Raw genomic sequence first — 113,085 nt, 5'->3', positions numbered from 1 at the left:
GTCGAAGATGAAGTTCCAGACCAGAGCGATACCCACACCGGAGAGCACATAGGGACTGAAGACTGCCGTGCGGGCGATCGTGCGTCCAGGCAGCTTCTTGTTCAGCACCAGGGCGATCAGCAGACCCAGCACCATGGAGCCAATGACGGCCCCGGCGGTGAAGATGCCGGTGACCCGCCAGACTTCGACCCCGGAGGGTGAGGTGAAGAAGCGGATGTAGTTGTCCAGGCCCACCGAGGTGGCGCGCGGAGAGCCCAGCCGCCAGTCGAGGGTGGAGTAGTACATGTTGCTGATCAGCGGGTAGTAGATGAAGGCGAGGATCAGCAGGATGTTGGGTCCGGCGAAGAGCAGGAACAGGCTCCAGTTCTTGGAGCTCTGGCGCCGTCGTGCGCGTTTGCGCTCAACTGCCAGCACCGCCTCGTCTGGGGCGGTGGGCGGATCGGCCGGGGTCTGCGGTTCTTCCGCAGCGCGCCGCTCCTGGGTCTGAATTGCCATGGGTGTGGTGAACCTCTCTGTGCTTCCGCGTCAGTGTGAGTGAGGAAACCGACGCGAAAGTGACTAAAAAGTAAACCCAGGATGACTTTATGGTGGTCGATCTCGCCTGTGAGCTAGAAACGTGCTGTCCCCTGCGGAGAGCTTGTGCTCCAGCGCAACCGCTGGGGAGCTTGCGGCCTACCAGCGACCAGTGCGCGGGCGGGGCTGGCAGCGCGGGCACCAGTACGAGGAGCGGCCCATGAATTTATCGCGCCGGATGATCTCTCCGCAGCGGCTGCAGGGTTTTCCCGCCTGCGCGTAGCACTGAAGCGAGCGGTCAAAGTAGCCGGATGCACCATTGACGTTGACATAGAGGGAGTCGAAACTTGTGCCGCCTGCCTCGAGCGCGGCCGCCATGACGTCCTGGATGCTGCTCAGCAGCAGCTGAGCCTGGGCGCGGGTGATGGTTTCGGTGCGCCGGGCATAGTGCAGTGTGGCGCGCCAGAGCGCCTCGTCGGCATAGATATTTCCCACCCCGGAGATCAACGTCTGATCCAGCAGGGCGCGTTTCAGGCCAGAGCGGCGGTTTCGCAGCGCCCGGAAGAAGGTCTCGGCCGTGACCACCGGCTCCAGCGGGTCTGCAGCAATATGTGCAGCTGCCTCAGGCACCGTGCCGGAATCATGCTGCAACGCCCCCACGATAGGTATCAGCGGGGACAGTTGCATACCGCCGAAGATTCGTTGGTCTACAAAACGCAGCTGATCCGGTACCTGCTGCTGGGTGCCGACGGTGTCGACGTCGTCGGCTGGGTAAGTCTCCCCCGTGTCACCTTCCAGTTGCAGCGTGATCTTCAGGTGCTTCTCCGCCGGCGCGCTGGAGTCCTCCATCAGGACCTGTCCGCTCATGCCCAGGTGAATCATCAGCGCGTAGTCCTCCCCGGCCAAGGGGATCCAGAGGTACTTTCCGCGGCGCTGCGGGGAATCCAGGGTGCGGCCAGAGAGTAACTGTGTAAACGCCTCCGCGCCGTCGGGGAATCGGCGCAGGCTGCGTGGATCGTGGACGGTCACAGAGCTTATGGTGCGGCCGGCGGCCCAGCGCTGGATGCCGCGACGCACCACTTCAACTTCGGGCAGCTCAGGCATGGGCGTCCTTCTTCCCCTCGCGCATCATGCGGATGACTTTGATGCCACGGGCGGCGTCGTCATTTCGCCATTGCCCCACATCCCATTCACCGTCGATCACCCGGAAGCCGTGCCGGAGATAGTAGCGCTGAGCGCGGGTGTTGTCCTTGAACATCTCCAGGAATGCCGGGCCACTGCCCAAGGTCTGCTCCAGCAGCTGATCGGCCAGTCCGGTCCCGTGGTGGGAGGCCAGCACATAGATGCTGTGCAGCTCCATAGGGCACGGATCTTCTTCAGAATGTGCGGGACCGTAGTGAGAGAAGCCGACGACGGCGCCAGCGGGGTCCTCAGCGATGCGCAGCTTCTCCCCCGCGGCAAGCCCCTGGGAGAGCAGCTCGGTCCATTTCTGGATGCGCTGGGCTTCGCGTTCGGGGCCGTAGTACCAGGCGGGGAGAAAGTGCTGATAGGCCTGCTTCCAGCCCTGATTCTGCATGCGTCCCAGGGCTGCGGCGTCCTCCACGGTGGGGGTACGGATAGTCCAGGGGCGTGGCATGTTCTTCACTGTACTGGAGCCCGTCCTGGCTCAGAGCGGACCATACGGATCTCCTTGATACCGCGGATTTCCTCGTCTTGTTCTGCTTCTCCGAGGTCGCAGCTTTGGCCGTCTGCGGTGAAGCCGTGCTTCTCGTAGAAGCGGCGCGCCCGCGGGTTGCCTTCGAAAACCCATAAGGAGGCAGATTCCGCCCCTAGCAGGTCAGTGATGAGCTGACTTGCTGCACCGGTTCCGTGGTGTTCGGCCAGCACATAACAGGTGTAGAGCTGGGTGGAGACGGCGACGTCGTCGTCCTGGACGGGACCCTTGGCCGCGAAGCCGATGAGTTGCCTCTGGCCGGCTGCGTCCTGGTGCTCAGCCACACGAACCTGAGCGCGACCGGTGTCTGTGGAGAACCCGCGGGTCCACATCGCCTCACGCTGAGACAGTACCTCGGCGTTCCAGAAGCGGGCGGGCAATAACCCGCTATAGGCCTGCTCCCAGGCGCGGTTCTGCAGCTGACCGACCGCGCTGCCCTCATCTTTCCGTGGCTGGCGGATGACATATGGGTGCATAGGTTCAGCTTATGGAACGTCACCCCCGGCGCGTTCCTGATTCCCACCTATTCCGGCACCGCTCAGGCAGATTCACCGCTAGTCGGCGTCTTCGCGGTCGAGTGGTCAATATGTCCGCGAAAAGGCCCTGGGAACCCGGGTTTTGCCGGACAAAGTCGCCACTGAACTTCGTAGGTGGCGCGGCGGCAGCCTCAGATGGTCAATTTGCTGCACTCCACCGGCCCTGAGACGCAGCAAATTGACCACTTCAGGCAGGGGACCGTCCTCACACAAAGAAGGACCTCCGCGCCGCGGAGAGGTATCCGGCGCGGAGGTCCTTCTTTTACTTGGGTGCGGCAGGAGCCGCGGGGGACAGCTTAGCGGTGACGTTCGCGGATCACTGCCAGCTGTGGTTTATGGGGCTCAGCCCTGGTGCACGAAGGCCAGCTCCAGGTCGATGCTGACCTTATCGCCCACCAGCACGCCGCCGGCTTCCAGGGCAGTGTTCCAGGTCAGGCCGAACTCTTTGCGGGAGATCGCGGTGGAGGCGGAGAAGCCTGCGCGGGTGGCGCCGAAGGGGTCAACGGCCTGGCCGCCGAACTCCACCTCAAAAGTCACTTCCTTGGTCACGCCGCGGACGCTCAGGTCACCGGTCAGCTCGAACTCTTCGCCAGCGGGCTTGAAGCCGGTGGCCACGAAGGTCAGCTCCGGGTGTGTCTCGGCGTCCAGGAAGTCAGCGCCGCGCACGTGGGCGTCGCGGTCAGCGTTCTTGGAGTTGAAGGACTCAGCCTTCACTGCGGCATTAACGTCGCTGGTGCCGTCCTCGGCAACCTGCAGGGTGGCGGAGGCTTCGTCGAACACGGCGCGGACCTTGGAGATACCGGCGTGACGCACGGTCATACCGATCTCCGAGTGAGCGTTATCGAGGGTCCAGGTTCCCGGAGTCAGAGTTGCTGCCATGATGTTGATCTCCTTCAAGTCGATCTAAGTAGGTGCTTCAAGCTTCCGCACGGTGTGACGGCGCGGTCACCGTACAGAACCAAGCTTACCCCACTTTTATTTCAAAATTGAAGCAACTTCACAAAAGGTCACGTACGACGCCGCGGCACGACTACCCGAGCACCGCTATCTGCCCTCATTCACCTGATGTGATCAACACTCCGACCGGGCACTACGCTGAGCCGCGCCTGATCAGCTCTGTGGGCAGCACCACCGGGTCTACCGGATCCCCCCGCAGCAGCGCGGTGAGCATCTCCACGGCAGTCTCGGCCAGACCGGTGGCGGTGGAGAGAATAGTGGTCAGCGGCGGACGGGTCAGCTTTGCCATCTGAGAATCATCAAACCCGACTACCGCCATATCCTCCGGAATCCGCACACCGCGGGCCTGCAGCTCATGCAGGGCAGAAATGGCCATGAGGTCACTGGCCACAAACAGCGCATCCATCCCCGGCTCTCGCGCCAACAGCCGCTTCACACCCTCAGCACCACTGGCCGCGGTGTAATCACCATGCTCCACCAAATCAGCGGCAAGCCCCGCCTCTTCCAAGGCCTGGCGCCAGCCCATCAGACGATCCGCTCCTGAGGCCATATCCAGCGGCCCGGTGATCGTGCCGATACGACGCCGACCCAAGCTCAGCAGATGCTCTGCGGCAATGCGCCCACCGGCCTCATTGTCCACATCCACAAAGGGAAGCCCCACATCCCCGGCATAGGGACGGCCGATATACACCGCAGGCAGACGGGTCTCCAGCAGCACATCAGAGATCCCGTCATCACGGTGGTGCGAGACCACAATGGCGCCGTCGGTATATCCCCCGCGCAGATATCTTTCGATCTTCTCGCGCTCCCCCGGTGGTGCCACCGCCAATAGAACCTGCACCGGAGAGTCGGAAAGTTTGGTGTAGATAGCACCCAAAGTGGCGGAGAAGAACGGATCCGTGAAGACCCGCTCCTCCGCCTCCGGAATCACGACAGCGATCGACGCCGCGTCGGGGCGCACCAGAGACCGTGCGGCACGGTTGGGCCGGTAGCCCAGCTCACGGATGGCTGCCTCCACGGCACGCCGGGATTCCCCGCGCACCCGGGGATCAGCGTTGACCACCCGAGACGCTGTCGCCCGCGAAACACCTGCCTTGGCGGCCACATCTTCCAAGGTGGGTAGCCGCCTGGCAGACATGCCGCTCTCCTTTGTCTCGATCGCCCTCCCCGATGAGGACCTGCTATAGGTCACCCTACGACGCCGGTGCGCGCCACCTCCGCATACCACTGCGCACTGGCCTTAGGGGTGCGTTGCTGGGTTTCATAGTCCACTCGCACAATCCCGAAGCGCTTGTCATAACCGAAGGCCCACTCGAAGTTATCCAGCAGCGACCAGACAAAGTAGCCGCGGATATCCGCGCCTCCCTCCATAGCCTCATGCACTGCGCGCAGATGACGGCGGATATAGTCCAGGCGCTCATCATCCTGCACAAAACCGGAGGCATCAGCGTCGTCGTCGTACGCGGCACCGTTTTCGGTGACATAGAGAGCTACCCCGGCCGCCTCGGTGTAGTCCCGGTGAAGCCTGATGAGCAGGTCCTTCAGCGCCTGCGGATAGACCTCCCAGCCCATGGCGGTCTGGGGCAGCCCGCGGCGCACTGAGCTCACATGCTCGCTGCCCACGTTCGGATTGGGCGCACCGGTGGCTCGGGCGGCGGCCGCGGCCTCCGCAGCCTGCTGCGGATCCACACCGGTGAGAAGTTCCCCGGTGTAGAAGTTCACACCCAGCACATCGATGGGCGCAGAAATGATCTCAAGATCACCGGGCTGCACCAGATGTGCTCGCCACAGTCCAGCCTGGTCCTTCAGCACATCTTGCGGATACGCCCCGCGGAAGATCGCGTCCGCGAAGAACCGGTTGAAGGAGCCGTCCAGGCGACGAGCGGCATCAAGGTCCCCTGCGGACTCTGGATCCGCCGGTTGGTAGTCGGTGAAATTCAGGGTCAGTCCCAGCTCCAAGCTCGCATCCCGTTCACGCAGAGCGCGCACTGCCAGACCGTGCCCCAACAGCAGGTGGTGTGCTGCCGCCAGCGCATCCTCAGGTGAGGTCCGGCCCGGGGCATGGTGCCCATTGGCGTAGCCCAGGAACGCCGAGCACCAGGGCTCATTCAGCGTGGTCCAGTGCCGCACCCGGTCGCCGAGGGCCTCATGGAGCACTACCGCGTAGCGCTCAAAGGCGAAGGCGGTCTCCCGGTTGGCCCATCCCCCGCGGTCCTCCAGCGCCTGCGGCAGGTCCCAGTGGTACTGGGTCAGCCACGGGATGATGCCTGCCTCCAGCAGCTCATCGACCAGATCCGAGTAAAAATGCAGACCGGCCTCGTTGACGTTGATCCCATCGGGCATGACCCGCGACCAGGACACCGAGAAGCGGTAGACCTTCAGCCCCAGCCGCTTCATCAGCGCCACATCCTCACGATATCGGTGGTAGTGGTTACAGGCCACATCCCCGGTGTGACCGGAGAAGACCTTGCCGGGGGTCTTGGAGAAGGTGTCCCAGATGGAGGGGCCGCGCCCGTCGTCGTTCCAGGCACCCTCCACCTGGTAGGCGGCAGTGGCCGAGCCCCAGAGGAACGACGGCGGGAAGCTCACCGGCGCTTCTGCGTTCGGCTGGACTGCGGCCTGGGTGGAGGTGGGAGTGGTGGTGGTCATGCTTTGACAGCTCCTTGCATAATTCCGGACACGAGCTGACGGCCCGTGAAGATAAAGAGGATCAGCAGCGGCACAGTGGCCAGCGTGGCGCCGGTCAGCACCAGCGAGTAATCCACGAAATGAGCGGCCTGCAGCTGCTGCAGCGCTACTGGCAGGGTGGGGTTCTGCGGCCCGAGCACAATGAAGGGCCAGAAGAAGTTGGTCCAGCTGGCCACAAAGGTGAACAGGAACAGCATCGACGCCGCTGGCCGGGCTGCCGGCAGGCAGACGTGGATGAAGGTGCGGATCATATTGCAGCCATCCACAGTGGCGGCCTCGATGAGTTCATCCGGGATGGCTGAGCGTAAGTACTGAGTCATCCAGAACACCCCGAAGGCGGTCACCAGGCCGGGCACAATCACTGCGGTCAGCTCCCCGGTCCAGCCCAGTGTGGCCATCACCTGGTACAGCGGCACCACGCCAAGCTGGGTCGGCACCGCCATAGTGGCAATCACAAAGATCAGCAGCGGCCCCGAGCCCTTGAACCGCAGTTTCGCGAAGGCGTAGCCGGCGAGGGTGGAGAAGAACACCACTGAGGTTGCAGTCGCGGTGGAGACGATGATCGAGTTCGCTGTGGCCCGCCAGAACGGCACGGTGTCCATCACCGCCGCAGCATTGGCGAAGAAGTTCCCGCCGGGAATCAGCGGGAAGCTGGTCTCGGCCAGGATGGTCCCGTGGTGGGAGCCGATCAGGATGCTCCACCACAGCGGGAAGAGACCACCGAGCACGACGGCGGCCAGGCATCCGTAGACCACAAAGCCAGGCCGGCGTTGGGAGCCCCCGGTGCGACGTCGTCGTCGGCTGTTCTCAGTTCCGTTGCCGGTGCCGGCGGGGTCGTCTTTGAGCCGACGACCCGGTGAGCGGCGGCCCAGAGTCCGTCGTGATTCCGCTGCTGCGTCCACGGGAGCTAGCGGGGCTGAGCCCATGGTGTGGCCTGCGGTGCTCATCGCTTAGCCTCCGAACTGGCGATCCGCCGGGTAATGGTGAAGTTGATGATGCCGATGGCCACAATCAGCCCGAACAGCAGCACCGCCACTGCCGAGGCCAGGCCGAAGTCCGAGCGGGTCCAGCCGAGTTCGTAGAGGTAGATGGTCAGGGTCTGCCATTGCCCATCGGTGCCGCCGCGACCGTACTGGTCATACATCCGCGGCTCGTCGAAGATCTGCAGCCCGCCGATGGTGGAGGTGATGACCACGAAGATGATGGTGGGCCGCAGCATGGGCACAGTGACCGAGAGGAACTGCCGGACCCGGCCTGCGCCGTCGATCTCTGACTGTTCATAGAGGTCACGTGGAATGGCCTGCATGGCGGCGAGGAAGATCAGGGCGTTGTAGCCGGTCCAGCGGAAGTTGACCATGGTGGCAATCGCGATATGGCTGGGCAGCACCTCGGACTGCCAACCCACCGGGTCGAATCCGATGTTCTCCAACACCGTGTTGACCAGGCCGAAGCGCTGGCTGAAGAGGTTCGAAAAGATCAGCGCCACGGCCACCGGGGTGACCACATAGGGCAGCAGCACCCCCATGCGCCAGAAGGTTCTGGCGCGCAGGTGGGTGTCGAGCATATAGGCGATGATGATCGCTGCCAGCACCTGTGGACCCGTGGAGAGCACGAATATGCTCAGGGTGTTGCGCAGTGCCACCCAGAAAGCACGCTGTCCCAGGACATGGGCGAAGTTCTCGCCACCGATGAATTCGCCCTGGCCCATGATCAGGTCCCAGTCGTGGGCCGCCACCCAGATGGTGTAGAGGAGCGGGAAGAGCCCGACGATGGCGAAGAGGATGAAGAACGGGCTGATGTAGAGGTACGGCGAGTACCTGCGGTCCCAGGCGGAAAGCCGGTGCCGCAGCGGCCCGCGGCCATTTCGGCTGCGAACGTTTGCGGCACCGGATCCGGGGCCCGCCGACCTCGCCGTCTGAGACTTCTCAGAACGGACGGCGGTCATGGGCTATTTCATCGCCTGAACATCGTTGAGGAACTTCTCCCAGGAGCTGTCGGCGTCGTCGACTCCGTCAACATCTACGCGGTTGAGCGCGTCCTGGATGGCCACGTTGATCAGCAGATAGTTGGGTCCCTTATAGGGCTGGGTTTCGATGGCTTCGGCACGGTTGGCCAGGATCTCACCGACGGGCGCGTCGTTGAAGAACTCATTGGCGGCTGCCTGGATCTCATCCGATGCCAGAGCCTCGTTCGTGGAGGGGAAGGCACCGATGGCTTCGAAGGCCTTGACCTGCTGCTCAGGTGCGGTCAGCCAGGCTGCCAGCTCCTGGGCCGCTTCGATATTGTCTCCCTGGGCGGGGACGGTCAGGTAGGACCCACCCCAGTTACCGCCGCCACCGGGGAAGACATCAGCCACATCCCAGCCTTCAACACCGGCAGCGTTGCCTTCGATCACACCGAGCATCCAGCCGGGGCAGAGCATCGTGGCGAAGGAATCGCGTTGGAAGGAGTCCGTCCAGTCTCCGCCCCACTGACCCAGTCCAGCGGAGAGCTCATCGTCCACGCTGGCTTCCAGGAGCTGGTCATAGAGGGCTTTCACCTCGGAGTTCTCATCAGCGATGACCTCTCCGTCCTCGGATTCATAGGGGACCTCAACCTGGTTGATCATGCCCTGCCAGATATTGTCCGAGCCGGAGTACCAGGCAGCTTCGGAGTTGGCCACGAACTCGCGACCCACTTCGAAGTAGTTGTCCCAGTCACCCTCGAGCAGTGCGGCAACCTCTTCACGGTCACTGGGCAGTCCGGCTTCTTCGAAGAGGTCCGCCCGGTAGCACAGAGCCTGCGGGCCGATGTCTGTGCCGTAGCCGATCAGCCGTCCGTCGTCGTCTACTGCGTCCTGGTATTTCCAGTCCAACCAGCGGTCTTCGAGCTCCGCATCACTGAGGTCGGCGAAGCGATCGGAGTACTGCATGAACTCCACCAGCCAGTCGACCTCGACTGCCTCGATATCGCTGGCACCGGAGCCGGCACCCAGGCTGTTGCGCAGCGAGTCTCGGGCGTTCTCCGCGGTGTCGACTTTGTTGTGCTGGATCGTGATGCCGGTGAGCTCCTCGTATTCCTCAAAGAGCTCTTCGTAGCCGAATTCGTTGAAGGTGGTGACGGTCAGCGTCTCCGGGGCGCCGTCTCCGCCTTCGTTGCTGGACTCGGCGTCGCTGGAGCCGCCGCAGGCAGTCAGGGCCAGGGCCGCGATACCGAGGATGCCGGTGCCGCGGGTGATGCGTCGTCGTCCTGAGGACCTGCGGCCGGGGCCTGCAGCGGAGGACGGGTGGAATGAAGGTGTGGTCTCCATGATGTCTCCTCAAGGTGGGTGCGAGCGGCAAGCGGCTGGGCCCCTGCTTCTCACCGGGATTTTTCTCACTGTTTTGTGAGAGCGCTCTCACGATGTGTGAACTGTATCACTATGCAGGGGGGCCGACAATACTTTCAGTACGAGGTCGGGACGTTCTGTGAGGGCTTCATTTCGAATGACCTTCAGCACTGAGCGGACAACCCACTGGGTGGGCCGTCCACCGGGAGGGCCATCCACTGGCGACGGCCCACCTCCACGAGACACCCCTCTGCCCGAAGCCGGCACACCGGTGAAAGCTCGCTTTACCCTCCACTTTTCGCTTTACCACCCCGTATCCGGGCAGGCATTGTGAAAACTGGATGGCAAAACGACCGCGGCGAATAAGCGCCTGAATGCAGGGAACCAGGCAGCGTCGAATACGCCTCACCGGCCCGGAAGTGCCCTGCGCCACCAAAATTGCCCAGTCATCACCGGGCTGGCACAGTAGACTCACCTGCAAGACTGCCAGTAGTGCGACCAGCCTCCAGCACCGGAGGGGATCGCTTAGAAGACGTTGATAAGGAGGTGCCTGTGGGACTTCTCGACTCTCTGGAGCGCGGGATCGAAAAAGCTGTCCGCGGTGCCTTCTCAGGACGCGGAGGGAGCGTCGGCCCCGTGGAGATCGCCACAGCAGTACGCCGCCACATGGACCGTGAGTCCAGCACTGTGCCGTCCGGCCAGTCCCTGGTACCCAACCTGTACAAGATTCGTCTCTCCGAAGAGGACTTCACCGACGCCAAGAAATACGGTGTGGCCCTGGCTGAGGAGCTGTGCGAGGAGATCATCCGCTACGCGGACTCCCAGGGCTACACACTGCCCGGCCCGGTGAAAGCAACATTCGTGAAGAACACCGAGCTCAAGCGCGGACAGATGAGCATCGAGACCCAGAGCCACCAGGATGTGGATGCCTCAGCACCGTCGCGTCCAGCAGCCTCATCTGCAGCCGGACCAGCAGCCACTGCGGCGCTGCCGGGACGCATGCGCAGCTCTGCACCACCACCACGCGCACCGCGCACCGCGCACCTGGAGCATGAGGGCGCGCGGCACCGCCTGCAGCAGGACATCACCGTGATCGGGCGCTCCTCCAGTGCGGATATCACCATCACAGACACCGGCATCTCCCGGCAGCACCTGGAGATCATCCGTGAGGGCAGCCGTTGGTACGCCAGAGACCTGGGCTCCACCAATGGCTCCTACGTGGACGGCCAGGAACTGCGCGATGCGGAGATCGAGATCTTCGACGGCGCCCTGATCACCCTGGGTAATGCCCGCCTGCGCTTCCGACTCGGCTAAGAGGGCCCATCTATGAGCGAACTCGCCATCACTGTTCTGCAGTTCGGGCTACTACTCCTGCTGTGGATCCTCATTCTCTCCATCATCGCCGCCCAGGGCCGCGACATGATGGTCTCCAAGCGTTCCCGCACTCGGGATCGCCGCAATGACAACCCTGCCCCGGCCCCGCATGACTCCGGCACCCCGGCCACCGTGCATCAAACCGGTCAGACTCCCCGGCCGCGGCCGCGCCGCCTGGTGGTCTCCGAAGGACCGCTGGTTGGCACCGAGGTGGAGCTGGGCTCCGCCCCGATCATGCTGGGCCGCGCTCAAGAATGCACTGTGGTCCTCGAAGACGACTATGCCTCCGGCAAGCACGCCCGACTCTTCCCGCAGGGCTCACGCTGGTTCCTGGAGGATCTGGGCTCCACCAATGGCACTTGGCTCGGAGATGAGCAGCTGACCCGCGCCTCCACGGTGGAACCCGGAGACCGCATCCGCATTGGCAAGACCGTCCTAGAGCTGAGGACTTGAGCCTATGGCACTGGTCTTTCGCTTCGCCGCACGCTCCGATGCCGGCAAAGTACGTTCTAAGAACGATGACTCCGGCTATGCAGGGCGCTTCTTCGCCGTCGTCGCCGACGGTATGGGTGGACACGCAGGAGGCGACGTCGCCAGCGCCTCCACGGTGCTTGACCTCGCGCATCTGGACACCCGCGGCTTCGCTGAGCCGGACACTGTGCTGCCTGATGAGATCCAGACCGCCAACGCCTTCCTGAACAAGCTGGTCAAAACCAACCCCAAGCTCTCCGGGATGGGCACCACCATCACCGCGGCCCTGATCACTGAGGATCGGCTGCAGTTTGCTCATATCGGCGACTCCCGCGCCTACCGGCTGAAGAAGGGGCGCTTCCGACAGGTCTCCAAGGACCACACTTTTGTCCAGCGGCTGGTGGACGAAGGCCGGTTGGATCCGGAAGCCGCGGAGTATCACCCGCATAAGAACGTGCTGATGCGGGTGCTCGGCGACGTCGATGCCTCCCCTGAGCTTGATATCACCAGCTTCCCGCTGGAAGCCGGTGAGCGCTGGCTGCTGTGCTCTGACGGTCTCAACGCAGTGGTCTCTGACCGGTTGATTGAGCAGAAGATGCGCAACCAGAACCTCGAGCTGGAACAGATCGTTGACCAGCTGGTGAACCTCACGCTGGAGGGCGGTGCACCGGATAACGTCACCGTGGTCGCTCTTGAAGTGGTCGAAGCCGATGAGGAGGATCTCTCCCATTCCGACACTCTGCCGCTGAGCGAGGAGGCCGTGGCCGCGGCTTCCGCCGACTACGGGCCATCAGCCTCGGAAGAGACTATGGAACTGGAGCTGATTCCGGTGGTGAACACCGAGGCGCTCTCCGGTCAGGACCGCGAAGAGGACGAACTCTCCCCGCTCTCTGCCGCCATGGTGCACCGCAAACTCGGTGTCCGCCCGCATACCCTGGTGGGCGCTGCCGTCCAGGCAGCAGAAACCGGCACCATCCCCGTGGTCCCGCGCAATGTGGATGAACACCCCATGGCCGTGCTGCTGACGGGTCAGCCGCTGCGCCCGGTCCGGCATACCTATTCCGAGATGCTCGGTGAACCCACCGAGACTCCTGCAGAACCTGAGCCGATCTCCGACCCGGCTCCCGAGCCCGCCGCACCCTCTCCGGTATCCCCCGAGGAGTCCGAGGATTCGGAGGACTACGAGCTGGAGCTGGATGACGACGATCTTGACGCCCTGCAAACCGCGCGGCGTCGTCGGTCCTGGTTCCTCCCCACTTTCGTCGCCCTGCTGGCCGTGCTGGTCGGCCTGGTGACCTTCCTCGGCTATATCTGGACCCAAACCCAGTACTACGTAGGCGCCGACGACGGCGAGGTGGCCATCTACACTGGCGTCTCCCAGTCCCTGGGCCCAGTCAGTCTCTCGGAGGTCGACGAGCACGCCGAAATCGACCTCGATGAGCTGGCGCCCTACCACCGAGACCGGGTTACCCGCGGTATCCCCGCCGATGATCGCGCCCATGCTGAGCGGATCATTGAGGACCTGCGCGGGACTATCCGCACTCCCAGCCCCACCCCGGCGCCGGATGAGCCCGAGCAGAATGAGGAGGAGGACCAGTGAACGCAGCCGATCATCCCAAACCGCGGCGCAATGTGGAGCTGGTCCTGCTGCTGCTTGCTCTGCTGATCTCCATCGGCGCCCAGGTGCTGGTGGGACTTGCTCTCGACGACGAGCTCACCACCCCCTACTGGGTGGAGGGTTCCATCCTGGCCGCCCTGGCCTTGGGCTTCCACGTGGTGCTGCGCATCCGGGCGAAATACGCTGATCCCTTCATTCTTCCCATCGTGGTGACGCTAAACGGCCTGGGCATCGCGATGATCCACCGCCTGGACTTCACCGCCGCCTTCGACGGGGTGGCGGACCGTCAGCTGATGTGGACAGGGGTGTCCATGGTGGCTGCCGTGGTGCTGCTGTGGTGGCTGAAGGATCACCGCAAGCTGCGCCAGCTGACCTATATCTCGCTGGCGGCCAGCATTGTGCTGTTGCTGCTGCCCATTGTTCCGGGCCTGGGTCAGGACATGTATGGCGCCCAGGTGTGGGTCTCTATCGGCGCGATGAGCTTCCAGCCCGGTGAGATCGCCAAAATCACCCTGGCCATCTTCTTTGCAGGCTTCCTGGCGAATAACCGCGACCTGATCCTGTTGGCCGGACGCAAGATCGGTCCCATGACGTTCCCCCGCGCCCGTGACCTGGCGCCGTTGTTCATCGCTTGGCTGGTGGCTCTGGGCGTGCTGATCATCCAGAACGACCTCGGCAACGCGTTGATGTTCTTCGGTCTGTTCGTGGCGGTCATCTACGTGGCCACCTCACGGATCTCCTGGATCGCCATCGGTGGTGCGTTCATCGCCCTGGGCGCGGTGCTGGCTTACCAGATGGTTCCCCACGCCCGGCAGCGTTTTGAAATCTGGTTCAATGCCTTCGACGATGAGATCTACAACCGCGAATTCGGCGGATCCCACCAGCTGGTCCAGGGCATCTTCGGGCTGGCCCACGGTGGACTCACCGGCACCGGACTGGGCAACGGCAACCCCAGCATGGTGGCGCTGGCGAACTCGGACATGATTATCGCGGCCTTCGGCGAGGAGCTCGGCTTCATCGGCCTAGGAGCCATGCTGCTGCTGTTCCTGATGCTCTTCAGCCGCTATATGCGCGCCGCCATCGGCACTCGCGATCACTTCGGCAAACTGCTGGCCACCGGTCTTGCGGTGGTGCTGGTGCTGCAGGTCTTCGTCGTCGTCGGCGGTATTACCCGCGTCATTCCGATGACCGGCTTGGCCACACCGTTCCTGGCCGCCGGTGGCTCAGCGCTGCTGGCCAACTGGCTGATTGTGGCGCTGGTGCTGCTGATCTCGCATAACGCGCGCCGCCCGATTGTGGTGGGTCCGATGGTCAACACCTCTGGTGAGGGAGCCACCGGTATTGAGGATCCGCTGCGCGGGGGCGACACCGGTCAGCAGGTGCCAGCGGCTGAATCCGGTGCCGAGACCCGCGAGCATTTCCTGGGAGGTGAGCGATGAATCACGCCATCCGGCATATCTGGATCGTCTCGGTGACGCTCTTTGTGGCGCTTTTCGCTGCCCTCAGCCTGATCCAGGTGGTGCTCACCGATGATCTGAACGCCAACTCGAAGAACTCACGCCAGATCATTGCCAGTGCCGGCTCTCCGCGCGGCCCGATCACCGTGGACGGAGAGGCTATCGCCCTCTCGGTCCCGGCTGAGAACAGCCCCTATGACTATCAGCGGGTTTATCGCGACGCCGAGCTCTACAGCGGCATTACCGGCTTCTACTCCACTTACGGCGGCTCCAGCGGGCTGGAGAGCGCCCTGAATGACTACCTCTCCGGGCAGTCTGACTCGCAGTTCTTTGATCGCATCAGCGCGCTGTTCACCGGCGAGTCCATGCAGGGCGCCCAGGTGGAGCTCACACTGAACGGTCAGTGGCAGCAGATGGCCTATGACATGATCCCTGATGATCGCCGCGGCACCATCATCGTCACCGACCTCACCAACGGTGACATCAAGGTCATGGCTTCCAAGCCCAGCTACGACACCAACCGGTTGGCCGTTCACTCGCGAAATGACTACCTGCAGAACCTTGAGGAGATCGAGGCGACACCGGGCCTGACACCGCACAGTCTGGGACCGATCAGCAACCGGATCTTCCCGGGCTCCACCTTCAAGCTGGTGGACACTCTGGCGATGCTGGAATCCGGTGATTATGACCTGGACACCGAGCTGGAGAACCCGCCCTCCATTCAATTGCCGCAGTCCGTGAATGAACTGGAGAACCTGGACACCGGCAACTGCTACCAGCGCCAGGAGGCAGAGTTCCGCTGGATCTTCGCCCAGTCTTGCAATACCCCCTTTGCTGAGGCTGGCATGGACCTGGGGCAGCAGGCTCTGCTGGAGGCCGCCGAGTCCTTCTGGTTCAACCAGGAACTGACCATTCCGCTTTACGTCACGCCCTCGCATTTCCCCGAGGAAGAAGTTTCCGACGCCGCGCTCGCGCTGTCTGCCATTGGACAGCAGGACGTTGGCGCTACCGCGCTGCAGATCAACATGCTGGCCGCTGCCATCGGCAATGAGGGCACTTTGATGCGCCCGCAACTGGTGGACACTATTCGCGGCACGGACCTGCAGGTCCTTTCTCAGCCCTCCCCCGAGGTGTTGAATGAGGTTATGTCACCGGATGTCGCCGCTGAGATCACCGAGATGATGGTGGAGACTGTGGAGTCCGGCACCGGATGGCGCGCCCAGTCTTCACGCTTCGATGTGGCTGCAAAGACCGGCACTGCAGAAATCGGTGACGAGGACGGCCTGGTGAACTCCTGGATCACCGGTTTCGCCCCGGCGGATAACCCGCAGTACGCCGTCACGGTGGTCTATGAGCGCCTGGAACCCGGGGTGGGCAATGAGCTGACCGGCCCTCAGATGCTGGCTATGCTGGAAGCGGTGATCGGAGAATGAGACCCGCAGTAGGCATCACCATGGGTGGGCGCTATAAGCTCACCGAACGTATCGCCATCGGCGGTATGGGTGAAGTCTGGAAGGCCGACGACGAGGTCCTCGGCCGCACCGTCGCGATCAAGATCCTCAAAGAGGAGTACACCGGGGATGAGGCATTCCTGCGCCGATTCCGCGCGGAGGCCCGCCATACTGCGCTGCTGAACCACCCCGGAATCGCTGATATCTACGATTATGGCGAACAGGCTGGCTCCGGGTACCTGGTGATGGAGCTGGTGCCTGGGCGTCCGCTGAGCGTGATCCTGGAGAAGGAGAAGACTCTCCCCTGGGAGAAGGCCCTGTCCATCCTCGCCCAGACTGGCCGGGCTCTGCAGGTGGCTCATGATCAGGGTTTGGTGCACCGGGATGTGAAGCCAGGCAACCTGCTGATCACGCCTACCCGCAGGGTGAAGATCACCGACTTCGGCATCGCACGCCTTGCTGATCAGGTCCCGCTGACCGCTACCGGTCAGGTCATGGGCACCGTGCAGTACCTCTCACCCGAGCAGGCCACCGGCCAGCACGCCACCGGTGCCTCTGATATCTACGCGCTGGGAGTGATCGGCTATGAGGCGCTTGCCGGCACCAGACCTTTCACCGGGGAATCCCAGATCGCCATTGCGCTGAAACAGGTCAATGACCCTCCGCCGCCGCTTCCGGAGAGCATTCCAGAGCCGGTGCGCGCTTTGGTCATGTCCATGCTGGCCAAGGACGCTGATAAGCGTCCGGCCAATGCCACGAAAATGGCCGACGCCGCCGAGGCACTGCTGCGCCACGACGTGGACTCGGCCGTCGAGGCGGTCCCAGTGATGCTGGAGCATATGCCGTCCCGTTCGGGCGGCAATGATGAGACCGCAACCCAGGTCATTGCCACCGGTGCTGCTGGTTCCGGAGTTGGTTCACCGGGGGAAGGCCGCGCCGGAGGCGCCCCTTCGGCCAGAACCCCCGAACAGCCTGAGCCTGTTGCCGCTGCTCTGCCAGCCACCGGGGCCCTGCCTGACCCCGGGACCGCCCACAGTTCGGCACGTTCCGCGTCGGAGGATGGTGAGGAGGGCGGCCGCTGGCGCTGGCCGGTCATCACCTTGATCCTGCTTGTCCTGATTGCACTGCTTGCGGCTATTGCCCTGCCGATGTGGGCTGGGGAGCAGGACGAGCCTGAACCGTCCTCAGCCCCTGCCCCTATTCCCACCGTCACCCAGACGCTGACGGAGGGCCCGGAGATGATCAACCTCGAGGCAGAGGATTTCGTGGGGTTGAGCGTAGAAGAAGCCACCGAGCTCTTAGAGCAGGCAGGTCTTGAGGTCCGCACGCAGGTCAGGTCCAATGCCACAGAGCCAGCCGGCACAGTAGTGGATATCGCCCCGTTGGGAGCGGTACCCGAGGGCACCATGGTGACCCTCTATTACTCCACTGCCCAGGACGACTACGTTCCGCCGGCACCGACCCCGACGCAGACCTGGGTTCCTGCCCCGCAGCCTACCCAGACGCAGCAGGCTCCTCCTGAGACACCGGAGCCCACCACGCCAACGCCGAGTCCCACATCCTCGCCAGCTTCACCGACAGAAGAGGATACGGATCCCGGCGACGGCGACAACCCGGGCAATCCTGGTGGTCCCGGCGACACGGCACCGGACCCCGGGGAGACCGACCCGGACCCCGGGGAGACCGAGACCGGTGCGGCGGAGGGCTCCCCTCCTATCACCGACTCGCCTTCGCCCACTGCGCCTGGTGCACCATCTGGGCGTGAGACCACTTCACTGGCACAGTGGGCCTTCGCCCCATTCCCCACAGGATCTTCCTCATGACCGACTCCACTGACCGCGTGCTCAACGGACGCTACCGGATCATCTCGCTCATCGGGCGAGGCGGGATGGCCGATGTCTACAGCGCCCAGGATCTCTCCCTGCACCGCACAGTGGCGGTGAAGATGCTGCGCCCGGATCTGGCCCGGGACCCGATGTTCCAAACCCGTTTCCGTCGCGAAGCGCAGTCCTCGGCGTCGCTGAACCACCCCAATATCGTGGGCGTCTATGACACCGGTCAGGCGGAGATCCCGGAGAACGGCCACGAGGTCCGCACCCCGTTCATCGTGATGGAACACGTCGACGGCGTGACCCTGCGGCATATTCTGCACGGCACTCCCTCCGCCGAGCCCACCGGCGAGAATCCCCCCGCGCCTGAAGGTCAGGACGCCGACGGCGCCACCGTACCCATCAACCGCGACCAGACCGCTGGAACCCGCTCCATCACCGGCTCTGATGTGCTCGGAGTGACCGAGGATGATGCTCCTGAAGCCCCGCATATTTCTGCGCCGCTGCGGGAGAAGATCGACCACGCCCTGGGCCGGCCGCTCACCGAGCAGGAGGCTGCCGGATACATGTCCGGAATCCTCTCAGCGCTGAGCTACAGCCATGCCAAGGGGATAGTCCACCGTGACATCAAGCCCTCTAATGTGATGGTCTCCAATACCGGCGACGTGAAGGTGATGGACTTCGGCATTGCCCGGGCAGTAGCAGACTCCGCGCAGACCATGACCCAGACCTCTGCGGTAGTGGGCACAGCTCAGTACCTCTCCCCCGAACAGGCCCGGGGTGAAGTGGTGGATCACCGCAGCGATCTCTACTCAGCGGGCTGCGTGCTCTTCGAGCTGCTCACCAACCGTCCGCCCTTCACCGGGGAGTCCCCGGTCTCGGTGGCCTACCAGCATGTGCGCGAAGAACCGCCCATGGTCAGCGACTTTAATAACCGCGTGGCCCCCGCCATGGAGTCAGTAGTCGCCAAGGCCCTGATCAAGGACCCTGCACTGCGCTTCCAGTCCGCGGAGGAGTTCAACCAGGCCCTGCAGAATGCGCTCTACGGAATCCCCGTAGATGACGCCCCCACAGCCGCCATGCCCGCTGTCGGTGCGCGCAGCAGCTTTGATGATCTCGTCACTCCCGCCGCAGCAGGACCGCAGCTTTCAGCTCGCACACCCGAAGACCCTGATATTGACGACTACTACGACGACTACCGCCAGCCGCGGCGGCGTCGTCGTGGTGGCTTGGTGTTCTTCTGGATCATCCTGGGCGTCCTCCTTCTGGCGGCCGGAGCATGGGGCCTGAGCAGAATGCTGGACGGCTCGGCCACCGTGGAGATTCCGGATATCGAGGGCATGACTCGTTCTGAAGCCGTCGCAGAGCTGACGGATATGAACCTTAGGCCCGAGATTGAGCTTCAGGCCCATGCAGAGATCGCCGCAGAACACGCCATCGGCACTGACCCTGAGGCCGGATCTGATGTGGAACCGCAGAGCACAGTGATCCTCTATATCTCCTCCGGGCAGGAGAATGTGCGAGTCCCAGATGGTCTGCAGGGCGAAACTGAGGAGTCTGTGCGGGCGACTCTTGAGGACATCGGTCTGGAAATCGGCGAGATCAGCGAAGAGGATCATGACTCCCTACCCGAGGGCACGCTGATCAGCACTACTCCTGAGGCCGGTACTGAGGTGGAGCCCGGTTCCACAGTCGACCTGCTGCTCTCCACTGGTATGCGCCAGCTGCCCACCGGGCTGGTGGGCGCGTGGCGCAGCGACGTCGAGACGATCCTGAATGAGGAAGGCATCAACTACCAGCTGGAGTGGGAAGAGCTCAGCGATCCCGAAGGGTACTTCGCCGGAGAAGTCTTCGAACTCACCGTTGACGGCCAGGAGATTCAGGACGGGGAGAGCATCCCCAATGACGCCACGCTCATCATCCACGCCGTCAGCCAGGAATCCTTCCCGGACGAAGATGAGGAAGAAGACGAAGAGGACGAAGATCCTGACGCCACCGAAGAACCCACCGATGAGCCCACCTCCGATGAGGAGGAAGAGTCCAACGGCAATGGCGGGGGCAACGGTAACGGAAACGGTAACGGCGGTGGCGGTAACGGCGGTGGCGGTAACGGCAACGGCGGCGGCAACGGCGGTAACGGGAACCGCGGCAACGGTAACGGCAACGGCAACAACCAGGACGAGGGATAGCACGCAGTGATTCGCCCACCCGCACCGCTTTCAGTAGCGATCGGTAGAGCTGCCCGCGGCCTGACCAGGCTGCGCGGAGGCTCCGGCTCTGCCTTCCCCGGACTTCTGGTAGAGAAGCTGGACCCCCAGTTCCTGGCCCGCGCTCTGGCCAAGCTGCCCCGCGGCGTCGTCGTGGTCTCAGGCACTAACGGCAAGACCACCACCACCAAAATGGTGGTTGAGCTGCTGCGCGGACAGGGACTTAAGGTCTTCACCAACTCCTCTGGCTCCAACTTCACCCGAGGAGTGGTGGCCTCAGTACTGGGGGAAGCAAGCTTCACCGGCCGACTGGATGCTGATATCGCAGTCCTGGAGCTGGATGAGGCCCACGCGGTGCACTTTGTGCGCGCAGTCAACCCCGACTACTCGCTGCTGCTGAACGTGATGCGGGACCAGCTGGATCGTTTCGGGGAAATCGACGCTACCGCAGGGCTGCTGCGCACTATCGCCGAGCACACCACAAAGGGCGTGGTGCTCAACCGTGAAGATGCCCGGGTACGTGCGATCGCTGACTCCCTGCACAGCCAGCAGATTCGCTACTTCGGCCTTGCCCCGGAGTTGCGCAAACTCTTCCCCTCCGACGACGAGATGCACAGTGCTGATTCCGCAGGCGGGGAGACCCCGCCACGCTCTCGGCCGGACGCAGCGGCGCCGGCCATCACACCTGAAGACAGTGCTAGTGGCGTGCCTGACGGCGCGGGCGGGGAGACCCCGGACAATGAGCCTGTCGAGCCTGCAGGCACCGGGTTGATCTCCACTCCAGCAGAAGAGCTGCCCGAGGCCGATGTGCTGCTGACCGGCCTGCAAGATCGCGGGGGAAGCTTCCGGCTGGGCAGCAAGGACATCACCACCGAGCTGACCGTCAACGGCGCCTACAACACCTATAACGCGGCAGCCGCATTGGCGCTGGTCCGCCAGGTCCTGGGTGCTGATATCAACGACGACGCCCTGATCAGCTCACTGGCACAGGTGGCCCCGGCATTCGGCCGCGGAGAGTCGCTCACCGTGGGTGGGCAACCACTAGACCTGGTGCTGGTGAAGAACCCCGCCGGTTTCCGACTGGGGCTGAGCAGCTTCTCGGCAGAGGGTGTGGCCACCATGATCGCCATCAATGACAACTATGCCGACGGCCGGGATATGAGTTGGCTGTGGGATGTCTCCTTCGACTCCCTGGCTGCCGGAGGGGTCAAGATGGTCTCTGGGGTGCGTGCCTATGACATGGGCCTGCGCCTAGCCTACGACGACGTCGATGTGACCGCCCTTGAGCCGAATCTGAAATCGGCCCTGGAGGCTTTCCTAGCCGCCCACCCTGAAGAGCCCAAGCGCATCTTCTGCACCTACACAGCAATGCTCGCGCTGCGCAAGCACTTAAGCGCCTATACCGAGGTAGAGGGATTCTGATGAGCACCACCAGCACCCCCAAGCCCGTCCATGTGCTTCAGCTGTACCCGAGGGATATGAATATCTACGGGGACTTCGGCAATGCCCTGGTGCTCAAGCAACGGCTGACCTGGTATGGGTACCAGCCGGTGATGCACTCCTATGACCCCGGGGATGAGTTCCCCGAAGAGGTCGACGTCGTCGTCGGCGGCGGGGGCCAGGATTCCGGTCAGGACCGTATCCAGCAAGACTTACTGGGGATCAGCGAGAAGCTTCATGCACTGGCGGAGAACGATGCGCCGATGCTGATGATCTGTGGTCTCTACCAGCTCTTCGGCCACTACTTCGAAACCCGCGAAGGACACCGCATCCAGGGCATCGGGCTGCTGGACATCACCACCTATGGCACCGACAACCGGCTCATCGGCAATGTGGTCTCTGAATCCGAGGAGTTCGGCCAGATCCTGGGTTATGAGAACCACTCCGGCCAGACCTACCTCGGCGAGGGCGTGAAACCGCTGGCCACCGTGCGCACCGGCGAAGGCAATAACGAGAAGGACCCTCACGAGGGCGCTCGATACCGCAACGTGATCGGCAGTTACCTGCACGGTTCGCTGCTGCCGAAGAATCCGGCCATCGCAGACTTCCTGATCGGCACGGCAGTAGCGAAGAAATACGGCGAGGCCCTGGGCGACAGTGCCGCACCAGGACTCACAGCACTGGGACTCTCCGAGCTCACCGCCCAGGCCCGCAGCGTCGCCGCTACTCGGCCGCGCTGACCCAGCGCCGAACTCCAGAACCGAATTCCCACCCGTTGTGGCGGGAATCGAGCCGAGGAGCCCTAAATCTGCAACAAAGGGTGGGATGGCAAAACCTCCTCGGAGGTGGATCCCACCGATTGTTGCGGCGGTGGTGGCGGGTAAGCCCTGGTATACCGACCAGCACCCTACGTATCCGCACACCCCCGAGGTTCCCATCAACCGCTACCACGTGGCACGGGGAACACCGGCGCTGAGCAGCAGCTGCGCGAATCGGTCTGGATCGTTTAGTTCTGTCCAGCCCCACCGCACCATGCGATATCCCAGCGAACGCAGCTGATCCTCACGGAGTTTCTCCTGATACAGCAGCTCGTTCGTGTCAATGCCCGCAAGGTCCTGAGCCCGCGAATACTTCACCCTGCCGTCGAACTCGCCGATAACCCCGGTACCCGGCCAGTGAAAATCCGGGCGGACAACTCGTCCCCCAGGAAGCCGAACAGACACCTGAAGATCAGGAATCGCGAAGCCAAGCTGGTGCATCAACGCGCGGGAACGCGATTCCCCCGGACTTTCGGACCGGCTGCTGCCGAACTCCCTGATCCACCGCCACTGCTGACGCTGCGCAGCAGAACGCAGAAAATCTGCGCCAGAATCCAGCTGCGACACCTTCATTCCGGAGGTCCGATCACTGTTCATGGCGCCCGCGTACCGGCCTGCCAGCACCGCATCCATCACGACAACGGACTCCTCGGAGCTCAGGCAGCGCATCGTATCGGCCACGGCCAAGCTGAGGCCTTCCAAACGGACTCGCACCGCTTTCCCCGCGGCATCGAGGACATCCTTCAACTCGAGAGTCTCAACCGGCACCGCTATGGATCCGTCGGAGTATGCAGCATCGGCATCCTGACGAGACATACCCCGTGGCGCCGGAACCTGAACCCAGCGCACCGGCCAGAAACGGCTCCCATCCGCCAATTCTTCAGCATCGAGACGGCCTACCTGGCTCTTATGGAAGGTTCGGCGGAAGATCTCCCGCGGTACTGAGAGCAGCGGCAGTTCGCGCAGGGTCAGGGCTGTTTGCCGGCAGAATATGGTGTCAGGTGCTTGTATTGCGATCGCCGCAGCACTGATCCGGTACCGTTCCCAAGCCCGAGCCTCCTGCCAGTCCACGGCGGAGATATAGACCCCCTGGCGGATTCTCAACAGTCGGCCCCGCCCGGCCGCGCGCCTGAGGGCGTAACGAGAAGAGCTGTTGCCGATGCCAGTCGCCGTCAGCAGAGTGAATCGCCGAGCGTCCATCACTCAATCCTGCCCGGAGGCCAAGAGGCTCGGCCATAGGGTGTTCGGACCTGTGGAAAACACTTGGCACCCGGGCTCGGCAGACTCTATGCCCCGCTAGTGCCCATCGCAGTCGCCACAACGCATGGGAAAGCAGGCCACCACGACGACGTCATCCCACCTGTTGTGGCGCTAATGGGCCAGAATCGCCCCTAATCCGCAACAACGGATGGGATCAGGGGCGGGATTGTACGAGAGAAAGCTCCTGGTTACTTCCAGCGCATGGTCATGAAGAACCCGACCATCGCCACACCGAAACCGATTGCAATGTTCCAGCTGCCAGCCGCACTGACCGGCAGCGCACCATTGGAGATGTACCAGAGGATGATCCACAGCAGCCCCAGGATCATGAGGCCGAACATGGTCACCTTGTACCAGGTGGGAAGCGAGTCATCCTCGCCGTCGAGGTCCTTAAAATCGAAGGGCTCAGCGTCGCGCAGCGGGGAGGAGCTTGCCTCCGCAGCCGCGCGGTTGGAGCGGTTCTTCCGGTGTTTGGACTCTGGCACTGATGCTCCTCGGTATGGGTATGCTGAGAGTGACCCGTCCGCCGGGTCCTCGCATGGCCGCTATGGTCTGCGCGCCATTCTACGCAAAGTGCATGACTGACCCACCATGACTACTGCATCCCCACGCCATATCCGCCCCGCAGACCGCACCCGCATGCGCCGGGCGGCCCGGGCTGAGCGCCGCCCCAGCATCGGTGGACGCATTCTGGGCGGCTTCGGTGAAGTGCTGATCACCCTAGGCGTACTAGGCCTGCTCTTCGTGGTGTGGGAACTGTGGTGGACCGGAATTGACGCCGACAGGGACCGGCGTGAAGCCACTGAAGAGTTCTACTCCCAGATCCAGGCCGCAGGTGAAGATCTCGGCGGCGACGGCGAAGTCAACGGCAACGGTGATGAGTCCACCTTCGAGGCTTGCTACACACTGGAGGACGGCACCGAGATCGGCTGCAGCCCCTCGATGCGAGATCTCGCCGATGGCGAGTCCACCATGGCCATGCTCTATGCACCACGACTCGGTGATAACTGGGCGGCGCCAGTGCGCCAGGGCGTAGAAGCTATGCAGCTAGACCGCGGCGGCGTCGGCCACTATCCCACTACCCAGTGGCCCGATGAGCCCGGGAACTTCGCTGTGGCCGGCCATCGCAATACCTACGCCAGCATGCTGGGCAACCAGGACCGCTTACAGCCCGGTGATGAGCTGTACCTACAGACCGCTGAAGGTATCTACATTTACGAGGTATTCGAGTCCTATGTGGTGCAGCCCCACCAGCGCGAGGTGCTGCTTCCGGTACCCGGCGATGAGTCACAGCCGGAACCGGACACCGGGATCCTGACCCTGACCACCTGCCACCCGCTGTACTCCAACGCCGAGCGACTAATCACCCACGCCCGGATCACGGACTTCGAGCCCACTGGTGGGGAGATCCCCGCCGCTATCGCCCATCACATTCCCGGTGCCGATGTGCCGCAGGCTTCAGGAGAGCGCTGATGTACGCCTGGTTCTTCAATCATGTGCTGCCTGGTCCGCTGTGGATCAGGATTATTCTGGCCCTGCTTCTGGTTGCCGGTATCGTGTTTCTGCTGATGGAGTTCGCCTTCCCGTGGTTGAGCCAGTACAGCCCCTTCAACGACTCCACCCTGGAAGGAGCTTGATGACCCGCATCCTCGTCATCGACAACTACGACAGCTTCGTCTACACCCTGGTGGGATACCTGCGCGAACTCGGTGCTGAGACCACTGTGATCCGCAATGATGACCTCACTCTGGAAGAGGCCAAGAATATGGCCGCGGAGCACGACGGCGTGCTGATCTCTCCCGGCCCCGGCACCCCTTCTGAAGCCGGGGTGTCCGTGGAGCTGATCCGCTGGTGCGCTCAGGCGCAGGAACCCATGCTGGGCGTCTGCCTGGGCCACCAGGGCTTGGGTGAGGCCTTCGGTGCCACTGTCACTCACGCTCCGCAGCTGATGCACGGCAAGACCTCACCGGTGACCCATACAGGTCATCCCTCTTTCGCAGGACTCCCTGAAACTTTCAATGCCACCCGCTATCACTCCCTAGCGGTGGTACCTGAGTCCGTGCCGGAGGTTTTGGAGGTCACAGCCACTACTGCCGATGGCGTGATCATGGGACTGGCCCATAAGGATGCGCCCCTGTGGGGGATGCAGTACCACCCAGAATCAGTGCTGACAGAGGGCGGCTACCGCATGCTGGGCAACTGGCTGGAGTCCTTGGGGCTTCAGGGTGCCGCGCAGAAGGCTGCGCAGCTCAATCCCATCCGCTGAGCAGCGCCCCTGGCGGTCTGGACCTCACATCCGGAACCCCGCCCGCAGACCGCCCGCTCCCTGAACGATGAGGTCGCCCAGAACGGCGCACAAAGAAGAAGGACCCGGAGATCATCCGGGTCCTTCTTCTTCAGGTTCTGTTCAACCTAGGTCAGCATGACATCAGTCAGTGGCTGGCTTCGGTGCCGGCACTTCGGCCTCGGTGGGCTTGGTGGAGGCATTAGTCTCGGCCTGGTTTGCAGGCTTGGCCGAGTCAGCAGGAATCTTGGAGGAGGAAACCGGCTGCGGCTTCTTCCACGGATCCTCCACCGGCTGGGAGGCGCGCCAGGCGGCCACGCCGGCAGTCACACCAGCTGCGACCAGGCCAAAGATCAGCAGGCCCTTCTTGCGGCTGGAAGCCTTCTGCTGCTTCTTGAGCTCCTTAGCTGCCTGCTTGGCGTACTTCTCGGAGCTCTTCTTCAGCTTCTTGACGATCTTCTTATCGCCAGTGGCCTTGATCAGTGCCTTCTCCACCCGGGGATCAACCTCGGCCTTGTGGATCAGCTTTGCGGTCTTGTCCGCGTAGCCGCCCAACTTGGCTGATGCTGCGGGCACATACTTCTTGGTGAGATCAGCACGGGCGTTGTCGTACTTCGACAGCACCATCTCCACTTCCTTCTTGGCCTTAGGAGGGAGCTTGTCATACTGCGATGCCAGGCCTTCACCGGCCAGGGACGAGTATTGCTTGATCTTGGCACCTGCCACAGCTGCACCGTCGTTTACCGCGTGCAGCGCACGTGCCGAGGCGTCCTGAACCTTCGGAGCGCTCTTGCGGTAGGTATTCTCCGCGAAGTCTGCAGCCACGCCCAGCTTTGGGGCGGCCCATTCCTTCGCAGTATCGACTCCGGCGAGCACAGTGTGCTCCCAACTGTGGCTCGGTTTCTTCTTCTTACCGAACATACGTGGTCCTCCGAATCAGGATCGGTTGCAGGCCTAAGCCTACGTGGTCTTGAGTTGCCGGTGCTATGGCAACGCCAAGTACTACGCATACACCGAGTAAATTCACAGGTGACATCCAGAAAACTGCTCAGTACAGAAGTGGGAGAATGGCCGTTATGACTGCTATCGCAACGCATAAGGCAACTATCAAGACCACTCTGGGCGACATCGTGGTGGAGCTCTTCGGAAACCACGCTCCCAAGACTGTGGAGAACTTCGTGGGCCTGGCCACCGGCCAGAAGTCCTGGACCCACCCGGAGTCCGGTGAAGACAAGACCGGCACCCCGCTCTACGACGGCACTGTCTTCCACCGCATCATCTCTGACTTCATGATCCAGGGCGGTGACCCGCTGGGTATGGGCATCGGCGGCCCCGGCTACCAGTTCGAGGATGAGATCCACCCGGAGCTGGATTTCACCGCTCCTTACAAGCTGGCCATGGCCAATGCTGGCCCAGGCACCAACGGCTCCCAGTTCTTCATCACCTCGGTGCCCACCACCTGGCTGCAGGGCAAGCACACCATCTTCGGTGAGGTCCGCGAGGAAGCCTCCCAGCAGGTGGTGGACCAGCTGAACAACGTCAAGACCGATATGCGTGACCGTCCCAAGGAGGACGTGGTCATCGAGACCATCTCCATCGAGGCTCTTTAACCTCAGCTCCACCCAGCAGACTCTATGAACCTCTGCTACCGGCACCCGGACAGGCCGGCCTATGTGCAGTGTCAGCGCTGCTCGCGGCCGGTCTGTCCAGAGTGCCAGGTCCAAGCCCCGGTGGGCGTCCACTGCCCGGAATGCGTAGAAGAAGCACGACGACGGCGCCCGGCGCAGCGCACGCAGTTCGGCACCCCGGTCGGCAGTGGCCGCCCCACGGTGACCTATACGGTCATCGCGCTGTGCGTAGTGATGTACCTGCTGCAATTGGCAAGCCCGCGCCTTGGTCTGGGTCTGGATGTCACCGGTGCCCTGGCCTATGCACCGGCCTACACCTCGGACTGGTTCCCCTCCTTTGAGCCCTGGCGAATGCTCACCGCCGCGGTCCTGCACTCGCCCTCTTCAGCAATGCACATCCTGTTCAACATGATGGCGCTACTGTTCGTGGGCCGGGTGATTGAACCCGCCGTCGGAGCTGCCCGCTATGTGGCCCTGCTGCTGCTCTCAGCATTCGGCGGCTCAGTGGCCGTCCTCTTCCTCACCGACCCGCTGACCCCCACTGTGGGCGCCTCTGGTGCGGTCTTTGGTCTCTTCGGCGCTTTGTTCATCCTTTCTCGCGCCTCAGGTGCAGAAACCGGCGGGATTGTGGCGCTGGTGGCGGTGAATATGGTGGTCAGCTTCCTGGTGCCGAATATCTCCTGGCAGGGACACCTGGGCGGCCTGGTCGCCGGAGCGCTGTGCGCGCTGGTGATCGCCCGCGCCCCGCGGGGGAAGAGCCGCAGGCTGTGGCAGTGGGCGGGCATCACTGGTATTGCCCTGGTCCTGATCGCGCTGACAGCCGTGGGCTCCACCATGGTCGCTTTCCCTGTGTAACAGTTTCCCCAGACTCCACAGGACCCTGTGGAAAACGCTCTGACCTGGGGAGTTACACACTTGTAGTTTCTCCACACTGTGGATAACAACTGTGGATAATCCCACTCAGAGCAGAATTACATATGCCCGTGGGACTGGTAGTTCTCGTGCCAGCTGAGCGCCTCTGCAAGCAGGTGCGGGGTGTGCTGGCCATTGGGGTTTGCTGCTGCGGCGCGGTCGATATAGTCCTGCAGCCGGTCCCGATAGTCCGGGTGTGCGCAGTTGGTGATGATCTTCTTAGCGCGCGCGGTGGGAGAGAGTCCGCGCAGATCCGCCAACCCCTGTTCGGTCACCAGCACCTGAACATCATGTTCGGTGTGGTCGACGTGACTGGCGAACGGCACGATCGAGGAGATTTTTCCGCCCTTGGCGGTGGAGGGTGAGACGAAGAAGTTCAGGAACGCGTTTCGGGCGAAGTCTCCGGAGCCCCCGATGCCGTTGATGATCGAGCTGCCCATGACATGCGTGGAGTTCACGTTCCCGTAGATATCAGCCTCGACCATGCCGTTGATGGCGATAATTCCCAGCCGGCGGATCACTTCGGGATGGTTGGAGATCTCCTGGGTGCGCATCAGGATTCGCCCCTTGTACTCCTCAGCCTTGGCGTTGAACAACGCGGCGCGCTCAGCCGACAGGGAGAAGGCCGTGGCCGAGACGGCTGTGAGTTTGCCGGTATCGATCAGATCCAGCATGCCGTCCTGGATGACCTCGGTGTAGGCGGTGAGGTTCTCGAACTCCGAGTGAGCGAACTCTGCCATCACGGCATTGGCGACATTGCCCACCCCGGACTGCAGCGGCAGCAGGTTCTCCGGCAGCCGCCCCTGGGTGATCTCAAAGCGCAGGAAGTCCACCACATGCTCGGCCATGGCCTTGGAGTTCTCGTCCGGATCTTTGAACGGCAGGTTGCGGTCCGGGGCATGAGTTTCGACGACGGCGACCACCTTCTCAGGATCCACCCGCAGATAGGGATCCCCAATGCGCTGCAGTGGATCCAGCAGCTGGATGGGACGACGCTCCGGAGGAAGTTTGGTGCCGTAGTAGACGTCGTGGAAACCCTCATAGGCCCGCGGATGCCAGTCATTGACTTCGATGATGACTTTATCCGCCAGGTCCAGCCAGGTCTTGTTATTGCCTACTGAGCTGGAGGGGACCAGCAGTCCGTTGGGAAGCACGGCAGAGACTTCCACGACGGCGACGTCGAGATTGCCGTAGAAGCCGAACCAGGCCTGCTGGGCTGAGTGCGAGAGATGGGTGTCCACGTATTCGGTGTGGCCGGTATTGATGCTCTTGCGCAGTGCTGGATCTGACTGAAACGGCAGCCTTTTGCGGATAACGCCCGCCTCGGCGAGGACACCGTCGAGCTCTGGTGCAGTGGAGGCCCCGGTGAGCAGTTCGATACCGAAATCGCCGCCCTCATTCTTTGCCCGCTCGGCCAGGGCTGCGGGAACGGCTTTGGGGTAGCCCGATCCGGTGAACCCGCTCATACCCACCCGGTCGCCGTCGTTAATGGTGGCCGCTGCACGCTCGGCAGTGGTGAGCTTGGAGTTCATGACGGGGCATGTAATGCGAGACATCGTGGGGCATCTCTCCGGTCGGGGCCAGATTGCTGTGACCTGCGCCTGTGACGCAGCCCTCTACACCTTATGTGATGGGTCACCGCTGATGTCTGGATAGCGGCCTCTCGTGACGCAGAAGCGACCGCTCAGCGGTACCGACGGCGAGGTAGGGCGTTTATGAGGGAAGTTGTGAGGCAACGCACGCCTGAGACACAGGCAAGTTCAAGGCGACGTTTCTAGCGTCAGGCTCAGCGACATCGTGTTCGTCGCGATGCCGACGACCCCGACGAAAGGTAAGTCATGGCAGATCCATACAACACCCCACAGAACCGGCCCGCGCCTGAACCAGGCGCAGATGGGCCTACTGGCGTGCCGCAGACTCCCCCCGCGCCTGAACCGGCTCCCCCGGCTGGCTATGTGCCGCCTTCGCCCGCGGCTACGCCGGGTCTCGCCGCGCCTCAGGTCTACGGAGATTCCGACGCCGAATCCTCGGACGAGGGAAGTCAGGTCAAGGAGGCTGCACAGGATGTGGCCGGTGAGGCCAAGGACGCAGGGCACGCCATCAAAGACACTGCTTTCGAAGAGGCTTCCAGCGTGAAGGACGACGCCGTACGCGAAGCGAAGCGCCTCGGCGAAGAAGCAGGGTCCCTTCTGCAGTCACAGGCATCTGACCAGCTAGAACGTGCCGCCGGTATGGTGCGCACCTTCAGCGATGACATCGGACGCATGGCCAAGGGAGAACAGCCTGAGCCCGGGGTGGCTTCTGATGTCGTGGAACAGCTGAGCTCCAGGGCCGACGCGGCTGCCACATGGCTTGAACAGCACGAGCCGGCAGACGTACTCCATGAAGTGCAGAGTTTCGCACGCCGGCGGCCCTTCGCTTTCCTGGCAATTTCTGCCGGTGTCGGTTTCGCTGCAGGTCGCCTCACGCGAGGGATCATGCGTAACCATTCGGAGGATTCGTCATCGGGCCATCCCGGTGAGTCTGCTTCGGTTCCGCAGCATCACGCAGAGCCGGCAGCGACAGCGGCGACACCAGTCACGCCAGCGGCACCAACACCGCCCACTGAACGAGCGTCAGCACCAGTATCCGGAAACCCCGCCACCGGACCCGGTGGAGGAGCGCCCGCCTACGGCACCCGTCCCGAGGACCAGACACCCGGCTACAGCCCAGTGACCGATCCCTATACACAAGGTGGTGGCCGATGAGTCAGGTTCCTCCCCCCACTGAACCAGGGCCGCGACCGGAGCAGGAATCGCTGGGCACGCTGATGTCCCGCATCACCACCGATCTCTCCACACTGATCCGTCAGGAGATGGCCCTGGCGAAAGCAGAAATGACCGACACCGCCAAGAAAGCCGGAAAGAGCGCCGGAATGTTCGGCGGTGCGGGAGTCGCAGGCCACTTCGTTCTGCTGTTCCTCTCCCTCGCTCTATGGGCCGCAATCGGAGATACCGAGGTCGGCTACGGATGGTCAGGGGTGATTGTGGCCGTGCTCTGGGCAATCATCGCCGCGGTGCTGGCACTGCTGGGCAAGAAGACCATCGACGAAGCAGAAGGCGCCCCGCAAACGGCGGAGACGCTTAAGGAAGTTCCCGATGCCCTCACTCCGTCAAAGGAAGCACGATGACACAGAATCCCGATGAAATCCGCGAAGAGATAGAACGAACTCGCAGTGAACTGTCTCAGGACGTCGACGCCCTGTCTGAGAAAGTCTCGCCATCAAAGGTGGCTCACCGCCAAACCGAGAAGGTGCGCGACACCGTGACAGGATGGAAGGACAAGGTTATGGGTACCGCAAACGATGCAACCTCACGCGTCAGTGAGGGAGCCGAGCATCTAGCCGACTCCACTCACCAGGTCCCGCAGCAGACCAAGGAGAAGACGCGAGGAAATCCACTGGCAGCAGGGCTCATAGCACTGGGCGCCGGTTGGTTGGTGGCCTCGCTGCTTCCGGCATCCGAGGCGGAGCGGAAGGCAGCTGCCAAGCTCGAAGACCAGGCACAGCCGCTGGTCGATGATGCCAAGAGCCAGGCCCAGTCCATGGCCGAGGAGATGAAGCAACCCGCACAAGAATCAGTGCAGCGTGTTAAAGAGTCCGCTACTGACAGCGCGGAAACGCTGAAATCCGAAGGCCAGTCGCAGACGGAGCACGTGAGTGACGCTGCCCGCTCTTCCGCTGAAGAGGTCCGCGGCGGCTAGAGCCCCACAAGACGAACTCTCAGGGTTCAGTCAGTCCGCACATGAGTGGGGACGGGAGACATCATTGATGCCCATCCCGTCCCCCACTCATGTCATTGAACCCGTTGACGGAGTCACTAGAACCTTTTGGTCTGAGGGTTCTGGGGCTATCACGGAGGCCTCGTCAGTCCTCCAGGACTCCGATGGCGAACTCGGCCAGCTGCTGTTCGGGACGCTGCTGTCCCCCGTGCTGAGCCTGGAAGGCCCCGGTGGCATCAGTTCCGCAGAGCTGCTCAATGCGGCTGGGGCCGCCCGGGTGGGCTGAGATCCACTCAGTGAGGTCGTAGACCGTTCCCTCGATGGCAGCCCAGCAGGAGTCGGCGTCGTCGTTCTCCTGGACCTGCTCCATGGTGATGGTGTCCTCGCCCTGGGGCGCCTGCTGGGACTGCTGTTCCGCGGGGCCTTCAGGCTCGCCCCCTGAGTTGTCCTCTGAATCTCCGCAACCGGCCAGTGTCAGCAGGGTTATCAGTGCCACTGGAAGCAAAGTTCGACGCCGCGGCCGCGTCTTGGTGGTGACGAAGGTGCTCATAGGCTGCTGTCCTCAGGCTCGGTTACTCCGGTGATGCTCGCTGGCACGTGAACACCGGGGCGGGTAAAGATCCATGCGGTGAGACATGTGCACAGCACCACAGTAACCAGCGCTCCGGTGATATGCGCAGTCAGTGTGAGGTAGCTGCCCAGGGCCGCCTGCAGGAATGTCAGTGCGAAAAGTGCCGCTGACCCTGCAGCGGCCCAGAGACCAGTCTTGGTCACTGCCGAATGCAGTATGAGGGCCAGTACGAAGACGCCGGTGCTGATGTGGAGGGTGACGGCTGAGGCACTGTGGAGATCCAGACCCTGAAAGTTCTGGATCATCTGGCCAGCTGAGAAGAAGAGAACCCCCAGCACCGCCAGACTCACGCCTGCTGCTACTCGGGCGATGACCAGCAGCAGAGAGCGCTTCAGCGTTCCTGCGCTGCCTGTCCCCGGACGGGCACCTGTCATTGCACCTCCCACAGTAGTGACGACTCACAGGATAGCCCCAAGGCCTACAAGTGCCGCCTGCTTCTCCACCGATCGGTGGATGGGCGGGTCATCCTCCCAGCTAAGGAACTCCACCCTGATCGTCGATGTGCCACAGCCGGTGTCAAAGCCATGCTGAATGCATGACCATCATCGAGATAGAGAACCTCACCAAAAGCTACGGCGGGCGCACCGCCGTGGACGGTGTGACTCTCAGCGTGGACGAAGGCGAGATCTTCGGCATCGTAGGTCCCAATGGCGCAGGCAAGACCACCACCGTGGAGTGCCTCTCGGGCCTGCGAGTACCGGACAGCGGCAGCATCGCTGTCGCCGGACTGCATCCCCAGCGTGACCACGTGGGTCTCAGTCAGGTGCTGGGTGTCCAACTGCAGCAGAGCCAGCTTCCGGACAAACTGAAAGTCAGCGAGGCTTTAGATCTCTACAGCTCGTTCTATCGTGACCCCGCTGACTGGCAAGAACTGACAGCGATCCTGGGTCTCGAGGAGAAGCGCAGTACGCCCTTCCGAAAACTCTCTGGCGGGCAGAAACAACGCCTGAACATCGCCCTAGCTCTCATTGGTAACCCTCGGGTGGTGATTCTAGATGAGCTGACCACCGGATTGGATCCACAGGCCCGCCGCAATACCTGGGATTTAGTGGAGCGCATTCGCGACCGCGGGGTGACGGTCCTGATGGTCACCCATTTCATGGAGGAAGCGGAGCGGCTCTGCGACCGGTTGGCGATTATTGACCGGGGCAAGGTGGTCGCAGTGGATTCGCCCACCGGGCTAGTGGCCCGGGTCAGCGATCGGCAACTCATCCGGTGCCGCCCCTCTGCCCCGGTGGACCTGGAGACACTCCTGGCCGCGGAGGAGGTCGTCACAGCAGAGCAGTCCGGTTCTCAGCTGGTCGTGACCGGAACCGGGAACCTCCTGCATGTGCTGACCAGCAGCCTGGCCCGCAGCGGCGTCGTCCCCGCGGATCTTCGTATCCAGAGAGCTTCCCTGGAGGACGCCTTCATCGCACTCACCGGCCGCTCCCTGGAGGACTGACAACTATGAAACCCCTGATCCGACTCACCCTCACTGAGACCAAGCTCTTCCTTCGGGAACCGATGGCATGGATGTTCATCCTGGGATTTCCGCCGGTTCTGATGATCATCTTCGGGCTGATCCCACCCTTTCGGGAACCCCAGGAGGAGTTCGGTGGCGCCAGAATCATCGATCTCTACGCACCCATCATGGTGGCCATCGCCATCACCGTCTTCGCTTTGAGCAGCTTTCCGCAGTATTTCGTCACCTACCGCGAGAAAGGCGTCCTGCGCCGACTCAGGGTCACCCCGGTGAAGCCGAGTACGATGCTGAGCGCTCAGCTGCTGATGTCACTGGTCTTCGCCCTGGTCGTGTCTCTGGTCATTCTGGGTATCGCCCGCTTCGCTTTCGAGGTAGCCCTCCCCCAGAACGTCCCGGGTTATGCGACTGCATTCCTGCTGTGCTCCACCGCAATGTTCGCTGTAGGACTCTTAGTCGCCTCTCTCATGCCCACCGGCACCGCCACCGGGGCGATCGGCACGATCCTGTTATTCCCCATGATGTTCTTCGCTGGCCTATGGATTCCCCGGGACGCGATGAACGATGTTCTTCGCACCGTCAGCGACTTCACCCCGTTGGGGGCAGGCGTACAATCGCTGCAAGATGCCACCGCCGGGGACTGGCCGCAGCTGCTGCATCTGCTCGTCATGCTGGCTTGGACAGTAGCAGCCGGAGCGCTGGCAGTCCGGTACTTCCGCTGGGAGTAGGGGTACGTGAGTATAGAGGCCGAGCTGCGCGAGGAGCATGATCGCTGGGAGCGCCGCGAGATCGCCACGCACAATGTGCTTCCCTACATCCTGCTGGGCATTGGGACCTTTCTGGCGCTATTGCAGCCGCTGTGGTTTCACCCGGTGCATCTGCCTGCGCTTCTGGGGCTGGTGCTGACCACCCTGCTGTGGCTGGCGTGGTTCATCACCCTGCACCCTCAATGGCACGATGATGCTCGGCTGATGGGTCTCTATTATGTCGGGCTGCTGGGGCTGAGCGCAGGACTGGTCGCGGTGGCGCCCTTCTTCTCGATTTTTGCGTTCATCGGCTATGTTCATGCCCTCCGGTACCTCAGAGGCCCGTGGATCTTCGTCGGCGTCGTCGCGAATTCCATGATCATGGCGGTGGGCCATGTGGGCGGTCTGAGGAACATCATCGACGACGATTCATGGTGGTTGTGGGCGATCATCAGTGCTGTGACGGCCGTACTGGCGAGCACATTCATCTATTTCGCGAACCTGGCCTATGGACACTCTCAACGTCAGAAGCAAGGTCTGGCCGAACTCCATCGGGCGAACCTGCGGCTCGAAGAGGCACTGACGGAGAACCAGCGGCTGCATTCGCAGCTGGTCAGTCAGGCACGGCACGCAGGTGTACTGGATGAGCGCCAGCGCATGGCTGCCGAGATTCATGACACTCTTGCTCAGTCGTTGGCGGGAATTCTCGCGCAGTTGCAAGCTGCCTCGCAGACTCCGGAGGACGCGGAAGCGATGCGCAAGCATCTTGTCCAAGCCGAGGATTCGGCTCGACGCACACTGGTTGAGGCACGCCGTACGGTTCAGGCGGTGCAGCCGGCCGAGCTCGAGGGTGCCAGACTCCCAGAGGCGATCGCCGCGCTGACGGATCGGTGGTCCCAGGAGGAAGGAGTAGCGGCCGCGCTGGTGACCACCGGCAGACCCCACACGGTGGACCCTGAGACCGAGATAGCCCTGCTGCGCATCGCTCAAGAGTCTCTGACGAATGTGGCTAAGCACGCTCGGGCGGGGAAGGTCCAGATCACGCTGTCCTATATGGAGGATCAGGTGGCCCTGGATATCCGTGACGACGGCGTGGGATTCAGTCAACCTGCACAAACTGGGACGGCCGGTCAGGGGCATGGATTCGGTCTGGTGGGAATGCGCCAACGCATGCAGCGCCTCAATGGATGGCTCAGCATAGAGTCAGAAGAGGGCGGAGGCACCGCAGTGTCGGCTTCTGTACCTGTCCCCCTGCCTGAGAATGAGGAGTCATGATCACCGTACTGGTCGCAGATGACCATCCCGTGGTCCGCAGCGGACTGACCAGCATGTTCAGCGCAGATCCACGTTTTGACGTCCTGGGCGAGGCCGCCGACGGTGCAGAAGCGGTGGCCTTGGCCCAGCAGCTGAACCCGGATCTGATTCTTATGGATCTGCGGATGCCCGGTACCGACGGGGTCAGCGCGATTCGCGAGCTCTCCGGGCTGGGCCATCCCGCCCGGATCCTGGTGCTGACCACCTTCGACACTGATAGTGACGTGCTGCCTGCCATCGAAGCCGGCGCCACCGGATATCTCCTCAAGGACGCTCCCCGGGATGAGCTGTTTCGGGCCGCCATCAGTGCGGCTCGGGGAGAGGCTGTGCTGGCCTCGGGTGTGGCCGCGCGTCTTATGGGGCGCACCCGTCAGCCAGTGCCAGAGAACTTATCCGCACGGGAGTTGGAGATCCTTCAGCTGGTTGCCTCGGGCCTGACCAACCGTGAAGCCGCCAAGGAGCTGTTCATCAGCGAAGCGACGGTGAAGACGCATCTGCTGCACGCTTATGCCAAGCTCGGCGTCAATGATCGAGCAGCTGCCGTGGCCGTGGCCTATACCCGGGGATACCTTCCGCTGCGCACTGACCCACAACAATGAGTTGGGCTGTGCGTCTAATGGAGCACTGTGGGAACAGGCTTTCGGCGCATTGAAAAGCTGGTTTCTGGGTGGAGCCAGGGCAACTCAGAGGCGTTGAGTCTGCCAGTAAGTCGGCTGATCTCTTCGTCGGGACATGGCAGAGGCAGCGAGACATCCTAAGCAGTTATCCACAGGGGCTCTGCTGTATAGGTCGCAGTCTCATATGCTTTGAAACTATGCGGGTCGGCGTCTACATCGACGGGTACAACCTCTACTACGGCGGAAGAGGAATCTGTGGGCGGTCCACCGCTGGGTGGCGATGGCTGGACCTGAAAGCCCTCTCCGAGCATCTGGTCACCGCTCATTCCGAATGGGTAAACCCTACGGTCGAGAACGTGACGTTCTGTACCGCTCGGATCAGCGGAGCAAGTAACCCGACTGGTCAGCAGGAACAAGACGTCTATCTGCGTGCTTTGGAACACTCCGGCGCAGCTACTCGGATTACTTATGGGAACTACGTAGCTCGGGTAGCGACAGCTCCGTTGGCCACAGCTGGACGCAACGGCAAACCGGTCATCACTCACCCACAGTGGCCGCTGATGATCCAGGACGGCAGAGCGCAGGATGTCCCTGACGCCCGATTCATGGCCTCCGTCGCCCGACGGGAAGAGAAGGGCTCAGATGTGAACGTAGCCTCCCATCTGCTGATCGATGTACTAGAAGGTACGGTGGATGCCACGGTAGTGGTGTCGAATGACAGCGATCTCGCCTTCCCCATCACCTTCGCTCGTACGCGAGTCCCGGTGGGTCTGGTCAATCCGACCAGGGGCTACCTTGCAGGCAAGCTGGCCGGGCATCACACCGATGGGGTCGGCAACCATTGGTGGTATCAGATGCAGCCAGCGGACTGGTACAACCATCAGCTCCCAGCGAGTATCGGATCGCGTATCCGCAAACCTGCGCCGTGGTGATGTCCCAGAGACCCTGGGTGCTAGACTGAAAATACACCACCCGGTCCCTCAGGGGCCGGGTTTTCTTTTGCCTTCGAATACGGTGACCTGGCACGAAGAACTCGGACCCCAGCTCGCAGCATCGCCAACGAAGGCGGGAAACCGAAACGGGAACAAGCAACATCCGCTGATGTCGCCTGTTCCCGTAACGAACATTGTGGAGCCTAGGAGACTCGAACTCCTGACATCCTGCTTGCAAAGCAGGCGCTCTACCAACTGAGCTAAGGCCCCGTATGGGTATTTACTTCTTGACTGAATCGGTGGCCTGGGACCACACGTCCCGGACCTCTTCAGTCTCCTTCCAGCGGCGGTAGACGATGATCCCGGCTACTGCTGCCGCAGTGAGAACCAGTCTCTTCATGCTGCCTCCTCCTGGAAGGTGGTGAGCGTTCCTAGCAGCTTCACTGCTATTCGCGCTGTGGGCGTACGTGGACTTGAACCACGGACCTTCACATTATCAGTGTGACGCTCTAACCGCCTGAGCTATACGCCCGAACCTCTAAACGAGGGTTGTCATCCCTTCCGGGCGACCACTACACATTACACCAGCTTAGGCATCGGCTCCAAATCGCCTGCAGATACCGCTGGGACAAGCTCAGTCGTCAGTCAGGGTAACGCCGATACCGCCCACCAGCGAGGCGGAGAGGTTGTACAGCACTGCCGAAAGCATAGAGAGCACCGTCAGCAGCACCACGTTGATCACCGCGATGATGGTGGCGAAGGATGCGATCTGCCCCACGGTCACCAGCTCCTCGATCTGGAAGGTGGTTCCGCCGCCTTCGGTGCCGATGACCTGGCCGAGCAGTTCGTTGACTCGGCTGAAGATACCGGTGATGTCCATGGCCGTCCACATGGTGACGGCGCAGACCACTGTCATGATGCCCAGGGCTACCGAGAGCAGGAAACTCATCTTCAGCACAGACCATGGGTCGACCTTGGACACCAGGAGGCGGGCCTTGCGGACCTTAGCCTTCGGAGTGGGCCGCACCAGCTGAGGCTGTGGCCGCCCGCCCTGACGTGGAGCTGCCGGACGGGGTCCTGCGCTGCCGCCCTGCGGGCGGCTGCTCGTAGGCGGGGTGGTGGGGCGGGGCCGGGCGCGTGGCATCGCTTGAGTGCGATTCGCGCTTGAAGCCTCTCCACCAGTGGGCGCTGAGGCACGCGGCCGCGGCGCTGGGAACCTACTGCCCGGGCGCTGGGATGTACCCGACTGGCTCCCCTGGTTATCTGCGCCGTTGCTTGCGCTCACTGAAGACCTCCATCAGCGTCCACATTTGTCTCGATCGAAAGACCACGGTACTGCATGGCGCTAGCTGTCGCCTCCAGATTCCTGAACCTGGGCTTCAGGTGTTGCCTCTTCGTTATCCGAGACGGGCTTTTCTGAGTCATCTGCGGCCTCGCCTGCTTCCTCGCCCGCAAGGGCCAGCGCAGCACCGGCGGCCTTAGCCACTTTGAGAATACGGTCGTTCTTACGCGGCTTGGCGAAGATCACGCCCATCGTGTCGCGTCCGCGCGGTGGAACACCGGAGACTGCGGAACGGACCACGTTGCCGCTGGCCATCACCACCAGCACTTCGTCGTCGTCTTCAACCACCATGGCGCCCACCAGGTCGCCGCGGTCATCAACGAGCTTGCCGACCTTGATGCCCAGGCCACCACGGCCCTGCACCCGGTACTCATCCACAGAGGTGCGCTTGGCGTAGCCGCCTTCGGTCACGGTCACCACGTAAGAGTCGGGAGTCACTACATCTGCGGTGAGCAGCTCATCATCCTCGCGGAACTTCATGCCCGTCACTCCGGAGGTGGCACGGCCCATGGGCCGCAGTGCCTCATCACTTGCCGTGAAGCGCAGTGACTGACCCTTGCGGGAGACCAGCATCATGTCGTCTTCGGCAGAGATCAGCTTCGCCGAGACCAGCTCATCATCCTCACGCAGGTTGATGGCGATCACCCCCGCCTGACGCGGAGAGTCGTAATCAGCCAGCCGGGTCTTCTTCACCAGACCGCCCTTGGTGGCCAGCACCAGGTAGTCAGCGTCCTCGTAGGACTTCAGTGTCAGCACCCCGGCGATGTACTCATCGGGCTGGAACGCCACCAGGTTGGCCACGTGCTGACCCTTGGAGTCGCGTCCGGCCTCCATCAGGTCATAGCACTTGGTGCGGTAGACCCGACCCAGGTTGGTGAAGAACAGAATCCAGTTGTGCGTGGTGGTGACGAAGAAGTGCTCAACGACGTCGTCGGCGCGCAGCTGGGCTCCGCGCACACCCTTACCACCGCGGTGCTGGGCGCGGTAGTTGTCGATCTTGGTGCGCTTGACGTAGCCGTCACGGGTGATGGAGACCACCACATCCTCTTCGGGGATGAGGTCTTCCATGGACATATCGCCGTCGTAGCCACGCACAATGTGGGTCCGGCGGTCATCGCCGAACTTCTCCACAATGGTGTCCAGCTCGTCACCGACGATCTGCCGCTGACGCTCCTCAGAGGCCAGGATGTCTTTGAAGTCGGCGATCATGGTCATCAGCTCGTCGTACTCATCCTGCAGGCGCTGGCGCTCCAGGGCGGCCAGCTTGCGCAGCTGCATATCCAAGATGGCCTGGGCCTGATCGTCGTCGATCTCCAGCAGCGACTTCAGGTTCTGCCGCGCGACCTCCACGGTGGATGATTCGCGGATGGTGGAGATGACCCGGTCCAGATCATCCAGGGCCTTGAGCAGGCCGACCTTGATATGCGCTTCCTTCTCCGCCTTGGCCAGGCGGAACTGGGTGCGCCGGACGATGACGTCGATCTGGTGCATGACCCAGTGGTGGACGAAGGCGTCCAAACTCAGGGTGCGCGGTACGCCGTCGACCAGCGCGAGCATGTTCGCGGAGAAGTTCTCCTGCAGCGAGGTGTGCTTGTAGAGGTTGTTGAGCACCACCTTGGCGACGGCGTCACGCTTGAGCACAATGACCAGGCGCTGGCCGGTACGGCCGGAGGACTCATCGCGGATTTCTGCGATGCCGGCGATCTTGCCGTCCTTGACCAGCTGGGCGATCTTGCGCGCCAGTGCATCAGGATTGGCGTGGTAGGGCAGCTCGGTGACCACCAGGCACGTGCGGCCCTGGATTTCCTCCACATTGACCACCGCACGCATGGTGATCGAGCCACGGCCGGTGCGGTAGGCGTCTTCAATCCCGGAGGTGCCCAGGATCTGCGCACCGGTGGGGAAGTCGGGTCCCTTGACCCGCTCAAGCAGTGCCTCAAGCAGCTCTTCACGGCTGGCCTGCGGGTTCTGCAGGTACCACTGGACACCGGAGGCCACCTCGCGCAGGTTATGCGGCGGAATGTTGGTGGCCATTCCCACAGCGATGCCGGAGGAGCCGTTGACCAGCAGGTTCGGGAAGCGCGAGGGTAGGACCACCGGCTCCTGCTGCTTGCCGTCGTAGTTGTCCTGGAAGTCAACGGTGTTCTCGTTGATATCCCGGACCATCTCCATGGCCAGCGGCGCCATCTTGGTCTCGGTGTATCGAGGAGCAGCCGGGCCGTCATCGCCCGGGTTGCCGAAGTTGCCCTGGCCGGTGGCCAGCGGGTAACGCATCACCCAGTCCTGAATCAGGCGGGCCAGCGCATCGTAGATGGCCGAGTCGCCATGCGGGTGGTAGGAACCCATGACATCGCCGACCACGCGCGCACATTTGTTGAAGCTGCGGTCAGGGCGGTAGCCGCCGTCGTACATCGCATAGAGCACACGGCGGTGCACCGGCTTGAGGCCATCGCGCACATCCGGCAGGGCGCGGCCGACGATCACGGCCATCGCGTAGTCCAAATAGGACCGCTTCATCTCTGTCTGCAGGTCCACCTGGTTGATCCGGTCACGCGGACCAGCGGCCAGCGCAGTGGGAACATCAGTGGGTTCGACAGGGACGTCCGGGGTCTCTGGGTTCTCTGGGGTGTTCTCGCTCATGTCAGTACTTCCCTATTAGGTCTTTGGACAACGACGACGGCGCGGATTCTCTGCGGTAGTGAGGCCGGGAGCGTCTAGATGTCCAGGAAACGGACGTCCTTGGCGTTCTGCTGGATGAAGCTGCGGCGGGATTCGACGTCCTCGCCCATCAGGATGGAGAAGACTTCGTCCGCGGCAGCGGCGTCCTCCATGGAGACCTGCAGCAGGGTGCGGTTATCCGGGTCCATGGTGGTCTCCCACAGCTCGGAGTAGTCCATCTCGCCCAGACCCTTATAGCGCTGGATGCCTAGCTCCTTGGGCAGCTTGCGTCCTGCTGCGCGGCCCTTGGCCAGGGCGGCATCACGTTCAGCATCGGTGAAGACGTAGTCCGGATCTCCGTTGGACCACTTGATCTTGTACAGCGGCGGCTGGGCCAGGTAGACGTAGCCGTGCTCGATAAGCGGGCGCATGTAGCGGAAGAGCAGGGTCAGCATCAAGGTGGTGATGTGCTGACCATCCACATCCGCATCGGCCATCAGCACGATCTTGTGGTATCGCAGCTTCTCCACATCGAACTCTTCGCCGATATTGGTGCCGAAGGCGGTGATCATGGACTGGACTTCCTGGTTACCCAGGGCCTTGTCGATGCGGGCGCGCTCCACGTTCAAGATCTTTCCGCGCAGCGGCAGGATCGCCTGGGTGCGCGGATTACGCCCGCGCTTGGCGGAACCGCCTGCGGAGTCACCCTCCACCAGGTAGATCTCCGACTCCCGGGGATCCTTGGAAGAGCAGTCGGCCAGTTTGCCGGGCATGCCGAAAGTCTCCAGCGGGGACTTCCGGCGGGCCTGCTCGCGTGCCTTACGGGCGGCAAGACGGGCATGTGCTGCCGACTGTGCTTTGCGGATGATCTCGCGGGCGGCCTGCGGATTGCGCTCCAGCCAATCCCCGAGCTGTTCATTGACCACCCCGTGGACGAAGCCGCGGGCCTCGGAGTTGCCCAGCTTCGTTTTGGTCTGACCCTCGAACTGCGGCTCGGAGAGCTTCACGGAGATCACTGCGGTGAGACCCTCGCGAATGTCCTCACCGGTGAGGTTGTCCTCTTTTTCCTTGATGAGGTTCTTATCCCGGGCGTAGCGGTTGATCAGGGCTGTCAGCGCCGCGCGGAAGCCCTCTTCGTGGGTGCCGCCCTCATGGGTGTTGATGGTGTTGGCGTAGGTGTGCACGGACTCCGAATAGCTCAGTGTCCACTGCATAGCGACTTCAGCGGCAATGCCGCGATCGGTGTCTTCAGCCTCAAAGGCGATGACGTCCTCATGGACGTTCTCGGCCTTCTTCGTGGAGTTCAGATGCTTGACGTAGTCCAGCAGCCCGTCGTCGTACTGGTAGACGACCACGCGGCCCTTGGGCGTTTCAGCCAGAGCGTTCTCGGTTTCACCGGGGGCAGCAGGTGCCGGCTCAACGCCTTCAGGCAGCTCGGGCTCATCGTGCTTCTCGACGATCTCATCTTCGACTATCGAGTTCTCGTCGATCTGACGCTCATCGCGGAGGGTGATGCGCAGGCCCTTATTGAGGAAGGCCATCTGCTGGAACCGGGCCCGCAGGGTCTCGAAGCTGAACTCGGTGGACTCGAAGATCTCCGCATCCGGATAGAAGACCTGGGTGGTGCCGGTTTCGGTGGTCTCCGGGCCCTGGGTGAGCTCTTTGACAGTGTTGCCGCCCTCAGCGAAGGCGATCGACCACTCGTAGCCCTGGCGCTTGACGGTGGTCTCCACACGGGAGGAGAGCGCGTTCACCACGGAGATGCCCACACCGTGCAGACCGCCGGAGACCGCGTATCCGCCGCCGCCGAATTTGCCGCCTGCGTGCAGCACAGTCATGACTACCTCAACGGTGGGTTTGCCCTCTGTGGGGTGGATATCCACCGGGATGCCACGGCCATCATCGACCACGCGGACGCCGCCGTCGTTCTGCAGGGTCACCTGGATATGGGAGCAGTAGCCGGCCAGTGCCTCATCAACGGAGTTATCCACCACTTCATAGACCAGGTGGTGCAGGCCGCGCTCTCCGGTGGAGCCGATGTACATGCCGGGACGTTTGCGGACGGCTTCAAGGCCTTCCAGGACGGTGATGTCCGATGCGCCGTAGTTGCCGTGGTTCTGCGCGTTCTGATCTTCAGCGGCCATCCGGCTTCAATCGTCTCCTCGGTCGGTGTGGCGCGATTCTCCTAATAGAGGACGCCATGGTTCGAACTCTGCACCAGTCTACCGTCTACACCGGCTAATTCAGCATTTTTCCACGGTTCCTGGGGACCCTGATTGGTGACAGGAGGGCACAGAAGGCCGCTGCAAGGGTTCAGGGGAACGCTCCATAGGGATGTATTCATCCGTCAGGCCCGCAACGCGGCATATCGCCGCTGAGCCGATTCGATGAGTCCGCAGGCTCCGCTCAGCCGTACGTGTCGCGAGGACCGCGCCCGCGCACCGAGAGCCGACCCTTCTTCCAACTGGGAGCTTGCGGACCGCGAATCTCAATCTCCGAGACGATTCCGGGTCCCAGTTCGCGGTCGAAGACCTCCATCAGCTTCGGCTTCATCAGTTTCAGGTTGGTAGCCCACGCCGTGGAATCACAGAGCACGACGACGACGCCGGCATCAAAGCTCTGCGGCTTGCAGTGTTCAGCGATCGCAGCACCAACCAGCTGGTCCCAGCGGCTGATCACTGACCCCACTGCCACCGGAGCAGTCCAGCCGCGGGTGTTGATCAGACCCTTGACCACACCGCCGAGGGGGCGGGGATCACGCAGATCAGCTTCCTGACCTCCACGGCGTCGTCGTTCCTCAGCCCGTGCGGTGGCGCGTGGATCTGCTGACAGAGATGAGCCAGCCACCGGCCGTTTGAGCCGGCGCTCCCCACGTTCTTCGGCCGCCCGGCGGAAGCGGTTGAACAACGCAGTAGCGGCGTCGATCTCTTCTGCTGCTGGTTCCGCGGGCGGGGAAACCCCGCCACGCTCTCGGCGAGCAATGCTTTGCTCGCCATCACGCCTAAAGGGTTCCGCAGACGGGGAGATTTCCTCATGCTTTCGGCGAGCAATGCTTTGCTCGCCATCACGCCTCAAGGCTTCCCCGGACGGGGAATCCCCGGGCGACACAGCGTCGGACTCCGATTCAGAACTCACGCCTGCTCCTGGACGCTGGCACCGAAGGGAGTCACCGTACTGAGCTGGTCCTGAGACTCCACCCGGTAAGCGTTGGCCAATAGCTGCTGGGGAACATCATCATCGACAGCGGCAGTGATGATCAGCTGTCCCGGTGCCGAATCGCTGCCCTCCCCGGCCGCCAGCTCAGCCAGTCGCCGACGACGCCGGGCATCGAGTTCGGCGAACACATCATCCAGGATGAGGATCGGTTGGGCACCGTCACTGGGGTCGTCCTCGATCATCACGCGGTAGGCAGCCAGTCGCAGAGCCAGTGCGAAGGACCAGGTCTCACCATGGGAGGCATAGCCCTTGACCGGTGTCGTATCAAGGCTCAGCAGCACGTCGTCGCGGTGGGGCCCCACCAGCGTGATCGCACGTTCGCGCTCTCGCTTCCGGGTCTGCTGCAGGGCGGCGTGCAATTGCTCGGAGAGCTGTGCGGTGTCCGCGAGTTCAAGGGGGGAAAGATCCTCAGCCGCCGCGCTGGCGGTCTGTGGCTCCTCATCCTCACTGAGCGTGCCATCCAGCGATGACAAATACCGCACGCGAGCAGTTCGGACACTTTGCGAAAGCTCGTGATACGCCGCCGAGACATGCGGCCGCAGTGCAGAAAGGACCTGCAGACGGGCCCGCAGCAGGCGTGCCCCAGTGTCCGCGAGCTGCATATCCCAGACCGCCAAGGTGGACTCGTGCGTTGAGGTGAAGCCTTCATGCCGGATCGACTTCAGCAGGGCATTGCGCTGCCGAAGCACCTTCTCATAATCCTGCCGGACCCGTCCCAGAGCAGGCTGAAGCTGTACAGCCAGGGTGTCCAGCAGGCGTCGTCGTACTTGGGGGGATCCTTTGATCAGTTCCAGGTCTTCAGGGGCGAACAGCACAGTGCGCAGAATTCCCAGGATCTCCGTGGCGCGTACCGGGCTGCCACGGTTGATCCTTGCCCTGTTGGAGCGGCCCGGGTTGATCTCCACTTCCAGGAATGCTGCCTGGGTACCACGGTGTGCCTGCGCCCGAATGATCGCTTGTTCGGCGCCGTGACGCACCAGCGGAGCGTCATTGGTGACGCGGTGTGAGGAGAGGCTGGAGAGGTACCCCACGGCCTCGGCGATGTTGGTCTTGCCCACCCCGTTGAAACCCAGCAGCACATTCGGGCCAGGTTCCAGGGCCAGCTGCGCCTGGGCGTAGCTGCGGTAGTCCTGCAGGGTCAGCTGGGAAAGCCGCATGGATTCCCTTGTGGTTGCCGTTTCCGAGAAATCCCGCCGGTTACTGGCTGAGCAGACGAACTGGCATCAGCAGGTACCGGAAGTCGGTGGAGTGCTCGCCTTCGGCGTCCTTCTGGCCGGTGATCATGGCCGGTTTTGGCGCGGAGACGAAGGAGAACCGCAGGTGCTCGGTATCGATGACGTTCAGGCCCTCGTTCAGGTACGCGGGGTTGAAGCCCACTGTGATGGGTTCACCGCTGAGCTGGGCTTCAATGACTTCAGAGGCCGAGGCATTGTCATCTACTCCGGCGTCCAGGGTGACCCGGTTGTCCTCGCTGAACTGCAGGCGGACGTGCCCGTTGCGCTCAGAGACCAGCGAGACTCGACGTGCTGCCTCAATGAGTTCAGCAGTGTTGACCACTGCGTGAATCGGGGTCTCCTCCGGGAAGAGCTGCCGGATCTTGGGATAGTCACCATCGACCAACACGCTGGTGGTACGCCGGCCTCCGGAGGAGAAGCCCACCAGAGCATCATCTTCAGAAAGCGATATGGCCAGTTCGCCACCGCCAGCCAAGGACTTGGCGACGTCGTTGAGTGTCTTGGCTTTGATCAGCAGGGAAGTTGAGATATCCGGCTGATGCGGAGCCCAGTGAATTTCTCGCATGGCCAACCGGTAGCGGTCAGTGGCTAAGAAAGTGATGGTGTCACCTTCGAGCTCGAGTTTCACGGCCGTGAGGATCGGCAGGGTGTCATCCCTCGATGCCGCGGTGATGACCTGTGCGACGGCGCGAGCGAAGGCGGCGCCGTCCACGGTGCCGGCAACCTCAGGCTGGCTGGGAAGTTCGGGATATTCCCCCACCGGCATGGTCGCCAGGGCGAAGCGCGATGACTTACACGTCACCACAACTTTTGATTCCTCCAGTGAAAGGGTGACTGGAGCCTGGGGGAGTGCTTTGACGATGTCATTGAGGAGTCGGCCCGAGACCAGGACAGTGCCTTCGCTGGCGACGTCAGCTTCGATATGCAGCTGAGCTGAGACCTCGTAGTCAAAGCTGGAAATGGTGACTGTCTGGTTCTCAGCGGTGATCAGAAGACCAGAAAGAACAGGTGCCGGGGGTCGCGGGGACAGTGAACGGGCAGTCCAGGACACCGCCTCAGACAGGACGTCACGGTCAACGGTGAACTGCACAGTCACTCCCTTACAAGTTTCAATCGCGGCTTGCGTCTAGCGCATGAGCTTACCGGCACTGATGACCGCCACGCTAGCTGCTTACTACTAGATAAGCCGAAAACTCACCGCTTGACCACAAGATCTGGGTTTGGGCGCTGGTTGCGTGCGTGCGAGTGGCCCTCTTCGTTGCTTATGAGTTGTCGGTTAACAGGATCAGAAGTGTTAACAGGGGATGTGGATTCTGTGGAGAACTCGCTGTAGAGGCCTGATCTCACGGATGAACTTGTCAGTATCGGAGTGGAGATTCTCCGGTAAGGCTGTGAATTACACGGGGAGGATTTAGCCGCCCGAATTTTGCTCTTCCCCAGCCAGCGTTGAGTTATCCCCAGATGTACTCCACATCTTCATCGGGTTTTCCACTGTCTTTTCCACAGGTGTGGGAAGTGGTGTGGGATTTTTGCACCGGCGCCTGTGGATATGTGGGAAAAACTGTGGATTACGGTGATGTCAATCGCCCTGCATCGCGCTGGTGACGCGAAACTACATGCTTGTGAGCTGTGAATGACAATAATTCCCACACCTGTCAGGGACGAGCTTGCGCCTGAATCACAAAGTGTGCCAGTGGCAGGTTTCAGCGCTGCTGCTTGATTTTGTTGGTGAGTTCGGTCACCTGGTTAAAGACTGCGCGACGCTCGGCCATCAGCTCGCGGATCTTGCGTTCTGCGTAGATGACTGTGGTGTGGTCACGTCCCCCCAGTGCCTGACCGATTTTGGGCAGCGACATCTCCGTGAGCTCGCGCAGCAGGTACATGGCGATCTGACGTGCGGTGACAAGTGTCCGGTTGCGGGACTTGGAGGTCAGTTCCTCCACGGTGAAGGAGTAGTACTCGGCCGTGGCATTGATGATCTGCTCGGCAGTGATTTCCTGGGCGTGATCATCGGAGATCAGATCTCGCATGACCTGCTCGGCCAGCGGAAGGTCTACTTCCTGCTTGTTGAGGGCCGCATAGGCAGTAACGCGGATCAGCGCGCCTTCCAGCTCACGAATATTGGTGGAGATCTTCGAGCCGATGTACTCCAGGACATCGTCAGGGCAGGAGAAGTTCTCGGCATTGGCTTTCTTGCGCAGGATGGCAATGCGGGTTTCCAGCTCGGGGGGCTGAATATCGGTGATCAGCCCCCATTCGAAACGCGAACGCAGTCGTTCTTCGAATCCCGAGAGCTGTTTCGGCGGCAGGTCTGAGGTGATGACGACCTGCTTGTTGTTGTTGTAGAGGGTGTTGAAGGTATGGAAGAACTCCTCCACCGTGCGCTCTTTATCCGCCAGGAACTGGATGTCATCCAGCAGCAGGATGTCCACATTGCGGTAGAGGTGCTTGAAGCTCGCGCCCTCGTCGTCGCGGATGGAATTGATGAAGTCATTGGTGAACTCTTCGGAGTTCACATACCGCACCCGAATGCCCGAATAGAGGCGCTGGGCATAGTGGCCAATGGCATGGAGCAGGTGAGTCTTTCCCAGACCGGAGTCACCGTAGATGAACAGCGGGTTATAAGCCTTGGCCGGCGCTTCAGCCACCGCGTTTGCAGCTGCGTGGGCGAAGCGGTTTGAGGAGCCGATCACGAAGGTCTCGAAGGTATAGCGCGGGTTCAATCGCGAGGTTTCGTAGCTCTCAGTTCCGGAGGACCGCTGGGAGACAGCCGGTTCTGGGGCCGAGCGTACACCGGCGGCCTCGCGGCGCGGAGAGTACGACGGCGCGGGCTCGACTGGGGAGCCCGGGCTGGGTGCACTGGCGGCCGGTGGTACCGGAGGATAGCTGCGCTCAGGCGCGGGGGCGGCCGCACTGGGGGCCGAGGCCGCGGAGAGAGCCTCGCCCTCTTTCTGCTTCTTGGCCAGTTCCGGGTCAATGACATAGGCACAGAGCACGTCTTTGCCGAAGACAGTGCGCAGGGCGGTAGAAAGCTCATTCTGCAGGGTGGCCTGCATCAGCTCGCGGACCCGCTCATGAGGGACGGCGAGCAGAAGGGTGTCACCGATGAGCTGCTCGCTCTGCGGAACGGCGCGACCAATGTCGGTGAGTTTAAGCCCGGTGATGCCGTGATGCTCTCGCAGTTCGGTGAGAACCTGCTGCCATTTCACGGACACACTGGCATCGGACTCAGCAGGCACGCTGCTCCCCTCTGGAAAAAGATCTGGGATGGTGGAATGTTCCGCTCCAGTATTCCACAGCGTCTGTGGATAAGTCCCACTGTCTGTGGGAAACAATGGTGGGGCGGCCTCTTAGGCGCTGGGGTCCAATGGCGTGAGAATAGTCAGCACAGCGCGCGCGGTGGTGCTCAGCGCCTCATAACTGTGCTCGGTATCGGCCTGGAATGTCACGGATTCACCGGCATGGAGAGTCTGTGTAGCCGCCGTCGGGCCCACTTCTGCATGGCCTGAGGTGAGATACAGGTGCTCCGTAGTTCCCGCGGGATGTGCTGTGGAAAAGCGTTTCTCCCCAGCTGTGAGTGTTAGAAGAAACACTTCTTCGACTATCTGCTCGGCTGTCACTGTGCTGTGCAACAGTGTGGCCCGGATACCGGGGGAGGCGACTTCTGCCCGTGGCTGCTGTGAGCCCGCGTCGGGGAGCAGATGAGACAGCGGCACGCCCAGGGCATCAGCCAGGGAGTACAGCGTGGCAAGAGTGGGATTGCGCCGCCCCGCCTCGAGTTCGGACAGTGACCCTTTCCCGAGTCCTGCCTGTTTCGCCAGGTGGCTCAGCGAGTGGCCCTGGGCGAGGCGGGCTGCTTTCACGCGTTCTGCCACCAGGAGGCTGAAGGTACTGGAGGAGGACACAGCTTCAGCTTAAGCCGTGTTCTGTATACAGAACAATGAGGCTAGGGTTCTGTTTATGGAACGCCACCGTCTTATGGAACGCTACCGTCCGGCGTTGACCGGCATCACGATTGCCCTGGTGGGATTCGGCAGTTCTTTCGCAGTGGTTCTCACGGGGCTACAGGCCGTGGGGGCATCTGCTGGACAGGCTGCCTCGGGGCTCATCGTGCTCTGCCTGGCTCAAGCGGCGGGGATGATCTTTCTGGCCTATCGGTACCGACGTCCGCTGACGCTGGCATGGTCCACGCCGGGGGCAGCCTTGCTGGCCAGCACCGGCAGTGGCGGGTACGGCTGGTCCGAAGCAGTGGGGGCCTTCGTCGTCGTCGGACTCCTTATTCTTCTCACAGCGCTGTGGCCAGCCTTAGGGCGTGCCGTAGGTGCTGTGCCGGCTCCAGTTGCTCAGGCGATGCTGGCCGGGGTGCTCTTCTCGCTCTGTCTGGCCCCTGTGGAGGCGCTGTTCGGCGACCCGCTGTGGATTGCCCCGCTGGTGCTGATCTGGGTGGTGATGCAGCGGTGGCTGCCGGTCTTCTCTGCGCCGGTAGTTTTTGCTGCAGCGTTGCTGCTGATCGCCGTTGAACTGCCGTGGGGCTCGCAGATCAGCACCGCGACTCTGCTGCCGCGGCTGGAGTTTGTGCTGCCAGAATTCACCGGCGCTGCCATCGTGGGCCTGGCTCTGCCGTTGTATTTGGTGACCATGGCCTCCCAGAATGTCCCCGGAGCGGCGGTGATCTCCTCCTATGGCTATCGCGTGCCGTGGCGTGGGGCCCTGACCGTGACTGGACTAGGGACCGTGGCTGGGGCCGCGGCAGGCGGTCACGGGGTGAACCTGGCAGCGATCACTGCGGCTCTTGGGGCGGGAGAGGAAGCCCATCGGGATCCGGCGCAGCGCTGGCGGGCTACAGCGGTCGCCGGCTGGGTGTACGCGCTGCTGGCGCTATGTGCCTCTGCGCTGACAGTGATGGCTACTCACGCCCGCCCCGGACTCCTGGAGACCGTTGCCGGCCTGGCGCTGCTCTCCACGCTGGCGACGTCGGTGAGTGCCGCTACCTCAGAACCCGCGGCGCGGATCCCGGCTGCTGCGGCCTTCCTGGTGGCAGCTAGTGGGATCACCGCACTTGGCATCGGTGCGGCATTCTGGGCCCTGCTCGCGGGCTTGGTGTTGTGGTGGGTGTTCGTCCCGCGTGGGAGAGCAAGTGTGGCTGACTGACGTCAGTGCCCCTCTAGCTGAAGGCGCTGCGGGGCCTAGGAGGTGCCCACGGGTGCGCGGTGGTGCGCTGGACTATCAGTTCTCAAGGGTTGGGGAAGGGTTGGGGCTCGTTCGGCGGTCGCGTTTCCACCGCCGATAGGCGAGAACCGTGAGAACCCCGACGCCCGCCCAGCCCGCAGCCACGGCCAGAGCGGTGAAGATCGAAGGCTCAGCAATGAACGCGCCGATAGCCACCAGCGAGAACTGGCCCGGAATACAAGAGATCACGCTGGCCAGCAGGTAGGGAGTGTGATTCACCCCGAACGCGCCGGCCCCGTAGTTCACCGGCCAATACGGCAGACCCGGCATGAGCCGCAGGGTGGCTACTGCGTAGAATCCGGATTCCTGAAGATGACTCTCCACCGTGGGCCCGTGTCGGCCCAACAGTTTGCGCATGGTCTGTTTGCCCAGTCCGCGTGCCACCCAGTAGGCAATCCAACAGCCCAGCATGACTCCGGCAACAGAGAGCACTGTGCCTGAGACCAGGTTGAACAGCAGCCCTGCGGTGACGGCCATGATGGTGACTGGAATGGGGGTGGTGGCCACTACTGCATAGAGCAGTACAAAGGCGATCCACCCGATCCAGCCGAGCGCTTCGATCTGCTCCTGCAATTGGCGGCCTGAGGGCAGTTCCACGTTAAACACCACCCAGACCAGGCCCAGAACGACGACGCCCAACGTGACATTGCGTGCGACTGAAAGCCAGCGCTGACGTTCATCGTCCCCCGGGGTTGTTGTCTGGTCTTCTGCCACGTCGGCCACCTTACGGCGTCCTGATGCGGGAAAGCCCGTCCAAGATCAGGGTCACACCGAAATCGAACTCGTCACTGTAGCTGTACCCGGGTTTCAGCGCCTGCTCAACGGCCAGTTCGGTGAAATGCGGGAATTCATCCTTCGGCAGTTCGGCGAAAATACTCTCGGCGAGCTCGTCCAACTCCTCCGACGTCGTGAAAGGGAGCGCTGCTTCCTGCAGCACGAAACCGTAGACGTAGCTGTCCAGCACAGATATTGCATGGGCCGCCTGCGGAACGGTGAACCCATTGCCCCTGAGGCAGCCCAGCACGGCATCGTGGTGGCGCAGAGTTGCCGGGCCCGGATGCTTGCGGGAGTCCATGAGGCTCACCGCCCAGCGGTGGCGATTCAGAGTTTCTCGGGCGGACTCCGCATGGCGGCGCATGGATTCCCTCCACTCTGCCTCAGGGGCGGGCAGCCAGATCTCTGCGAACACGGCGTCCACCATGCCGTCGAGGAGCTGTTCGCGGTTGGCGACGTAGTGATAGAGCGACATCGCTTCCACGCCCAATGATGAGCCCAGGGCGCGCATGCTCACGCCCGAGGAGCCGTTCTGATCAGCCAGCTGCACAGCGGCGCTGATGATGCGATCCCGGCTGAGCGGTTTGCGGGCTCTGCGCTCGGTTTGCTGCGAGTTCATCAGGAGTTTCCTCAGGATTCGTTGACGGACTTACAGCGTAAGCGTACATTTACTTACACTGTAAGTCAGTGGGTGGGAAGAGGGGAACATCATGATGAAAGCAATGCTGCAAGAGGGCTACGGCAGCTCAGAGATGCTGAGACTTGTGGACCGTGTGATTCCTGAGCCCGGACCGGGCGAAGTCACTGTGGAAGTGGCAGCCGCTGGTCTTGATGCCGGATTGGTGCATCTGCTGGAGGGCAGGCCGTTCCCCGTGCGGCTGGCCATGCCGCTGCGGGGAGGTCGCGTACTGGGGCTTGATTGTGCCGGGACAGTTCACGCTGTAGGAGAGGGTGTCACAGACTATGCCGTCGGTGACAAGGTCTTCGGGGTCACAGTCACAGGGGATGGTGCATTAGCCGAAAACGCACGGGCTTCCACAGCCAAACTGGCTCCAAAGCCACGCGGGCTGTCCTTTATCGAGGCAGCGGCGATTCCGGTCTCGGCGACCACGGCACTTCGGGCAGTGCGCGATGCCGCAGGGGTTCAGAGCGGACAACGGGTGCTGGTACTCGGTGCCGCCGGCGGGGTAGGGCACTTTGCCGTGCAGATCGCCAAGAACCTGGGTGCTGAGGTCATCGGAGCCTGCAGCACAGGCAAGCTCCAGCTGGTCCGATCCATCGGCGCAGATCAGGTGATCGACTACACCACGGGGGACCCGCTGAAGGAAGGGCCATTCGATGCGATCATCGACACCGGAGGGCACCGGCGACTGCGTCAGCTGCGGCGAGCGCTACAGCCCACCGGTGCGTTGGTGCTAGTCGGTGCTGAACCCGAGGCGGCACCCTTAGGCGGGATGGGACGCAGTCTCGCGGCGGCTCTGCTGAACCCGTTCACCCGGCAGAAGCTCGTCATGCTGGCCTCATCCGAGGACCGTCAAGCGTTGCTGGATCTCACGGAACTGGTAGATCGCGGTGCGCTGCGCCCGGTCATCCACCGCACGGCGTCGCTGGAGGAGGCTCCGGAAGCGATCACCGGTCTCGGCCGGGGCAGCGGCACCGCGAAGACAGTGGTGGAACTTCAGCAGATCTAACGGAAAGCTCGATGGCCGTTTCGCTCCGCTGACCTCACATCCTGCTGACCTCACACCCGGTTGATCTCGCGGCGGCTGAAGCCCAGCAGGCCAACTGCCAAACCGGCCACACCGATGCCGGAGAGGACCAGCACCGGTGCCCACGCCAGATCCTCCACCGGGTACTGCGCCAGGTGACCGAACACGTTGAGTTCGTAGAACACGTCAGGAAGCTCCAGCAGCTGGCCGAAATTAGTCATTACCGCGGCATATCCGATGATCAGCCAGCCGATGATGCCAGCAGCACGCGGCAGCCAACCGAAGAGCGCGACGACGACGCCCAGCACGGCCAGCACTGCTGGCAGCTGATGGATGCTCGCCACCACCAGGTCCCCAAAGTAGCTACCGCGGTTTTCCTCCAGTACAGCGGAAGCGGCAGCACCCATGGCCACACCCACCAGCAGCAGAATCAGCACCAGACCAGCCAGCAGCACACCGAGGTGCGCTCCCAGCCAGGCAGTCCGGCTGATCGGTGCTGAGAGGGCAAGCTCAGCACGTCCACGGGTTTCTTCACCGCGCAGCTGCTGCAGCGCGCTCACCCCAGCAGCGGCTACGAAGATCGCCATGAACAGGCCCATATAGGCCAGATATCCCAGCATCATGGATTCACCACTGAAGATCATGGCGAACTCTTCGGGCAGATCATCGGCCGCGTCAACCAAGGCCTGGGCATAGGAGCCGAACATCAGCCCGCAGAGCACCAGCGCGATACCCCAGCCCCGCAGACCTCCCTTCAGCATGCGCGCCGCCATTCCCATGGGTGTCCCCAAGGAGCGCTTGGCTCGTCCGCGGCCAAGTCGTGCAGGCATCAGGCTGGCTTCCACATCACGTTTGGTGCTGAGCCAGATGCCCAGCCAGATGAGCACGGCTGCACCGGCTGCCAGCAGCAGCACCGGCCACCAGCGGTCCAGCACATAGGGCGCCGTCTGCTGAGACCACCCCAGTGGGGAGAACCAGGAGAGTGCACTACCACCGGCTTCGGCCATATCCCCGCCCATGCGGATCAGATACGACAACCCAATCAGTCCACCCGCCATAGCACTGGAACCTCTGGAGGACTCGCTTAGCTGGGCGCTGACTGCGGCTGCGCCTGTGAAGAACAAACCGCCGCCGACGCCGGTCGCGCCCACCAGCACAGAGCCCGCCGGGTCATAACCGGCCGCTAGGGCGCCCAGAACCACAAGCACGTTGGAGCCCAGCACTGCAGCTGCAGTAAGAATCAGTGCGGAGGTGAGTGTGGCATGACGGCCCACCACATTGGCGCGCACCAGCTCGGCACGCCCCGTCTGCTCCTCGGCGCGGGTATGCCGGACCACGGTGAACACGCTCATCAGCGCCACCATGATGTAAAGAAACAGGACATACCCAGCGGAGAAGAACCGCTCGAACGTCGGCTCGTCCATGCCGAACGCGGGCCCGGTCATCAGCCGGCCGACAGGGTCGGTGAACATGCCGGCCAGCTGCACAAGCTCGGACTCGTCCTCGGCGATCACCTGGATGGCATTGGCGAAGTAGAAGCCCATCAGTCCGATCCCAACGACCCACAGGGTGAGTCGGAGCCGGTCACGCCGCAGCATGAACCGCAGCAGCGTACCGGTCCCAGAAAGCGTGGCCTGACGGCTACGTGGTGAGGATGACTCGGGTAAGGACAGGCGAGGTGCCGTCGTCGTGCTCATCACGACACCTTCTTCGTCGTCTCATCAGCTACCCCGCGACTGCTGAGGTCATCGCCGTAGTGGCGCATCAACAGCTGTTCCAGGGTGGGCGGATGGGCCACGAGAGACCGGATTCCCAGCGGGGTCAGCCGATTCATCACGTCCTGGACATGATCGCCGTCGACTTCGAACACTGTGCGCTCGCCTTCGGTGCGCAGATGATGCACACCGGGAAGCTCGCTGAGGTTGTCCGCGGGCTGTGCCGTTTCCGCCTCAATGGTGGTGCGGGTCATATGCCGGAGCTCCGAAAGGGTGCCGGTCTCCACAATGTGGCCAGACCGGATGATGGAGATCCGGTCTGAGAGTGCCTCGACCTGCGCCAGAATGTGGCTGGAGAGCAGCACCGAGCGGCCCTGCGTCTTCGCCTCTGCGATGACCTGTTGAAATACCGCTTCCATGAGCGGGTCCAAGCCCGCTGTGGGTTCATCCAGGAGAAGCAGATCAACGTCAGCTGCCAGGGCCGAGATCAGCGCCACCTTCTGGCGGTTGCCCTTGGAGTATGTGCGGGTCTTCTTCCGCGGGTCCAGGTCAAAGCGCTCCACGAGCTCGTCACGGCGAGCGTGATCATAGGAACCCCGCAGCCGGAGGAACATGTCGATGACTTCGCCTCCAGTGAGGTTGGGCCACAGCTCCACATCGCCTGGGACATACGCCAGACGCTTGTGCAGATCCACGGCGTCACGCCACGGATCACGGCCGAAGATCCGCACCGTGCCCGAGTCAGGGCGTAATAAGCCCAGCAGCACCCGCATAGTGGTGGACTTGCCAGACCCATTGGGTCCCAGATACCCATGCACCTCACCGGGGGCGATACTGAGATTGAGGTTGTCCAGCGCTTTGACCGGGCCAAACTGTTTGACCACGTCCTGGGCTGAGATGACCGCAGCGTTCTCGCTCATCGGTCGGTCCTTTCATTCATGAGTTCCGCGAAGGCTTCAGCGTTCATCATCGGTTGGGTGTAGAGCTCAAGAACTGCGGCCATGTAGGCGTCCAGTCCGGCAGGATCCGGTTCGTCATCCAGCAGACTGACACCCAGGTGGCGTTCCATCTGTCGGTGCAGAATCAGCGAGCCGAAGGACTGCAGCAGGATGACTACTGCTCGATGCCGGGGGTTGCGGCTGGGGTAGACCAGGCCGAGTTCCTCCGCCTCACTGGTGTAGACCAGCGAATCCTCCACCAGCTGGTCGAATAGGGCGTCAATAGTCGCGCCGCCGTCCATGAACGCCCGGGTCAGGTACTTCACCAGGTGACGGTTGGCTGCAATGGCCTCATGAGCCACATTGCGCGGCATATGGCCGCGCCGAACCGATTCGGTCTTGGTGCGCCTGAACTGCTCTGCCACATAGGCATCACAGGCGGTGCGCAACCCGGCTTTGGAACTGAAGTGATGGATGACCAGCGGGGCAGATACTCCCGCCTTCAACGCCACGTCCTTGACGGTGACACGGTCAAACCCGTGTTCTCCATACAGATCAATGGCTCCGCAGAGGATCCTGGTTTTCGCCGAAGGATCCTGTCCCGATGGCGCAGAGGCATTCCCAGGGCCAGTGAGGTCCCGCGGCGCGGAGGGATCCTGAGGGCTGTTCCCTTGCCGGTCAGCACTGCGGGTGCCCCGGTAGCGATACACCACAGCTGCCTCCCTTCTATCCTTGAGCGCAGGACTGAACACGTGTTCAGCCGTTGATGCCGACGCTAGTTGAACGCCTATTCAATAGGCAATAGCCTGAATATCCGCGCTCCGGTGTTCAGTGGATACTCGCGAGGAAAGCGGCATGATTTGACGACACGCGGTATTTCCGCCTAGTGTTGACAGGTCGCCCTGGAGGTCTCTGCGCATCTATGCGCCGACCCCGGGCCTGAACAGACTTCACATCCATCTAATTGGGAGTACACAGTGAGCAAGCGGACTTTCCAGCCGAGCAACCGCCGTCGCGCCCGCAAGCACGGCTTCCGTTCTCGTATGCGCACCCGTGCCGGCCGGTCGATCATTTCGACGCGCCGCAGCCGGGGCCGCAAGGAACTCTCGGCCTGATAAGCGTACGACGACGGCCCGTCTCCGGAAGTACCGGGGCGGGCCGTTCGCGTACCTGGATCCGCCATGATCCGGTGAGGACACCATGCTGCCTGTAGAGCACCGCATCCGAACCCCCCGGGAGTTCGGCACCGTGATGAAGACCGGCACGCGCGCCGGGACACGCAGCGTCGTCGTCGTTCTGGTTCTCTCCCAGCAGCGCCCGGAGCATCACATAGCGCCATGGCGCTGCGGCTTCATTGTGTCCAAAGCGGTGGGCAATGCGGTGATCCGTCATCGCACCACGCGTCGGCTGCGACATATCGTCCGGGATCTGCTCCCCGAGTTCAGTGCCACCCTGCCTGCGGGGACTCGAATGGACGTCGTCGTGCGAGCTCTGGCAGCTTCGGCAGAACTCAACCATGAGCAGCTCAGCGCTGACGTGCGCAGCGGCGTCAAACGAGCGCTGCGCAAGGCCGGTGCCGCCGCTGAGCCGACTCCCCCGCAGTCAGAGACCGAGAACCGCCATGTGTGAGCAGCACAGCTGGCTGCGGCACAGTGATTATTATGTGCCCGACGGCGAAACCCCCGGTCTGCCAGGGCCTGTCCCCACTGCGGAGGAGCTGCGGCGCGGATACTGGCGGTGGCTGCGCAAGGCACCCGCCATGCCGCTGATCCTCTTCATCACCTTCTGGCGCAAGCTCATCTCCCCGCTGTACGGGCAGGTCTGCAGCTTCTACCCCAGCTGCTCGGCCTACGGTCTGGAGGCCGTGACCGTACACGGGCTGCTGCGAGGCAGTGCGCTGACTACCTGGCGGATTCTGCGCTGCAACCCTTGGACCGGTGGGGGGATCGACCACGTCCCGGTTTCACGCAGGATTTGGCCCGGACATGTTGTTCCACGGATCATAGAGACAAACCATCCACCAATGGATAAGTAAGGACGATCCGGCCGTGGTCGAGATGGACCCTCAGGTTCTTCGACTAGTCTGGTCTGGTCTTCCGCGCTCCATTGCGCCGGGCACACACCATGCATGACGCCCGGCCTGACTTTTTGAGAGATACATGGCTTTTCTTGACGCGATAATGTGGCCTTTCAGCTGGGCCGTCTCCTTCATCCTGAGCACCTTCCACGGAGTGCTTACCTTCCTGGGACTCGATACCGACTCCGGATGGAACTGGACTGTTTCCATCATCCTGCTGGTGCTGGTGGTCCGAGTCATTCTGATCCCGCTGTTCGTCCGGCAGATCAAGTCCCAGCGCGGTATGCAGATTGTCCAGCCGGAACTGCAGAAGCTGCAGGCCAAGTACAAGGGCAAGAAGGACCCGGTATCGCGTCAGCAGATGGTGGCCGAGCAGCAGGCGCTGTTCAAGAAGCACAAGGTCAACCCATTCATGACCTGTCTGCCCATTCTGGCGCAGATGCCGATCTTCTTCGCGCTGTTCTGGATGCTCAACCGCATCGGGCGCACCGACGGTGGATACCAGGTTGATGGCTACTATGCATTGAGCCCTGAGGAGGTCATCGGGTTCTCCAGCTCGGACATCTTCGGTGTGGGCATGTCCGACATTTTCCTGCTGGGCTTCAACGCAGAGCCCACCATGTGGAATGTGGTCATCCTGACCTCGGTGATGATCGTGGCGATGGTGGCCACCCAGTTCTTCACCCAGAAGCAGCTGATGAGCAAGAACATGTCCGAGGCGGCACTGACCGGACAGTTCGCCCAGACCCAGAAGATGATGCTCTACGTGTTGCCTCTGGTCTTCGTCATCGGCGGTGTGAACTTCCCCGTGGGCGTGTTGATCTACTGGACCGCCACCAACTTCTGGACTATGGGCCAGCAGTGGTGGGTCATCCGCAATAACCCCACCCCGGGGTCGCTGGCGGAGAAGGAGCTGAACCTGCGCCGGGCCGCCAAGGGCCTGCCCCCGGTCGGCGAAGAAGCCCGCAAGGCCCGCGAAGAAGCGGAAAAGCCCAAGGGCCAGCATCTGGGACGCGAAGCCCAGCCGAATCGTAAGAAGAAGAAAAAGAAAAAGGGACAGCGATGACAGAGACCACGAACCCCACCGAGGCTGAGCAGATCGTGGAAGAGGGCAACGAGACCGTGGCCCCTGAAGAGGCCCGTGTGGTGGAGAGCCAGCAGCACGACGACGCCGAGGACTCCGCTGACGAGGGCGACATCGCCGCTGACTACCTCGAGGAGCTCTTGGACATCGTTGATCTCGACGGCGACCTCGAGATCGAGATCCGCGGTGAACGTACGTTCATCTCCATCCAGGCCGAGGACGGCGGCGAAGAGCTTCAGGACCTGGTAGGCACCGAAGGCGAAGTGCTTGATGCCTTGCAGGAGCTGGCCCGTCTAGCGGTTCTCACCGCCACTGGTAATCGCACCCGCCTGGTTCTGGACATCAACGGACACCGTGCCAAGCGCAACGAAGAGCTCAAGGAGCTTGCAGACTCTGCCATCGCTGAAGCCAAGGAGCAGGGCGAAGAGGTGCACCTGGAGCCGATGAGCGCATTCGAGCGCAAGATCGTCCACGACTTTGTCGCCGACGCAGGTCTGGTCTCCGAGTCCGAGGGTGAGGGCAAGCGCCGTCACGTGGTGGTTTCAGCACGATGAGCGAACAGGCGGATCCCCAGAGGCCCGAAGAAGCAGAAGCGACGCCGCAGCTCACCGACAGTGAGCGCAATGCTGCGCAGACCCTCTTCGGGGACCGCCTGGCGCTTGCAGAGCGCTACGTCGAGCATCTGTGCACGACCGGCATCGAGCATGGTCTTTTGGGGCCCCGGGAGGTGCCCCGTATGTGGTCTCGGCACGTGCTCAACTGCGCCGTGCTGGGCACCGTGCTGGAAGCGGGTGTCAATGTTGCTGATGTGGGCTCAGGTGCAGGTCTGCCCGGGCTAGCGGTGGCGATTGCCCGCCCCGATATCGAGATGACACTCATCGAGCCTATGGAGCGCCGGGTGGACTGGCTCTCGGCCGTCATCGCTGACCTCGGACTCGATAACGTCCAGGTCATTCGGGCACGGGCTGAGGAGGTCACCGACGAGGTAATGGCAGATGTGGTCACCGCACGTGCTGTGTCAGCTCTTAAGAAGCTGATACCCCTGACGGTTCCCCTGCTCGATGACGACGGCCAGTTGCTGCTCCTTAAAGGTCGCTCAGCGGGCGAGGAGATTGAGGCGGCGTCGAAGGTTATTAAGAAGCACCGGCTCCGGACGCCCGAGGTCCTCGCACTGGGTGCTGACCTGCTGGAAGAACCCACCACCGTGGTGCGTGCTCGCCGTCGTTAGTTTCCACCTCAGCGGTCTCGCTTAGACTGCTGTGTGCCGCCGTATAGAGGAGGACCTGTGACCGAGCAGAATTCCGTGACCCAGACGCAGGAGTCAGCAGGAAGTGACCCGTTGTCTGACTCACCCCTTGCCGCGCAGCTCGCCGATGAGCAGCGACGCCGTCGACAGCTCTCTGAGCTGAAGCTGGAGCGCCCAGCAGAGACGCGTGTGATCACAGTATCCAACCAAAAGGGCGGGGTGGGGAAGACCACCTCCACGGTGAACCTTGCGGCTGCTCTGGCTGATCATGGCTTCAACGTTCTGGTCATCGACATCGACCCACAGGGCAATGCCTCCACAGCACTAGGTGTCCCCCATTCAGCCGAGACGGACTCCATCTACGATGTGCTCATCGATGATCTGAGCTTTGCTGATGTGGTGGCCGACTGCCCGGATGTTGAGCGACTCTCCGTAGTACCGGCCACTATCCACCTGGCAGGAGCTGAGATTGAGCTTGTGTCCTTGGTGGCACGGGAGCAGCGGCTTCAGCGGGCACTGGAGGAGTATCAGCGGTACCGCGAGACAGAGGGCCTCGATCGTCTCGACTACGTCTTCATCGACTGCCCTCCCAGCCTGGGCCTCCTGACAGTCAATGCTTTTGTTGCCGCCAAGGAGGTGCTCATTCCGATTCAGTGCGAGTATTACGCACTGGAGGGACTGAGTCAGCTGCTGAACAACATCCGGATGATCCAGAAGCACCTGAATCCGGTACTCCGAGTCTCCACGATCCTGCTGACCATGTACGATGCACGCACCAATTTGGCTGCGCAGGTGGTTGATGAGGTCAAGGATCATTTCCCGAATGAAGTGCTCGAGGCCAAGATCCCGCGCAGCGTGCGTATTGCTGAAGCGCCTAGCTATCAGCAGAGTGTGATCTCCTACGACCGGTCCTCAACGGGGGCCCTGGCATATCTCGAAGCAGCCGCCGAGATCGTTCGCCGCAGCTAGCCTAAGCTCGGGTAGTGTCCCACGGGGCACTCGCCGGGGTAGGGACTCTGACCCGTGGCCCACCGGTGTTTCACGTGAAACGACAAAGTTCTTGACGTGATGGTCGCAGATTTTTGCTGCCGACTATTGGTGTAGTTGACCGGTGAATGTCTGGGTGCGTCGGGCACAACGCTGTGGATGAACAGGGCAGCGGGCCCGTTTCACGTGAAACGACACCCCAACGCGACTGCGGTTGCTCCCCCATGACGCCGCGGACGTTTCCTGTGTATTCTCTCTTACTCTGTGATCAAGATGATCCACAGGTTCTGGGGGCCAGGCTGAGGCCGTTCCACGTGAAACACTGCGAGTGCCGGACCTGGGAGGCTCCTACTAATACGTTGCTCACGTATTGCGTATCATCGCCAGTCTCGGACCACGCGTGCGCGAAGAATGGTGCGCGGCAAACGAGCGTACACGACGTTTCACGTGAAACGACCGGTGGGTAGGCACGACAGGACGTGCCCAGCACTGGGTGTCCCTGCCAGTGACGACGACGTCCAGGCATCTGCATTCGCCAGGACTCGATGCGGGTCGACAGGCTTCTTGTTTGACGGGCACGCGCGGGACCCGAGAGACGGGCACGTCTGGGGGCCTGTTATGTCCGCCGGGCTGCACCAAACCTGATCGGACGACGTTTCACGTGAAACCAGGCCTAAGTCTGCCGTCGTCGGCAGAAGAGGGCAGCAGGCGAGCCGACGGATGTAGCGAACTACCGACAGCCTTGCGAACTAGCACCTTGAGTCGGGCATGAACGTATAGTCGTCGTGTTCAGGCAAGGCGCCTAAAATTGCTCATGTCAGCACAGCACTGGAGGAAATGATGGCAGAGCGTAAACGCCGGGGTCTTGGTCGCGGCCTGGGAGCACTAATCAACAGCGACGTCGAAGAGGATCAGCCCGTGACCGGAGCAGCTGCCCAGGTAGTTCCCGCGGTGGAGCCAGAGATTCCAGCTGAACCCGTTTCACGTGAAACGTCGGAGCAATCGGCCGCGCCTGAACGTCCTATCGATGTCTTTTTCTCCGCGAAGTCGCATCTGGCCACGCAGCGAGTCACCCGCGACACTCCCCAGCGCAGTGCAGAATCGCGGCCTTCGACTACGCCGAGGCGGGGGAGCGGCGCTAAACGCGCAGAAATGCCAGACGTACTGGGGTCACGCGGAGCCAAGAGCACCGCGGGTGGACGGCACCGGGCGGCTGAACGACGTGAGGCTGAGCGACGTGAGGCCGCGGCTCCCAATGAGGAGCAGAAGGCCACATCGGAGAACCCGGCCGCTGTTTCACGTGAAACACGCTCCCCTGCAGACGCAGAATTTATCGAGCTTCCGGTCACGAGCATCCAGCCCAACCCGCGTCAGCCTCGCGAGGTCTTCAACGAAGAGGATATGGCGGAGCTCATTCATTCTGTGCGTGAGATTGGAGTCCTCCAGCCCATTGTCGTCCGCCGCGCAGGTGAAAGCAGCTATGAGCTCATTATGGGTGAACGGCGCTGGCGAGCTAGCCAGGAGGCAGGAAGGGACACCATTCCTGCGGTTGTTCGTCACACCAATGACGAGGACCTGTTGCGTGATGCTCTGTTGGAGAATATCCACCGGTCACAGCTCAACCCGCTCGAGGAGGCGGCGGCATATCAGCAGCTCCTCGAGGATTTCAGTATCAGTCAAGAAGAGCTGGCCAAGCGGATCGGGCGTTCGCGCCCGCAAATCTCGAATACGCTGCGCCTGATGCGTCTACCGGCCAGCGTGCAGCGGCGCGTAGCGGCAGGTGTACTGAGCTCCGGGCACGCCCGGGCAGTACTGAGTCTGGAGAGTGAAGAACAGATGGAGACGCTCGCAGCGCGGATTGTGGCTGAAGGGCTATCCGTCCGCGGTGCCGAGGAAGCCGCCGGGATGATGAAGCGGGATACGGGGACCGTTCCACGTGAAACACCTCGGTTACCGAGTCCTCGGCTGCAGCAGCTTGATGAATATGCGGAAGCACTGACCGACCGGCTCGATACACAGGTCAAGATCAGCCTGGGAGCGAAGAAGGGGCGCATCGCCATCGACTTCGCTTCCATCGACGACCTCAACCGCATTATGGACGTGCTCAGCAGCAGTAAATAGCCGCAATGGCATAAAGGAAGCCCGGGTGATGATCCTAGAGATCATTACCCGGGCTTCCTTTATGGAACAGGCGATGCTATGCCAACAGGTCTGAGAACTCCTGCTCGAGGGCCGGCTTAGGCTTGGCACCGATGGAGGTATGCACGTGCTGGCCGTCCTTGAACGCGAATACGGCCGGGATGGACGTGATGCCGAACTTCGCCGCAATGGCTGGGTTCTCGTCCACGTTCACCTTCACTACTTCAATTCTTTCTTCGTGCTCAACGGCAAGCTCTTCCAGGATGGGAGAGAGCGCACGGCAGGGGCCGCACCATTCAGCCCAGAAATCGACCAGAACTGGTTTGTCTGACTTCAGGACATCGTCCTCGAAGCTTGCATCGGTGACACTCTTCAACTGAGACATAGTGTCAGTCCTTCCTTGTGCGGATAGTTGTTCTTGTCTTGGTCTGCTTCAGGCAGGTTGAACTGCCAGCTGATCCTCGGCGGCATCTGAGGAGGCCGTAGCCCCTAACCAGTGCTCCACGTCGATTGCCGCAGCACAGCCTGAGCCGGCGGCAGTAATAGCTTGGCGGTACGTGGGGTCAAGGACATCACCAGCAGCAAAAACACCCGGCAGCGAGGTCTTGGAGCTGCGTCCGTCCACCCATACTGTGCCGTCTTCAGTTAGCTGCAGTTGGTCCTTGAAGAGATCCACTCTAGGGTCATGACCAATGGCTACGAACAGACCTGTCACGTCCAAAGTGGAGGCAGCCCCTGTCACGGTGTTCCGCAGGGCGAGCTGATTGACCTTGCCCTCCCCGTGTACTTCCGTGACCTCGGAGTTCCAGATGAACTCGATCTTCTCATTGGCCTTGGCGCGATCTGCCATGATCTGGGAGGCGCGGAGTTCTTCACGGCGATGGATGACATAGACTTTTGAGGCGAACTTAGTGAGGAAGAGGGCTTCTTCCATAGCGGAGTCACCGCCTCCCACTACGGCGATCTCCTGCTCGCGGAAGAAGAAGCCATCACAGGTGGCACACCAGCTCACGCCATGCCCGGAGAGTGCCTTCTCGCCAGGGACACCAAGCTCACGGTAGGCCGAACCGGTGGCCAGGATGACGGCCCGGCTATGCAGCACTGCGCCCGAGCCGAGGGTGATCTCCTTGATGGGCTGGTCCAGTTTCACGGCGGTAGCATCCTCGTGGCGAATATCAGCGCCGAAGCGACGTGCCTGGGCTTCCATATTCATCATCAGGTCAGGCCCTATCACGCCTTCGGGAAACCCGGGAAAGTTCTCTACCTCAGTGGTGTTCATCAGCTCGCCGCCAGCGGTCACCGAGCCGGCCAAAACAATGGGGTTCAGATTCGCGCGGGCCGTATAGACGGCCGCTGTGTAGCCGGCTGGGCCGGAACCGATGATGACCACATCATGGACCTGATCGGGGGTCTGCTCAGTCACTGAAGGTATGTCCTCACGCTTGAATGGTGGTTTCGCGGCACCTCGCGAGACTTAAGTATCAGCGCGAGGTGAGGTATCTGCATTGGTCAACGTACCCCGACAGAGGGGTATTCCTGCCAGGACAGCGGCTACGAGACGTCGATTTCGCCCAGCTGCAGGCGGAACGGCATGCCCGCCACAGTCGGAGTGACCTCTTGCGGCAGTTCAGTGATCTGAATGATCACAAAGGCCGCTTCGGTGGGTTCAGTGCTGACAGAGGCCTGCTGGTCGCTGAAGTCGCCTGTGCCGATCGAGCTCGCACCGCTGATGCTGGCCGAGTCGCTCAGCAGTACCTCAAAGGAGCCGCCTTCATACTCACCCTGGGCCTGGACAGTCACCTCAGAGACCTGTGCCGGCTCTTCCAGCTCCAGCACTACGTTCATTGCCGAAGCGAAGCCGCCGAAGTTCGCAGTAGCGAAGGATTGCGTGGCCCAGGCGGAGTCAGCAGAGCCGTCGATCAGGTTCGACAGCTGCCCATCGGCTGCTGCGTTCAACCCCGGCGATTCCGGCACTTCCCGAGTCACGGTGGCAACTGCTGGTGCCGGTCCTGTCTCCTCAGGGCTTGGTTCCGTTTCACCTGTCTCAGCGGCTGCGGCATCATCGTCCGCCGTCTGCTCAGGTGTTGGCTCCTGCTGCTCCTGAGTCTGCTCGGGAGCAGCAGGAGCCGCATCTGGCTCGTTCCCGGAGCGCAGGGCCAAGAAAATCACCACTGCCGCGGCCAGCACTACGGCAGCAAGCACGGCTGCGGCGATCCATCCTCCAAGAGCTGGCTTCTGTTCCGCTTCAGCGTCTGCAGCAGGTGCCAGCGCCGTCTCGCGATCCGGTGAGTCGCCGGCGGGGAAAGGACTTCTGGTGGCTGCCGGCACTGCGCTGATCAGGCCGGTAAAACTGCCGGGACGTTCGCCATGCGGTGCGGGGGCATGATCAGGATAGGATTCAGCGGCCGGCGTCGAAGCGGGTTCACCGAACTCAGGCGCGGTACGTCGGTCATACGAGGGTTCGGGGGACTCCGGCGGGTTATCGATGACCTCTTCACCCTCGGCGATGATCTGATCCACCTTGGTTGGCTGCTGCTGCGCAGCAAGGGGGCCCACAGAGACTGTGGAGATCGCGGCCGAAGGATCACGTTCAGTGACCGGCCCATAGGACTCCTCGGGCGCATAATCAGCATCCGAATCATCGGTCTCAGCCACGGAACTCTCCGGGCCAGAGTCGACCGGCGCGGGAGGACCTGCAGCTTCAAAGTCTTCAGCAGGAAGCACGCTACGGGCAGCTTCGATGGTCTCCTGCGTATCAGCCGAAGGATCAGCAGCTACCTCGGCAAGATCGGAATGCAGACCAAAGGCACCGCCGCCGGGCTCCACCCCCAGGGCCTGCCCAGCGGCCTCAACAGCATTCTGCAGATCAGCTGGCTGACCCGCTCTGGCCGCGCTTTCAGCGTCCTGGTCCTCCTGCGAGGCAGCCTTCACCTTATCCAGGAAGGCAGGACGACGGCGGGCAAAGCGGCCAGCAGGCTGTGAGGTCTCTTGAGCCGGATCCAGACCGGCCTGCAGCTGAGCGTAGTACTCGGCGTCGTCGTCGTAGGTCTGGGGCTCCATCTCCCGGGACTGGCCAAAAAGCTCAGAGCCCAGGGAATCAGTGAAATACGGCTCAACATACGGGGCAGCATCCGGGACGACCAGGTCCAGCAGCTGGTTGGGATCCACCAGCGAAGAGATCAGGTAGGTACGCTCCTGAGCCAACCCCAGATCCAGCACCTGGACCTCAGAGGAGCGCTCACCGGTGGCGAGCTCCTTAGCTGAGGTGGCCACTTGCTTGGCATTGGAACGGGCGGCCAGCAGGACACTGACCTCGCGGTCCAGTACCTCATCAGTGGCTTGGAAGACGACGTCCTGGTCCGCTGACGTCACCACATGATGGGTGATCCGGTAGCGCCCGCCCACCACATCTCCGACGCCGAACGGCTGCGCCACTGATCCTCCTCCAACAGGTCGACGAAAAGCTTGGGACAAGACTACCCGGCCAGGCGCTTGAGGGCGGGAACACGGCGCGACAGCGGCTCCATGAACTGGGAGAACTCCCGGACCCTCATGGCACGCAGGGTCGCCACAAACACCACAGCCATCACCGTGCCGGTGACCGCGCAGCTGATGATCGCAGTGATGATGGAGTTCCAGGCGAAGCCGAAGCTGTAGCCGCCCAACAGCCAGAGCGCCCCAGCCCCTACCGCGCCGGCGGCGGCAGCAGCGAATCCAGAACGGGTATAGGCAGCCAGCACTCCCGGCATGTCGAAGCTGCCCCAGCGGCGCACCACCAGCACATGGCAGATCACGTACTGCAGCAGGTGCAGTCCGGAGAATACGCCGACCACCAGGTAGGGCACGTGCTGGTTATCGACCACCAGAGCTGCCCCATAGGCCGTGGAGAGCCCGACGACGGCCGCTGTGGTGAACACCCACATAGGAGTCTTGGCGTCCTCAGCCGCATAGAAGGCGCGCAGCAGATAAAAGGCCGCCGAGCGGAACGGCATGCCCAAGGCCAGAATGACCAGCAGCTGGCCGATGGCGGCGCCGGCCAAATGCGCGTCCTCGCCGGCTCCGGAGAAAATGCGGCCCAGTGGACCGGAGAGCACCAGAACTGCGGCCATGCAAAACGTCACCGGGATGGCGAAGATCCTCAAGCCCTCATTGATCAACTCGCGGGCTCGAGGCGTGTCACCTTCGTGCATGGAATGCGACAGCTGATTGAACAGCACGGTGGCAATGGAGAGCACAAAGACCGAATGCGGCAGGATGGCGATGAGTTCAGCGACATTGGCGGCATACTCGCCCGGCACCCGGGCGCCCTCTGCCCCCATCTGTTCGCGAGCCGCCGTCGCTCCGGAAATCAGCCGCAGGTAGAGCAAATTCGCGACGTTGCCGATCAGCATGGTGAGCAGAGTCCAGCCCGCGACTGTGCCGGTCTGCCGCAGGCCCATGCCGCGCAGCCCGAACTTTGGCCGCAGCTTGATGCGGAGCTTGGACAGCGGCCACAGCAGCAGCAAGGCCTGGGCAATGATGCCGACCGTATGACCTGCGGCCAACCAGATGGTCTGCTGCGTGGTCCACTCCGCCAGCTGATCACCGCCGGCCGAATGCGCGCTGAAGGTCCAGATGAAGCTGACGATCACCCCGATGACGATCAGGTTGTTCAGCACCGGAGCCCACATGTACCAGCCGAAGCGAGCATTGGCATTGAGCACCTGGCCGGTGACCGCATAGAGCCCGTAGAAGAAGATCTGCGGCAATGTCCACAGCGCAAAAGCGGTGCCCAGAGTCAGCATCTCCGGGCTCCAGTCGAGGGTGAGCACCCGGATGATCGGATACGCCGCCAGGGTGATGAGCACCGTGAAACCAGCCAGCACCAGTACGGTCAGGGTCAGCAGCCGAGAGGTATAGTCTGCGCCGCGGTCCGGCTGTTTGGCGGCTTTGATCAGCTGCGGGACAAGCACCACATTGAACATCCCACCGGCCAGCAGCAGGTAGATGATGTTCGGGATGCTGTTGGCCTTCTCAAAGACGTCGGCGATCACCGTGGTGGAGCCGATGGCCACAGCAAGCAGGGCCGTCCGGATGAAGCCCAGCACACGGGAGACCAGGGTGCCAGCGGCCATCAGCGCACTGGCTGCGGCCATACCCTCCTTGGGCATATGCGCTGGCGGAGCCGAGGCCGGCTGTGCGCTGCCGTGGCGGGGTCGGTACGGGGAAGGTTGGGGGGACATCAGTTGAGGACTATAGACCAGTGGTCATAAAGAATCGTGGATGACCTGTTTGGCCACGTTGACGATCCGCCGCTCATTCGGGAAGGAAAGCGTGCGGTCGAGATCATCAAGATTGACCCAGGCCACATCGACTGCCTCATGGTCCGGGTCCTTCTCAATAGTCAGCTCCCCGCCGGTGGCTTCCAACAGGAAGTGATGGACCGTCTTGTGCACCCGGTGGGTGGGAACGGTGAACCAGTACTCGATGCTGCCCAGGGAGGTCAGGATGGAACCGGCGATACCGGTCTCCTCCTCCACCTCGCGCACTGCGGCCTGCTCATAGGTCTCATTGCCCTCCGGGTGCCCCTTGGGCAGACACCACTCAAGGCGGCCTCCGCGGTTATAGCGGGCGATGATCGCGGCGTCGAAACCACGCCGGGCAGGGCGCAGCACAACACCTCCGGCGCTGACCTCCTCCACGGTGGGAAGGTGCCCGTTCTGGCGGGAATGCGGCACTGCAGGCGCACGCCGGTTGCCCATTGACACTGTCAATGGGGTCCGTCGTTCACCTCCAGTTTCCGCCCTGGTCATGATTACTACCTTAAAGGGTGGATTCCGCAGCGCAGACGCCAGCGCCCTGCTGGAAAGCATCCGGTATGGGAAACTGATTGGCGCTATGGTTTCTCTTCCCCACGGTTTTCCCGCGCATGCGTGGCTGCCCGACGTCGTCGTCGAGCTCGGTGAGGTCTTCGCCGCCGCCGGACACGACCTCTCCTTAGTCGGTGGTCCCGTCCGCGACCTCTTTTTAGGCCGCACCTCCCCTGATCTGGACTTCACCACCGACGCCACCCCGGACCACATTCTGGCCGCAGTAGATGGATGGGCGGATGCGCACTGGGACATCGGCCGGGCCTTCGGGACCATTGGTCTGCGGAAGGGAAACCAGACCCTGGAGGTCACCACCTACCGGGCCGAGGCCTACGACCCGTCCTCCCGCAAACCTGAGGTGCGCTTCGGCGACAACTTAGAAGATGACCTGGTGCGCCGGGACTTCACCGTCAATGCCATGGCGCTGCGGCTTCCCAGCTTCGAGCTGGTGGACCCCCACGGTGGCGTGCGGGATCTCCACGCCAAGCTGCTGCGCACCCCGGCCACTCCGCAGGAGAGCTTCTCGGATGATCCGCTGCGGATGATGCGCGCTGCGCGTTTCGCCGCGCAGCTGGGGCTCGACGTCGCCCCGGAGGTGCAGCAGGCCATGACCGCCATGGCCCCGCGACTGGAGATCGTCTCTGCTGAACGTGTGCGCGAAGAGCTGGTCAAGCTCATCTGCGGCGCCCACCCCCGGGCGGGCGTGGACTTAATGGTGGAGACCGGGCTGGCCGATATTGTGCTGCCGGAGATCCCCGCACTGAAGCTCACCGCCGATGAGCATCACCGCCACAAAGACGTCTACCAGCACTCGCTGCAGGTCCTTGAGCAGGCCTGCGACTTAGAAACCGACGACGAGGGCCCGGTGCCGCGCCCGGACTTCGTGCTGCGCTTTGCCGCGCTGATGCATGATGTGGGCAAGCCCAAGACCCGGCGTTTCGAGCCCGGCGGAGCAGTCAGCTTCCGGCACCACGACGTCGTGGGCGCGAAGCTGACCCGCAAGCGCATGCAGGCGCTGAAGTTCGACAAGGACACCATCAAGGCTGTCACTCATCTGGTGGAGCTGCATATGCGCTTCTACGGCTATGGCGAACAGGAGTGGACCGATTCTGCGGTGCGCCGCTATGTCACCGATGCCGGGGATCAGCTGCAGCGGCTGCACAGGCTGACCCGCTCTGATGTGACCACCCGCAATAAGCGCAAAGCCGCTCGGCTGGATCACGCCTATGACGATCTCGAGGCCCGCATCGCGGAGCTCGCTGAGAAGGAGGAGCTGGCCAAGATCCGCCCGCACCTGGACGGCGAGCAGATCATGGCGGTGCTGGGCATTGCTCCGGGTCCGGCTGTGGGCAAGGCCTATAAGTTCCTGCTGGAGCATCGCATGGAGCACGGGCCGGTGGCCGAGGAGCAAGCCGTGCAGCTGCTGAAGGACTGGGCGGCCGAGCAAGGCATCAGCTGAGCCTTCAAGCTGCCTCGCCCGCAGGTCTCGGTGCATGCCGCCGGGGCCCGTTGTACCCGGGTCACGGAGAGATACCCGGTCGTATACGGGGCGGTAAAACCCCGAAGCCCGGGTAAAACGCTAAGCCGCTGCGGCGAGGTCTTGCTGAGCGCGGATGATATCCCGCTGCGGGCGGGCCATATCCCAGATCACCTGTGCCATCAGGTACACCGTGGAAGCCATATGCAGGATCACCGCGGCCACGTAGAGCTTCGCGTCAAAGGCATGCTGAGGCAGGTGATCTCCCACCACATCGGCCAGATACATCCACACTGCCCAGAAGTGCAGCACCTGGGCAGCGTTCCAGATGACCACATCGCGCAGCCGCGGGGCCGCCAGGGCGATCAGCGGCACCAGCCACAGCATGAACTGCGGTGAGTAGACCTTGCTGAAGAGCAGGAAGGCCGCCACGATCAGAAACAGCAGCTGGACCATCCGCGGACGCTCCGAAACCGTCAGCCCCAGCACCAGCACTCCCGCGCAGCTGGCGGCAAAGAGCCCGAAACTCAAGGCTGACACTGTCTCCGGCGTGGGCCCCTCGCCCAGCACCATCCACACATGCCACAGCGAGGAATATCCAGCACCGCGTTCGGAGGAGAAGACGAAGAAACGTGCCCATGCCTCAAAGTTGATCAGCATCACCGGCACATTGATCACCAGCCAGGAGATCAGCGTGCCGGCGGCAACCTTGGCGAAGACCACCAGGTCGACGTCGTGATCTCGTTCCTGCTTCCGCAGAGCGGTGCGCAGCGCCAGTACCAACACCGCCCCGAGCATGAACAGCGGATAGAGCTTAAAAGCGACGCCGATGCCGATCAGCACGCCCGCCAAGAGCCACTGTTTGCGCTGATACAGCAGCACCGCCAGGGCCAGCGCCACTGCCGGCCAGATATCCCAGTTGATGCCGATGGCGAAGATCATCGCCGGCGAAAGCGCCACTATTGCCGCATCCCAGGGGCGCCGCCCGGCGGAGGCGTAGGTGATCAGTACCAGCGCGATCCACAGCACAGCGGCAACCAAGAACGTCAGATCCCAGTAGAGCAGTCCGCCGCGCTCACCCCAGTAGCCGCCGGTGGTCTCCGCCAGCCAGTGGGTCAGGGCTGCGAAGAACGACGCCACGGCCATGGTCGCGGCCGGGTACTCAAAGCTCGCCAAATCAGCGGAGAACGGCGCCCAGGGCGAGACGTTGAGGTCCCGGCTGCCCCACAGCGCTGCCACATCCGAATAACAACCCCAGTGGTAAACCCCCACCCCGCCCCATCCGTTGATGCGGCAGTATTGGCCGGAAAGCGCCGAGAGCAGGATCCCCACCACGGTGAGGGCCACCAGCACCCGTGGAATACTCCAGAACCCGCCGGCACCGCGGCGCGGCCGAAGCCGGCGTCCGGCTGGGCCTCCGGCGCGGTCGCTTAAGTGCCGCAGCAGCGGATCGGTGGCCGATACCGGCACTTCAGCGGTCTGCGCCTGACGTGCCGCAGGTGCCTCCGGGTCTCGGCGACTGGCGCTGGTCGAAGATTCTGCGAACTCTGCGGCGGGGGGCGTCGTCGTCACTCCTCCAGCCTAGAGCGTCCATCCTTCCGTGGTAAGAAATAGCCATGGACCAGTCACCATCATCGAGTCATCCCATTCGCACCGCCCTTGTGGGCGTGGGCAACTGTGCCGCATCGCTGGTCCAGGGGGTCCAGTATTACCGGGACGCCCCAGAGGATCAGGATGTTCCGGGACTGATGCATGTCCGTTTCGGCGACTATCACGTGCGGGATGTGCAGTTTGTGGCGGCCTTCGATGTTGATGACAAGAAGGTGGGCAAGGACCTGTCTGAGGCCATCGGCGCCAGTGAGAACAACACCATCCAGATCGCCGAAGTCCCCTACGCTGATGTCACCGTCCAGCGCGGTCCCACCCTGGACGGGTTGGGTCGCTACTACCGTGAGACCATCGACGAATCAGCCTTCGACCCGGTGGATGTTGTGGCAGCGCTGAAAGAGGCCCGGGTGGACGTTGTGGTCTGTTACTTACCCGTGGGCGCTGAGAAAGCCGCGCGCTTCTACGCCCAGGCCGCTCTTGATGCCGGCTGTGCCTTCGTCAACGCGCTGCCGGTCTTTATCGCCTCTGACCCAGAGTGGGCACAGAAGTTCACCGACGCTGGGCTGCCGATCGTGGGCGATGACATCAAATCCCAGCTGGGAGCCACCATCACCCACCGCGAGCTCGCGCATCTCTTCGCCGAGCGCGGGGTGCACCTGGACCGCACCTACCAGCTGAACTTCGGCGGCAATATGGACTTCAAGAATATGCTCGAGCGCGACCGGCTGGAGTCGAAGAAGATCTCCAAGACTCAGGCCGTGACCTCCAATACCAGCGCTGAACTGGCCGCCGACGACGTGCACATCGGACCCAGCGACTACGTCCCCTGGCTCAATGACCGCAAATGGGCCTATATCCGCATGGAGGGCCGCAACTTCGGTGATGCCCCAGTGGCCATCGAGCTGAAACTGGAGGTCTGGGACTCCCCCAACTCAGCCGGTGTGATCATCGATGCGGTCCGCGCAGCGAAGATCGGCCTGGACCGAGGCGTGGGCGGGCCGCTGCTCTCGGCGTCGTCGTACTTCATGAAATCCCCGCCGGAACAGTACAACGACGACGCAGCCCGGCAGAAGGTGGAAGCCTTTATCCGCGGCGAGATCGAGCGCTGAGAAACGCTCCAGACTAGTACCTCCGACCGCGGCTGTGACCGCCGCGCACTAGCGCTGGTGTGCGCGGTGGTCCGCGGCGTAGGCGGCGAAGACCTCCTGGGGCGTATTGCCGCTGAGGAACTCGTGGCTGAGCTTCTCGCTCAGCTTCTGAAGGGCAAAGCCGAAGCGTTCGCCGCTGAGTTGGACATCCGGGCTGGTGCTGGCCCCAGCCGCAGCACGGATCTCCAACGTATAGGGCAGGTACCGCGCCAGGCTGAGGTCGGCGTGCTGCTCCCGGAAGTAGTAGGTCTCACCGTACTGATTGAAGTCAATGCAGCTCTGCGCGATATCCCGGGTGAGCTGTTCGAGCGCAACGGCGGCAACCGCAGGCTGCAGGTCCGCCAGGCGCTGGGCAAACCGACTGTGCTTCATGCCGTTGAGGCTCATCGCCAGCGCCCGGCGTCGCGACAGCGGAGGGTAGATCTGGATGAACCAGGTCAGGCTGGCCGTCAGCAGCGCGAAACCGGTCAGCCCCTGCAGCGGGGTGACCAGCCGAAGCACTGGATCAACTGCCACGACGTCGCCGAAGCCCAGGGTCGCCAGCGTCACCAGGGACACATACAGGGCATCAGCGAAGTCTGGGTAACGTGTGGGATCGGCGTCTGAATAGCTGAAGTCCTCCGGCACATGCGGCAGATACACCAGTGCCCAGCCGAAAACTTGCAGGAGGACCCAGAGGACGATGACCAGCACCATAGCGCCGGGGCCCACCGCTGTGCCGAGCCGATGCTTCATCACCCGCGACATCCGCCATACAACGGAGAACACTCCACGGCTCAGCGAACCGTGGCTGGGCGGGTGCAGAAGCTGATGGAACATATCGCGAAGACCCACCATGATCAGCAGAATCCCCACAAGAGTGATGGCGGTGTTCATAAGCCCCATTTCCAGTACTGATCCTATGCAGATACTACTGCCGCTCCCGGATCATCCTGCTAGATCAGCATTTGGGGGGATGCCCTCCACCTGTGGGCGGACGTAGCGTGAGAGCAGCGAACCGAGACCCGGCTCGCACTGCACGCGAATCTGGGAGCGAGCGATGATCACAGCAGAGAATCTGCGTAAAACCTACGGATCCAAGACCGCCGTGGACGGCATCAGTTTTGCGCTGGAACCGGGTAAAGTCACCGGTTTCCTGGGCCCCAACGGCTCAGGCAAGTCCACCACCATGCGCATGGCCGTGGGCCTGGACCGGCCCACCTCCGGGCACATCAGCATTGCCGGTAAATCCCTGGCTCAACACGCGGCACCGCTGCGCACTGTGGGCGCGGTGCTGGACGCCGGCGCCACCCACCCCGGGCGTACCGGACGCCAGCACCTGAGAGCGCTGGCCGCCACCCACCGCATCAGCCACAAACGTGTGGATGACGTCATTGAACTCACCGGACTTGAAAGTGTCTCCGGCAAGCGCATCAAGGGCTACTCGCTGGGCATGAACCAGCGGCTCGGCATTGCCGCGGCGCTGCTGGGAGATCCGGCCGTGCTGATCTTTGACGAACCTGTCAACGGCTTGGACCCCGAAGGAGTGCGCTGGGTGCGCCGACTGGCCCGGGATATGGCAGCAGAGGGCCGCACAGTGTTCCTCTCCTCCCATCTGATGAGCGAGATGGCACAGACCGCAGATCACCTGATTGTGCTGGGCCGGGGCCGCATCATTGCTGATGCCCCCATCCAGGACCTGCTGGAAGGCGGTGAGTCCAGGGTACTGGTGCGCACCGAACAGGCCAAGGATCTGATGAATGCACTGGCCGGGGACCGGATCAGCATCACCTGCCGGGATGCTGAGACCTTTGAAGTCTCCGGTCTGGATGCGCGCAGCATCGGCCGCCGCGCCCTTGAAATCGGCGCGGTACTGCACGAGCTCACCCCGCAGCTGACCTCGCTGGAGGACTCCTACATGAAACTCACCGGCGACTACGTCGAATACCAGTCCGGCGCTGCCGCAGGTGCCGCCGCCCAGGCTGAAGGAGGCCAGGCATGAACCCCACCGTCCCCCATCCTGCCGAATCCGCACTCGCATCCGGCGACACAGCTACTGCTCCGACGCGGGGCCCCCGCACCTTTGAACCTGATCCGACACTGCCAGGACTGAGTTTCTTTGGCGTGGTGCGTTCAGAACTGTCCAAGTTACTGGCGCTGCGCACCACCTACTGGCTCTCAGCCATCACCCTGGGGCTCTCTGCGCTGATCTCCGGCGGAGTGGCCTGGAGCTTCTCCAGCTTCAGTGACGAGACCTCCCAGCTGATGCTGGCTGAGGGCGCCATGACAGGGCTCTACTTCGGGCTGTTGCTGCTGGGCGCACTAGCGGTGATCAGTATGACCACTGAGTTCACTACTGGTGCGATTCGTTCCTCGCTCACCGTGGTGCCCCGCCGCAATCTGCTCTATCTGGCCAAGGCCACCGCAATCACGCTGCTGGTGGCTGTGGTCACCGCTGCAGTGATCATCGCCTGCCATCTGGTGGCTGCGCTGTTCTCCGGAGAGCTGGAGGTGCTGGCCCCGTTCAGCGACTCTGAGGTGGGCTATGTCTACCTCACCCACTGGATCTCAGTGATCATCACTGCTCTGATGGGCTTCGGTCTGGGTGCGCTGCTGCGCAGCTCCGCTGGCGGCATCGTGGTGCTGACCATCATTATCTTTGTGGTGCAGATCGTGGTCGCTATCCTCTATGGCGTCACTCAGGGTGCCGAATGGGCAGAAATGCTGATGCGCGCTGAGTACTCCTACCTGGTCATGGAGTTCACCAGCGTTGACGCAGTGCGGGATATGGAGTTGTGGCAGTCACTGCTGGGAGTTCTCGCCTGGGCGGCGGTACCGTTCGGACTCGGCTGGCTGACCTTCTCACGCCGCGACGTCTAAACCACCCTGTTCCTTTCAGGAGCACCGCTCGGACACCGCGTGGGTGCCGCGAGGGTAGTGAGAGTATAAAAACCATGAGCACCACCTCCGCCACGCAGCCAGGCCCCATGGCGGGCTTTGATGAGCTCGCATTGGTGCGCCGGCGCGGTGTGCGCGGCTGGATGCGCCGACACCCCCGGTGCACCAATGCGCTGATCATCAGCTGTTATCTGCTTCTAGCACTGTGGTGCCTGCCCATGGCAATTGTTGATATGGGCACCCACGTGTGGTGGTTGGTGCCCGGCTGGCTGATCATTGCCGCACTGCTGTGCTTCCGGCACAGCTGGCCAGTGAGCGTGCTGGTGGCGATGATGCTGGCCGAGGCGGCCCTGCTGATGATCTACCCGTGGAATGGTCCGCAGATGCTGGGACTTTGGTTCGCCGCTTACTGCGTGGGCCTGCACCGCGGTCTGGCAGCTGGTCTGGTGGTAGCGCTGCCAGCATGTGCCGCAGCCTGCCTGGCGTACCTGCGGCTGCCGGCCTGGACCCAGAAGCATGGAGCCAGTTTCTGGGAGACCGGTGTCTTTCAGCTTCCGGCCGGTGAGCTCGGCGCTACGCTGTGGTTCTTCGCGGTTCTGACGGTCATCATGGTCTTCACTACCGGATTCTCCGTGGCCATCGGTGCCGCAGTGCGGCGCGGCCGGGCTCACGAGCAGGAGATCCTGGACTGGGCGCGGCGTTCCCACGAGCTGGCGCAGGTCGGTGAGCGCAACCGGATCGCCCGGGAGATGCACGACGTCGTCGCCCATTCCCTCTCGGTGATGATCTCGCTGGCCGATGGTGCCCGGGTGGTGATGCGCAAGAACCCCGAACGTGCCGGTGAGGTGCTCGACGAATTGTCCTCCACAGGACGCGGTGCCTTGGCGGATATGCGCCGAGTGATCGGGGTGCTGAAGAAGGGCGAAGATGTCGCCCAAGCTCGGCGACCCATCCACGAATCCCTGGAGGAGCTCTACGAAGGATTCCGGCAGGCCGGTATGCCGCTGACGGTGACCACCACTGGTCCGGCGCTGCCGGATGACGCGGCCTTCGGGCTGACAGTGCACCGAATCCTGCAGGAGTCACTGACCAATGTGCTGCGCTACGGCAAGCAGATCACCGATGTGCAGGTCAGCATTGAGCATGTCCCGGGCACCAGCGCCGAAGAGCGCGAGCAGCTCAAAGCCCAAGGTTTTTCCGAGAAGGAGCAGGAGGCTCTGGGACTTGCCGGAAGCCCCAAAGTGATCATCTCAGTCAGTGACGACGGCGCGCTGCTGCCCTCAGGAGCGCAGGAATCAGTGGGCTCCGGGCTCGGGATCAAAGGCATGCAGGAGCGTGCGGGCTTCTACAACGGCTCGGTCTACGCCGGACCGGGCAAGTATCGCGGCTGGAACGTGCGTGCGGTGCTCGAGCCGCCGGTGGGCAAAGCCAGCAGCGCCAAGCGAACCGAATCACCAGCAGAAAGCGAGAAGGCACAGTGAGCGAACCGATCAAAGTCATGCTGGTAGATGATCAGCATCTGCTGCGCATGGGCTTCCGGCTCATCCTCGAAGGTGAGGAGGACCTGGAAGTGGTGGCCGAAGCCGCCGACGGCGCCGAGGCGCTGGAGACTATCGACTCGCTGGGAGACGCGCGCCCAGACGTCGTCCTCATGGATGTTCGGATGCCGCGGATGGACGGGATCGAGGCCACCGCCGCTGTAGTGGAACGCTGGGCCGAGACCAAGGTCATCATCCTGACCACCTTTGATCTGGACGAATACGCCTTCTCCGGTCTGCAGGCAGGAGCCAGCGCCTTCCTGCTCAAAGATGTTGAACCAGCCGAGCTGGCCAATGCGGTGCGCGTGGTGGCCTCCGGGGACGCAGTGGTGGCCCCGCGGATCACCCAGCGGCTGTTGGAGGTCTACCTGCGGCAGGGCAACGCTACCGGCGGGCTGGCTCAAGCCGGAGGTCCGGATGCTCCGGCGCTTAAAGCCGCCCAGCAGCTCGACGGCACGCAAGCACGCTCTGCGGCGCCCGGGACCCCCACAGGTGCGCAGGTCTCTGCCGCGCTGAGCGACGGCATCACCCGGGAGCCGCTGACGGCACGCGAGACCGAGGTGCTGTTCGCGGTGGCTGAGGGGCTGTCCAATGCAGAGATCGCCAGCCGTTTCTTCCTCTCCGAGGCCACCGTGAAGACCCATGTACGCCGGATCCTGACCAAGCTGCAGCTGCGCGACCGGGTGCAGGCGGTGGTCTACGTCTACCAGTCAGGCCTCGTAGGGCCCGAGCAGCAGTAGCGGCGCTTGTCATAGGGTGGTGACCATGAGCACAGATGACCTGAACCCGGCTGCGCTGCCCACAGATGAGCTGATTCAGAAGCTCGGGAGATTCGTCATGGAGTCCCCGTCCTCCTATCACGCTGCAGAAGTGACAGCGGCGACGTTGGTCAGCGCAGGCTTCACCCAGCTGGGGGAGCATCAGGACTGGCCAGCTGCGCCTGGGCGCTATGTGGTGGTCCGTGACGGTGCGGTGCTGGCCTGGGTGGTGCCCGAGAACGCGGGCCCCACTACTGCGCTGCGCATTCTGGGTGCTCATACCGACTCTCCCGGCTTTAAGCTCAAGCCCAAATCCACGGTGATCAAGGCCGGCTGGCTGCAGGCCGGCATGGAGGTCTACGGCGGGCCGCTGCTGAACTCCTGGCTGGACCGTGAGCTGCGCCTGGCAGGGCGTCTGGTCACTCGCGACGGCGCCACTCACTTGACAGCCACCGGCCCGGTAGCGCGCATCCCGCAGCTGGCCATTCACCTCGACCGGCAGGTCAATGAGGGGCTGAAGCTGGGCAAACAGCAGCACACCATGCCGATTCTGGGCCTGGCCGACAGCGCCGGGCAGGCCGCTGAGGCAGACGTCCTGCAGGTGGTGGCTGAAGCCGCCGGTGTCCGCGCTGAGGAGATCGACGGCTACGACGTCGTGGTGGCAGATGCGCAGGTGCCCGCGCGGTTCGGTGCCGCCGGGGAGTTCTTCGCTTCTGGACGACTCGATAACCTCTCCTCGGTCTTCGCGGGGCTCCAGGCTCTGCTGGACGTGGCGGATGCGGCCACAGACGGTGCAGTCATCCCCATGCTGGCGGCTTTTGATCATGAAGAGCTCGGCTCAGCCTCCCGCTCCGGTGCTGCCGGCCCGTTCCTGGAAGAGGTGCTGGGGCGGATCTACGAGGGACTCGGTGCTACGGTCACCCAACGCGCTCAGGCATTGGCTGGATCCTGGCACTTAAGCTCCGACGCCGGGCACGCGGTGCACCCGAACTATTCCGAACGCCACGATCCGGCTAACCGTCCGCTGCCGAACTCGGGCCCGCTGCTGAAAATCAATGCCAATCAGCGCTACACCACAGACGCCCCCGGTGCTGCCATGTGGGCTCAGGTCTGCCGCGCGGCGTCGGTGCCCACCCAGGAGTTCGTCTCTAATAACGACATCCCCTGCGGTTCCACCATCGGCCCCATCACCGCCACCCGGCTTGGAATCCGCACTGTAGATGTGGGCATTGCACTGCTGAGCATGCACTCGGCTCGCGAAATGTGCGGGGTCGACGACGTCGCCTACCTGCGTGATGCAGTGGCGAGCTTCTTTACTACTGAGCTCAGCGTCTAGACACCGCTGGGAGGGCTCCACCGCCCTTGGAGCCAGTGGTGGTGCGTGTAGTAGACTTGATGAGTTGTGCGTCCATACGCACACGACGTGATTATTGAACCTCCTGTTACGGAAATCCCGTGACCGCAAGACCGAAGGAGGTGGGTTCACACATGCGTCACTATGAACTGATGGTGCTCGTCGACCCCGAGGTGGATGAGCGCACCGTGGAGCCGACTCTCGGCAAGTACATGGAAATCGTCAAGAAGGACGGCGGCTCCGTTGAGGAGATCGACGTCTGGGGACGTCGCCAGCTGGCTTACGAGATTCAGAAGAAGACCGAGGCGATCTACGCCGTCGTCAACTTCCACTCCACCCCTGATTCCGCCAAGGAGCTGGATCGTCTGCTGCGCCTGAATGAGACCATTCTGCGCACCAAGATCATCCGCCCTGAGGATCAGAAGATCGACAGCTGATCTTTCACCCGTAATTCCCCATATAGGTACATCACGCAAGGAGCACCCCCATGGCAGGCGAAACGATTATCACCGTCGTCGGAAATCTGACGGCAGATCCCGAGCTCCGCTTCACCCCTTCCGGTGCAGCGGTCTCCAACTTCGTGATCGCCTCAACACCGCGGTTCTTCGACCGCCAGAGCAACGAGTTCAAGGACGGGGAGACCCTCTTTGTGCGTTGCTCGCTCTGGCGCGAAGCTGCTGAGAACGCAGCGGAGTCGCTGACCAAGGGAACCCGCGTGATCGCCCAGGGCCGGCTGAAGGCCCGCAGCTTTGAGACCAAAGAGGGTGAGAAGCGCACCTCTTGGGAGCTCGATGTCGATGAGATCGGCCCCTCGCTGCGTTTCGCTACTGCTCAGGTCCAGCGTCAGGGCGGCCAGGGAGGCCAGGGTCGCCCCGGCGGCCAGGGCTTCGGCGGTGGTGCCCCCGCAGGCGGTGGCTTCGGAGGAGGAGACTCCTACGGCGGCCAGCAGTCCGGCGGATGGGGAGCACAGGGCGGCGGACAGCCAGACCCATGGGGAGGCCAGCCCTCCTCCGGGGGCTGGGACACCCCCAGCAACGACGAGCCACCGTTCTAAGCGGCTCACACAACACACCACATATCCACCATCCCGCGCCCGTGAGGGCTGCGGGCTCCACATATGAGAAGGAGCACCACGATGGCAAAGGCTGAACTGAAGAAGCCCAAGCCCAAGGCGAACCCGCTGAAGGCTGCTGACATCAAGGTCATTGACTACAAAGACACCGCCCTGCTGCGGAAGTTCATTTCCGACCGAGGCAAGATCCGTGCACGCCGTGTGACCGGCGTCTCCGTCCAGGAGCAGCGCAAGATCGCCCAGGCGATCAAGAACGCCCGCGAGGTGGCTCTGCTGCCGTACTCCGGCGCAGGCCGCGGCTGATCCCGGACCGGGAAGGAAAGGAACTACTGATATGGCAAAGCTCATCCTGACTCAGGAAGTGACCGGCCTCGGTGCCCCTGGCGACGTCGTCGAGGTCAAGGACGGTTACGCGCGCAACTACCTGCTGCCGCGCGGCTACGCACAGACCTGGACCAAGGGCGGCGAGAAGGACGTGGAGCGCATGCGCGCTGCACGTAAGGCTCGCGAGATCGCTACCGTCGAGGAAGCCCAGCAGATCGCAGAGAAGCTGCAGGCTCAGCCGGTGAAGATCAGCGTCAAGACCGGCGAGTCCGGCCGCCTCTTCGGCACCGTGGGTGCCGCTCAGGTTGCCGAGGCTGTCGAGGCCGCAGGCCTGGGCGCCATCGACCGCCGCACTGTGGAGATCCCCGAGCGGATCAAGGCAGTGGGCAGCTACACCGCCACGGTGAAGCTGCACGCCGATGTCACCGCAGCTCTTCAGCTGCAGGTCATCCCCGCTAAGTAAGGCGCAGCTGGAGCCTGAAGGCTTCAGCAGACCACAGCACAAGCTGGTCAAAGCGGTCCCGGAGAATTACTCTCCGGGGCCGCTTTGCTTATGCCCACAGGCAGCCTCGTTAGGGTAGGCCTATGACGGATACCCAGGAACAGGACCCGGTAGAACGCTATTTGGCTCAGGTCCTGGCCGACTGCGGTGAGGATGAGTCCGGACACGTGCCCAGCGAGGCGCAACTGGCTGATACTGAAGGCAGCGAGTCAGCCGAAGGTGAGCAGCAAAGCTCGCAGTCAGGCGAAGAACAGTCAGGCGGGGAACAGTCAGACGGGGAACCCGTGCGCCACGCCCTGGCTGTGGTGACGGCCGCCGGTGCTGAATATGCTGCTGGAGACCGGGAGCACCTGTTCACTATCCAGTCCATCTCCAAGCCCTTTGTGTACGCCATGGCTCTTGATGAGATCGGACACGACGGTGTGCAACAGGCAGTGGGTATGGAGCCCTCAGGGGAAGCCTTCAATGAGCTTTCCCTCGAAGGCGGTACAGGGCGTCCGCTGAACCCGATGATCAACGCCGGGGCAATCGCCACTCATCAGCTGATCAGCGGTGCCCACGGAGAGCCGACCGTGCTCCCTGAGACAGCCTCACGGGCAGGACGCACCGACGAGGTACGACGTCGTACCGCACGCATCATCGCCGGACTCTCCGCGTTTGCCGGGCGTCCGCTCCAGGTGGACTGGGCCACTGCCGATGAAGAGTACGAAGAGGGCTACCGGAACTTCGCGATCGCCCACATGCTGCGCACCCACCACGTGTTCGAAGCAGAACCTGCTGAAGTGGTGCGCGGATACATCGACCAATGCGCTGTTCTGGTGACTGTTCAGGACATTGCCCGCATGGCAGCGACTCTGGCGAATAACGGCGTCCACCCTGAAAGCGGCACACGCGTGATTTCGGCCAGGGCAGCGCGCCAGACGCTGAGCGTGATGGCCACCTGCGGCATGTATGACGCCTCGGGCCGCTGGCTGACTGAGATCGGCATTCCCGCCAAGTCGGGAGTATCAGGCGGCATCATCGGCGTGCTGCCCGGGCAGCTGGGGCTGGCCTCCTTTGCCCCGCGGCTCAATGACGAAGGCAACAGCGTCCAGGGGGTCGAAATGTTCAAACGGCTCACCGATGACTTCGGGCTGCACCTGATGGCCAGTGACCGGGTGGATATTGCAGACAACCTGCACCAAGGCCAACCCAGCGACTGATCTGTGACTGAGGGAACCGGCGGTGTCCTGGACTAGCTGGCGTCGTCGTTCTGCTTGCCGCCAGGTATCGGTTCACGGCCAGCTGCGCGGCGCTGTTTCAGTGCCTCATGGGTGGGCGCCTGCGGTGTGCCTGCAGGCTGGCGGGCGGCGACCTCGCGGCGCAGCACCGGGACTACTTCTTCGCCGAGCATATCGATCTGTTCCAGGACAGTCTTCAGCGGCAGCCCAGCGTGATCGATGAGGAACAACTGACGCTGATAATGCCCGGCGTAGTCGCTGAAGCTCAGGGTCTTCTCGATGACCTGCTCCGGGGTGCCCACGGTCAAGGGTGTCATCTCGGTGAAATCCTCCAGCGAGGGACCTCCGCCGTAGACCGGAGCGTTGTCGAAGTACGGACGGAACTCGCGCACCGCTTCCTGGGAGTTCCGGCGCATGAACACCTGGCCGCCCAGGCCCACGATGGCCTGCTCAGCGGTGCCGTGCCCGTAGTGCTCAAAGCGGTGCCGGTAAAGGTCCACCATCCGCCCGGTGTGTTCCTTGTTCCAGAAAATATTGTTGTGGAAGAAGCCGTCACCGTAATAGGCGGCCTGCTCTGCGATCTCCGGGGAGCGGATGGAACCGTGCCAGACGAAGGGCGGGGTGTCATCCAGCGGCCGCGGGGTGGAGGTGAAGTCCTGCAAAGGAGTCCGGTACCTGCCCTGCCAGTTCACCTCAGTCTCACGCCAGAGCCTATGCAGCAGTGCATAGTTCTCCACGGCCAGCGGAATACCCGCCCGGATGTCTTTGCCGAACCAGGGGTAGACCGGACCGGTGTTGCCACGTCCCAGCGTGAGGTCGATGCGTCCGCCGCTGAGATGCTGCGCGTAAGCGTAATCTTCGGCCAGGCGTACCGGGTCTGTGGTGGTGATCAGCGTGGTTGCCGTGGAGAGGATGATGCGCTCAGTCTGAGCCGCGATGTACGCCATGAAGATGGGCGGATTAGCAGGCGCAATGAACGGGGGATTGTGATGCTGCCCGATGGCGAAGACATCAAGGCCAACCTCTTCGGCCTTCTTTGCGATGGCCACAGTGGCCTCAATGCGCTCATGTTCAGTGGGGACACGGCCGGTCGTGGGATCCGGGGTGACGTCACCGATGGAAAAAATGCCGAACTGCATAGCCGCTCCCTGAGTTGACCGTGGCCGAGTCGTACGAATCTTTCAAATTTTAACTAAGGCTACCTCACGTAGCGTGGAGTGCCTAGTGTTGGCAGTGGAGGCCAGTGCTGGCGCGAAACTACGCCCGTGCAATTTTCACCCCTGTGGACAACCTGTGGAAAATTAGCCCAGAAAAGTGTCTATACACCCAACAGGGAGTTAACAGCAACCCTGTCTAGAGCGCTGAAATCTCCACAAAAAGAAAATTAATTCACAGGTGTGTCGCTGCATAACCCCTAGTCAGGCCGGGATGCGATAACACGGTCAGCGGATATCCACAGAGTTACCCTCAGGTTCTGCACAGGACACGCCGCGGAGTCCACACTTTATCCACAGGGCGTGTGAAGAAGGGTATTGCTCCCGGGTTGCCGGGGCCATACAGTGTGAAGCGTCCCTGGAGGACCATGGCGCTGTATGGCGAATGTCACTGCAGTTCCTGGCAGAGCTCACTAGGGTTCGCACTTGGTGTGGGTATTGGCTGGGTACGCCCAGCGCGCATCCATATCACTACCGGCGGCCAGCGGGCTGTCGGGCTGAGAAAACAGGGCAGGTCACGCTTCGCGGATGCCCTGCCGTTCTCTCCGGGGACAGGGCGAGCGGGGGTTGAAGGTTGCACCTGCTCCCCCAGGATCGGATCGCCGGAACCGGCAATGGGAAGGGGATCACGGCAGTCGTCGTGATCCTGCCGGTACGGCTTATGCGCCAGTCCGGCGATCCGGTCCCGTCCACCGCGCTGCGTCGTCGCGCTTTTTACGGTCGTTGGCCCCGGTGCCGGGAAACAAAACGTGCCACCTGACTCGGCCAGGTCTCCAGATCTTCAGGGGTTTCGGCGATGCTCAAATGCGAACCCGGGATCAGCCGGTGCAGTTCCTCTGCTGTAGACACTGGGTGAGCATGATCATCAACCCAGGCAAGGACCTCCACAGGTAGACGCAGCGAAGCGATCTGCTGCTTTGCCGGTAAATCTGTCTGAGCGGCTCCACGAAATATCGACGGCAGCAATTCCTGGCTCACCGCAGGCACGCGCTCTTTGGGGCGGTCCGCCAGCGCCGGAGGTGGCAGCACACTTGCCCCGACCCTCACAAAGGCACCGATGCCATGATCCTCCACCAGCTGGGCTGACTTCAGATAGGACTCAGCCTGAGGTACTCGGGTTCCCCAGGCGGTGGGTGGCACCAGCAGGGTCAGCGTGGCGAAACGATCAGGATCGACAAGTGCGGCATAGAGCTGGGTGGCAGTGCCCATCGAGGGACCTGCAGTATGGACCTTCTCGCCGGGGGCGACCTCATCAAGGAGTGCAAGCAGATCCTCTGCCAGCTGGGACCAGAGGTAATCCTGAGGGACCGGGCGACCGGTTGAAGAACCATGGCCGCGAGCGTCATAGCGCAGCACGCGAAAACCCTTGAGGTCGGCGGTCATATCCAGCCCGGCACGATGCTCACGCCAGGCACTGGAGGTCAGGCCGTGCATCTGCACAAAAAGCGGGCCCTCCCCGGTGACCTCATAGGCAAGTTTTGCCCCGACAGTCTGGAATATGGCCACAGCCGATCGTCCACCTTTATGCGCTTCGCATCCTCAACAGGCCCTGTTACCTGGAGGTTTCCCAATTGACACCTGCCGTTGCAGATACGCATCTACACTACGCCTATGCGGCTGACCAATGTCTCCCAGATGCACGTGCAGCCCGGAATGCTGTTCAGCTGCAGCATGACGGTGCACCCTGCGTCTTTAGATGACCAGGCCGCGCACCTGCCGGTCTCCTTCGATCAGGCTCGGCATGTGGGCTTCGGTTCGCGGCCCGGCTCGTGGATGGCAGTGGCCTTCTTCCTGCCGCAGGTCGCTGACCGGCACATCATTGCCGAAGCCTGGCAGCATGTGATCGCACGGCACGGCACGCTGCGCAGCGTCTTCACCTGGAAGACGACGCCGGCACCTGCCGACCGCACCGATGCAGCGACCAACGCTGGGGCCGAGACCGAACTGAACCTCTCTCCAGTCAGCGTGCGCGCAGGCGATTGGCAGCAGCTGAAGCCGGAGCCAAGCCCGGTCGCTGCAGGTTTCGCCAGCGCCGGTTCTCACCAGGCTGCAGAGGGGTCCGCGGAGCCCGAGGCGGTGATGTCCGCTGAGCAGATCCGTGCAGCCATTCGAGCTCACTTTGACGCGGTCTGTGACCCTTTCGGTCAGCCCAGCTATCGGTTGTGCGTGATCGAGGATCCGGATCAGCTCAAGCCACCGCAGATCGTCATCGGAGCAGATCACGCCCATGTGGATGCCTGGTCCCTGCTGGTGCTGGCCCGAGACCTCTCGGCCATGGTGGAGGACCTCTTAGCCGGGCGCGAACCCGGAGCGCAGCTGCCCGAGGCCGAACCTTTCAGTGATCATTCGGCGCTTCTGGATGAGAAGCCGCTGCCGCCGCAACAGGTGCTCAGCCGCTGGCAGGAGATCCTCGAAGCCGGCGGTGACGCGATGCCGACCTTCCCGCTGAACCTGGGGGATCTCTCCACCCCAGTGGATGAGATGGTGGAGATCCGGGACGTCTTTGATGCTGAGGAGCTGGCCTATCTGGAGGCGTACGCCGCCTCCCACGGAGTGCGACTGATCGCCGTCGCCATCTCGGTGATGACCAGGCTGGCCCGCGAGCTCAGCGGCTGCCCATTCCGGGCCGTCTTTCCGGTCCACTCCCGGGAGAACCCCCGCTGGTTCAACTCCGTGGGCTGGTTCATCACCAACTCCGTGTTGGAGAACGACGACGAGGACTACCGCGCCTGCTACTCAGCGGTGAAGGAAGCCATCAAGCTGGGCTCCTACCCGCTGGCACCGATTATGCGCCCCTACGGAGGTATGCCGCAGACCCCGGGGATGTTCGCCATGTCCTGGCTGGATCACCGGAAGCTGCCGGTCAATGTTGACGAGGAGCTCAACCCCCAGCACGTCTCCGCGGTGATCCGCACTGACGGGGTGATGATCTGGTTTGTCATCAACGGATCCGGGCTGCATCTGCGCTGCCGCTACCCCAATACGCGGCAGGCCAGGCGGGCCATGCGGACGTGGCTGGCGGGACTGGTCTACGGACTGCGCGCGCCATTGGAGCGGGGCCTGGATTCGGCGTAGGACCGGTACCCTTAACGGGTGACGATGGATACCTACGACCCCAGCACCGGAGCCGGCGCCGAATCCCGCACGCCCCCGCAGGACATGGTGGCTGAACAGTCGGTCCTCGGCGGCATGATGCTCTCCAAGGACGCCATCGCTGATGTGGTGGAGATCCTGCGCGGACGAGACTTCTACCGCCCTGCGCACGAGATGATCTACGAGGCGATCGTTGACCTCTATGGACGAGGCGAGCCAGCCGACGTCGTCACCATCTCTGATCACCTCAATAAGCGTCAGCAGCTGCAGCGCGTGGGCGGTCCGGCGTATCTGCATAACCTGGCGCAGTCGGTGCCCACCGCCGCCAATGCGGCGTTCTACGCGGAAATCGTGCGTGAGCGCGCCATCCTGCGCCGGCTGGTAGAAGCTGGCACAAAGATTGTGCAGCTGGGCCATAGCGCCGACGGCGAGGTGGACGCCATTGTTAACGAGGCGCAGTCTGAGATCTATAACGTGGCGGAGAACCGGCAGAGCGAGGATTATGTCCGGCTCTCCGAGGTGCTGGCGCCCACCATCGATGAGATTGAGACCAATGCTGCCCATGATGGTTCGCTCACTGGTATCCCCACGGGGTTCCGGGAACTGGATGAACTGACCCATGGTTTCCACGGCGGGCAGATGATTGTGGTGGCAGCACGTCCGGCAATGGGTAAGTCCACTCTTGCCCTGGACTTTGCCCGCTCCGCCGCGGTGAACAACGGCATGGCCGCCGCGTTCTTCTCCCTGGAGATGGGCCGCAATGAGATCGCCACCCGATTGCTCTCGGCAGAGTCCCGGGTGCTCTTCGGTGATCTGCGCAAGGGCAATCTGCAGGACAGCGACTGGGAGAAGATCTCGCAGGCGGTAGACAAGCTGGACTCGGTTCCGCTGTTTATTGACGATTCACCGAATATGTCGCTGATGGAGATCCGCGCTAAGTGCCGGCGCCTGAAGCAGCGCAACAATCTGAAGCTCGTAGTGCTGGACTATTTGCAGCTGCTGAGCTCGGGGAAGCGTGTGGAATCACGCCAGCAGGAGGTCAGTGAGTTCTCCCGAACCCTGAAGCTGCTGGCTAAGGAGCTGGATGTGCCGATTATTGCGCTGTCACAGCTGAACCGCGGGTCGGAATCTCGGCCGGATAAGAAACCGCAGGTCTCTGACCTGCGCGAGTCAGGGTCCATTGAGCAGGACGCCGATATGGTGATCCTGCTGCACCGGCCTGAGGTCTATGACAAGGAGACCGAGCGCGCCGGGGAGGCTGACATCATCGTGGCGAAGAACCGTAATGGGCCCACCCGCGACATTGTGGTGGCATTCCAGGGTCATTACGCCCGATTCCAGGACATGGCGCGGGACTTCTAGCCCTGCCGCGGCGCGCGCAGGGCGACGGTGCCTAGAGGCCGCCGCCCAACACCCCGAGGATGCGGTCCAGCAGCAGGAAGCCGACCACTAGGTAGACCGCGCCGATCCACAGTGAGTGGGTCAGCGAAAGCCAGAAGCGCCCGGTGGCGATGAGTAGCCCGAAGGCTGCCGGGGTGCAGGCCATGATGTAGCCGGAGACCAGCATCCACAGGCCGCTGAATTCACCGGCGGCCAGGAAGAAGACCCCCACCCCGACCATCCAGGACCAGGTGGGCTCAAAAAGCAGTGCGGCGATGACCAAGCCGGTCACTATTGCCCAGAGATAGCGCCCCGCTTGCAGCGAACCGCGTGCCACAGTCTGCCCGCGGGTGGGGGCGTGGCTGGTGGCCTGCGGTGTTCTGGGTGCTTTGCTTGTTCTGGGTGCTTTGCTGCCGAGGTGCTGGCGGGACTTCGTGCCCTGTTTCTGAGCCCTGTGTCTCTGCTGCTGGGACGGCCGAGACTGGCTCTGCGCCGCGGGTTTCTTGGACGAGGCCCCTTTCCGAGGGGCCTGTGATGAGCGGCTGCGTGGGGCGGGGGTCTTCTTCGCCGGAGGACGACTAGAGCTGGATCTGCCAGCTGGCCTGCGGGCCGTCGTCGTGGATTTTCGGTTCTTGCTCATCGCCCTTAAGCGTATCGCCGCCGGGCGTGTGTACTGCGCTGATGGTGATACTTATCCGCCGATGTAGGGGAGCATGAGGATCAGCAGCATCATCCCGATGCCAACGGCAAGGGTGATACCGACTGCCCGGTTGGAGGCGGAGACTCCAAGGTCATCCGGATCTCTGGGACGCATGTCATGCTCCTCGTCACCGCGGGGGGACCTGAACTGGAAAGAGGTATTTCCCGGTCCTGATTCCTGTGACGTCATGAAGACCTCGCTGGTCGATCGGATCAATGGACTTGCTCAGGAAAAGCCTAGATCCCATAATCCGCGCGGTGGTGGATTTTGGGCCCTAACCTCGTCCTTCTTGCCTATTGACTGTAAGCACCAACTCTGGAAGTGACCTGTGCGCAGCGTCGACCTTTGCCTCCACTTTCTGCCCTTCCTGGATGCTGAGCAGTCAGTGCAGCGAGCCTGCGGGCCGGGCCTCGTCTTCAGCTGTGACGAAGGACTCGGCCATCAGCAGATCCACCGCGGTTGCCGCCTCTGAAACGGTGAGCGGGGCGCTGTGTGCGTGCAGGTCCGGCACGTGAAGGAACCCGGCAGGAATCTGCTGCTCGGTGGCGATCAGATGGTGCAGCAGTGTGTAGAGGACGTCATTGCAGACGTAGGTGCCTGCGCTGGTGGACAGCTGCACGGGGAACCCGGCTTCAGCGATCCGGCGTTGTGCTGCTTTAAGCCGCAAGGTGGAGAACAGGGCGGTGTCTGCACCCGGCACCACGGGGGCATCGTCGGGCTGATTGCCGGCATTGTCCGGGATGCGGGCATCCCGCAGGTTCAGTCCCACTCGTTCCAGGCGCAGGGCGTCGGTACCGGCAGCCAGACCGAGGCTGATGACCATATCCGGCTGCTGATCGGTGATAGCGGCTTTGAGGACTTCCCCGGCACGGTCGAACTCCACAGGAAGGCACGCCGTGCTGACGACGACGCCGCTGAGCTCCTGCTGAGTGGTCAGCTCCTGCAGGCGAGCCCGTCGAGCGACCTCCTGAGCGACATCCCAGGAGGGGTTGTAGTCCAGCCCTCCGAAGGGCTCGAATCCGGTCAGCAGTACACGACGGGTCTCAGTGGTCATGTACTGAAGCTTAGGTCCGCGCCGGCGTCGGCTGCTTAAGCGTTACACCGCGTGGGCGGCCGCGGAGGGGGTGACCTCCAGGAAGCGGATACTCGGGGAGAGCCCGGCAACAGCCTCGATCATCTCAGCAGCATTGTCCTTGGACACCAAGGTCAGCACCGAACCGCCGAAGCCGCCGCCGATCAGCCGGGCGCCCACAGCTCCCTGGGCCAGGGCGGTGTCCACTACCCGGTCGGCAAGCTCGAAACTGACCTCCGCCGATTCGCGCATGCTGGTGTGCCCGGCCGTCATAGCGTCCCCGATCATCGTGGCGGTGTGATCCACCCCGTGGGCCTCGCCGGTGAGTAGGCTGTGGATCTTCTCCGAACGCACCATTTCGGTGACCGCATGGCTCAGCCGACGTCGGCAGGCCGCGGTGTCGAAGCCGTTGATCTCCGCGCGGCCCTCGCTGAGCCGATCGAACTCCTCTAAGACTTCTTCTACGTCTATCTTGCGGCAGGTGCTCGGCAGCGCATCCCGCAGCCGCTCCACACCCAGCAGATCCGCAGCTGCCTCGGACTCCGCGCGGCGGTCCCCGAAGGCGCTGGTTGCCAGCTGATGCGGCTGACCGGTGTCAACAGCAATAAACCGATAGCCGCGCAGCAGGAAGGAGATATCCAGGCGCTTGAGGCTGAAATCCCGGCAGTCCAGAGACAGCAGTTTGCCCTCAGCTCCGCGCATGCTGGTGGTCTGATCCAGCCCGCCGGTGCCGGCTCCCACCACTTCCACCTCAGCGCGAATACAGGCTTCAGCGAGCACTGCGCGCTGCTGGTCGCTCAGCGCCCGGGTGAGTTCTGCGCCTTCATTCTCCTCACCGGTCTGGGTGCCCACGGCCACGAATGCAAGCGCGGCGGCACACTCTAAGGAGGCTGATGAGGACAGCCCGGCACCGATCGGCAGTGTGGTGCGAATCAACAGGTCAGCACCGAAATCCGAGGCCGGGCGCAGCTCGGAATGCTCATCGTCCAACTGCTGCAGCGCCCAGAGGACACCTGAGACGTACTGAGTCCAGGTGGAGGTGGAGCCGACTGACTCGCCGTCGTCCTTCTTTGGTCCGGTCTGGCCGGCGGGGATCTCGATGACGCCCTCGTCCAGATTGATATCCAGGGTGCGCAGCCGCAGCAGGCCGTCCGTGCGCGGTGCCGCCGCCACATAGGTGCCGTGAGGCAGCGCCATGGGCAGGCAGCGCCCGCCGTGGAAGTCGATATGTTCTCCGTTGAGGTTCGCCCGTCCCGGAGCGAACCAGACCCCTACCGCTTTCCGCCCAAACTGCTGTGCAAAGCGTTCGGTCAAAGATGAGGCGATAAGAGAAGGGTCACCGGCGGATAGCCAGCGGGCATTGTCGTTACGCATAGGTGCCCTATTCTGCCACCGCTGCGGCCGGGGTAGGACACTGGCGGCAGCTGGCGACGTGGTGAGTGCGCTACAGGTGAATTCTCCAGCTGATGTCTAGCCAGTGCGAGCAGAGTGTGGTGTTGTAAGAAACGTACGACGCCAGCGGTGAGCATGGCGCCGTCGTCCCCATTGAAGCGAGCAGAAGGAGCACCACCATGGCTGTTGAAGTTCTCTACACCGCTGAGGCCCTGGCTACCGGCGATGGCCGTAATGGCCGCACCAAGACCGCTGATGGCACCGTCGATTTCCAGCTGGCAGCCCCTGAGGCTCTCGGCGGATCCGGCCAGGGCGCCAACCCGGAGCAGCTCTTCGCCGCCGGCTATGCGGCCTGCTTCCACGGGGCGCTGCGCAAGGTTGCCGGTGAGGCTGGCGCGGATGTCTCCGACTCCGCAGTGGGTGCCAAAGTGGGTATTGGCAAGGACGACGACGGCGGGTTCGGCCTGACCGTCACCATTGAGGTGGTCCTGCCGAACCTGGAGAAGGCGGAGGCTGAAGAGCTGGCTGAGAAGGCGCACGCTTTCTGCCCCTACTCCAAGGCAACCCGCGGCAATATCGACGTCGAGGTTGTTGTTACCGACGACTAGGACTTATTGACTCAGGGGCGGTGGCCGCCGCGGTGATGCCTGATCTGAATGGGCTCATCGGGTGGCCGCCGCCCCTTCGCTTTCTGCTTCAAAATTGAAATACTGGGGGTGTGCGTCCAACCTGCTGGGCGCCGCCACCGAGGAGGTCACCTGTGAGCACAGTGAGCACCGAATCCCATCAAGGACTGCCTGAAGAGCAGGTCTGCATCAATGGGCCCTACACCTATGACTCCAAGGGCCGCACCGACGCCGATGACGATCCCACCGGTCTGCGCGACGGTGTCACCACCACCGAATCAGGTGTGCAGCTGCTGGAACCTCGCGATGTGCCCTTGGGTGGGCCACGAGCCATGAACGTCCGGCGCACGCTGCCGCAGCGGGCGCGTTCACTAGTCGGCGCGTGGTGCTTCCTGGACTTCTACGGTCCAGACGACCTCACCGAGGCCACCCCCATGCGCGTTCCCCGCCATCCCCATACCGGACTGGCCACCTGCTCCTGGCTGTTCTCCGGGCGGATCGACCACATGGACTCAGCCGGGAACTGGGCCACCGTGCGGCCCGGGGATGTGGCCATGATGAACGCCGGACGCGGCATTAGCCACTCCGAATACTCCACCGCCGACACCCGGATCATGCACGGCGCCCAGCTCTGGTACGCCTTCCCGGATGAACACCGTTTTGTTGAACCCTCATTGGACAGTCACCGCCCTGAGCCAGTGCAGGGAGAGGGCTGGGAAGCCAGAGTCTTCGTCGGTGAGCTGCTGGGCAGCCGGTCGCCAGTGACCACTTATATTCCGCTGACCGGCGCCGAACTGCGCCTGCAGCCGGGCGCGGTGTTAGAGATCCCCGTCCCCGCCGATCATGAGCACGGCCTGCTGCGCGTGAGTGGTGATGTCAGCATTCACGGCTGTGAAATCCCGCAGGACCACCTCGCCGTCGTCGAACCTGGAGCCACTGCCCTGCGCATCGAAGCAGGCGAGGAACCGGTTCTGGCACTGCTGATCGGTGGCGAACCCTTAAGGGAGCAGATCGTTATGTGGTGGAACTTTGTGGGCCGCAGCCACGAGGAGATCGCCAGCTATCGTGCCGCCTACCAAGCGGAGATGGGATTCGAGGCCCCCGCGGCAGACTCGCCGCTGTATGGGAAGACCGACACCCCGGTGCTGACCGAACGCGCCTCCGCACCCAGCGGCGGCGAAGCGGACGTGGAGGTGGAACCCGGCGCGCTCGGGGCCCCGGTGCACGGAGAGCTGCGGGACCGTCTCGCTGGAACCACATACGACGACGGCCGGCCGTTCCCGCAGTTCGGGGACTTCCCGCCGGGACAGACCCCGCCGCTTCCTGCCCCGCCGCTGCCCACCACCCGGATGAAACCGCGCGGCTGAGCTGGGGGTGTTCTGTTCACGATCTGCTTCTGGAGCTGGTGCGTTAACCCTTGGCCGCACGCCCGGGCCCAGATAGCCTAGCCGCGGCAGGCAACAGCGAACGGTTGATCACGGCAGCCCAGCCATCAGCGTGGTGAGCGACCGGGCAACGAATGCGTGGATCGAGGAGGATCAACCATGAGGATCGCGGATAAGACATTCGTGGTGACCGGAGCCGGGGCCGGTATCGGTCGGGCCGTCACTATCGAGCTGCTAGGACGCGGGGCACGCGTGGCCGCCGTCGACCTCAGTGCCGAAGGGCTGACCGAAACCGGTCAGCAGGCGGGAGCCGGCGAGAGGCTGAGCACCCACACCGTGGATATCACCGACCGTGAAGCAGTCCTAGCGCTGCCGACGCAGACCAGCCGCGTCCACGGCCCTGCGGACGGGATCCTCAATGTTGCCGGCATCATTCAGCCATTCATCCACGTCGAAGACCTCGACTACGCAGATATTGAACGCGTGATAAACGTGAACTTCTGGGGAACCGTCAATATTGTCAAAGCGTTCCTCCCCGGTCTTAAGGCCAGACCCGAGGCTGCCCTAGTCAACGTCTCCAGTATGGGCGCCCTGATTCCGGTCCCCGGCCAGACTGCCTACGGCGCCTCCAAGGCTGCAGTGCGGCTCCTCACCGAAGGTCTCTACGCTGAACTGCAAGGCACTTCTGTGGCAGTCACCGAGGTGTTCCCCGGCGCTGTCGGCACCGAGATCAGCAAGAACTCCGGAGTGCAGTCCGATACCTCCAGCACGGGAGAAACCGCGCGCACCACCTCTCCCCAAGAGGCGGCACGCATCATCGCTGAGGCAATCGAGAAGCCCCGGCTGCGAGTGATGATCGGCAATGACGCCAAACTCTTCGACATGCTCTCCAGACTGGCGCCGCAGCGCAGTATCGCGATGATCGCCAACCGGATGAAGGGACTGGTCACGGCCAGGGCCAAAGAAGCCGGCCTCTAGACCGGCTGCCCCGAGCTCAGCCCAATGCCACTGAGCGGACCAGGTGGTCGGTGAGCACCGCGTCGTCGAGCTCAAAGCCCAGCCCCGGAGTCTGGCTCAGCTGAATCTGCGGACCGCTGCCATGCAGGCTGTGCAGTCGCTGCGGCCACGTCAGGAACGGCACCTCGAGCTGGACGCCGCCGCCAATAGCTGCCACGATCTCCGCCGAAGCGTTCAGCGCTGGCCCGTAGTAGAAGCAGTGTGGCGCTACGACGACGCCGGCGGCTCGCCCGGCTTCGAGGACCTCCAGCATTGCTGAGACTCCGCCGATCTTCCCCACGCTCGGCTGTGCAAAACTCACCGCCCCGGCAGCGATCTGGTGGATCATGCCCTGCACGCCCGAGGCGTTCTCGCCCGCGGCGATTCGACCGGAAGCCGCATTGAGCCGTGCCAGGGCAGCGGTGTCATCGGGTGGAAATACCGGTTCCTCCAGCCACAGCAGATCATAGGGTGCAAGATCCTGCAGCGCCGCAGCCGCTCCTGCCTCATCCCAGTGGCAGTTCACATCAGTCATCAGATCCGCGTCGGGACCGGCCTGCTGGCGGGCGGCGGCTACTGCTGCGGGTGTGGACTCATGAAGTTTAAAAGCAGTGAAACCAGCCTGCTGGGCGCGGCCGATATGGTGGGCGACCTCGACTGGATCTTCCCCGTAGTGGACCAGCGAGGCATAACAGCTGATGGTCTCAGCAGGCTGTTCCGCCAGCAGGGCACGGAGGGGGACCCCGGCGCGCTGGGCGGCGAGATCCCAGAGGGCGGTATCCAGCGCGGAGACGGCGTAGTGCACCGGCCCCGTGCGGCCGAAGGCATGAAATGCGTACTCAGCTTCAACGCGGAAGGCTGCCGGTTCTGCTGGGCGGCCCAGCGCGAAGGGCCCCACGATCTGCTCCAGTGCGGCCCAGGAGGCAGGATTGGTCTTATGCCCGAAAGCCTCGCCCCAGCCGATGCGACCGTCGGAGTCGGTCACTTTCACCATGAGGGATTCCATCCTGGTGAAGGTGTGGGAGGAGGCGTTGAACTCGTCGATGCTCTCCTCCCCGGTGACCCGGCGCTCCGCTGAGAACGGCATGGAAGTCAGCAGGATTTCTACACGGCTGATCGTCACAGAGGTCGCGGAAGGCTCAGGGGAGGCGGCAGACATAGCTGGAAGCCTAGGGCTGGGGGTGTCATCCAGTCCACGGCACAAAAGGCATGAATCGATACAGGTGCGGCATCGAGCCGCCTTCGACTCCTCAAGATTCGCGATTTTGCAAGGGTATTGTTCTGCTTCAAGGCGAGTGGGGGGCCAGCAGCTGTCAACGGGCTGGGCGAAAATCTTTGGAGGAACGAGGCCGTCCGCTTGACCATGAATGTGACCCAACTTACAGTTGAGGACACGAGCATGGGAAAGCGATTTCCGCCACATTTTGACTGACTTCAAGGAGGCAGCCGTGCTGTCCCAGGACCCGCACGCCGGTGCTGCGCTCCAACGCAGAGGCGCACACCCCGAGGAAGGTTGCTGATGAGTGTTGTCGCAGAACTCAGCCAGCTAAAGAAGCAAAAGGGCCAGGGCAAGCGCCGGCACAAGGACAATCTGGCCGGCCATCTGTTCCTAGCACCTTGGACCCTTGGTCTCTTTGCCATCACGCTGATCCCGATGTTGGCCACCCTGTACCTGGCCTTCACCGATTACAATCTGCTTCAGGCGCCGGTCTTCAGTGGGATGGAGAACATCGAGCGGATGATCGACGATCAGCGGCTGCACCAGTCGCTGAAGGTGACCTTCACCTATGTCTTCACCGGTGTTCCCCTGCAGCTGGCAGTCTCCCTGGCGGTAGCGCTGTTCCTGGACCGCGGTATGCGCGGCCTGAGCTTCTACCGCTCGGTGTTCTACCTGCCATCGATGCTCGGCTCCTCTGTGGCCATCGCGGTGCTGTGGCGTCAGATCTTCGGTTACGAGGGCCTGATCAACCAGGTACTGGCGATGGTGGGGATTGAGGGCCGCGGTTGGGTCTCCAGTCCGGATACCGCGCTGTCCACACTGGTCATCCTGCACGTGTGGACCTTCGGTGCCCCGATGGTCATCTTCCTGGCCGGTCTGCGGCAGATTCCGGACATGTACTACGAGGCTGCTTCGATCGACGGCGCCAGCCGCCTCAAGCAGTTCTTCACCATCACCATTCCGCTGCTGACCCCCATCATCTTCTTCAACCTGGTGATGCAGATCATCAACGCCTTCCAGAACTTCACCCAGGCGTTCATCGTCTCCGGAGGTCAGGGCGGTCCCGCCGACTCCACGCTGTTCTACACGCTGTACCTGTACCAGCAGGGCTTCGGCAACTTCAATATGGGCTATGCAGCCGCCATGGCGTGGCTGCTGGTCATCATCATCGCGGCCTTCACCGCCATCAACTTCTACGCTGCAAAGTATTGGGTTCACTACGATGACTGATTCCCTCCAGCACACCCGTGACGAGTTCCCCCGCCGCCAGTCGGGCCAGGCGCCAGAGGGTGCAGAGCTGACCGGCAACGCCGCCGTCAATACTGCTACTCCCTCCGGTGAGCTGCACACCACCACCGAGGAGCGCAGCTCCGCCACCGCCTCGCTGGCAGAGTCCTCGGGAACGGCCAGCGGCCAGCCCATGCGCAGTGTCTCGCCGATGAAGCGAAACGTGCGCTCGGTGATCAAGCACATCGTGATGATCCTGGCGTCACTGGTCATGATCTATCCGCTGCTGTGGATGCTGGTGTCTTCACTGCGTCCCAACGCGATGATCTTCCGCGAGCCCGGCATCCTGCTGACCACCTTCGAGTTCAATAACTATGTCCAGGGCTGGAACGCGCTGAGTCACCCCTTCAGCCACTTCCTGCTGAACTCCGCGATTGTGGTCTTCGGCTCAATCCTGGCGAACCTCGTCGCGTGCTCCATGGCCGCCTATGCCTTCGCCCGGCTGGACTTCAAGTTCAAAGTGCCGATGTTCGCGCTGATGCTGCTGACCATCATGCTGCCGATCCACGTGGTGATCATCCCGCAGTACATCCTGTTCTCGAACTTCGGCTGGGTGAACACCTTCCTACCGCTGATCATCCCCAAACTGCTGGCAACGGACGCCTTCTTCATCTTCCTGATGGTGCAGTTCATCCGCGGCATCCCCAAGGACCTGGATGAAGCCGCCCGCATCGATGGCGCCGGACAGATCCGCATCTTCGCTCAGGTGATCCTGCCGCTGATGACCCCTGCACTGGCCACCACCGCGATCTTCACCTTCATGTGGACGTGGAATGACTTCTTCAGCCAGCTGATCTACCTGACCTCCCCAGATATGTACACCGTGCCGCTGGCGCTGCGAGCCTTTGTGGACTCCACCGGCACCTCCAACTGGGGCGCGCTGTTTGCGATGTCGATCATCTCGATCATCCCGCTGTTCCTGATCTTCCTGGCCGGCCAGCGCTTCCTCATCAAGGGCATGGCCACCACCGGCATCAAATAACCGATAGGAGCGCGAACAACCTCATGAGCGCTGAGAACACTCGCACCCGGTACGTCATCCTCGGCATGGGCAATCGCTGCCAGATGTACATCGACGCCATCAGCGGTCCGCACGCGGATATCGCTGAACTGGTGGCCCTGGCTGATACCAACCCCGGACGTGTCCAGTACTACGCGGACCTGGTGGCCGAACAACACGGCCAGACCGTGGAGACCTTCGACCCGACCGCGTTGACACAGTTCATCCAGGACAAGGGGATCGACAAGGTCATCATCACCACCCCTGACTTCACTCACGCAGATCTGATCATTGAGGCCCTTCGCGCTGGAGCAGATGCTGTGGTGGAGAAGCCGCTGACCGTGGATGCGGAGTCCTCAGCGCGTATCGCAGAAGCGGTCAAGGAGACAGGCCGCGACGTCGTCGTGACCTTTAACTACCGCTACTCACCGCGGAACACTGCCCTGAAGGCCGCCATCCAGGAAGGCAAGATCGGCGAGGTCACCAGCATCGACTTCACGTGGGTGCTCGACACTGTGCACGGCGCTGACTACTTCCGCCGCTGGCACCGCATCAAGGAGAACTCAGGCGGACTGCTGATTCACAAGTCCAGCCACCACTTTGACCTGGTCAACTGGTGGCTGGCGGATGCCCCGGCCCGGGTCTACGCTTCCGGTGGGCTGAAGTTCTACGGCGCTGAGGCTGCTGCTCAGCGGGGGATCACCGCCCATGAGCGCGGCACCCGTGATGACTCCGACCAGGACCCCTTCGCCCTGGACCTGCGCAGCGATGAGCGGCTGGAGAAGCTCTATCTGCGCAATGAGCAGTACGACGGCTACCGCCGGGACCAGGATGTCTTCTCCGAGGGCATCACCATCGAGGACAACCTCGCAGTGATCGCGGACTACTCCCGCGGTGCGGTGCTGAACTACTCGCTCAATGCTCACTCGCCCTGGGAGGGCTACCGGGTAGCGGTCAACGGCACCGAGGGACGCCTGGAGCTGGAAGTGGTCGAACGCGCCGCGGTGCTGCCAGCAGCTGGCGGTGCCCCAGTGGACCCCTCGGTCTCCGAGGATGGACAGTCCAGCACACTGCGTTCCAAGGGCGAGCGGCTGACCCTTCAGCGTCATTGGGAACAGGCCCAGGAGATCGAGATCGTCAACGGCGAAGGATCCCACGGTGGCGGCGATAAGCTGCTGCTGGCGGATATCTTCCGCGGACCCGGTGAGGACCCCTACCGCCGCCCCGCAGGCCTGGTTGACGGCGTCAACGCCATCGCCGTGGGCATCTGCGGCAATAAGTCACTGGCCACCGGTCTTCCGGTCACTGTGGCAGAGGTGGACCTGGGACTCGGTTCCATTGAGGATGAACCGGTTCAAGCAGCAGAGACGCAGGAGGCAGCAGTTTGAGCGAGCGCATCATCATCACTGGCGGTTCTGGGCGACTGGGACGCAGTGTGGTGGAGGGATTCGCACGTGCGGGCTTTGAGGTGATCAGTGTTGATCGCAGCACGCCGGAGAACCCCATCGAGGGCGTGGACTACCACAGCCTCGACCTTCTCGACGCCGCTGCCACGGAGCAGCTCTTCACCACGATCGCACCAACTGCAGTGATCTCCCTGGCGGCGATCGCGGTGCCGTTCTCTGCCCCTGAGGACGTCATTCTGCGGACCAACGCCGGGATCGCGCATAACGTGACCGCTGCGTCTGTGGCCAGCGGTGCCAAGAAGGTCATCATTGCCTCCAGTCCCTCCATCATGGGCTACGGCTCACCGGCAGGGTGGGTGCCGCCTCGTCTTCCGCTGGATGAAGACGTCACACCGAAGCCATGGCACGCCTACGGACTGAGCAAGTACGTTGCCGAGCAGGTGGCGGCCATGTTCGCTCAGCAGACCTCAGACGTGAAGTTCATCAGCTTCCGGCCCTGCTATGTCATCGCCCCCGAGGAATGGGAAGGCGCGCCCACTCAGCAGGGCCACACCCTGAAGGAGCGCCTGGATGACCCAGCGCTGTCAGCGGTAGCGATGTTCAACTATGTGGACGCCCGGGACGTGACCGACTTCCTCATCACCGCGCTGAAGAACATCGATCGAGTGGAGAACGGCGCAGTCTTCTTTGTGGGGGCAGCCGATGCGCTGGCTCGCCAGCCGCTGTCTGAGCTGATCCCGGAGTATTACCCGGAGCTGGCGCACCTGGCCGAAGGCCTGACTGGTGATGCCCCGGCCTTCTCCATTCAGAAAGCCAAGGAAGTCCTGGGCTGGGAGCCCAAGCGTTCCTGGCGCACTGAGCTGGTTGAGTAGTAGGAGTCTGCGGCTCAGGCCGGCACTTGCTCAGTAGATTCACGCAGCACCAGCTGTGGTCGGAAGCTGCGCACGGTGCGTCGATCGACTCCTGGCTCCCGCAATAGTGCTGCCATCTCTGCCCAGGCGGCACGCCCCAGGTCGTGATGCGGGACGCCGACGGTGGTCAGCGCAGGAAAGCTGCAGTGGCTTAAGTCGATATCGTCAAAACCGGTGACAGAGACCTCACCCGGGACGTCGACGCCGAGTTCATGCAGACGTGCCAGCAGACCCACGGCGACCAGGTCGTTAAAGACCAGCACGCCTGTTGCCCCTGTGGAAACTGCTGATTCTGCAGCGCGGCGTCCGTCGAAGACGTCCCTGCCGCCGTCGACTATGTCAATCCGCAGCTGGGGGTGGGTGTCCAGAGCTGCCGAGACAGCACGACGTCGGGGAGGATCCGAGACTGCTCCCTGCGGCCCGGCGACATACGCCAGATGACGGTGGCCCAGGCTCACCAGGTGTTCGATCAGCAGTGTGAGGCCGTACTGGTGGTCAATGCTGAGGCATGGCGCCGGTAACGTTGAGGTTTCCCGATTGACTACTACCGCTGGTGCTGCCTGCTGGAGCACAGCGCGAAGCTGCTCCTGGGGGCCGCGCGGATTGATCAGGATAAGACCATCGCATCTCTGCCGGGCATCCAGGAAATGTGCTTCCTCCGCAGCGATATCCTCTCCGGCGATGGAGACCAGCAGGTGATAGCCATCGCGCTCTGCTGCTTCGGTGACCCCCTGGAGTACAGCGTGCAGCATTGGATTGCGAAGATCCGGGACAGAAACAGCCACTGTGCCAGTTCTTCCCAGGGAGAGGCTGCGTGCCAGATTGCTGGGGCGGTAGTTCAAGGAGGCGGCCGCACTGCGCACCCGTTCGGCAATGCCGGGATCCACCGTGGTGGAACCGTTCATCACCCGGGATACCGTGGCCCGCGAAACTTCTGCCAGCGCCGCGACATCCCCGATAGTGGGCCCGTTCTTCCTCATGCGGGGCATGTCTCTCCTAACGCCTGAATGATGTTGAGGATACCGGTTTCTTACAAGATCGCCGTTGGCGTGCGCCTCTTGAGAAACCGGTTTCTCATCACTAGTATGTGACTCACGACACGTTTTGGCGAATCGCGGCGTGCTCGTCATACCGGCACCTATGAGAGAGAAACCCCAATGAAAAAGCAGCACTACGGAATCAGGATGGGCGCAGCTGCCGCGGTGGCTGCGCTGTTGCTCACCAGCTGCGGCTCAGGCGAAGATTCCGCTGGCGCCGATGAGAACATCGAACTCCGGTTCTCTTTCTGGGGCAGCGGCCTACGGGTAGAGCAGACAGAGGCCATCATCGACGCGTTCACCGATGAGCACCCGCATATCACTATTACTCCCTCCTACTCAGACTTCAGCGGCCACTGGGAACAGCTCGCCACCCAGACTGCAGGAGGCGATGCGCCAGACATCATCCAGATGGATGACAAGTATCTGCGTGAATACGCAGACCGAGGGGTTCTGCTGGAACTTTCGGATATCGACCTCTCTAATTTCGACGAGGGAGCCGTGGAGAACGGCCGCACAGATGACGGACTGTTCGGTATCACCACTGGCATCAACTCACTGGCTCTTGGCGCCAACCCCGAACTCTTCGAGGAAGCCGGGCTGGAGATCCCCGATGACACCACCTGGACGTGGGATGACTTCGCTGAGATCACCGCAGAGCTCAGCGCGAACTTAGATGGCGCCTACGGCACCAATGAGACCAACGAGCCCGGCGGTTTCCAGGTCTGGCTGCGCCAGGATGGAAAACACCTCACAACAGACGAAGGAACTCTCGGCTTCGAGGAGCAGGACCTCGTGGAGTACTACGAGTACCTGCAGGGACTGCTTGAATCCGGCGGCATGCCCGCGGCAGATCTGATGTCCGAGAACCGCGGCGCCAGCCCGGAGCAGCAGCTGATCCACACCGGGCGCGTTGCCCTTGCACCCATGTGGACCAGCTCCTTGGCAGGGATCTCGCAATCCTCCGGAGTGGAGATGCAGTTGCTGCGCTTCCCCTCCAAGACCGGCAATGCGGAGGACAACGGGCTGTGGAACAAGTCCTCCATGTTCCTCTCAGCATCGGCACGCACCGAGCACCCTGAGGAGGTCAAGATGTTCATCGACTACATGGTCAACGACGTCGAAGCTGGTCTGCTCGGCCTCACTGACCGGGGACTTCCCTCCAACCAAGAGGTGCGCGCTGCAGTCCTGGACGCTATCGATGGCCAGGATCTGAAGTCAGCCGAGTTCGTGGAGGAGATTCAGGACGAGATCGCTGGTCCAGAGCCGGTGCCCTCCCTAGGCTTCTCCTCACTGCAGGAGACACTGGTGCGGTATGAGGAGGAAATGTACTTCGGGCGCCTGACGCCGCAGGAAGCTGCAGAGCGCACTATCTCCGAAATGGAATCTCAGCTGCGATGAACCCAGTACTTCAACAGGTCCTGACCAGACTGCGAGAATCGACGTCAACTGCCCACCGCAGCAGAGTGTCAGGACAGCTGGCAGCGGATCTGGATGCTGCTGGAATCGGATTCGCCGCGGTAGGTGGGCGCTTCGAGCAGCGCTGGCTGCAGGCGCTGAGTGAACTCCAGTCATGCCTGAGCCCGCTCGGCGGCCAGCAGAATGAAGCCCTGCGCGAGGGCGGCCCCTATGACGGAGCGTGGCTGGAGTCCACCGGCACCATCAGTGCCGAGATGCTCTCCCGATTCAGCCCAACAACAGCTCAGGCAACGCTGGGTCTCTTCGCAGAGCACCAGCGCAACGACGGGATGATCCCCTACAAGGTCACAGCCGCAGGCCCCGGTTACACCCAGATACAACTGGTCAGTCCGCTGGCCCGCAGTGTGTGGAACCACTATCTGCTCCACCGCGGCAGCACCGGTGGTATCCAGTGGCTGGAAAAGATGTATCGGGCCATGGCCCGATATGACGACTGGCTCATGGAACACCGCAACACACGGGGGACTTCTGCCGTGGAAGCCTTCTGCGCCTTCGACACCGGACACGACCTGTCACCACGGTTCTGGTTCGCACCGGACCGCTGCCCCGACGGCGACGCCACTCGTTATGACCCGCAGCGGCCCACGGTGCCGTATCTGGCGCCGGATCTGACAGCCAATGTGGCCTGCCAACGCGAGTACCTCGGCAGGATCGCCCAAGAGCTCGGGGAAGATCCCGAACCATGGAGCAGTAAATGGGAAGGGTCAATCGATGCGCTGTTCGAGTACTGCTTCGACCCGGAGGACGACTTCTTCTATGACCGGGACGCTACCGGCAGCCCGGTGAAGGTGCAGTCGGATGTGCTGCTGCGCGTATTAGCCTGCGAAGTCGGCGACGAAGAGCTCTTCGACACCTCACTGCGCCGCTACCTGATGAACACCGCCAAGTTCCTCAGCCACTACGGATTCACCTCCATAGCCCTGGATGATCCGCGCTTCGACGCCGACGCGACGCGGAACTCTTGGGCCGGACCGGTGAACTTCCTCAGCCTGCTGCGCGCCCCGCATGCCTTTGAGCACCGTGGACGCACCGCGGAACTGGCCCTTGCCGCAGGCCCTGTGCTGGAAGCGCTCACCGATGCCGAAAGCTTCCCGCAGTGTCTGGACCCGTTCAGCGGAGAAGCCGGCTATACCGGTGGGTACTCACCGGCGATCCTCTGGTATCTCGACGCCGTCGAGCGGTACTTCGGGATCCTGCCGGTCTCCGGCACCAAACGCAGCTGGACGCGAGCAGACGGCGAACCAGGCATCTGGTTCACCGGCCTGGCTCCAACTCAGACAGCGCGCGGTCACAGTGAAACCGCCGCTGCGGTGGCCTACTCACGCCAGGTTGGGGACATGCACTACGAGCTGGCCGCCGACGACGTCGAGGTCGTCACCTTCTGCAATGGTCAGCAGCATCTGCGCTTCCCGCGCGGATGGCGTGTGGAGACTGACTTACAAGGCACTCCCTCGGCAGCAGTAGGTGTCAGCGGAGGGCTAGTGGACGGGGAGCTGCGCTGGCATGGGCAGATTCTCCGGTTGCAGTTGGGCCCTAATGAGCGAGCCGAACTGAACATCGCAGAAGACTCCGGGGAGCTGCGGGAGGGGCAGCGTCGTCGTCCCGGCTTTGTCGCCCCCCAGTGGAACTGACCGATGAGCAGTAGTCAGCGTGCAGAGTTGAACGAGTCTTCGGGCATCAGGCGGCGCACCGGACAGATCCAGATTCGCGATCCCTATGTCCTTCCCGTCGCGGCCACCGGGGTGTATTACATGTTCGGCTCCACGGACGCGAATATTTGGTCGGGGCAGGCAATCGGCTTCGACGCCTACCGCAGCACTGATCTGGAGCACTGGCAGGGCCCGTTTCCGGTGTTCCGGCCCAGGGCCGGATTCTGGTCCCAGACGAACTACTGGGCACCAGAAGTGCATGAATACCAGGGTCGGTACTACATGCTGGCGACCTTCGGGGCGGGGGAGTACATTGACCGCCGCGGGACAGCGGTGCTCTCTGCCGACTCCCCGCTGGGACCATTCCTAGTGCACAGCACGGACAGTCACGGGCGCCCGGCCCCGGTGACCCCTGCCGGCTGGGAGTGTCTGGATGGCACCCTGTACCTGGATTCAGCAGGCCAGCCGTGGATGGTGTTCTGTCATGAGTGGGTGCAGATCAGCGACGGTACGGTCTGCGCAGTGCGGCTTTCTCCGGATCTGCGACGGGCGGAAGGGGAACCGGTGGTGCTCTTCAGCGCCTCCCAGGCGCCTTGGGCCGAAGCTGTGGAGAGCCCTCGGCACGGGCGCGGATGGGTCACCGACGGACCGTTTCTACACCGCACGGCGCAGGGCAGCCTGCTGATGCTCTGGTCGAGCTTCCGCCACGGGCGGTACGCCCAGGGACTGGCCATCTCTGCCACCGGCGAGATCACCGGACCCTGGCGGCATGAACCTCAGCCGCTCTTCGCCGCAGATGGCGGCCACGGCATGATCTTCCGGCGTTTCGATCACTCCGGGGGGCCGGGCAGCCTGATGCTTACCCTGCATAGCCCCAACCGGACTCCGCGGGAGCGCGCGCAGTTCATCGAGCTGCAGGAGACCGCTGACAGCCTCCAGGTGGTGGGGGCGTTGCGCCCGACGTCGTGACCTGACCGGCCGGTGCTAGCGGGTCAGCGGAAGCGGACGACGACGCCCGCGCACCTCGGTGGTGGGCCAGCGCTCATCGGTGCTCAGAATCTCCAGGTCAGCGGCACCGCGCAGCAGCACCGTGTCCTCCACCTTGAATCCCAGCCCCAGCTGCGGGCTGAAAGCCGAGGGGTTCCACGCAAAGGGCTGACCCGAGTGGATGAGATCCGGCACCCCAGGTGAGACCCGTGGATCCCGGCCCTGGTAGCCGGCGGCCCCACCCTGGTGGTGCAGTGTCCACTCCGCCTGGCTGAAACCGTGCCGCGGATAGGACTCTTTAAGGACCTCGAGCACAGTGTCCAGCGCAGTTCCAGGAGTCAGGGCGTCAAAGACGTCGGCCTCGACCTCCAGAATCGCCTGCTCCTGCTCGAGCTCTTCTGGGGAGGCCTCGCCAAAGCGCACCCACCGGGTGACATTGGCGATCAGCCCGTCCCGACGTGCGCAGACCACGGCCATGGCCCGGCGGCCAAGCGCGGCGTCGGTGGGAAGCGGATGGCGATGCCGGGCTCGGGACTCGCCGTTGACTAGCAGCACCACCGGATCTGCTCCGGCGGAGATCAGCCACGGGGCCAGTGCGGCGGCCAGCTGCCGTTCGGTGGTGGACGGTGTTACCTCGCTGAGCACCTCGGTCAGCGCCCCAGCAGCATCCTGGCACAACGCCCGGTACCGCTGTACTTCAGTCTCCAGCAGGCTGGCTCGGGCCTCTCGCAACGGCAGTGCCGCTGAGCCTTCATCAGCCAGCGAGCCCTCAGCTACCGTGCGCAATGAATCCGGCAGCCAGGAGGCGACGTCGTCGATATTGGCATGCCAGGCCAGCTCATGGATCTGCAGTCCCGGAGCGTCGGTCAGTTCTCGCAGCTCCTCGGCGCGGATGCGCTCGGCCTCATTGTTGAAGACCGCCAGCTCCACGCCGTCGCGGTGCGCCACAGCGCGCAGAATAGGCGGTCCGGCCAGACTCACATGCACTCGCGCGCCGCACAGCAGCCAGGAGAGCGCCCCGGCGGAGGAGAGCACGACGGCGTCGTCGCCGGTCTGCTCCAGCAGCTTGACCAGACGGGCATGTTTCGCTGTGAACTCTTCAGTACGGGTGGTGATCGTCTCGTTCAACTGGCTCATCTCTAAACTCCTGTGGCTGGGGTGGTCAGCTGGGCGGCAAGCTCCGCTGCGCGCTGGCGGTCCAGCTGCCCGTCGAGCACCAGCACCCGCAGGCTGCGCCCGACGCGCTCACCGGGTTCCAGCAGCACGGCGCTGTCCCAGGCCAGGGACATGCCCACACCCGGGTAGGACTGATACCGGACGAACCAGGGATCAGGATTGACGGCGTCGGTCTCATCCTCGCCGCGGATCAACAGCAGGGACGCCTCACCAGCGTGGCCGTGCCGGCTGGGCAGCGGCTGGAAGTGGCCACTGATGGCCAGCCACTGGGTGACCGAACCGTGGACGGCCTCCTCGCCTTCAGCCTCAGCGGTGAAGATCGACGCCGCGTCAATCTGCGGCAGCCGCCAGAAGAAGCCGCCGTAGCCGCCTTTCTCGCGGCCATTGGACCCGGGGCTTCCCAAGCTGATGGTCTCGGACCGCGCAGAACGCAGCTCGAAGCCGAAATCCAGGTTCCAGCCTGCGGCACCGGCGCGGTAGTCAGTGCTGGCGGTGCGCTGCTCGGCAAGGATCGGCTGACCATCGGCGGCGATCCAGCTCAGGCTCTGCTGCAGCCGCTGTCCGGCGTCGTCGTCGGTGATCTCTTCGGCCTCCACGGTGATGCGCCCGTGGTCCTTGCGCCAGATATACCGGCCGTCCTCACGGGTGTAGGTGCGGCCGCCCCAGAAGTTATTGCCATTGACATCCTGAAGCGCCACCCCGACACCTAAGTGCCAGGTGTGATCCAGCGGCTGCTGGTCAGTGACCACCACACCAGCTGCAGTGGTGACCTCGTCCAGGAACGGCCGGGGCGAATCCGTGGGTGAGATATCGGTGCCGGTGCGCAGCGTGGCTACCCGCCGAGCATGCTCGCCGGCTCCTGCCATCAGCTGCCCGGACTGTGCCGGTTCTGCTGCCCAGGGTGCTCCCAGTGAGGAAAACGACGACGGCGCGGCCTTGACTGCCCGGGCCAGATAGTTCTCGATATGCGGGATGATCGGATGCCGATCCGGTCCCTCACCGGCGAACTCCAGATGCTTCTCGGCGATGGCCGAGGGGTCTTCGGCGGTGCGCACCGTCTCCAGGACCTTCATGAAGGCGCCATGGTCCTCCAACGGAGACAGCAGTCGGTCTGCAGCGCCGGTCTGGTAATCGATCAGATTCTCCAGCAGATTGGTGCGCTCGAAGCTGAGCCGCTGCTCATTTTCCGCTCCAGGACGCTGCGGATTGGGCGTGATCACCAGCTCATCACGGGTGTAGTACAGCACGGCCTGGCCCTCGGTGCCGTAAATGGTGATCCAAGGATCCTGCTGGTCGGCAGCGCACAGGGTCAATGCCGCGGTGACCGGGATGCCGGCAGTAGTGCGCAGCTGAACGATGGAGGTGTCATCGGCTTCGATCGGATGCGCGTGATGCAGCTGGGTGCTCAGCTGGGCCACATCACCCAGGCGCTTGGCCCCGGCAATATGCAGCGCAGTCTTCACTGCATGAGCCAACGGATTGGTGACCACCCCGTCCACCACCTGTACGCCGTTGAGCGTCCGGCGTCCGGCCCATGGGGCGCGGGCGTAGTAGCTGGCGGTGCGCAGCCACAGACCGGTGGCTCCCACGGCGCGCAGCTGACCAATTGTCCCGCGCCTGAGCATGTCCTCAACGGCTGGCAGCGCGTGGGAGCCGATGGACTGGAAGCCCACCTGCACATGGCGCCCGCAGCGGTCGGCTTCGACGAGCAGCCGCTCGTACTGCTCAAGGGTCGCCGTCGGCGGCTTCTCCAGCAGCACATCGGCGTCCATGCGCAGGGCCTCCACGGCCAGGTCGAAGTGCGTGTTGATGGGGGTGGAGACGATGACGATGTCCGGGCGGTGTCCGGCCTCTCTGGCTTCACCCAAGGTCTGGTAAACCGGGATGTCCCCGCGGACCTCGGGCCCGGGGTCCGAGAGGCTGACACCAGCGATCAGTCGGACCTTGCCCAGCTCGGTGAGCCGGGCAATATTGAGCAGATGCTGGCGGCCGAAGCCGTCCAGGCCGATCAGAATCACTTCAGGGGCGCGGACGGCCGCGGCCGCAGCATTATCTGCCATTACTCTCCTTTGAGGAACGGGAGTACCAGTTCGTCGTAGCGGGCCTTCATGGTCTCCAGGGTGGTGCCAGCATCCTGGTTATTGATCTGCTCGTTGAAGATCTCCACCTCCACCGGGCCGGTGTAGCCTGCCTCGGCCACCCAGCGGCTGATGGTGGGGAAGTCAACGTAGCCGTCTCCCATCATGCCCCGTGACTTCAAGGCATCGGTGGCGATCGGCAGATTGAAGTCACAGATCTGGTAGCTGGCAATGCGGTTCTCCGCACCGGCGCGGACGATCTGCTCCTTCAGCTGAGGATCCCACCACACATGGAAGGTATCGACGACGACGCCCACAGTCTGCGGGCTAAACGGCGCGGCCATATCCAGAGCCTGCCCCAGCGTGGAGAGCACGGCGCGGTCTGCTGCGTACATCGGGTGCAGCGGCTCCAGCACCAGACGGACACCGTGCTCGGCCGCATAGGGTTCGAGCTCGGCGATACCGTCGGTGACGCGCTGGCGGGCGGCGACCACATCTTTATCTCCGGCCTCGCCAGTGCCGCCGATCAGGTGGGCGGCAGAGGGCAGTCCGCCCACCACCATGATCAGCTCGCTGGTGCCGATCGCAGCAGCTTCCCGGATCGCAGCCCTGTTGGACTCCAGGGCGGCAGCCCGGTCCTGTTCGCCGGTGGCGGTGAGAAATCCACCGCGGCACAGCGTGGTGGCGGTGAGCCCGTGCTCATCGATGATGGCCCGTGCGGCTTCACCACCTCCGGCCTGTTCCAGCAGGTGACGCCACGGGCCGATGTGCTTCAGCCCCGCAGTCGCCACAGCCTCGCAGGCTTCGGCCAGGGAGAGGTTCGGGGTGGTGCCGGTGTTCAGCGACAGCTCAAAACTCATGCTCTACAGACCTCCGGCCTTCAGCAGCAGGCCCATGCGTTCAGTGGCCAGCTGCGGATCCCGCAGCAGTCCAGCCTGATCGGCCAGCACAAAGGTGTGTGCCAGGTGAGCCAGCGAGCGCCCGGAGTGCAGGCCTCCTACCAGCTGGAACCCGGTCTGGTGACCGTTGAGCCAGGACAGGAAGGCAATGCCCGTCTTGTAGTAGAAGGTCGGCGCGCTGAAGATGTGCTTACCGAGTTCGCGGGTGGAGTCCAGGATCGCTCGTCCGCGAGCCGCATCGCCGTCGTCGTAGGCCTGCAGAGCAGTGGAGGCTGCCGGGTAGATGGCGGCGAAGATGCCCAGCAGCGCATCCGAGTACGCGGTGTCGTCACCGTGGATGAGCTCCGGGTAGTTGAAGTCATCACCGGTGTAGAGCCGCACACCCTCAGGAAGAGCTGCGCGCAGCTGCTTCTCATGCTCAGCATCCAGCAGGGAGACCTTCACCCCGTCCACCTTCTCCGCGTTCTCGCGGATCAGGGTCAAGAAGGTCTCGGTGGCCTCGGCGACGTCGTCAGAGCCCCAGTAGCCTGCCAGGGCGGGGTCGAACATGGTGCCCAGCCAGTGCAGGATCACCGGCTGCGACGCCGTGCTCAGCAGTTCGCTGTAGAGGCTCAGGTAGTCCTCAGCACCGGAGGCGACCTTGGCCAGGGCTCGGGAGGCCATCAGGATGACCTTGGCACCGGAGGTTTCTACGACCTCCAGCTGTTCCAGGTAGGCAGCGCGGACTGCAGCCAGACCTGGCTGGCCCTGCTCCACCGTGGCGGGGTCCACCTGGTCGGTGCCGGCGCCGCAGGCGATGAGATCGCGCACGGTCCGGCCCTCCAGCGCCGGATAGGTCTTGGCCTCCAGGACGGCTGCAGCCTCAGCGGCGGAGCGCCGGATGAGCTCTTTGGTGGCCTCATAATCCAGGCCCATGCCGCGCTGGGCGGTGTCCATGGCATCGGCCACGCCCAGCCCGTAGGACCACAGCTCGTGCCGGTAGGCCAGGGTGGCCTCCCAGTCCAGCTGGGCGGGAGCCCCGGGGGTGTTATCCGCGTTCATCACCGGCACCACGTGGGCGGCGGCGTAAACCTTGCGGGAGGTGATGGGCTTGGTGGGCCGAGTGAACTCACCCAGGATGGGGTCCTTGCCCTGCAGGGTGTATTCGATGCTGCCGCCCTCGAGGGTCGGCAGGGTGAGCGTCTGTCCGGTGACTGTCTGTGCGGTCATAGTCATCAGCCTTAGAGGGTGATCTCGGGGATCTCGACGGTGCGACGCTCAGCTGCGGACTGCAGGCCCAGCTCGGCCAGCTGCACGCCGCGAGCGGCAGAAAGCAGACCGAAGCGGTGCTCACGGCCGGCGACGACGTCGGCCAGGAACTCTTCCCACTGAGCCTTGAAGCCGTTGTCCAGATCGGCGTTGGCCGGCACATCGGACCACTGGTCGCGGAAGGACTCGGTCACCGGCAGATCCGGGTTCCACACCGGCTTGGGGGTGTGGGCGCGCTGCTGAGCCACACACTTCTGCAGACCCGCCACAGCGGAGCCGTGGGTGCCGTCGATCTGGAATTCCACCAGCTCGTCGCGGTAGACGCGCACAGCCCAGGAGGAGTTGATCTGCGCAACGACCTCCTCGCCTGCAGGGGTCTCCAGGTCGAAGATGCCGTAGGCGGCGTCGTCGGCGTCGGCGTCGTAGGGCTGGCCGTTCTCGTCCCAGCGGGTGGGGATGTGAGTGGCGGTGCGGGAGGTCACGGACTTGACCTTGCCGATGATGCCCTCCATCACGTAGTTCCAGTGGCAGTACATATCGGTGGTCATGGAGCCGCCGTCGGCCAGGCGGTAGTTCCAGGACGGGCGCTGCGCGGGCTGGATGTCGCCTTCGAAGACCCAGTAGCCGAACTCGCCGCGCATGGAGAGGATGCGGCCGAAGAAGCCCTCATCCACCAGCCGGCGCAGCTTGATCAGGCCCGGCAGGTAGAGCTTGTCATGCACCACACCGGCGGTGATGCCGGCGTCTTTGGCCTGGCGGGCCAGGTCAACGGCTTCGTCAAGGGTCTCTGCGGTGGGCTTCTCGGTGAAGATGTGCTTGCCGGCACTGATGGCCTTGGACAGCGTGCTGT

General features: G+C 62.9%; 107 protein-coding genes and 2 tRNA genes (2 of these 109 running past the window's edge). 57 read left to right on the top strand and 52 right to left on the bottom strand.

Going from position 1 to position 113,085, the window contains the following annotated elements:
* The 10 genes from ABEA23_RS03290 to ABEA23_RS03245 all read right to left on the bottom strand — a co-directional run.
* Positions 1–495, bottom strand: partial view of a carbohydrate ABC transporter permease gene (locus tag ABEA23_RS03290; RefSeq protein WP_044495531.1) — the 5' portion only. 495 nt of this gene lie to the left of the window's left edge; the window shows 495 of its 990 coding nt (coding positions 1–495); it begins with the start codon at positions 493–495; its stop codon lies off the left edge, out of view.
* A gap of 177 nt (positions 496–672) precedes the next feature.
* The gene (mutM, locus tag ABEA23_RS03285; RefSeq protein ID WP_345476639.1) at positions 673–1,617 is read right to left on the bottom strand and encodes a bifunctional DNA-formamidopyrimidine glycosylase/DNA-(apurinic or apyrimidinic site) lyase; all 945 of its coding nucleotides are present in this window, start codon (positions 1,615–1,617) and stop codon (positions 673–675) included.
* Positions 1,610–2,149, bottom strand: coding sequence for a GNAT family N-acetyltransferase (locus tag ABEA23_RS03280; RefSeq protein ID WP_345476638.1), 540 nt, complete (start codon positions 2,147–2,149; stop codon positions 1,610–1,612). The genes mutM and ABEA23_RS03280 overlap by 8 nt, the downstream gene beginning before the upstream one ends.
* A 5-nt stretch (positions 2,150–2,154) precedes the next feature.
* Entirely contained in the window at positions 2,155–2,703 is a 549-nt protein-coding gene (locus tag ABEA23_RS03275; RefSeq protein ID WP_345476637.1) for a GNAT family N-acetyltransferase, read from the bottom strand.
* A gap of 402 nt (positions 2,704–3,105) precedes the next feature.
* Positions 3,106–3,642 carry a YceI family protein gene (locus ABEA23_RS03270; RefSeq protein ID WP_345476636.1) on the bottom strand — a complete coding sequence of 179 codons (537 nt, stop codon included), beginning with the start codon at positions 3,640–3,642 and terminating at the stop codon, positions 3,106–3,108.
* Between the two features lie 211 nt (positions 3,643–3,853).
* A complete protein-coding gene (locus ABEA23_RS03265) occupies positions 3,854–4,858 on the bottom strand; it encodes a LacI family DNA-binding transcriptional regulator (RefSeq protein ID WP_345476635.1) in 1,005 nt (334 codons plus the stop codon).
* Between the two features lie 50 nt (positions 4,859–4,908).
* On the bottom strand, positions 4,909–6,369 hold the full coding sequence (locus tag ABEA23_RS03260) for a GH1 family beta-glucosidase (protein WP_345476634.1): 1,461 nt from the start codon (positions 6,367–6,369) through the stop codon (positions 4,909–4,911).
* Positions 6,366–7,334, bottom strand: coding sequence for a carbohydrate ABC transporter permease (locus ABEA23_RS03255; RefSeq protein ID WP_425577102.1), 969 nt, complete (start codon positions 7,332–7,334; stop codon positions 6,366–6,368). Before ABEA23_RS03255 ends, ABEA23_RS03260 begins: the two co-directional genes overlap by 4 nt.
* Before the next feature lie 17 nt (positions 7,335–7,351).
* A complete protein-coding gene (locus ABEA23_RS03250) occupies positions 7,352–8,353 on the bottom strand; it encodes a carbohydrate ABC transporter permease (protein WP_345476632.1) in 1,002 nt (333 codons plus the stop codon).
* A gap of 3 nt (positions 8,354–8,356) precedes the next feature.
* Positions 8,357–9,697 (bottom strand): ABC transporter substrate-binding protein, encoded by a 1,341-nt coding sequence (locus tag ABEA23_RS03245; RefSeq protein ID WP_345476631.1) that lies wholly within the window; start codon positions 9,695–9,697, stop codon positions 8,357–8,359.
* Between the two features lie 570 nt (positions 9,698–10,267).
* Between ABEA23_RS03245 and ABEA23_RS03240 the strand changes: the two genes are divergently transcribed.
* From ABEA23_RS03240 to ABEA23_RS03200, 9 genes are read left to right on the top strand one after another with little or no spacing between them, the layout of a single operon-like run.
* The gene (locus ABEA23_RS03240; protein WP_345476630.1) at positions 10,268–11,029 is read left to right on the top strand and encodes an FHA domain-containing protein; all 762 of its coding nucleotides are present in this window, start codon (positions 10,268–10,270) and stop codon (positions 11,027–11,029) included.
* A 12-nt stretch (positions 11,030–11,041) separates the two neighbouring features.
* A complete protein-coding gene (locus ABEA23_RS03235; protein WP_345476629.1) occupies positions 11,042–11,542 on the top strand; it encodes an FHA domain-containing protein FhaB/FipA in 501 nt (166 codons plus the stop codon).
* A 4-nt stretch (positions 11,543–11,546) separates the two neighbouring features.
* On the top strand, positions 11,547–13,160 hold the full coding sequence (locus ABEA23_RS03230) for a PP2C family protein-serine/threonine phosphatase (RefSeq protein WP_345476628.1): 1,614 nt from the start codon (positions 11,547–11,549) through the stop codon (positions 13,158–13,160).
* Positions 13,157–14,617, top strand: coding sequence for an FtsW/RodA/SpoVE family cell cycle protein (locus tag ABEA23_RS03225; RefSeq protein ID WP_345476627.1), 1,461 nt, complete (start codon positions 13,157–13,159; stop codon positions 14,615–14,617). The genes ABEA23_RS03230 and ABEA23_RS03225 overlap by 4 nt, the downstream gene beginning before the upstream one ends.
* Positions 14,614–16,068: a penicillin-binding transpeptidase domain-containing protein gene (locus ABEA23_RS03220; protein ID WP_345476626.1), complete on the top strand. Its 1,455-nt coding sequence runs from the start codon at positions 14,614–14,616 to the stop codon at positions 16,066–16,068. Before ABEA23_RS03225 ends, ABEA23_RS03220 begins: the two co-directional genes overlap by 4 nt.
* The gene (locus ABEA23_RS03215) at positions 16,065–17,909 is read left to right on the top strand and encodes a protein kinase domain-containing protein (RefSeq protein ID WP_345476625.1); all 1,845 of its coding nucleotides are present in this window, start codon (positions 16,065–16,067) and stop codon (positions 17,907–17,909) included. Before ABEA23_RS03220 ends, ABEA23_RS03215 begins: the two co-directional genes overlap by 4 nt.
* On the top strand, positions 17,906–20,104 hold the full coding sequence (locus tag ABEA23_RS03210) for a protein kinase domain-containing protein (protein WP_345476624.1): 2,199 nt from the start codon (positions 17,906–17,908) through the stop codon (positions 20,102–20,104). Before ABEA23_RS03215 ends, ABEA23_RS03210 begins: the two co-directional genes overlap by 4 nt.
* A gap of 6 nt (positions 20,105–20,110) precedes the next feature.
* A complete protein-coding gene (locus tag ABEA23_RS03205; protein ID WP_345476623.1) occupies positions 20,111–21,544 on the top strand; it encodes a MurT ligase domain-containing protein in 1,434 nt (477 codons plus the stop codon).
* A complete protein-coding gene (locus ABEA23_RS03200; protein ID WP_345476622.1) occupies positions 21,544–22,302 on the top strand; it encodes a type 1 glutamine amidotransferase in 759 nt (252 codons plus the stop codon). The genes ABEA23_RS03205 and ABEA23_RS03200 overlap by 1 nt, the downstream gene beginning before the upstream one ends.
* Before the next feature lie 204 nt (positions 22,303–22,506).
* Here ABEA23_RS03200 and ABEA23_RS03195 read toward each other — a convergent pair whose 3' ends face one another.
* Positions 22,507–23,580, bottom strand: coding sequence for a hypothetical protein (locus ABEA23_RS03195; RefSeq protein ID WP_345476621.1), 1,074 nt, complete (start codon positions 23,578–23,580; stop codon positions 22,507–22,509).
* 248 nt (positions 23,581–23,828) lie between these two features.
* Positions 23,829–24,125 (bottom strand): cell division protein CrgA, encoded by a 297-nt coding sequence (locus ABEA23_RS03190; RefSeq protein WP_345476620.1) that lies wholly within the window; start codon positions 24,123–24,125, stop codon positions 23,829–23,831.
* Between the two features lie 106 nt (positions 24,126–24,231).
* Between ABEA23_RS03190 and ABEA23_RS03185 the strand changes: the two genes are divergently transcribed.
* Genes ABEA23_RS03185 through ABEA23_RS03175 form a run of 3 tightly spaced genes read left to right on the top strand, consistent with a single transcriptional unit; the run spans position 24,232 to position 25,906 of the window.
* Positions 24,232–25,113 (top strand): class E sortase, encoded by an 882-nt coding sequence (locus ABEA23_RS03185; protein ID WP_345476619.1) that lies wholly within the window; start codon positions 24,232–24,234, stop codon positions 25,111–25,113.
* Complete coding sequence (locus ABEA23_RS03180) at positions 25,113–25,277, top strand: hypothetical protein (protein ID WP_345476618.1); 165 nt, start codon at positions 25,113–25,115, stop codon at positions 25,275–25,277. The genes ABEA23_RS03185 and ABEA23_RS03180 overlap by 1 nt, the downstream gene beginning before the upstream one ends.
* On the top strand, positions 25,277–25,906 hold the full coding sequence (locus ABEA23_RS03175) for an aminodeoxychorismate/anthranilate synthase component II (protein ID WP_345476617.1): 630 nt from the start codon (positions 25,277–25,279) through the stop codon (positions 25,904–25,906). The genes ABEA23_RS03180 and ABEA23_RS03175 overlap by 1 nt, the downstream gene beginning before the upstream one ends.
* A gap of 162 nt (positions 25,907–26,068) precedes the next feature.
* Here the strand turns inward: ABEA23_RS03175 and ABEA23_RS03170 are convergent, their stop codons facing one another.
* Entirely contained in the window at positions 26,069–26,845 is a 777-nt protein-coding gene (locus ABEA23_RS03170; protein WP_044495588.1) for a hypothetical protein, read from the bottom strand.
* A 155-nt stretch (positions 26,846–27,000) separates the two neighbouring features.
* Between ABEA23_RS03170 and ABEA23_RS03165 the strand changes: the two genes are divergently transcribed.
* Positions 27,001–27,534: a peptidylprolyl isomerase gene (locus ABEA23_RS03165; RefSeq protein ID WP_044495591.1), complete on the top strand. Its 534-nt coding sequence runs from the start codon at positions 27,001–27,003 to the stop codon at positions 27,532–27,534.
* A gap of 120 nt (positions 27,535–27,654) precedes the next feature.
* On the top strand, positions 27,655–28,407 hold the full coding sequence (locus ABEA23_RS03160) for a rhomboid family intramembrane serine protease (protein ID WP_345476616.1): 753 nt from the start codon (positions 27,655–27,657) through the stop codon (positions 28,405–28,407).
* A gap of 116 nt (positions 28,408–28,523) precedes the next feature.
* On the opposite strand, the gene scpC is transcribed toward ABEA23_RS03160, so the two are convergent.
* On the bottom strand, positions 28,524–30,020 hold the full coding sequence (gene scpC / locus ABEA23_RS03155) for a succinyl-CoA:acetate CoA-transferase ScpC (protein ID WP_345476615.1): 1,497 nt from the start codon (positions 30,018–30,020) through the stop codon (positions 28,524–28,526).
* A gap of 282 nt (positions 30,021–30,302) precedes the next feature.
* Between scpC and ABEA23_RS03150 the strand changes: the two genes are divergently transcribed.
* From ABEA23_RS03150 to ABEA23_RS03140, 3 genes are read left to right on the top strand one after another with little or no spacing between them, the layout of a single operon-like run.
* The gene (locus ABEA23_RS03150; protein ID WP_345476614.1) at positions 30,303–31,211 is read left to right on the top strand and encodes a hypothetical protein; all 909 of its coding nucleotides are present in this window, start codon (positions 30,303–30,305) and stop codon (positions 31,209–31,211) included.
* The gene (locus tag ABEA23_RS03145) at positions 31,208–31,633 is read left to right on the top strand and encodes a phage holin family protein (protein WP_044495602.1); all 426 of its coding nucleotides are present in this window, start codon (positions 31,208–31,210) and stop codon (positions 31,631–31,633) included. The genes ABEA23_RS03150 and ABEA23_RS03145 overlap by 4 nt, the downstream gene beginning before the upstream one ends.
* Positions 31,630–32,205, top strand: a complete 576-nt coding sequence (locus ABEA23_RS03140; protein ID WP_044495603.1) for a DUF3618 domain-containing protein — start codon at positions 31,630–31,632, stop codon at positions 32,203–32,205. Before ABEA23_RS03145 ends, ABEA23_RS03140 begins: the two co-directional genes overlap by 4 nt.
* A 163-nt stretch (positions 32,206–32,368) precedes the next feature.
* On the opposite strand, the gene ABEA23_RS03135 is transcribed toward ABEA23_RS03140, so the two are convergent.
* Positions 32,369–32,773 (bottom strand): cytochrome b5 domain-containing protein, encoded by a 405-nt coding sequence (locus ABEA23_RS03135; RefSeq protein ID WP_345476613.1) that lies wholly within the window; start codon positions 32,771–32,773, stop codon positions 32,369–32,371.
* Complete coding sequence (locus tag ABEA23_RS03130) at positions 32,770–33,228, bottom strand: hypothetical protein (protein WP_345476612.1); 459 nt, start codon at positions 33,226–33,228, stop codon at positions 32,770–32,772. The genes ABEA23_RS03135 and ABEA23_RS03130 overlap by 4 nt, the downstream gene beginning before the upstream one ends.
* A 161-nt stretch (positions 33,229–33,389) precedes the next feature.
* On the opposite strand from ABEA23_RS03130, the gene ABEA23_RS03125 reads away from it, so the two are divergent.
* The 5 genes from ABEA23_RS03125 to ABEA23_RS03105 all read left to right on the top strand — a co-directional run bounded on the left by ABEA23_RS03125 (position 33,390) and on the right by ABEA23_RS03105 (position 37,925).
* Entirely contained in the window at positions 33,390–34,298 is a 909-nt protein-coding gene (locus ABEA23_RS03125; protein WP_345476611.1) for an ABC transporter ATP-binding protein, read from the top strand.
* Between the two features lie 5 nt (positions 34,299–34,303).
* Positions 34,304–35,044 carry an ABC transporter permease gene (locus ABEA23_RS03120; protein WP_345476610.1) on the top strand — a complete coding sequence of 247 codons (741 nt, stop codon included), beginning with the start codon at positions 34,304–34,306 and terminating at the stop codon, positions 35,042–35,044.
* A gap of 6 nt (positions 35,045–35,050) precedes the next feature.
* Complete coding sequence (locus tag ABEA23_RS03115; RefSeq protein ID WP_345476609.1) at positions 35,051–36,337, top strand: sensor histidine kinase; 1,287 nt, start codon at positions 35,051–35,053, stop codon at positions 36,335–36,337.
* Entirely contained in the window at positions 36,334–36,975 is a 642-nt protein-coding gene (locus ABEA23_RS03110; RefSeq protein WP_345476608.1) for a response regulator, read from the top strand. Before ABEA23_RS03115 ends, ABEA23_RS03110 begins: the two co-directional genes overlap by 4 nt.
* Positions 36,976–37,190: 215 nt before the next feature.
* Positions 37,191–37,925: an NYN domain-containing protein gene (locus tag ABEA23_RS03105; RefSeq protein WP_345476607.1), complete on the top strand. Its 735-nt coding sequence runs from the start codon at positions 37,191–37,193 to the stop codon at positions 37,923–37,925.
* A 197-nt stretch (positions 37,926–38,122) separates the two neighbouring features.
* Here the strand turns inward: ABEA23_RS03105 and ABEA23_RS03100 are convergent.
* The 11 genes from ABEA23_RS03100 to ABEA23_RS03050 all read right to left on the bottom strand — a co-directional run bounded on the left by ABEA23_RS03100 (position 38,123) and on the right by ABEA23_RS03050 (position 50,281).
* Positions 38,123–38,195: transfer RNA gene (locus ABEA23_RS03100), tRNA-Ala, on the bottom strand.
* Between the two features lie 10 nt (positions 38,196–38,205).
* Complete coding sequence (locus tag ABEA23_RS03095; protein WP_222704267.1) at positions 38,206–38,325, bottom strand: DLW-39 family protein; 120 nt, start codon at positions 38,323–38,325, stop codon at positions 38,206–38,208.
* Positions 38,326–38,383: 58 nt separating this feature from the next.
* Positions 38,384–38,457: transfer RNA gene (locus ABEA23_RS03090), tRNA-Ile, on the bottom strand.
* A 102-nt stretch (positions 38,458–38,559) separates the two neighbouring features.
* Complete coding sequence (locus ABEA23_RS03085) at positions 38,560–39,069, bottom strand: DUF3566 domain-containing protein (RefSeq protein WP_425577096.1); 510 nt, start codon at positions 39,067–39,069, stop codon at positions 38,560–38,562.
* Between the two features lie 201 nt (positions 39,070–39,270).
* A complete protein-coding gene (gyrA, locus tag ABEA23_RS03080) occupies positions 39,271–41,907 on the bottom strand; it encodes a DNA gyrase subunit A (RefSeq protein ID WP_345476605.1) in 2,637 nt (878 codons plus the stop codon).
* Between the two features lie 74 nt (positions 41,908–41,981).
* On the bottom strand, positions 41,982–44,069 hold the full coding sequence (gene gyrB / locus ABEA23_RS03075; protein WP_345476604.1) for a DNA topoisomerase (ATP-hydrolyzing) subunit B: 2,088 nt from the start codon (positions 44,067–44,069) through the stop codon (positions 41,982–41,984).
* Positions 44,070–44,331: 262 nt separating this feature from the next.
* Positions 44,332–45,060, bottom strand: coding sequence for a DciA family protein (locus tag ABEA23_RS03070; RefSeq protein WP_345476603.1), 729 nt, complete (start codon positions 45,058–45,060; stop codon positions 44,332–44,334).
* The gene (recF, locus tag ABEA23_RS03065; protein ID WP_345476602.1) at positions 45,057–46,298 is read right to left on the bottom strand and encodes a DNA replication/repair protein RecF; all 1,242 of its coding nucleotides are present in this window, start codon (positions 46,296–46,298) and stop codon (positions 45,057–45,059) included. The genes ABEA23_RS03070 and recF overlap by 4 nt, the downstream gene beginning before the upstream one ends.
* A gap of 40 nt (positions 46,299–46,338) precedes the next feature.
* Positions 46,339–47,466, bottom strand: a complete 1,128-nt coding sequence (gene dnaN, locus ABEA23_RS03060; RefSeq protein ID WP_345476601.1) for a DNA polymerase III subunit beta — start codon at positions 47,464–47,466, stop codon at positions 46,339–46,341.
* Positions 47,467–48,079: 613 nt separating this feature from the next.
* Entirely contained in the window at positions 48,080–49,615 is a 1,536-nt protein-coding gene (dnaA, locus tag ABEA23_RS03055) for a chromosomal replication initiator protein DnaA (protein ID WP_425577094.1), read from the bottom strand.
* A gap of 111 nt (positions 49,616–49,726) precedes the next feature.
* Positions 49,727–50,281: a helix-turn-helix domain-containing protein gene (locus ABEA23_RS03050; protein WP_345476600.1), complete on the bottom strand. Its 555-nt coding sequence runs from the start codon at positions 50,279–50,281 to the stop codon at positions 49,727–49,729.
* Between the two features lie 55 nt (positions 50,282–50,336).
* Here ABEA23_RS03050 and ABEA23_RS03045 point away from each other — a divergent pair, with 55 nt between their 5' ends.
* Positions 50,337–51,527, top strand: coding sequence for a benzoate/H(+) symporter BenE family transporter (locus ABEA23_RS03045; protein ID WP_345476599.1), 1,191 nt, complete (start codon positions 50,337–50,339; stop codon positions 51,525–51,527).
* 75 nt (positions 51,528–51,602) lie between these two features.
* On the opposite strand, the gene ABEA23_RS03040 is transcribed toward ABEA23_RS03045, so the two are convergent.
* Both ABEA23_RS03040 and ABEA23_RS03035 read right to left on the bottom strand, forming a co-directional pair.
* Positions 51,603–52,319: a TVP38/TMEM64 family protein gene (locus tag ABEA23_RS03040; protein ID WP_345476598.1), complete on the bottom strand. Its 717-nt coding sequence runs from the start codon at positions 52,317–52,319 to the stop codon at positions 51,603–51,605.
* Between the two features lie 10 nt (positions 52,320–52,329).
* A complete protein-coding gene (locus ABEA23_RS03035) occupies positions 52,330–52,998 on the bottom strand; it encodes a TetR/AcrR family transcriptional regulator (RefSeq protein ID WP_345476597.1) in 669 nt (222 codons plus the stop codon).
* A gap of 91 nt (positions 52,999–53,089) precedes the next feature.
* Between ABEA23_RS03035 and ABEA23_RS03030 the strand changes: the two genes are divergently transcribed.
* Positions 53,090–54,070 carry an NAD(P)-dependent alcohol dehydrogenase gene (locus tag ABEA23_RS03030; protein WP_345476596.1) on the top strand — a complete coding sequence of 327 codons (981 nt, stop codon included), beginning with the start codon at positions 53,090–53,092 and terminating at the stop codon, positions 54,068–54,070.
* A 50-nt stretch (positions 54,071–54,120) separates the two neighbouring features.
* Here the strand turns inward: ABEA23_RS03030 and ABEA23_RS03025 are convergent, their stop codons facing one another.
* The 3 genes from ABEA23_RS03025 to ABEA23_RS03015 are packed head-to-tail and all read right to left on the bottom strand — an operon-like array spanning position 54,121 to position 57,454.
* Positions 54,121–55,785 carry an ABC transporter permease gene (locus tag ABEA23_RS03025; RefSeq protein WP_345476595.1) on the bottom strand — a complete coding sequence of 555 codons (1,665 nt, stop codon included), beginning with the start codon at positions 55,783–55,785 and terminating at the stop codon, positions 54,121–54,123.
* Positions 55,785–56,723, bottom strand: coding sequence for an ATP-binding cassette domain-containing protein (locus ABEA23_RS03020; RefSeq protein ID WP_345476594.1), 939 nt, complete (start codon positions 56,721–56,723; stop codon positions 55,785–55,787). Before ABEA23_RS03020 ends, ABEA23_RS03025 begins: the two co-directional genes overlap by 1 nt.
* Positions 56,720–57,454 carry a TetR/AcrR family transcriptional regulator gene (locus ABEA23_RS03015; RefSeq protein ID WP_345476593.1) on the bottom strand — a complete coding sequence of 245 codons (735 nt, stop codon included), beginning with the start codon at positions 57,452–57,454 and terminating at the stop codon, positions 56,720–56,722. Before ABEA23_RS03015 ends, ABEA23_RS03020 begins: the two co-directional genes overlap by 4 nt.
* A gap of 264 nt (positions 57,455–57,718) precedes the next feature.
* Here ABEA23_RS03015 and rpmH point away from each other — a divergent pair, with 264 nt between their 5' ends.
* The 8 genes from rpmH (at position 57,719) to ABEA23_RS02975 (ending at position 64,256) form a co-directional block, all read left to right on the top strand.
* Entirely contained in the window at positions 57,719–57,856 is a 138-nt protein-coding gene (gene rpmH / locus ABEA23_RS03010) for a 50S ribosomal protein L34 (protein WP_081652699.1), read from the top strand.
* Between the two features lie 85 nt (positions 57,857–57,941).
* On the top strand, positions 57,942–58,370 hold the full coding sequence (rnpA, locus tag ABEA23_RS03005) for a ribonuclease P protein component (protein WP_345476591.1): 429 nt from the start codon (positions 57,942–57,944) through the stop codon (positions 58,368–58,370).
* On the top strand, positions 58,363–58,776 hold the full coding sequence (gene yidD / locus ABEA23_RS03000; protein ID WP_081652700.1) for a membrane protein insertion efficiency factor YidD: 414 nt from the start codon (positions 58,363–58,365) through the stop codon (positions 58,774–58,776). Before rnpA ends, yidD begins: the two co-directional genes overlap by 8 nt.
* Before the next feature lie 124 nt (positions 58,777–58,900).
* The gene (yidC, locus tag ABEA23_RS02995) at positions 58,901–59,884 is read left to right on the top strand and encodes a membrane protein insertase YidC (protein ID WP_345476590.1); all 984 of its coding nucleotides are present in this window, start codon (positions 58,901–58,903) and stop codon (positions 59,882–59,884) included.
* A complete protein-coding gene (locus tag ABEA23_RS02990) occupies positions 59,881–60,456 on the top strand; it encodes a Jag family protein (RefSeq protein ID WP_345476589.1) in 576 nt (191 codons plus the stop codon). The genes yidC and ABEA23_RS02990 overlap by 4 nt, the downstream gene beginning before the upstream one ends.
* Positions 60,453–61,130 carry a 16S rRNA (guanine(527)-N(7))-methyltransferase RsmG gene (rsmG, locus tag ABEA23_RS02985; RefSeq protein ID WP_345476588.1) on the top strand — a complete coding sequence of 226 codons (678 nt, stop codon included), beginning with the start codon at positions 60,453–60,455 and terminating at the stop codon, positions 61,128–61,130. The genes ABEA23_RS02990 and rsmG overlap by 4 nt, the downstream gene beginning before the upstream one ends.
* Positions 61,131–61,241: 111 nt before the next feature.
* The gene (locus ABEA23_RS02980; RefSeq protein ID WP_425577100.1) at positions 61,242–62,117 is read left to right on the top strand and encodes a ParA family protein; all 876 of its coding nucleotides are present in this window, start codon (positions 61,242–61,244) and stop codon (positions 62,115–62,117) included.
* An 858-nt stretch (positions 62,118–62,975) separates the two neighbouring features.
* Positions 62,976–64,256, top strand: a complete 1,281-nt coding sequence (locus ABEA23_RS02975) for a ParB/RepB/Spo0J family partition protein (protein ID WP_345476587.1) — start codon at positions 62,976–62,978, stop codon at positions 64,254–64,256.
* Positions 64,257–64,332: 76 nt separating this feature from the next.
* Here the strand turns inward: ABEA23_RS02975 and trxA are convergent, their stop codons facing one another.
* The 5 genes from trxA to ABEA23_RS02950 form a co-directional block, all read right to left on the bottom strand.
* Positions 64,333–64,659 (bottom strand): thioredoxin, encoded by a 327-nt coding sequence (trxA, locus tag ABEA23_RS02970; RefSeq protein WP_345476586.1) that lies wholly within the window; start codon positions 64,657–64,659, stop codon positions 64,333–64,335.
* A 48-nt stretch (positions 64,660–64,707) separates the two neighbouring features.
* A complete protein-coding gene (gene trxB / locus ABEA23_RS02965; protein ID WP_345476585.1) occupies positions 64,708–65,697 on the bottom strand; it encodes a thioredoxin-disulfide reductase in 990 nt (329 codons plus the stop codon).
* Between the two features lie 128 nt (positions 65,698–65,825).
* Complete coding sequence (locus ABEA23_RS02960) at positions 65,826–67,709, bottom strand: hypothetical protein (protein ID WP_345476584.1); 1,884 nt, start codon at positions 67,707–67,709, stop codon at positions 65,826–65,828.
* 41 nt (positions 67,710–67,750) lie between these two features.
* Positions 67,751–69,496, bottom strand: a complete 1,746-nt coding sequence (murJ, locus tag ABEA23_RS02955; protein ID WP_345476583.1) for a murein biosynthesis integral membrane protein MurJ — start codon at positions 69,494–69,496, stop codon at positions 67,751–67,753.
* Between the two features lie 24 nt (positions 69,497–69,520).
* The gene (locus tag ABEA23_RS02950) at positions 69,521–70,066 is read right to left on the bottom strand and encodes an NUDIX hydrolase (RefSeq protein WP_425577093.1); all 546 of its coding nucleotides are present in this window, start codon (positions 70,064–70,066) and stop codon (positions 69,521–69,523) included.
* An 85-nt stretch (positions 70,067–70,151) separates the two neighbouring features.
* Between ABEA23_RS02950 and ABEA23_RS02945 the strand changes: the two genes are divergently transcribed.
* Positions 70,152–71,582, top strand: coding sequence for a CCA tRNA nucleotidyltransferase (locus tag ABEA23_RS02945; protein ID WP_345476582.1), 1,431 nt, complete (start codon positions 70,152–70,154; stop codon positions 71,580–71,582).
* 120 nt (positions 71,583–71,702) lie between these two features.
* Here the strand turns inward: ABEA23_RS02945 and ABEA23_RS02940 are convergent, their stop codons facing one another.
* Positions 71,703–73,172: a glycosyltransferase family 87 protein gene (locus tag ABEA23_RS02940; RefSeq protein WP_345476581.1), complete on the bottom strand. Its 1,470-nt coding sequence runs from the start codon at positions 73,170–73,172 to the stop codon at positions 71,703–71,705.
* 44 nt (positions 73,173–73,216) lie between these two features.
* On the opposite strand from ABEA23_RS02940, the gene ABEA23_RS02935 reads away from it, so the two are divergent.
* The gene (locus ABEA23_RS02935) at positions 73,217–74,317 is read left to right on the top strand and encodes an inositol-3-phosphate synthase (RefSeq protein ID WP_260073204.1); all 1,101 of its coding nucleotides are present in this window, start codon (positions 73,217–73,219) and stop codon (positions 74,315–74,317) included.
* A gap of 48 nt (positions 74,318–74,365) precedes the next feature.
* Here ABEA23_RS02935 and ABEA23_RS02930 read toward each other — a convergent pair whose 3' ends face one another.
* Positions 74,366–75,232 carry a potassium channel family protein gene (locus ABEA23_RS02930; protein WP_345476580.1) on the bottom strand — a complete coding sequence of 289 codons (867 nt, stop codon included), beginning with the start codon at positions 75,230–75,232 and terminating at the stop codon, positions 74,366–74,368.
* Positions 75,233–75,395: 163 nt separating this feature from the next.
* On the opposite strand from ABEA23_RS02930, the gene ABEA23_RS02925 reads away from it, so the two are divergent.
* The 10 genes from ABEA23_RS02925 (at position 75,396) to glsA (ending at position 83,983) form a co-directional block, all read left to right on the top strand.
* Positions 75,396–76,337, top strand: coding sequence for an ABC transporter ATP-binding protein (locus tag ABEA23_RS02925; protein WP_345476579.1), 942 nt, complete (start codon positions 75,396–75,398; stop codon positions 76,335–76,337).
* On the top strand, positions 76,334–77,215 hold the full coding sequence (locus ABEA23_RS02920) for a hypothetical protein (RefSeq protein WP_345476578.1): 882 nt from the start codon (positions 76,334–76,336) through the stop codon (positions 77,213–77,215). The genes ABEA23_RS02925 and ABEA23_RS02920 overlap by 4 nt, the downstream gene beginning before the upstream one ends.
* Before the next feature lie 74 nt (positions 77,216–77,289).
* The gene (locus ABEA23_RS02915; RefSeq protein ID WP_345476577.1) at positions 77,290–78,714 is read left to right on the top strand and encodes a sensor histidine kinase; all 1,425 of its coding nucleotides are present in this window, start codon (positions 77,290–77,292) and stop codon (positions 78,712–78,714) included.
* 17 nt (positions 78,715–78,731) lie between these two features.
* Positions 78,732–79,511 (top strand): response regulator, encoded by a 780-nt coding sequence (locus tag ABEA23_RS02910; RefSeq protein ID WP_345476682.1) that lies wholly within the window; start codon positions 78,732–78,734, stop codon positions 79,509–79,511.
* Positions 79,512–79,536: 25 nt separating this feature from the next.
* Positions 79,537–80,865, top strand: coding sequence for a M18 family aminopeptidase (locus ABEA23_RS02905; protein WP_345476576.1), 1,329 nt, complete (start codon positions 79,537–79,539; stop codon positions 80,863–80,865).
* A 152-nt stretch (positions 80,866–81,017) separates the two neighbouring features.
* Entirely contained in the window at positions 81,018–81,320 is a 303-nt protein-coding gene (gene rpsF / locus ABEA23_RS02900) for a 30S ribosomal protein S6 (protein ID WP_044495651.1), read from the top strand.
* A gap of 50 nt (positions 81,321–81,370) precedes the next feature.
* A complete protein-coding gene (locus tag ABEA23_RS02895) occupies positions 81,371–81,937 on the top strand; it encodes a single-stranded DNA-binding protein (protein WP_044495655.1) in 567 nt (188 codons plus the stop codon).
* Between the two features lie 81 nt (positions 81,938–82,018).
* Positions 82,019–82,258 (top strand): 30S ribosomal protein S18, encoded by a 240-nt coding sequence (gene rpsR / locus ABEA23_RS02890; protein WP_044495657.1) that lies wholly within the window; start codon positions 82,019–82,021, stop codon positions 82,256–82,258.
* Positions 82,259–82,289: 31 nt separating this feature from the next.
* The gene (gene rplI, locus ABEA23_RS02885) at positions 82,290–82,742 is read left to right on the top strand and encodes a 50S ribosomal protein L9 (protein WP_044495658.1); all 453 of its coding nucleotides are present in this window, start codon (positions 82,290–82,292) and stop codon (positions 82,740–82,742) included.
* A 122-nt stretch (positions 82,743–82,864) separates the two neighbouring features.
* Entirely contained in the window at positions 82,865–83,983 is a 1,119-nt protein-coding gene (gene glsA / locus ABEA23_RS02880) for a glutaminase A (protein WP_345476575.1), read from the top strand.
* A gap of 32 nt (positions 83,984–84,015) precedes the next feature.
* On the opposite strand, the gene ABEA23_RS02875 is transcribed toward glsA, so the two are convergent.
* Together ABEA23_RS02875 and ABEA23_RS02870 are read right to left on the bottom strand one after the other, a co-directional pair.
* Complete coding sequence (locus ABEA23_RS02875; RefSeq protein ID WP_345476574.1) at positions 84,016–85,140, bottom strand: LLM class flavin-dependent oxidoreductase; 1,125 nt, start codon at positions 85,138–85,140, stop codon at positions 84,016–84,018.
* Between the two features lie 789 nt (positions 85,141–85,929).
* Positions 85,930–86,721 (bottom strand): alpha/beta fold hydrolase, encoded by a 792-nt coding sequence (locus ABEA23_RS02870; RefSeq protein ID WP_345476573.1) that lies wholly within the window; start codon positions 86,719–86,721, stop codon positions 85,930–85,932.
* Positions 86,722–86,826: 105 nt separating this feature from the next.
* Here ABEA23_RS02870 and ABEA23_RS02865 point away from each other — a divergent pair, with 105 nt between their 5' ends.
* Together ABEA23_RS02865 and dnaB are read left to right on the top strand one after the other, a co-directional pair.
* On the top strand, positions 86,827–88,290 hold the full coding sequence (locus ABEA23_RS02865) for a condensation domain-containing protein (RefSeq protein ID WP_345476572.1): 1,464 nt from the start codon (positions 86,827–86,829) through the stop codon (positions 88,288–88,290).
* A 24-nt stretch (positions 88,291–88,314) separates the two neighbouring features.
* Positions 88,315–89,670 carry a replicative DNA helicase gene (dnaB, locus tag ABEA23_RS02860; protein ID WP_081652705.1) on the top strand — a complete coding sequence of 452 codons (1,356 nt, stop codon included), beginning with the start codon at positions 88,315–88,317 and terminating at the stop codon, positions 89,668–89,670.
* 31 nt (positions 89,671–89,701) lie between these two features.
* Here the strand turns inward: dnaB and ABEA23_RS02855 are convergent, their stop codons facing one another.
* A complete protein-coding gene (locus tag ABEA23_RS02855) occupies positions 89,702–90,025 on the bottom strand; it encodes a hypothetical protein (protein ID WP_158644325.1) in 324 nt (107 codons plus the stop codon).
* Positions 90,026–90,191: 166 nt separating this feature from the next.
* On the opposite strand from ABEA23_RS02855, the gene ABEA23_RS02850 reads away from it, so the two are divergent.
* On the top strand, positions 90,192–90,395 hold the full coding sequence (locus ABEA23_RS02850) for a hypothetical protein (protein WP_345476571.1): 204 nt from the start codon (positions 90,192–90,194) through the stop codon (positions 90,393–90,395).
* On the opposite strand, the gene ABEA23_RS02845 is transcribed toward ABEA23_RS02850, so the two are convergent.
* From ABEA23_RS02845 to ABEA23_RS02835, 3 genes are all read right to left on the bottom strand, one after another.
* The gene (locus ABEA23_RS02845; protein ID WP_345476570.1) at positions 90,380–90,502 is read right to left on the bottom strand and encodes a hypothetical protein; all 123 of its coding nucleotides are present in this window, start codon (positions 90,500–90,502) and stop codon (positions 90,380–90,382) included. The genes ABEA23_RS02850 and ABEA23_RS02845 overlap by 16 nt on opposite strands.
* A 268-nt stretch (positions 90,503–90,770) precedes the next feature.
* Positions 90,771–91,442 (bottom strand): pyroglutamyl-peptidase I, encoded by a 672-nt coding sequence (locus ABEA23_RS02840; RefSeq protein ID WP_345476569.1) that lies wholly within the window; start codon positions 91,440–91,442, stop codon positions 90,771–90,773.
* 42 nt (positions 91,443–91,484) lie between these two features.
* Complete coding sequence (locus ABEA23_RS02835; protein ID WP_345476568.1) at positions 91,485–92,834, bottom strand: galactokinase; 1,350 nt, start codon at positions 92,832–92,834, stop codon at positions 91,485–91,487.
* 197 nt (positions 92,835–93,031) lie between these two features.
* Here ABEA23_RS02835 and ABEA23_RS02830 point away from each other — a divergent pair, with 197 nt between their 5' ends.
* The 3 genes from ABEA23_RS02830 (at position 93,032) to ABEA23_RS02820 (ending at position 95,841) form a co-directional block, all read left to right on the top strand.
* Positions 93,032–93,460 carry an organic hydroperoxide resistance protein gene (locus tag ABEA23_RS02830; RefSeq protein WP_260072684.1) on the top strand — a complete coding sequence of 143 codons (429 nt, stop codon included), beginning with the start codon at positions 93,032–93,034 and terminating at the stop codon, positions 93,458–93,460.
* A 152-nt stretch (positions 93,461–93,612) separates the two neighbouring features.
* Positions 93,613–94,845, top strand: coding sequence for a pirin family protein (locus tag ABEA23_RS02825; RefSeq protein WP_345476567.1), 1,233 nt, complete (start codon positions 93,613–93,615; stop codon positions 94,843–94,845).
* A gap of 177 nt (positions 94,846–95,022) precedes the next feature.
* Complete coding sequence (locus tag ABEA23_RS02820) at positions 95,023–95,841, top strand: SDR family NAD(P)-dependent oxidoreductase (protein ID WP_345476566.1); 819 nt, start codon at positions 95,023–95,025, stop codon at positions 95,839–95,841.
* A 16-nt stretch (positions 95,842–95,857) separates the two neighbouring features.
* Here ABEA23_RS02820 and ABEA23_RS02815 read toward each other — a convergent pair whose 3' ends face one another.
* The gene (locus tag ABEA23_RS02815; protein ID WP_345476565.1) at positions 95,858–97,018 is read right to left on the bottom strand and encodes a mandelate racemase/muconate lactonizing enzyme family protein; all 1,161 of its coding nucleotides are present in this window, start codon (positions 97,016–97,018) and stop codon (positions 95,858–95,860) included.
* A 360-nt stretch (positions 97,019–97,378) separates the two neighbouring features.
* On the opposite strand from ABEA23_RS02815, the gene ABEA23_RS02810 reads away from it, so the two are divergent.
* The 4 genes from ABEA23_RS02810 to ABEA23_RS02795 all read left to right on the top strand — a co-directional run bounded on the left by ABEA23_RS02810 (position 97,379) and on the right by ABEA23_RS02795 (position 101,643).
* Positions 97,379–98,308 carry a carbohydrate ABC transporter permease gene (locus ABEA23_RS02810; protein ID WP_345476564.1) on the top strand — a complete coding sequence of 310 codons (930 nt, stop codon included), beginning with the start codon at positions 97,379–97,381 and terminating at the stop codon, positions 98,306–98,308.
* A 190-nt stretch (positions 98,309–98,498) separates the two neighbouring features.
* Complete coding sequence (locus ABEA23_RS02805; RefSeq protein ID WP_345476681.1) at positions 98,499–99,347, top strand: carbohydrate ABC transporter permease; 849 nt, start codon at positions 98,499–98,501, stop codon at positions 99,345–99,347.
* Between the two features lie 23 nt (positions 99,348–99,370).
* On the top strand, positions 99,371–100,753 hold the full coding sequence (locus ABEA23_RS02800) for a Gfo/Idh/MocA family protein (RefSeq protein WP_345476563.1): 1,383 nt from the start codon (positions 99,371–99,373) through the stop codon (positions 100,751–100,753).
* Complete coding sequence (locus ABEA23_RS02795) at positions 100,750–101,643, top strand: NAD-dependent epimerase/dehydratase family protein (protein WP_345476562.1); 894 nt, start codon at positions 100,750–100,752, stop codon at positions 101,641–101,643. Before ABEA23_RS02800 ends, ABEA23_RS02795 begins: the two co-directional genes overlap by 4 nt.
* A gap of 14 nt (positions 101,644–101,657) precedes the next feature.
* On the opposite strand, the gene ABEA23_RS02790 is transcribed toward ABEA23_RS02795, so the two are convergent.
* Complete coding sequence (locus ABEA23_RS02790; RefSeq protein WP_345476561.1) at positions 101,658–102,671, bottom strand: LacI family DNA-binding transcriptional regulator; 1,014 nt, start codon at positions 102,669–102,671, stop codon at positions 101,658–101,660.
* Positions 102,672–102,839: 168 nt separating this feature from the next.
* Between ABEA23_RS02790 and ABEA23_RS02785 the strand changes: the two genes are divergently transcribed.
* Genes ABEA23_RS02785 through ABEA23_RS02775 form a run of 3 tightly spaced genes read left to right on the top strand, consistent with a single transcriptional unit; the run spans position 102,840 to position 106,816 of the window.
* Entirely contained in the window at positions 102,840–104,120 is a 1,281-nt protein-coding gene (locus tag ABEA23_RS02785; RefSeq protein ID WP_345476560.1) for an ABC transporter substrate-binding protein, read from the top strand.
* Positions 104,117–105,829, top strand: a complete 1,713-nt coding sequence (locus ABEA23_RS02780) for an MGH1-like glycoside hydrolase domain-containing protein (protein ID WP_345476559.1) — start codon at positions 104,117–104,119, stop codon at positions 105,827–105,829. Before ABEA23_RS02785 ends, ABEA23_RS02780 begins: the two co-directional genes overlap by 4 nt.
* A gap of 3 nt (positions 105,830–105,832) precedes the next feature.
* Positions 105,833–106,816, top strand: a complete 984-nt coding sequence (locus ABEA23_RS02775) for a glycoside hydrolase family 43 protein (protein WP_345476558.1) — start codon at positions 105,833–105,835, stop codon at positions 106,814–106,816.
* 15 nt (positions 106,817–106,831) lie between these two features.
* On the opposite strand, the gene ABEA23_RS02770 is transcribed toward ABEA23_RS02775, so the two are convergent.
* The 5 genes in view from ABEA23_RS02770 to ABEA23_RS02750 are tightly spaced (at most 11 nt apart) and all read right to left on the bottom strand, a layout consistent with a single transcriptional unit that may run on beyond the window.
* Positions 106,832–107,971 (bottom strand): M24 family metallopeptidase, encoded by a 1,140-nt coding sequence (locus ABEA23_RS02770; RefSeq protein WP_345476557.1) that lies wholly within the window; start codon positions 107,969–107,971, stop codon positions 106,832–106,834.
* A 2-nt stretch (positions 107,972–107,973) separates the two neighbouring features.
* Positions 107,974–110,070, bottom strand: a complete 2,097-nt coding sequence (locus ABEA23_RS02765; RefSeq protein ID WP_345476556.1) for a DUF6807 family protein — start codon at positions 110,068–110,070, stop codon at positions 107,974–107,976.
* On the bottom strand, positions 110,070–110,948 hold the full coding sequence (locus tag ABEA23_RS02760; RefSeq protein WP_345476555.1) for a sugar phosphate isomerase/epimerase family protein: 879 nt from the start codon (positions 110,946–110,948) through the stop codon (positions 110,070–110,072). Before ABEA23_RS02760 ends, ABEA23_RS02765 begins: the two co-directional genes overlap by 1 nt.
* A 3-nt stretch (positions 110,949–110,951) precedes the next feature.
* Entirely contained in the window at positions 110,952–112,196 is a 1,245-nt protein-coding gene (locus ABEA23_RS02755) for a dihydrodipicolinate synthase family protein (RefSeq protein ID WP_345476554.1), read from the bottom strand.
* 11 nt (positions 112,197–112,207) lie between these two features.
* On the bottom strand, positions 112,208–113,085 hold the 3' portion of the coding sequence (locus ABEA23_RS02750) for a Gfo/Idh/MocA family protein (protein ID WP_345476553.1). 289 nt of this gene lie beyond the right edge of the window; the window shows 878 of its 1,167 coding nt (coding positions 290–1,167); its start codon lies off the right edge, out of view; its stop codon occupies positions 112,208–112,210.

This window comes from Nesterenkonia rhizosphaerae, assembly GCF_039544555.1.
Classification (GTDB): Bacteria; Actinomycetota; Actinomycetes; order Actinomycetales; family Micrococcaceae; genus Nesterenkonia; species Nesterenkonia rhizosphaerae.
This window is presented reverse-complemented; position numbering and strand designations above follow the sequence as displayed.

What these genes read in the sequence shown, in the direction of transcription:
- ABEA23_RS03220 (WP_345476626.1), top strand. Translation starts at nt 14,614, where the DNA reads ATGAATCACGCCATCCGGCATATCTGGATCGTCTCGGTGACGCTCTTT.
- ABEA23_RS03175 (WP_345476617.1), top strand. Translation starts at nt 25,277, where the DNA reads ATGACCCGCATCCTCGTCATCGACAACTACGACAGCTTCGTCTACACC.
- ABEA23_RS03235 (WP_345476629.1), top strand. Translation starts at nt 11,042, where the DNA reads ATGAGCGAACTCGCCATCACTGTTCTGCAGTTCGGGCTACTACTCCTG.
- ABEA23_RS02905 (WP_345476576.1), top strand. Translation starts at nt 79,537, where the DNA reads ATGAGCACAGATGACCTGAACCCGGCTGCGCTGCCCACAGATGAGCTG.
- ABEA23_RS03045 (WP_345476599.1), top strand. Translation starts at nt 50,337, where the DNA reads ATGGAACGCCACCGTCTTATGGAACGCTACCGTCCGGCGTTGACCGGC.
- ABEA23_RS02930 (WP_345476580.1), bottom strand. Translation starts at nt 75,232, where the DNA reads ATGAACACCGCCATCACTCTTGTGGGGATTCTGCTGATCATGGTGGGT.
- ABEA23_RS03150 (WP_345476614.1), top strand. Translation starts at nt 30,303, where the DNA reads ATGGCAGATCCATACAACACCCCACAGAACCGGCCCGCGCCTGAACCA.
- ABEA23_RS02790 (WP_345476561.1), bottom strand. Translation starts at nt 102,671, where the DNA reads ATGCCCCGCATGAGGAAGAACGGGCCCACTATCGGGGATGTCGCGGCG.
- yidC (WP_345476590.1), top strand. Translation starts at nt 58,901, where the DNA reads ATGGCTTTTCTTGACGCGATAATGTGGCCTTTCAGCTGGGCCGTCTCC.
- ABEA23_RS03020 (WP_345476594.1), bottom strand. Translation starts at nt 56,723, where the DNA reads ATGAGCGAGAACGCTGCGGTCATCTCAGCCCAGGACGTGGTCAAACAG.
- ABEA23_RS03125 (WP_345476611.1), top strand. Translation starts at nt 33,390, where the DNA reads ATGACCATCATCGAGATAGAGAACCTCACCAAAAGCTACGGCGGGCGC.
- ABEA23_RS02910 (WP_345476682.1), top strand. Translation starts at nt 78,732, where the DNA reads ATGCTGGTAGATGATCAGCATCTGCTGCGCATGGGCTTCCGGCTCATC.
- ABEA23_RS02815 (WP_345476565.1), bottom strand. Translation starts at nt 97,018, where the DNA reads ATGTCTGCCGCCTCCCCTGAGCCTTCCGCGACCTCTGTGACGATCAGC.
- rplI (WP_044495658.1), top strand. Translation starts at nt 82,290, where the DNA reads ATGGCAAAGCTCATCCTGACTCAGGAAGTGACCGGCCTCGGTGCCCCT.
- ABEA23_RS03030 (WP_345476596.1), top strand. Translation starts at nt 53,090, where the DNA reads ATGATGAAAGCAATGCTGCAAGAGGGCTACGGCAGCTCAGAGATGCTG.
- dnaB (WP_081652705.1), top strand. Translation starts at nt 88,315, where the DNA reads ATGGATACCTACGACCCCAGCACCGGAGCCGGCGCCGAATCCCGCACG.
- ABEA23_RS03270 (WP_345476636.1), bottom strand. Translation starts at nt 3,642, where the DNA reads ATGGCAGCAACTCTGACTCCGGGAACCTGGACCCTCGATAACGCTCAC.
- ABEA23_RS02840 (WP_345476569.1), bottom strand. Translation starts at nt 91,442, where the DNA reads ATGACCACTGAGACCCGTCGTGTACTGCTGACCGGATTCGAGCCCTTC.
- ABEA23_RS02775 (WP_345476558.1), top strand. Translation starts at nt 105,833, where the DNA reads ATGAGCAGTAGTCAGCGTGCAGAGTTGAACGAGTCTTCGGGCATCAGG.
- ABEA23_RS02810 (WP_345476564.1), top strand. Translation starts at nt 97,379, where the DNA reads ATGAGTGTTGTCGCAGAACTCAGCCAGCTAAAGAAGCAAAAGGGCCAG.
- ABEA23_RS02845 (WP_345476570.1), bottom strand. Translation starts at nt 90,502, where the DNA reads ATGCGTCCCAGAGATCCGGATGACCTTGGAGTCTCCGCCTCCAACCGG.
- ABEA23_RS03200 (WP_345476622.1), top strand. Translation starts at nt 21,544, where the DNA reads ATGAGCACCACCAGCACCCCCAAGCCCGTCCATGTGCTTCAGCTGTAC.
- ABEA23_RS02935 (WP_260073204.1), top strand. Translation starts at nt 73,217, where the DNA reads ATGGACCAGTCACCATCATCGAGTCATCCCATTCGCACCGCCCTTGTG.
- gyrA (WP_345476605.1), bottom strand. Translation starts at nt 41,907, where the DNA reads ATGAGCGAGAACACCCCAGAGAACCCAGAGACCCCGGACGTCCCTGTC.
- ABEA23_RS03250 (WP_345476632.1), bottom strand. Translation starts at nt 8,353, where the DNA reads ATGACCGCCGTCCGTTCTGAGAAGTCTCAGACGGCGAGGTCGGCGGGC.
- ABEA23_RS02820 (WP_345476566.1), top strand. Translation starts at nt 95,023, where the DNA reads ATGAGGATCGCGGATAAGACATTCGTGGTGACCGGAGCCGGGGCCGGT.
- ABEA23_RS03035 (WP_345476597.1), bottom strand. Translation starts at nt 52,998, where the DNA reads ATGAACTCGCAGCAAACCGAGCGCAGAGCCCGCAAACCGCTCAGCCGG.
- ABEA23_RS02925 (WP_345476579.1), top strand. Translation starts at nt 75,396, where the DNA reads ATGATCACAGCAGAGAATCTGCGTAAAACCTACGGATCCAAGACCGCC.
- ABEA23_RS02915 (WP_345476577.1), top strand. Translation starts at nt 77,290, where the DNA reads ATGAGCACCACCTCCGCCACGCAGCCAGGCCCCATGGCGGGCTTTGAT.
- ABEA23_RS03265 (WP_345476635.1), bottom strand. Translation starts at nt 4,858, where the DNA reads ATGTCTGCCAGGCGGCTACCCACCTTGGAAGATGTGGCCGCCAAGGCA.
- yidD (WP_081652700.1), top strand. Translation starts at nt 58,363, where the DNA reads ATGTGTGAGCAGCACAGCTGGCTGCGGCACAGTGATTATTATGTGCCC.
- ABEA23_RS03085 (WP_425577096.1), bottom strand. Translation starts at nt 39,069, where the DNA reads ATGCCACGCGCCCGGCCCCGCCCCACCACCCCGCCTACGAGCAGCCGC.
- ABEA23_RS03170 (WP_044495588.1), bottom strand. Translation starts at nt 26,845, where the DNA reads ATGTTCGGTAAGAAGAAGAAACCGAGCCACAGTTGGGAGCACACTGTG.
- ABEA23_RS03280 (WP_345476638.1), bottom strand. Translation starts at nt 2,149, where the DNA reads ATGCCACGCCCCTGGACTATCCGTACCCCCACCGTGGAGGACGCCGCA.
- ABEA23_RS02920 (WP_345476578.1), top strand. Translation starts at nt 76,334, where the DNA reads ATGAACCCCACCGTCCCCCATCCTGCCGAATCCGCACTCGCATCCGGC.
- ABEA23_RS03145 (WP_044495602.1), top strand. Translation starts at nt 31,208, where the DNA reads ATGAGTCAGGTTCCTCCCCCCACTGAACCAGGGCCGCGACCGGAGCAG.
- ABEA23_RS02875 (WP_345476574.1), bottom strand. Translation starts at nt 85,140, where the DNA reads ATGCAGTTCGGCATTTTTTCCATCGGTGACGTCACCCCGGATCCCACG.
- ABEA23_RS03135 (WP_345476613.1), bottom strand. Translation starts at nt 32,773, where the DNA reads ATGAGCACCTTCGTCACCACCAAGACGCGGCCGCGGCGTCGAACTTTG.
- ABEA23_RS02755 (WP_345476554.1), bottom strand. Translation starts at nt 112,196, where the DNA reads ATGACCGCACAGACAGTCACCGGACAGACGCTCACCCTGCCGACCCTC.
- ABEA23_RS02770 (WP_345476557.1), bottom strand. Translation starts at nt 107,971, where the DNA reads ATGAGCCAGTTGAACGAGACGATCACCACCCGTACTGAAGAGTTCACA.
- ABEA23_RS02780 (WP_345476559.1), top strand. Translation starts at nt 104,117, where the DNA reads ATGAACCCAGTACTTCAACAGGTCCTGACCAGACTGCGAGAATCGACG.
- ABEA23_RS02800 (WP_345476563.1), top strand. Translation starts at nt 99,371, where the DNA reads ATGAGCGCTGAGAACACTCGCACCCGGTACGTCATCCTCGGCATGGGC.
- scpC (WP_345476615.1), bottom strand. Translation starts at nt 30,020, where the DNA reads ATGTCTCGCATTACATGCCCCGTCATGAACTCCAAGCTCACCACTGCC.
- rnpA (WP_345476591.1), top strand. Translation starts at nt 57,942, where the DNA reads ATGCTGCCTGTAGAGCACCGCATCCGAACCCCCCGGGAGTTCGGCACC.
- ABEA23_RS02990 (WP_345476589.1), top strand. Translation starts at nt 59,881, where the DNA reads ATGACAGAGACCACGAACCCCACCGAGGCTGAGCAGATCGTGGAAGAG.
- ABEA23_RS03230 (WP_345476628.1), top strand. Translation starts at nt 11,547, where the DNA reads ATGGCACTGGTCTTTCGCTTCGCCGCACGCTCCGATGCCGGCAAAGTA.
- mutM (WP_345476639.1), bottom strand. Translation starts at nt 1,617, where the DNA reads ATGCCTGAGCTGCCCGAAGTTGAAGTGGTGCGTCGCGGCATCCAGCGC.
- ABEA23_RS03165 (WP_044495591.1), top strand. Translation starts at nt 27,001, where the DNA reads ATGACTGCTATCGCAACGCATAAGGCAACTATCAAGACCACTCTGGGC.
- ABEA23_RS03105 (WP_345476607.1), top strand. Translation starts at nt 37,191, where the DNA reads ATGCGGGTCGGCGTCTACATCGACGGGTACAACCTCTACTACGGCGGA.
- ABEA23_RS03245 (WP_345476631.1), bottom strand. Translation starts at nt 9,697, where the DNA reads ATGGAGACCACACCTTCATTCCACCCGTCCTCCGCTGCAGGCCCCGGC.
- ABEA23_RS03195 (WP_345476621.1), bottom strand. Translation starts at nt 23,580, where the DNA reads ATGGACGCTCGGCGATTCACTCTGCTGACGGCGACTGGCATCGGCAAC.
- ABEA23_RS03275 (WP_345476637.1), bottom strand. Translation starts at nt 2,703, where the DNA reads ATGCACCCATATGTCATCCGCCAGCCACGGAAAGATGAGGGCAGCGCG.
- glsA (WP_345476575.1), top strand. Translation starts at nt 82,865, where the DNA reads ATGACGGATACCCAGGAACAGGACCCGGTAGAACGCTATTTGGCTCAG.
- ABEA23_RS03260 (WP_345476634.1), bottom strand. Translation starts at nt 6,369, where the DNA reads ATGACCACCACCACTCCCACCTCCACCCAGGCCGCAGTCCAGCCGAAC.
- ABEA23_RS03140 (WP_044495603.1), top strand. Translation starts at nt 31,630, where the DNA reads ATGACACAGAATCCCGATGAAATCCGCGAAGAGATAGAACGAACTCGC.
- murJ (WP_345476583.1), bottom strand. Translation starts at nt 69,496, where the DNA reads ATGTCCCCCCAACCTTCCCCGTACCGACCCCGCCACGGCAGCGCACAG.
- rpsF (WP_044495651.1), top strand. Translation starts at nt 81,018, where the DNA reads ATGCGTCACTATGAACTGATGGTGCTCGTCGACCCCGAGGTGGATGAG.
- rsmG (WP_345476588.1), top strand. Translation starts at nt 60,453, where the DNA reads ATGAGCGAACAGGCGGATCCCCAGAGGCCCGAAGAAGCAGAAGCGACG.
- recF (WP_345476602.1), bottom strand. Translation starts at nt 46,298, where the DNA reads ATGCGGCTTTCCCAGCTGACCCTGCAGGACTACCGCAGCTACGCCCAG.
- ABEA23_RS03110 (WP_345476608.1), top strand. Translation starts at nt 36,334, where the DNA reads ATGATCACCGTACTGGTCGCAGATGACCATCCCGTGGTCCGCAGCGGA.
- ABEA23_RS02830 (WP_260072684.1), top strand. Translation starts at nt 93,032, where the DNA reads ATGGCTGTTGAAGTTCTCTACACCGCTGAGGCCCTGGCTACCGGCGAT.
- ABEA23_RS03215 (WP_345476625.1), top strand. Translation starts at nt 16,065, where the DNA reads ATGAGACCCGCAGTAGGCATCACCATGGGTGGGCGCTATAAGCTCACC.
- ABEA23_RS02950 (WP_425577093.1), bottom strand. Translation starts at nt 70,066, where the DNA reads ATGACCAGGGCGGAAACTGGAGGTGAACGACGGACCCCATTGACAGTG.
- ABEA23_RS03255 (WP_425577102.1), bottom strand. Translation starts at nt 7,334, where the DNA reads ATGGGCTCAGCCCCGCTAGCTCCCGTGGACGCAGCAGCGGAATCACGA.
- ABEA23_RS02895 (WP_044495655.1), top strand. Translation starts at nt 81,371, where the DNA reads ATGGCAGGCGAAACGATTATCACCGTCGTCGGAAATCTGACGGCAGAT.
- ABEA23_RS02865 (WP_345476572.1), top strand. Translation starts at nt 86,827, where the DNA reads ATGCGGCTGACCAATGTCTCCCAGATGCACGTGCAGCCCGGAATGCTG.
- trxA (WP_345476586.1), bottom strand. Translation starts at nt 64,659, where the DNA reads ATGTCTCAGTTGAAGAGTGTCACCGATGCAAGCTTCGAGGACGATGTC.
- ABEA23_RS02765 (WP_345476556.1), bottom strand. Translation starts at nt 110,070, where the DNA reads ATGGCAGATAATGCTGCGGCCGCGGCCGTCCGCGCCCCTGAAGTGATT.
- ABEA23_RS03025 (WP_345476595.1), bottom strand. Translation starts at nt 55,785, where the DNA reads ATGAGCACGACGACGGCACCTCGCCTGTCCTTACCCGAGTCATCCTCA.
- gyrB (WP_345476604.1), bottom strand. Translation starts at nt 44,069, where the DNA reads ATGGCCGCTGAAGATCAGAACGCGCAGAACCACGGCAACTACGGCGCA.
- ABEA23_RS02945 (WP_345476582.1), top strand. Translation starts at nt 70,152, where the DNA reads ATGGTTTCTCTTCCCCACGGTTTTCCCGCGCATGCGTGGCTGCCCGAC.
- ABEA23_RS03180 (WP_345476618.1), top strand. Translation starts at nt 25,113, where the DNA reads ATGTACGCCTGGTTCTTCAATCATGTGCTGCCTGGTCCGCTGTGGATC.
- ABEA23_RS03130 (WP_345476612.1), bottom strand. Translation starts at nt 33,228, where the DNA reads ATGACAGGTGCCCGTCCGGGGACAGGCAGCGCAGGAACGCTGAAGCGC.
- ABEA23_RS02785 (WP_345476560.1), top strand. Translation starts at nt 102,840, where the DNA reads ATGAAAAAGCAGCACTACGGAATCAGGATGGGCGCAGCTGCCGCGGTG.
- ABEA23_RS02835 (WP_345476568.1), bottom strand. Translation starts at nt 92,834, where the DNA reads ATGCGTAACGACAATGCCCGCTGGCTATCCGCCGGTGACCCTTCTCTT.
- ABEA23_RS03210 (WP_345476624.1), top strand. Translation starts at nt 17,906, where the DNA reads ATGACCGACTCCACTGACCGCGTGCTCAACGGACGCTACCGGATCATC.
- ABEA23_RS02760 (WP_345476555.1), bottom strand. Translation starts at nt 110,948, where the DNA reads ATGAGTTTTGAGCTGTCGCTGAACACCGGCACCACCCCGAACCTCTCC.
- ABEA23_RS03120 (WP_345476610.1), top strand. Translation starts at nt 34,304, where the DNA reads ATGAAACCCCTGATCCGACTCACCCTCACTGAGACCAAGCTCTTCCTT.
- rpsR (WP_044495657.1), top strand. Translation starts at nt 82,019, where the DNA reads ATGGCAAAGGCTGAACTGAAGAAGCCCAAGCCCAAGGCGAACCCGCTG.
- ABEA23_RS03185 (WP_345476619.1), top strand. Translation starts at nt 24,232, where the DNA reads ATGACTACTGCATCCCCACGCCATATCCGCCCCGCAGACCGCACCCGC.
- ABEA23_RS02975 (WP_345476587.1), top strand. Translation starts at nt 62,976, where the DNA reads ATGGCAGAGCGTAAACGCCGGGGTCTTGGTCGCGGCCTGGGAGCACTA.
- ABEA23_RS03095 (WP_222704267.1), bottom strand. Translation starts at nt 38,325, where the DNA reads ATGAAGAGACTGGTTCTCACTGCGGCAGCAGTAGCCGGGATCATCGTC.
- ABEA23_RS02805 (WP_345476681.1), top strand. Translation starts at nt 98,499, where the DNA reads ATGCGCAGTGTCTCGCCGATGAAGCGAAACGTGCGCTCGGTGATCAAG.